This is a genomic window from Streptomyces chiangmaiensis (assembly GCF_036281785.1).
GTDB classification, from domain to species: domain Bacteria; phylum Actinomycetota; class Actinomycetes; order Streptomycetales; family Streptomycetaceae; genus Streptomyces; species Streptomyces chiangmaiensis.
Genome location: NZ_JAYWVC010000008.1, coordinates 1 through 105,736, shown reverse-complemented (window position 1 = coordinate 105,736; position 105,736 = coordinate 1). Strand labels below are relative to the sequence as shown.

The window sequence follows — 105,736 nt, the reverse complement described above, 5'->3', positions numbered from 1 at the left end:
CCGTACTGGCCGTGGCCGCAGGGGCCGGGATTTTGGTCGTACGCAGGCGCCGCCGTTCAGCAGCCTGCCGTACCTCTTCGGGGCGCGTCGATCTCGGCATGCCCCGCCTTGGCCAGGCGGACAAGGACAGCACACCGACGGGATGACCCAGTGCACGCCCCATGCCGGGGCCGAAAGATGACCTGTGAAGATGGACAAGCGGCTGTCACGAGGGCGGGCCGCTACGTAGTGGTAGGGAGCAGACGGGGTGCCTGAGCAGGGACCGCAGGGCCTGGTCGAGCGGATGGAACACCACCAGGTCGCGATCTACCTCGCGGCGATGGCCGCCGGGGGTCTGCTGGGCCGGCTGGCCCCGAGTGCCGGCCCCGGGCTGGAGCACGCTATCAACCCCGTGCTGGGTGCTCTGCTGTTCGTCACCTTCCTCCAGGTGCCCGCCGCCGAGTTGTTCCGGTCCCTACGCGACGGCCGGTTCCTCACCGCTGCCCTGGTGGTGAACTTTGTGGTGGTGCCGTTGGTGGTCGCGGCGATGTTCACGTTTCTGCCTGCGGACCCGGCCGTCCGGGTCGGAGTCCTGCTGGTCCTGCTGTGCCCGTGCGTGGACTACGTGATCGTCTTCTCGGGGCTGGCCGGCGGCGCAAACCATCGCCTGTTGGCCGCCACCCCGCTCCTTCTCGTGGCGCAGATGTTGCTGCTGCCGGGATTCCTGTACCTGTTCATGGGCTCCGACCTGGCCGAAATTGTCGAGGTCGGCCCGTTCACGGAAGCCTTCACCTTCCTGATCCTCATCCCCCTCGTGCTGGCTTGGGCCGTACAGGCGTGGGCCGTGCGCCGCCCAGCTGGTCAGAAGGCCGCCGACGGGGCGAATACCACGATGGTGCCGCTGATGGCCGCGACCCTGCTGACGGTCGTCGCCTCCCAGGTGCCCAAGCTCGGTGACAACCTCGCCGATGTAGCCGCCGTCATCCCGTTCTACGCGCTGTTCCTCATGGTCATGGCCTTCGCCGGGAGAGCTGTGGCCCGACTCTTCCGCCTCGAAGCCCCGGCCGGGCGGGCGATCATCTTCACCGGCGCGACGCGTAACTCCCTGGTCGTGCTGCCCTTGGCCTTGGCCCTGCCAGACACCTTCGCCGTCGCTGCGGCCGTCGTGGTTACCCAGACCCTTGTCGAAGTCCTCGGCATGGTCACCTACGTCCGCCTCATCCCCCGCCTCTTGCCCGTCGGAGAATCGACCGCAGCCGCCGAGTCCGCCGCCCACTGATCGCCGATACAGCAGCGGACTAGGAACGTACACGCGGGCCTCGTACCGGCCGTCCTTGCGCCGCCAGATGCTGCCGGCACCGTCGGGGTCGCGCTTGCGCTCTCGTGGGCGATGAAGTCCCGTACGGTGTCGGCGGGGATGCGACGGGCGCGGCCGATGTAAGGGCCATCACTGGGCGGCGATGGTCGACGAGGCCGGCGCGACCCTGTGGTCGAAGAGACTCCGCCGACCTCGCGTACCTGTCAGCATCGGAAGAGTAGGGCGCTCCAACGCCCGGCGTTGCTCACATCAGCCCGTCCCAACCCCAGCGCGGCGTCGGCCCCGGGTCGCCAAGGTCCTCGCCGACCGGCCCGGCCGAGACGTCGCGGGCGATCCGGGTTCCCCAGTCGAAGTACTCCAGGACTTGGCGGCGTAGCAGCTCGTCCTCCGGGAGCTCCTTGTCGGCAGCGGCGGCCATCAGCTCCATCCAGCGGGTTCGCTGTTCCTCGGTGATCGACAGGCCGAGGTGGGCGCGCAACAGGGCTTGGTGACCGCCGAGTTCGCCGGTGAAGCGCGCGGGACCGCCGAAGACCTCGGCGAGCCAGACGGCGACATGCTCGATGTGCGTCCGGGTGAAGTTCGCGAAGACCGGGGACAGTAGCGGGTCCGCCAGAACGCCGTCGTAGAAGGCTCAGCCGGCGGAGTGCGTCGATGCCGCCGATGGCGTCGTACAGGGTCTCGGCACGCTCGGTCATGCTGCCCCTCCGGCGGCGGATACCACGGACGTCCTCTTGTAGTGCTTCATCTCCTCGATGTCGCCGATGTAGGGGCGGATCGCGGCGAGGAACGGGGGGAAGTACGGACCACCGCGGAAGCCCTGCTCGTGGTCCTCGACGGAGGTCCACTTGATCCGCAGGATGTAGCGGTCGGGTTCCTCGATGCCATGGGAGAGCTCGTATCCGAGGCACTGGGGGGCGAGGTCCAGTCGCTCGGCGGCAGCCGCGTAGGCCTTCTCGAAGTCGACTCGACGTTCGGAGTCGGCGATACGGTAGCGGACGTATTCCACGATCATGTTGATCCTCCGTAGGTCGCTGTCGCCAGGATTCCAGCGGCCGTCACAGGGCCCACGATGTTCGCGGAGAGCGCATCCAAGAGATGCCGCCTGCGACGGCCGCAGCGGCGCCATCGCCCCACTAGCCTCAGCGCTGTGACCGATGCTGCTGCCACGACCAAGTACCGCTTCCTCGTCCTGCACGACTACGGCATGGGCGGCGTCTGGTGGTGGGTGCACGCGAGATCAGAGCGAGAGGTTCTTGAAACGTTCGCGGAGGTCGAGGTCGTCACCCGTCCGGACGCGGCCGAGCAAGCTGAGGCCTGGAGCCTCAACGAAGTGGACATCGACGCACCGACTATGCCCGGCGGGCTGGAGGAATTGCGGTCCCAGCGTGACGGTCAACGTGGCCGCCCAGGCTTCGGTGCCCTGGTGGACAGGGGCGTCGTGTATGTCCGGCGCCGATGGGACGACGCCGATGACGGCGATCCGACGACCTACCTGATGGAGCTTGGCCCGGACGGCCGCAGGCTCCGTCAGGTGGAGCTCGTCGAGGACGGAGCCGCTCTCAGAAGCGGGCCGGATGACTGGCCCTTCAACCCGCCCCTTGATCTCTTCGACCCCCAACTGGCAGATGCGGAAATCAACCGCGACGAGTTCGAGGCACAGTGGCGTCGTGCCCGTCACGATGAAAGCTACTGGTAGACGAGCTCAACGGCTGAGCGTCTGACTGCGCTGCAACGGGCCAGAACGCAGGCAGACAGCCACGGCCTCCCGTGGACGGTCACCGCAGCTCACAGGCGTTTCGGGTGCAGGTCACACGACCGCCCCAGTTGCTTCGGGACGGAAAGGTCGGTTCCCCAGGCCGGCGACAGCAGAGCACGGAGCCCGTGCCGTCTCTGGGCAGTGCGGGGATGCTCAACAACGACCGACGCTGACCACCACCGCCAGCCAAGTTGCAGGTCGCAGGTCGCAGGTCGCAGGGCGCAGGGCGCAGGGCGCAGTGATGATCGGTCATACGGCCGCAGGTCAGAGACCCGGCCCTTCACTTCTTCGGCTACTACTGGCACTTGGGGCGCTTGACTGGACCGTGAGCACTCCACCGGTCCCGCGATAGGCTCGCCGCCGTCTGGCCGGGCTCAAGAATCGCAAGGGGGAGGAACCGTGCAGCTCACCGTTCACTGGGGGGATCTCTGGGCACCCGTTTCGATGATGGTCTTGAGCGTCATCCTCAGCCTGGGAACTCGTCGGTGGCGGCGCAAGCGGCAGGCCGCCGTGAAGTCGCGCTCACGGACTCACTGGGAATGGGTGCCGTTCATGTTCGGACTCGTCGTAGTGATCGCAGAGCTGGCGCGGCTCCTTGATGTACCCGATCCTGGAATCACGATCGCCGATGTGGTTGCTCGTGTGTTCGCGCTCACCACTGTTTTCTTGGTTGTCCGGACATTGTTCATCCTGTTCGTGCGCGGGACCCGGCTCATGTTCCGACGCCAAGGACCTGACAGCAGTAGCTGACCTCTGACATCAGCGCCTGTCATCAACGCACAAGGGCAAAGTCCAGATGGTGAGCGGGAGCCGTTCTCGGCGACGGTCGAACTCTGACCCTCTGACGGCACATCAAAAGTGGCCGGTAAACCGCCGACTTGTATGGCGGCAGCGGGACGCGGTCGGGTTGGCCGCTTGGTTGTGACCTGGGGTTTCGTGGATTCCATGTAGTGGTTGGCCTCGTACCCGACGGGCGGGACGTGGCCTGTCTCACCGTGGAGCCTGCGGTGGTCGTACCAGTCGACCGAACCCACGTCGACGAACCCGTCAGCGCGTGGCATCCCCCTCGACACCAAACCCGGTGCGGTTCGGAGGACCTGTATGGCGACTCTCGGACGGACGTCTACATCGGCGAGCAGGGTGGTGCAGGTGCGCCTTGCGTTGTGGACGGTGATCGGCCTGACTTTCGTCTTGTTGCAGCGGCGGCAGGATCGGTTCGCACGTCTGCGGGCGGTACAGCTGTGACGCCGGCAGGGTGCGCCCCGGCAAGTGAATGCCGGCGCGCGTTCGGATCGAGCACGTGCCGGCATCCCGTGGGGATCAGGTGAAGTTGGCGCCGCCATCAACGAGCAGGGACTGGCCGTTGATGTAGGCGCCGTCGTCGGAGAAGAGGAACGCCACCATCGCGGCGAGGTCCTCCGGCTTTCCCAGCCTCGGCGAACGTACCGTTGCAAGTATCTGCTCCCGGTATTCCTCGGTGGTGGCCTTGAGCGCGGTGCCGGTGAGGATCACTCCGGGTGATACGAGGTTGGTGCGGACGCCGTGCTTGCCGCCGAGGGTCGCGGTGTGCCGGGTGAGGCCCACCAGGCCGCTCTTGGCTGCCTGGTAGGCGACCTTGTCGGCCTCGCCCATCCAGACCGAGCTCGACATGGTGTTGATGATCGAGCCGGAACCCTGCTTGATCATGATCGGCAGGGCGTGCCGGATGCCGTACATGTAGCCGGTGAGGGTGACGTCGATCGTGTGCTGCCAGACGTCGAGCGGCACCGAGGTGACGTCACTTTCAAAGTCCCGTCCGATGGTTTGCGGCGAGAGATCCGCCGCCACGTTGAACAGGCCGTGCAGGCCGTCGAACCGCTCGACGGTGAAGCTGATCAGGTCCCGGTAGGACTGCTCGTCAGTGATGTCGAAGCCTCGCGCCACGGCTGTTCCGCCGGCGGCGATGATTTCGTCGACCACGGTCTGGGCGGCGGCCTGGTTCAGATCCGCCGCGACGACCAGCATGCCTTCCTCGGCGAGGCGGATCGCTGTCGCGCCGCCGATGTTGCCCGGGGCCGCACCAGCGACGATGGCAACGTTGTCCTTGAGTCCGCGCATTGTCCAACGGGAGTCGGTGGAACCGACGTAAGAGTGGTCGGGTCCGGCTGGTTGTCGGCGCCCTTGCGGGCGATCACTTGGCACGCAGCGGTGCGAGGGCGTGGCTCCATGCCACGACCTGGTCGAGGGCGGCGTTGAGCGCGTCGCGCTGGAACTGGTTGGGCTTGCAGACGCTGAAGTTCTCGTAGCCGGTGAACGGCGACAGCGCCACCTGGGACCGCACGTCGGCCATCTGCAGTTCGCCAGCGATCAGCCGTTCCTGGTTCGCCGCGATAAGTCCAAGATCGACTGGAGTCCGCAGCGGGTCAGAACATGCCTCCGCCGGCGCCGATCGTCTGGCCGGTGACCCAGCGGCCCTGCTCGGAGACCAGGAAGCGAACGACGTCGGCGATATCCTCTGGCTGCCCGACCCGGCCGAGCGGCGTGTTCGCAACCTCGGCGTCGATCACTGCCTGCCCCGCGTTGAGCAGCGCTTGCGTCAGGACAGCGCCGGGCAGCACGCTGTTGACCGTGATGCCGCGGGCGCCCACCTCGTGGGCCAGCACCCGGACCAGGTGGTCGACAGCGGCCTTGCTCGCCGCGTAGACGCCGGTTCCGGCACGCGGCATCCGAGTCAGCCCAGCCGAGACAGCGACGATCCGCCCGCCGTCGGGGAGCCGGATCGCGGCCTCGCGCAGCGCTATGAACCCCGACCGCGCGTTCACGGCGAACATCGCGTCGAACTGCTCGTCGGACGTGTCGACGATCGTGCCGTGGCTCACGTTGGCGGCGTTGAGCACCACGATGTCGAGGTGGCCGAACTCCTTCTCAGCGACGTCGAACAGCCCGCGCAACTGCGCGGCATCGGCAATGTCGGCGGGCGCGGCGACCGCGGTGCCGCCGGCCCGCTGGATGCCGCGTACCACGTCCTCGGCGTCCTGACGCTCCGGCGGAAAGTAGTTGACGACCACGCCGGCCCCGTCGTCGGCCAGGCGTTCCGCGATCGTTCTGCCGATGCCCCGCGAGGCTCCCGTCACGAGTGCGACCTTGTTGTGCAGTGTCATGGAGCGACCTCTTCGTGTGACCCGGATTTCCCGGGTAAGCTTCTGACAGTTGTCAGACTACGTCGCTTCTGACAGGTGTCAAGCAGGCGGGACCCATCGAACCGCACGGTGCCTGGGCCCGGACGAACCAACTGAAAGGTGTCAAATGGAGCCGCGACGGAAGAACGCTGCCGTGCAGCTCGACGAGAGCGAGATCCTCCGCCGGGGACTCGACACGTTCGCCGAGCTCGGCTACGACGCGACCACCGTGCGGGAGCTGGCCCGCCGGCTCGGCGTCAGCCACAACTTCATCAATGACCGTTACGGGTCGAAGGCGAGCTTCTGGCGCGCGGTGGTGGACTTCGCGCTCTTGGGCGTCCAGGCCGAGCGCGACACGCTGCTGGCGCGGTACCGCGACGACGACGAACGGCTGAGAAACGCGGTCGGCCAGCTCTACCGCATGTCGGCAAACGCGTCACAGCTCAGCCGGCTGATCGCCGATGAGTCCACTCGCGACTCCGACCGCCTGGACTATCTGCACCAGCGGTTCGTGCAGCCGTTCTGGGACAGCATCACACCGACGATCACGGCTCTCGTCGAGGCAGGGCGCATCCCGCGCGTGGCCCCGCACATTCTCTATTTCGCGATCGTCGGCCCGGCACTGGCGCTGACACAGGACCCGATCGCCGACCGGCTCGACCCCGCCGCCCCACCGACCGCGTCGCGCGACCGGAACGGCATGGCCGACGCGTTGTCGGCCTTGGTCCTGCACGGACTGCTGCCGCCGGCATAGCGACCATGGTCCGAGCCATTCCTCGTCCAAAGGACAACCCGAGCCTGCATCGCCACTACAAGGCGGCCGGCTTCGCCCTCGTGCGCATAGTCGACCTACCTCACCGGCGGTCCGGCGCCCTCTTCCAACGGCCGCTGACGCCACCCCGGGACAAGGTTTTGAATCGGACTGCGGCTGTACGGGAACTGGTGTGGCGCCGGGTGCTCGCGGCACGCAGTGGACCGGGAGAAACAGCGGAGCGCTGGGCACCCGCCACGGGGCGCCCAGGCATGCGAACCGTCCGGGGCCCTCATTTCACCCGTTGCCAGTGGCAGACGGCAGCGCCGAGCCCCTGGCTCCCAGCCGGGCTACCGGCAAACCCTCTGGAAAGCCGCTCGGGCAGCTCTCGGATCAGGGTCACGGGAGACGATATGAGAGTGGAGCTGTGTCGAGCCGACGGCGGGGTGATCGCGGTCGAGGTGGTGGGCGAGCCGGACGCGCCTGCGGTGCTGTTCTGCCACGGGTTGGCCGACTCCCGGCTGGCCGCGTACGGCTTCGCGGGCGCGGCCCACGCGCTAGGACTGCGCCTCATCGCCCCGGATCGCCCCGGCATCGGCGGCACCGACGCCCGTCGCCTGCCGCGGGTCGTGGACTGGGCTGCGGAAGCCACCCTGGTCCTGGACGCGTTGGACGTCGGCTCGGTGGCGCTGCTCGGCATCTCGGGCGGCGGAGCGTTCGCGGCCGCATGTGCGTCGGAGCTGCCTGACCGCGTCCGCAGCCTGCTGCTCATCGCGCCCCTTGGCCCGCCTGCCTGGCCCACCCGCGGGATGGCAGCCGGGCAGCGCGCGTCCTTGCAGATCGCCCGGCACGCTCCGGCCTTCGGTGGCTGGTGTCTGGGCCGCCTGGCCACGCTGGCGCGCCGGGCACCCGGGTTGTTCCTTCGCCTGGCGACCAGCGAGATGCCCGCCAGCGACCGGCGTACCCTCGCCCAGCCGGACGCGCGCGCGGCCTTCCTGACCAACTACCTGCGAGCGTTCCACCGCGGCAGCTGGGGAGTCGGGCAGGATCTGCGCGTGCTGACCCGACCCTGGGGTTTCGACCTCGAGTCGATCAGGGTGCCCACGTCGATCCACCACGGGGACGCCGACACCACCGTCCCACTCCAGCACGCCCACCGCTTCGCCGCGGCGATACCGGGCGCACGCCTTCACATCCATCCCGGCCAAGGCCACTTCTCGATCCTCACCGCACCCCAGCAGACGCTGGCGACACTCGCCGCATAGCCCGTCCGAGGTTGCCGCCGGAGATCACGGTGACGGCGCGTCCGGTGGGCAACTGGGCCTCCCTCAACCGGGGGCACGAACTCCTCGCCCAGGGCGTGGACTACGCCTCCGTGCCACCAGTCCTCGAGGCGGCGATGCCCAGGCCCAGGCCCGCGAAGATCGCGCCGCCGGCCGGTCCCCGGCGCTCACCGCGCAGGTGGGGCAGCACGGCCCCGGCGACGCGCACCATGATCACGCCGCCGGCCACTCCCGAGACCAGGCGCCAGCCGAAGAACCAGACCATCGAGACGGGGACGCCGCACGCCAGGAGGCCCACCGGGGCGAGCACCATCATCCAGCGCAGTGCCCGTCGGTCTTCGAGTCGCCGCGCGACGCGGCGGGGGCAACCAGGGCGCCGACGAGGCAGCCGGCGAGGTTCGCCGCGCCCAGGTAGGCGACGGCCGAGGGCGAGAACCAGTGGGCGTTGATGAGCTCCGGCAGCAGCGGCGTGTAGGCGAAGCGGGCCAGGCCGCTGCCGACGAAGCTCGCGCTCGCGCCCGCCGCGATGGCGTGCCAGGGAGCGGGTCCGGGAGGGTGTGGTGCGCATGTGTGTGTCGGCTTTCCGCCCGGGCACGGCAAGTCAGGGCATGGCCCACAACCTCGTCATGCTTGACGGCGTTGCAAACTTTGACGATGGCGTCAAAAATAAATTAGTGTGGACGCATGGCTGGACGGCGGCAGTTCGATGAGCAGCACACCCTGGGCCGGATCCTGGACGTCTTCTGGCACCAGGGCTACGGAGCGACCTCCATGCAGGACCTGGCGACCGCCACGGGCGTGCAGCGCGGCTCGCTCTACAACGCGTACCAGGACAAGGAATCGCTGTTCCTGCGCGTCTTCGGGGACTACGCGGACGCCTTCATCGCCGACGCCGGCGCCGCCCTGGACCAGCCGGACGTCCGGCGGGCGCTGGAGGACTTCTTCGACTTCACCATCGAGTCCATGACCCGCGGCACCCCGCCGCGCGGCTGCCTGTCCACCAAGACCGCCACCGACACCCAGGCCGACGCGGAGCCGATCCGTGCCGCGATCCGCGGCATGCTCGACCGCCTCGAGGCCGCCATGACCGAGCGGCTGTCCCGGCCGGACGCGGCCGGTCTGCTCACCGTCCCGCCCGCCGAGGCGGCCCGGGTCCTGGTCACCATGACCCGTGGCACCGTCGTCATGGAGCGCGTCTACCAGGACCCCGAGCGGCTCCGGGCCACCGCCCGCTCCATGATCACCATGCTCCTCGCCGGGCGCCGGGAACCCGCCGCCACATGACCATGTGCTGATGGATCAGTGCCGCCCGAGGCGTGCTGTGCCCCATCCTGGTCATCGGCTCACGCAGGCTCGCGCCGGGCGCGGCGAGGGTGTTGCCGCTGTGCCGAAGATTGTGGAAGTGCACGTCTGCGGCGATCCCCGCCTTCTTCCTGGCCTTGATCCAGTCGTCGCGGACGTTGCTGCGTCGGAGCCGACCGCCCTGGGGACCGAGGAAGACGTGATCATCACGGTCAGGCCCGGCGTGGGCGTCGAGGTGGCGCTTCTTTGAACCCGCGGTGGCTCGCGCCACGACGGTTTTCAAGACTTGGCGACCAATCGGCCGAGGCGAGATGCCCATCGTTCACTCTCGGGCCGGGGCGTCGGTCACCCCTGGAATCCGTTCTCATCAAGGATCTTGTTGATACGGGTTCGATGGGCCTCTTCCCAAGCCTCGAGGGATTCGTCTGCCTCTTTGGCGAGCTTTGCCCGGGCCGCGAGGAGCACCTCCTCCTGGCGGGCGTTGGGAACGACCACGAGGCCCTCTTCGTCGGCCACCACGATGTCGCCGGGGTCCACCTTCACACCGCCACACCGGACTGGGAGATTCAGCGGCTCGACGGCCGTCTTGGTCCCGGGGACAGGGATCACCCCTCGGGCAAAGACGGGAAAGCCGATCTCGCGCGCCTCTGCGACATCGCGGATCACCCCGTCAAGCACGAATCCCGAGATGCCTCGACGCTGGGCGACGGCGCAGACGTTACCCCCGACAAGTGCGTAGTCGACGTCGCCTGACTCGACGACGATGACCGAACCCGGCTCCGCGCGGTGGATGGCGGCGTGCACCATGAGGTTGTCGCCAGGGCGGCACCGCACGGTGAAGGCCGGGCCAGCCTGACGCGGCATCGACGACCACAGGGGGCGGATGCCGATGTCCATGACCTGCTCGCGTCCCAGGAGGTCGGCGAGGGTGGTGGGGGGAATGCTCATGAATTCGCTGACGTCGGCGATGTGCTTTCTCCTTGATCCCACGTACGCGAGGCACAGCGGCGGTCATGTTGCTTCAGCACCCATAGCCGCTCTCGAGGCGGACGATCGAAGTGATCAAGGGGTACCCTGCCCCGGCAAGAATCTTGATGTCAAGATAAAAGCTGGGTGGCTGGCGGGTGAATCCGAGCCCCCTGGCTCGCCGGCGAAACGGCAGGTCATGGGCCCGACGTCCAAGTCTCTCGCCCAAAGCGGGGGTCGCAGGTTCGAATCGTGCCGGGGGCACCGGCCAAAAGACCTCGGACCGATCATGGTCCGGGGTCTTTGACATCCACTTCTGACATCCACGTGCATGGCCGCTGACGACTGGAACGCCCCCTGAGTGTCGTGGCCAACGGTCCGCAAGACGGTGGAGTCACCTACTTGCCGGCGTGTGCCACGAGCAGCGGCTGGAAGAAACACGTCTCCTGCGGCATCCGCCACTACTCGGGATCGACAAAGCCCGCATCGGTCACGAGGCCGGCCAGCCGGTCTCGGCCGAGCGCCCAGTAGACGGTCCGGCGGACCTTGACGCGCCATTCTCCGCCGGTCGGATGTAGTTGGAAGTGCTCCACGTCGTAGTGTTCGCCGTCCTCGTGCCGGTGCCAGAGCTGGAAGGTGACGGTCCGTTCACCCCCGTCCGCGGGCCGGTGGACCTGTGGAGGCGTTGAAGCGGGGCGGTTGCGCAGCAGGTCGTCGTAGGGGCGAGTGCTCAGCAGCAGGCCGGCGGGACGCAGCACGCGGCGCATCTCCGCCAGGGACCAGGCGGGCTGCATAGAGCCCCCAGGTCGGCGTCAAGCATCAACCGGGACAAGACAACCAGAGGGGACGCGACCGGGAAAGCACTGTCCCTGCTTCCCCGACTTCATCAAGGCCCGCGCGCGGTGCGGGCACGCGGCGGGCGCGCGCTGCGTGCATGCGGGCGACAGCAGAAAACCCCTCTGTGGCTGAAGCCGGCCGGCCCCGCGTAGCCCGATCACTGGCCCTTACGCCGCGCGATCTGCCACCAGGTGGCAAGCGCCACGACCACGATGAGACACAGCAGCCCCACCACCCAACCCGATCCGCCAAAGTAGTGGAAGTGGAAACCTCTGCCACGTCGACGGACGGCGAGTTCGAACATGGTGTCTATAGGAGTCATGGACAGGGACTGTAGACGAGCAGCGATCTCGGCAGCGTCATCGCACGCCCCGACCTCGCTCGCTGCCCCGAGAGCACCGGGCCATGCACGTGAGCGGCGCGTGAAAATCAGCATCAGGCGCGCCTCCACCGACGTTCCCGCAGGTCAGGCACTGAGTCGCCCTACTCGGCGGCCACGTCCAGTCCGGGGAGGTCGGGCCTGAGCCGTACGGTGTCGCCGTCTTCCTCCAGCGCCGGCGCAGTCTTCGCGTTGCTCGCCTCCTCGTTTTCCTTGCTGGATCAAGCTCGCCGGGCCGGCCCGCACTCGCCTCATGCGCATGCAGTACCGGCCCGGCTTGCTCGACGGGTTCATCGCCGCGACCGACCCGTCCCAGCCCGGACACGACGTCAACCCGAGCCGAAAACCTCAGTAGCGTCCCCGGCGGCGGCCGGCTGCTGCTCGGTCAGGGCGGAAAGGCAGATCCGGAGTACTGGTGGTCATCAAGGCTGGGTAAACCGCAGGTGTCGTCGTTCGGCCAGCTCCTCCGCGCTGACCACGGTCAGAACCGGGGTACCCGGCGCCGCGAACATGGTCACCACCAGCTGCGACTCGGCGTCAGGAAGGTTGTTGCCGCCCTGGTAGTGGATCACTTCGCCGCCGGGCTCGAACACGGCGTCACCGGCCTTGAGCACCCGGGGCGGCTGCCCCTCCAGCTCGAAGAGGATCTCGCCCTGGGTCACGTAGCCGAAGAGCGGACCGGGATGCCGGTGCGGCGGCGCGCCGGGGTCACCAGGGGCCAGAGTGACCCGGACGGTCCTGGCCTCGGCGCCGGCCGGGATCCCGGCCGTCGCTTCCGGCAGGGTCGCGACGATCTCAATGCCTGGGGGCAGGTGTGCAGCCTCAGTGCTCATGTAATCCTCCAAACAGGGGCTTTCCACAGCTAGGACAAGACAGCCTCCCCGTTTGTGACGGCCCTGCGCGGCGAGCTGCGTCGACGCGCGCCCACGTGTGGACAGGGTCGGCGGTCATGAGTCGAGCACCGTACAGAGCCGGCCGCTGCGAACGGGGCACGAAGCAGCCGGTCGCTTCGCCGATCGTCACGGTGATCCGCAACTTCGCACCTGCCGAGGATCCCGGCACCTCCACCGATGCCGTGCGCCGCTTCGCTCAGCACCTCGGTGGCGTGGATGTCCGCCCCGGCTCCTGGTGCCGGTGTTCGGACCCGTTCTAGTGTCCTGTCCCATGACGTTCTCGATCGTGGCCCGGTCCGGTCCGGCCTTCGGCATAGCGGTGGCGAGCAAGTTTCCGGCGGTCGGCGCCGTGGTGCCGGCCGCGGAGGCCGGTGTCGGGGCGGTGGCCACCCAGGCGGCGGCCAACCTCCGCTATCTCCCCCAGGGACTGGCGCTGCTGCGTACGGGCTTGCAGCCTGCGGACGTGGTGGCAGGTCTCGTCGCCACGGATCGGGAGCGCGCGCACCGTCAGTTGGGGATCGTCGGCCCCGAAGGCCCCGGAGTGACGTACACAGGCGAAGAGTGTCTGGACTGGGCCGGTGGGACGGCAGGCGACGGCTATGCGATCCAGGGCAACATCCTCGCCGGCCCTGAGGTGATCGAGGCCATGGAGTCGGCCTGGCTGTCCTCGCCGGAGGTGGCACTCGACCGGCGGCTGGTCTCGGTGCTGGCGGCGGGCGACGCCGCGGGCGGTGACCGCCGGGGACGCCAGAGCACGGCCCTGTATGTGGTGTCACCGGGCGCCGGATACGGCGGCGGCAGCGACGTCGCCTGCGATCTGCGGGTGGACGACCATGCCGACCCGGTCGGGGAGCTGCGGCGCCTGCTCGACGTTCACGAGTTGTTGTTCGGCACACCCGACCCGGACACCCTGCTGGACCTCTCCGGAAAGCTGAAGGAAGAGGTCCACAACCTGGTCACCGCGCTCGGCTACGCCTCGCTGGACATGTGGGCCGGGGTGGAGAACTTCGAGAACCGCCTGGTTCCCGGCAAGATCGATCCGGTGGTGCTGGCCCGTCTGCGCGAAGGCGACGGCCGTGACAAGGCGTAGCACGAGTCGCGCGCCACGGACGTGCCGGATGCGGGAGGCCACCGCGGTCAACAGGGGTGGCTCCGGGGCGGATGCGCGTCGTGCCGTGCCGGGCAGCGCAACCAGTGAGCCCGCTGAGGAGTCGTACGCGGCATGATCAGCATGCGCACACGGCACGCCTTCGGCGCCTCCACGCTCGTCGTGGCCTTGGCGTCATTGTTGCTCGCCTGCTCCGGGAGCTCAGGGACGACCTCGAGCGAGGGGAAGTCGCCCGCCCTCGATGTCCGCACGACGGCAGCAGCCCCCGCGACGGAGGAGCCGACCGCCGAGAGCACGGCAGAACCGACACCGGGAGTCGAGAAGGTCCGCGATGTGTTCGCTCGACTTCAGGCCACCTACAACGACGGGTGCACGACCCCGGGGAACTGCGAGTACTTCCTCGGTCGGGTGCTCGACGAGCTCAACAGCCTCGATGAGGCGATGAAGGCGGATCCCCAGGGTCCGCCCCACTTCGAGGAACCCCTCGCCTGGATCACGAAACTGCGGGCCGAACTGGGCGACGACCGCTCCTTCGAGAACCTCAAGAAGCACCAGGACCTGCTCACGGGCACGCGGGACAAGATCAATGCCTGGATGCAGGGCCACCCGGAGGACTACCGATGAGGCCGAGGCCGGACATGGGCGTCACGAGAGCCGGCCCGGGTCGCGGACGACCCGGAGCAGCGAGCGTCCGCGTTCGGTCAGCGCGAGGTCGACCTGCGGGGGAAAGGGGCGGCTGACCGGACCGTCCCGCGCGAGGTCCGTCCCGGGCTTCGACCATGCCCTGGACCGGTAGGTTTCGAGGGCCCGGACGGCGTCACACGCGGTGGCAGCTCCGCGGCACGCGGCCCGGCCCGGTCCGCGAGGACGAGGGCCGGCATGCCGAACGACTCACCAGGACGGTGTGACAGCTCTTCTCGGGACGGCTTCGACTCGCTCCAGTTCTGCCGCGACGGGGCTCGATCCGCTACTGCTCCCCGACTTTGGGCCCCGCGTTCTCCACGGCGTCATCGACGAGTACGACCTGATGTCCGGCGGCGGCGAGCAGCGAGGCGGCGATGGCGGCCCGGAAGCCGCTGCGGCAGTGCACCCAGTACTCCGCATCCGGCAGGGATGTGACGGCGTGGGGCAGCTCGGGCAGCGGGACGTGGCGGGCGCCAGGGAGATGGCCGGAGCGCCACTCACGACCACCGCGCACGTCCAGAACCTCCACAGGTCGCCCCGGCCGGACCCGGGCAAGGGTGGCGAAATCGGCTCGCGGGTAAGCAGCCAGCCGCTGTGGACCCGCCCATTCGAGCGGGCTGCCGACGGCGGCGGCCGCAATGCGGTCGAAGCCGATCCGCAGCAGCTCGGTCCGGACCGCCTCCAGCTCGTCGTGGCCGGTGGCGAGGAGTGTGAGGGGAGAGTCGAACGGCACCAGCCAGCCGAGGTAGGTCGCGAGCGATCCGGAAGCGTCGATGTTCACGGTGCCCGGCAGGTGCACCGAGGCGTAATCGGCTCGCGGACGCACGTCCACCACCCACTCGCCCGCCATGATCCGGTCGGCCAGTTCGGCCGGATCCGCCGGCCTGGGCGGGGCGAGCGAGTCCCGCGGCGACGGCCCGGCGGCGTTGATCGACGCCATGCGGTGGTAGTACGCGGGGTACGGCTCCAGGGCGGCCAGTGTTCCGGTCGCGAAGGCTTCCTCGGCCTGGCTGAAGACGGGGTTCAGCCGCCGCTCCCGGCCGATCGTGGACCGCTGCACCGCGCCCGCCGTCGTCGCGGCGCAGAAGCTGCCGAAGCCGTGGGTCGGGAGCACCACGGTGTCGTCCGGCAGCAACTCGGCCAGGCGGCGGACCGAGCGGTACTGCTGGTGGACCAGCGGCCCGGTCGACTGGACGCCCATGAGGTCGGTACGTCCGGTGGTGCCGTAGAGCAGGGAGCCCCCCGTGCACACCAGCCGGGGCACCCCGTCGGCGGACGCGAAGGCATAGGCGACGTGGTGATCGGTGTGCCCGGGCGTGGCGATCACCCGGATCCGCAGCTCCCCCGCGGACAGCCGGTCGTCGTCGGCGACCCGGACGGCGTCGAAGGCCAGCCTCGGCCCGGCCGGCACCACGTACCTGGCCCGGAAGCGGCGGCTCAGCTCGAGACCGCCGGTCACGTAGTCGTTGTGCAGGTGGGTCTCCACGACCGTGTCGAGCCGCAGGTCGCGGGAGTCCAGCACGCTGACGATCCGCTCCACGTCGCGCTGCGGGTCGACGGCGACCGCGACCGTCCCGTCGGTGATGAGGTAGCTCCGGTTGCCGAGGCTGAGGGTGGAGATCTGGATGATCTCCAGACGTTCGGGCAGCCGCTCGCAGAGTCGCAGCTCGGCCTGGACGGTGCGGCCCGGTTCCGCCTCGACCGGCATCTCCGTGACACCGAGCGGTGAGAGCGCCCGCAGCACCCAGTGCCCCGGGAGCACGTCGAAGCGGAATTCGCCGGACGGTGAGGTGGCCACCTCGCCGACGAACTCTCCCCCCGCGTCGAGCAGACGGACCCAGGCTCTCATGGCCGACCCGTCGGCGGCCTGGACCCGCCCGGCCACGACGGTCCGGGTGGTGGTAGCGGGATCCAAGGGTGTTCCGATCAGCTGTGGTGCGTCGTCCGCGGCCCGGTGCTTTTGGTGAGGTCACTTCTCGACCAAGGCGCCGGCCGGAATGCCGTGGACGTGCCGCCGTCGTCGGCGGCCCTGGACGGCATGTCCTTCGGACGGGATACCTCCACCACACCCCATCCCTTCGGCGCCGTCAAACCCACGGGCCCGCCGATCAGGACGGCGGGACCGTTCCCCGCCCCTGACGGTGATCGTGCCGTCGGGGCCTCGTTTCTTGACGAACTCATGACGCTCCGCCCGCATCCGGTGATCCGTTCCGCGGTGTCCACTTGGATGTCTCTCTTCGAAAACCCTGTAAGGGAAGTGAAGTGCCATGGAAGGCACCGTCGTGGCGGTCGTCCTGGTGGTCGTGCTGGCTCTGCTCGTGCTGCGCAGCGGAATGCGGGTGGTCAACCAGGTCGAGCGCGGGGTCGTGTTCCGCTGGGGGAAGGCACAGTCGCACCACAGGCAGCCGGGTGTCACGTTCCTGATCCCGTTCGCCGACCGGATGCGGAAGGTGAACGTGCAGGTGGTGACCATGCCGGTACCCACTCAGGAAGGCATCACCAAGGACAACGTCTCGGTCAAGGTCGACGCCGTCGTGTACTTCCGGGTGATCGATCCCGTGAAGGCCGCCATCGAGGTCCAGGACTACGTCTTCGCGGTCGGGCAGGTCGCCCAGTCCTCGCTCCGGTCCATCATCGGCAAGAGCGACCTCGACGATCTGCTGTCCGACCGTGAGCGGCTGCACGAAGGGCTCGCCCTGATGATCGACAGCCCGGCCGCCGGGTGGGGCATCCACATCGACCGCGTCGAGATCAAGGACGTCCAGCTCCCCGAGTCCCTCAAGCGCTCCATGTCGCGGCAGGCCGAGGCCGAGCGCGAGCGGCGGGCCCGGGTCATCACCGCCGACGGCGAGTTCCAGGCGGCCCAGCAGCTCGCCAACGCGTCGCGCATCATGTCGGACACTCCGGAGGCGATGCAGCTCCGGCTTCTGCAGACGGTCGTGGAGGTCGCCGCGGAGAAGAACTCGACGCTCGTGATGCCGTTCCCGGTGGAACTGCTGCGGTACTTCGACAGGGCGGCGCGCAAGCTCGGCCACGAGGAAGCACCGAAGCCTCAGGGAGACGGCGGCCCGGCCCCGCAGGCGCAGCCGTCCGCGGACCCGCGGCTGTCCACCGCGGTCGTGCCGTCGCCTGCGAACGAGCCGCACGGCAACGAGGCGTGACGGCCCAGGCGGTCCCGTCCCGGACCTTCGCGGTCCGGGACCCCACCCCTTCGGCCCGGAACGGGACGGTCCCCGGCACCGCGACGTGCGGCCTCACCCCCCGCTCTTCGCACCCGCGGCAGCGAGCGCGGCCAGGCCGTCGCGCGAGTGCCGGCGCCGGGCCGAGAGCGTCAGCGTCACCCCGACCGACGCCGCCGCCATCACCGTCATCGCGACGCCCGGCGCAGTGAGTTGGGCCACCGCTCCGGCCAGCGCCGCGCTCGCGCCCTGCATCGTGAGCATGCCCGCCGAGTGCAGGCCGAGGGCGTGTCCGGCGAGTTCGTCCGGGGTCAGGGTCATCAGGCGTTCCTGCTGGACGAGGCTCGCGCTGAAACCGATCGAGGCCACGGCCACGCAGACCGCGGCGACCGGCACGGCGGGGCGCAGCGCGAACAGCAGGTACGGGGTCGCCAGGAGCAGCAGCAACGGAATGCTGAGGCGGCGGCGCAGGGCGGGCGGAAGGAGGCGGCCCGTGGTCACGTCCCCCACGAACATCCCGAACGCCGCGCACGCGAAGAGCGCACCGGCGCGGTCCGGTGCGAAGGGGACGTACAGCGACTCGCAGCCGACGACCAGGCCGTTGGGGATCCACAGCAGCAGGTAGGTCCTCCGACGCGGTGGGGACGACCACAACAGGGCGTTGGTGCGCCACGTCTGAGCGACGGAGGGCCGGCCGGCGGTCCGCGGGGCGCGGCGGGTCAGGCCGAGCCGGATTCCCACGGCCGCCGCCAGGTACAGCGCCGACGCGGTCAGCAGGGCCGTCCGCGGGGACAGGACGGCCACCAGGACACCGCCGGTCGCGTACCCGACGATCTGCATGAGCCCACTCATCATGTTGAAGAGCGAACGGCCCAGCAGATAGCCCTCCTTGGACAGCACCTCGTTCAACAGCCCCCAGCGCACCCCGCCGCCGAGCGACTGGACAAGGCCGAGCAGCAGGACCAGCGCGAAGACCCCGCCGACGGGCAGGCCGGGCACCGCCATCGCCGCCGTACCGGCCGCGAACGCGCACGCGATGCCGGTCATCGTGGCCCGCGGGGGCAGCCGGTCCGCCGCCGAGAGCAGGGTCGTCGCGCCCACGACCTGCGCCAGCTGCGGGCCGAACATGCTCACGGCCGACAGCAGAGGCGAGTCGGTGGCGCGGTACACCAGCGTGCCGAGCGCCAGAGCGCCGACCGTCGAGGCGGCCGTCTGGAGGGAGGTGGACAAGAACAGCGGGGTGAACTCCCGGGTGCGGAAGAGATCGGAGTAGCTGCGCATGCGCGGAGTCTGAGCAGGGCCCGCGCGCGGTCGTTAATGTTTCGCGTATACGCGAAACGTCGGGAGGGTTATGGGCCTTTGGTACGTCAACGCCGACACCCTCGCCGGCAGCCGGTTCGTGGTGTCGCCGCTCGCCGAGGTCTTCGCCAGTCTGAAGCTGCTGCATGCGGGCACGGCCTCCCACCCCGGGGAGAGGGCCTGGCTGGACACCCATCTGCCCGCCTACCGGCGGCTCCTGGCCGACGACCCCGTCACGGCGCTGCTCGTACGCAGCGGGCTGGGCCAGGAGTGGATCGCGGACTTCCTCACCCCCACCCCGAGGGACGGGGAGAGCTTCGAGGAGGGCGTCGCCCGGGTGCGCGCGGTCTCCCCCGCCGCGGCCCGCGCCCATCTCAGGGTCTCCCTGCGCGGCCCGCTTCCCGCCCGTCTGGACCGCGACGACCTGCCCGAACGCGCCGCCGAACTCCTGACCCATGTGTGGACGGAGACCGTACGGCCCTATTGGGACCGGCGGCGGCGCATCCTGGAGGCCGACGTGGTCGCCCGGACCGCGCAACTCGGCCGGGGCGGCTGGGCGGCCGCCATGGACACCCTGCGGCCGGGTCGGACACGCTGGCTCGGCGGGAACCGGCTCCAGGTCAACCTGCACGAATACCCCCCGCGCGAGATCTCCGGCGCCGAACTGCTCTTCGTCCCGGTCACCCCGCAGACCGGCTGGGTGTCCTGGGAGGAGACCGACCGGTACGCCGTCGTCTACCCGTGTGCGGGCGTGCTCGCGCAGGGATCGCGTACGGCGGTACCGGCGAGCCTCGGCACGCTCCTCGGACCGGCCAGGGCCGCGGTCCTCGTCCTCCTCGACTCGCCCATGAGCACCACCCAGCTGGTCGCCGTGACCGGGCAGGGGCTCGGCACGGTAGGGCGCCACCTCAAGGTCCTGCTGGACGCCCGTCTGGTGGAGCGTCGGCGGGCGGGCCGCTCCGTGCTGTACTCGCGCACGGCCGCGGGTGAGGTGCTCGTCACAGCTCAGCGGGGCTGACGGCGTCGTCATGAAGCGGAGTTAGCATCCGCTCCATGACGACTACAGACAACACCAGTGGTTCCGGTGGCTCCGTCCTCGATGTCGAGATCGGCGCCCTGCAGGGCGGTTCCGCGAACCTGTCCCAGTACACGGGCAAGGCCGTGCTCGTGGTGAACGTGGCCTCCAAGTGCGGGCTGACCCCGCAGTACGCGGGCCTGGAGCGGCTGCAGGAGCGGTACGCGCCGATGGGTTTCACCGTGCTCGGGGTGCCGTGCAACCAGTTCCTCGGACAGGAGCCCGGAAGCGCCGAGGAGATCGCGGAGTTCTGCTCGGCGACGTACGGCGTGACCTTCCCGATGACCGAGAAGATCGAGGTGAACGGCGACGGGCGGCACGCGCTGTACGACCGCCTGGTCGGCTTCGCGGACGACGAGGGCCACACCGGGGACATCCGCTGGAACTTCGAGAAGTTCCTGATCGGCAAGGACGGCCGGGTCGTGGCCCGCTTCTCGCCGCAGACGGAGCCGGAGTCGGCGGAGGTGGTGGCGGCGCTGGAGAAGGCGATCGCCTGACGGCCGGCCCACGCGGTTGACCCTGCCCTTGGGGCAGGGTGGAGCGTCCTCGTCACCGGGCGGCAGGCGTCCGGTGACGGAGGATGGCAGGGTGAAGGACGAACTGCTCACGATCGGCGCGTTCGCCGCGCGGTCGCGTCTGTCGGCGAAGGCGCTGCGGCTGTACGACCGGCTGGGGCTGCTGGCGCCCGCGTATGTCGACGAAGCCAGCGGCTACCGCTACTACCGGGCCGACCAGGTCGAGCGCGCCCGGATGGTGGCACTGCTGCGCCGGCTCGACATGCCCCTCGCGCAGGTCGCCGATGTGGTGGCGGCGCGTGAGTCGGACGGCACTCGGGCGTCCGAGCTGCTCGCCGGCTACTGGACCGGTGTCGAGGAGCGGATCGCCGGGCAGCGCACGCTTGCAGACTTCCTCCGTGGACGACTGTCGGGGAGGAGCTCCGAGATGTACGGGAAGTTCGTGGTCGAGACGGTGGAGGTGCCGGAGCAGGTGCTGATCACCGAGAAGCGGCATACGCTGGCGGACGAGCTGCCGGCGTGGATCGGAGCCTCGTTGGGGCGGCTGGAGGCGGCGGCGCGGGAGTGCGGCGGGGTGACCGGGGCGCCGTTCGTCGTCTACCACGCGGAGGTGTCCCAGGAGAGCGACGGACCCGCGGAGGCGTGCGTGCCGGTGGCCGACGGGGCTGCGGCGCGCGCATGGGCCGAGGAGCGGGGCCGGACGTGGGAGACGAGCGTGCGGGTCGAGCCCGCCCGGCGGCTCGCGTACACCCGGATCGCCAAGGCGCAGGTGGCACATCCGCAGATCCTCGCGGCGTTCGAGGCGGTCGAGGCATGGGTCGCGGAGCAGGGGCTGGAGTACGCGGGGCCCTGCCGTGAGGTGTATTTCGCGGACTGGGAGGCGGCGGGGCCCGAGGACGCGGTGTGTGACGTGGCGTTCCCGATCAGGGGCACCGGCAGCGCACGATAGCCCCGGCGGCACGACCGCCCGCTGCCGCGGCGGACGGCGGCTACCGCAGCTCCTCCGGACATGGGGTGCCCCGCGGCAGCTGGTACGGCGCGGCCAGGCGGTAGACGCCGGCGCGAGGGGCGACGAGTTCCGTCCACTTGTCGCCCGACGCGTCCTCGGAGGTCTCCATCAGGCAGCCGTTGACGTTGTCGTACGCCTTCGGCATGCCCGGGGCGCGGTGCTTGGACTCCGCCGTCTCCTGCGGCGGCTTGACGCTCCTGCCGTCCGCGTCGACCAGGCCCAGCCAGGGCGAGTACGGAATGCGGATGAGCACCCGGCCCGCCTTCTTGACCTCGATCGTCAGCTCGCCCTGCTCCGCGCGGTCGACGATCGCCGGAGGGTCCGCCAGCGGAGTGGGGTCGGTCACCGCGAACAGCTGCCAGTTGGCGTCGCCCCAGACCTGTTTCAGATACGGCATGCCCCGCTGGACGAGTTCCCGTTCGCGTTCGCCGCCGTCCCCGTCGGGCTCCCCCTTCGGCAGCACGACGTAGTGCACCGCCCAGCGCTGCAGCCACGCGTGGTAGTTCGCGGAGTTGAGCGTGTCGTCGTAGAAGAGCGGGTTGCGCTCCATGTCGGCCTGCCGGTTCCAGCCGCGCGCCAGGTTCACGTACGGGGACAGCGCCGACGCCTCACGGTGCGAGCGCGCCGGGACCACCTCCACGCGGCCCCTCTCCGCGCCCACCACCTGGAGCTGGTTCACCAGCGGCGCGAGCTCGCGTGCCCAGGACGCCGCCGGGGTCGTGTGGACGATGTCGTCGACCGTCTTGCCACCGATCCAGACGGTGAAGCCGACGGACGCGATCACAAGGGCATACCACTTCCGGCTGCGCGGCACGGCGAACGGCAGCGCCGCGGCCAGCGCCACACCCACGAACAGCATCGCCAGCCGGGTGATGTTCGAGCCGATCTGGGAGCTGATCAGCCAGACGAGGAGCACGGAGAGCGCGTAGACCGCCGCCGTGATCCGTACCGTCCTCCACTCCCGCGGGACCAGCAGGCGGACCAGGACCGCGAACAGGAAGGGCAGGAGCGCCGACGCCCATGTCATCGGCTGCGTACCGGAGAAGGGGAACAACCAGGCGGAGACGGCCACCACGGCGGTCGGCGCCAGGCCCAGGGCCCATGCGCCCGGGCGGCGCCGCTGCAGGAACAGCGCCACCGCCACAAGACCCACGAACAGGCCTGCCACCGGCGAGGAGGCCGTGGCCAGCGCGGCCAGCGGCGCGGCACACAGCGCCTTCACCCAGCGTCTGTGACGCCGGCGATGGGGCCAGCAGAAGACACACGCCGTCGCGCCCAGCGCGAACATCGTGCCCAGGCCGAAGGTCACACGCCCCGAGACGGCGTTGCACAGCAGCGCGAACACCCCGGCCAGGGCGGGCCACCAGGGCTCTCGGACGGCACGGCTGCGGACGAGGATCAGTGACAGCAGGCCCGCCGAGATCGTCCCCGCGATCATCATCGTCGTACGCACGCCGAGGAGCGACATCAGATACGGCGACACCACGCTGTACGACACCGGGTGCATGCCCCCGTACCAGGCGAGGTTGTACGCCGAATCGGGGTGCCGGCCCACGAACTCCGCCCAGGCGTCCTGCGCGGCGAGGTCACCGCCGCTGTTCGCGAAGGTGAAGAACCAGACGAGGTGCAGCGCTCCCGCGACGGCGGTGATCGTGAGGACCGCGTGCCGGCGGGCCAGGTCCGCCGGGCGCGACGACCTCACCCGGGTGAGCAGGGCGCGCAGGCGTGAAGCCGACACCGAGTCCTCGCCGAGGGCTCCGGGACCGCGGCTGGGCGCCGAGTCCGTGACCGGAGGCCGGACGCCGCCCGGGGCCGGTGCGGTGGCCCGGGGCGGTGTCCTGTCAGCGGTGGGCGCGTGCAGCGGTATTCGCGGGTCCGATGCCCCGCCCGCATGACGACCCGGATCGGCGTCGTCGGCGTGTGTCGGCTCCGCTGTGGCCACCTGAAGGCACTCCCCGTGTCCCGTTTTCCGTTCTCGCCCCGCCCCGGTTCTGTTCTCTCCCCATGTCCGGACGTCCGCAAGAGTTCCGTCACCGTTCGGTGGGGTTTCTCTTGGGGGTCCGTCCCGGGCCAGGTTGCGCGGCTCGCGGCCTGCCCCGGTCTCGCGACGCTAGCACGCACCCCGCCGACGGGACCCCGGGTGGGGGGCTCCCGGGGCGGGGTGCGCCTCGTCGCAGCGGCGGCCGGTACGGCGGCTCAGCCCATTCGGGTGAACTTCGCGCCGTAGCCCGGTTCCGCGAGGTCCTTCTGCAGAGCGACCGGGATCGTCACCGCCCGGCTGGAGCCGTCGCCGACCGTCAGCTCGCCGACGACCGTGCCGGCCTTCTCCTCGTGCGGAATCGGCCTGCCGTTGCCGCTGATGGAGATGCCGGTCTTCAGGCCGGGCCAGCCGATCGCCGTCATGTTCTTCGTGGCGACCACCGGGGTCTTCCCGCCGAGCTGGTCGTCCACGTAGCCCACGACCTCGCCCTTCTTGACCACCGTCGCGGTGGCCAGGCTCTGCTGGACCTTGTCGATCAGCTTCTGGCTGTTGGTCAGCGCCAGCTGGAGGCTGTCCCAGACCCGCCCCGTGTGGGCGTCCTGGTTGAGGATCGCTCCGTAGATCGTCTGCGTCTTGCCGTCGACGACCTTGGTCGCCGCCCAGACGAGGTTTCCGCCGGCCGGGGTCGACGAACCGGTCTTCAGGCCGATCACGCCGACCTGCTTCACCAGCAGGTCGTTGTTGTTGTAGATCGTCTGGTCGAGGCCGGGGATGTCCGCCTTGGCCATGGCGACGATGGAGCGGAACACCTCGTTCTGCATGACCGCCTCGGCCAGCTTCAGCTGGTCGACGGCGGTGCTCACGGTCGTCTTGTTCAGGCCGCTCGGGTCGGTGTACGTCGTCTTCGTCATGCCGAGCTTCCTGGCGGCGGCTTTCATCTTGCCGACGAAGGTCTTGTTGTCGGAGTCCCAACGGGCCAGCAGGCGTGCCGCGTTGTTCCCGGAGGGGATCATCAGCATCTGCAGCATCTGCCGCTCGGTGAACTTCTGGCCCTTCGTCATGGAGGCCGTCGACTCGTCCGCGTTCCTGGACTCGTCCTCGGCCTGCTGGTCGGCGGTGATCGTGGGACCGCCCGCGTTCCCCTTGAGCGGGTGCTCCTGGAGGATGACGTAAGCGGTCATGATCTTGGCGACGCTCGCGATCGGCTTGGGGCTCTGCGTGCCCTCGGTGCCGATCGTGCCGACGCCGTCGACCTCGATCGCCGACTGGCCCTGACCCGGCCAGGGCAGGTCGAGCTTGCCGCCGCCGAAGGTGTACGTGTCGTCGGCGGTCAACGCGAGGGAGGCCGCAGGCAGCGGGCGCACGGCCTGCACGATCGCAAAGACGATCAGCAGCAGCACGACGAGCGGCGTCCAGATCTTGATCCGCCGCAGGATGGTGCGCACCGGGGTCTCCGGCGGCGGCGGGGTGTTCGTGAGCTCGGCGAGCAGGTCCAGCGGCGGCTTCGGCGGAAGCGGCTGCTGGGCGGTGCGCTCGGGTCCGACCTGGGGCAGCGCGGCGGTCGCCTCCGCCGGGCTCATGCCGGGCCTGGCGTCGTCCGGCGACCTCAGTGGGACGAACTTGCCGGTGCGTTCGACGTCGGACCGCGCCGGGGCCTTGGCGGCCGGCTTGTCGGTGGACGGGGCGGCGTCGGACGTGTCCGTGGCCGGGCCCGGCTTGCCGGCGGCCGGCCCGGACGACGTGGCCGCCCACGTGGGGGCGGCCTTTCCGGCAGGCGCGTCCGTGGGCTTGTCGGTGGCCTTGTCCGCGGCCTTGTCGGAGGGCTTGGCACCACCGAGCTTGAGCATCGTCGTCGGCTGATCCACGGCGGGCCTGCCGGCCCCCGCCTCACCCGACCTCTCCGCGGCCTTCTCCCCCTCGTCGGCGGGCTCCGCGGACTTCTCCGCAGCCTCGTCCACGGCCTTGTCCGACGGCTTGGCACCACCGAGCTTGAGCATCGTCGTCGGCTGATCCACGGCGGGCCGCCGCGGGGTCCTGAAGACGGCGGTGGGCTGGTCCACGCCGGGCCCGGCGGCGCCCTCGCCCGCAGGGTCGGCCGCCTCGTCGTCGTCCTCGGGCCCGACCTGGGAGGACTCCTCGGTCTCGGCGTCGTCCTCGGGCCCGCCCGCAGAGGCCTCCTCGGTCTCGGCGTCGTCCTCGGGCCCGCCCGCAGAAGCCTCCTCGGCCTCGGCGTCGTCCTCGGGCCCGCCCGCAGAAGCCTCCTCGGCCTCCGCATCATCCTCGGGCGCGTCTTGGGGGGACTCCTCGGTCTCGGCGTCGTCCTCGGGCGCCGCGGCAGCCGCAGGCTCGGCGTCGGGTGCGGACGGGCGGGCGTCCTTGCCCTCGGCCTCGTCCACGGAGGCGCTCCCGGCCTCCGGCGCCGGCCCGGCAGTGCCCTCGGCGGCGTCCGGCTTACCGGGCCTCGCGGATCCCTCGGAATCCTCGGGCGTCTTGCCGGCGCCGGCGGACGACGCGTCCTCCGCCGTCTCGGTCTCCGGCTCCGGCCGCTCCGGAGCCGGCTCCTCCTCGTCGCCGGAACGACGGTCGGCCGCCTCCGACGCGGCGCCGGAACCCGACGCCCCGTCAGCCGCGTCCTCGGCCTCGTCCGCGGTCCGCATCCAGGAGGCCAGGGAAGCGCGTTGACGCGCACCGCTCCCGCCGCCGTTCCCGCGAACGGCGTTCACACGGCCGGCGGAGCCGCTGCCGCCCGGCTCTTCGGACCCCGTGCCGTCCACGGTTTCCTCGGCCGTCCTGGGCGCCGCAGCGGCCTCGTCGACGGCCGTTCCGGCGGAGCCACGCAGTCCCCGCGTGGAGAACACCGCCGTCGCCCGGTCCACCCGCGCCTTTTCACCGCTCCCGGCAAGCCTGGGATCGCCTCCGCCCCTGGCCGACCCCGGAACCCCGGCCCCGCTCCCCGACGTCGGTTCCTCCGACGACTCGTGCTGCTTCGACCTGTCGGGGGACTCGCCCGCCACCGATGCCTCCTCGTTGCGCCACGCACCCACTCGCGCGCCTTGCCGAACCATGAACCGCCGCCCGGATACGGCTGTCCGAACCATGTACCAGTGTCCTGTGTGAGGGATTGACCCCTGCGCTAGACGAGAACGACATACCTACTGGTTCCACTACGTTCCGGTCACGCACCCTCGACAGACCAATGTGAGAGGGGTCACCCTGTCATTCATCCACGCGGGGAGGCATGGATGGGCAGGAGCCGCAGAACACTTCCGGAGGAGCTTCTGCTGCTGGCACTGGACCCGGCCACGGGTACCACTGCACAGCCGCAGTCGCTCGACCTCGGTCTGGCCGGAGCACAGCTAGTGGAGCTGGCGCTGGCCGGACGGATAGCCCCAGACGGGGATCGTATCGCCGTGGTGGCACCACGGCCGACAGGAGATCCAACTCTGGACACCGCGTTGGAGTTGCTGCGCAGGCGCGGCGCTCCGGTACGGGCCGTCCATTGGATCGGCGGGCCGCGTCTGGGGCTGCGCCAGACCTATCTCTCGCATCTGGAGCGGTGCGGCATGGTCCAGGCCGTGCCGGGCCAGATGTGCGGGGTGTTGCCGACAACTCGGTACCAGGCGACGGACACCGCCATCAGCCGGGAGATCAGGGCCCGGCTGGATTCCGCGATCCGCACCGGTGTGCCGCCGGACCCGCGGACCGCGGCGCTCGCCGCGCTGGCCCACGCGGTCGGCCTGGGCAAGCACCTGTATCCGGGCAACGAGGGACGCTCGTCCCGCTCCCGGCTACGGGACCTGATCAGGCACGACCCCATGGGCGGCCTCGTGGCGCATGCCGTGATGGACGTTCAGAACGGCGCGGTCGCACAGCCGCGCCGGAGCCCGGCCCCGGCCGGCCGCACGGCCACCGGACCCAGGCCCGCACCGGAACCCGCTCGTGGTGTTCCGATGCAGCCGCGCCGCGGTTCCATGGCGCGCGTCGTGGCCCACTGAGCCGCGGTCCCACGGCACGCCGGGACCACGGCACCACAACCGGTCGCACCAGCAGGATCGGTACAAGCCGGTACCGCACGTCCCGGCACGCGCGATCAGTCCCCGAGAACCGGTTCGGGAGCCGCCGGTCCGCGCGGGGCGATGAGACCGTACGTCCCGACGACGTCACGGTCTCATCGCCCCGCGCAGCCGCATGCGGGGGCGCCGTACGGTTCCGCCACGCACGACGCTGCGTACGCCGGGCGCGGGGCGGGCGGCGTCCGTGACGTCATCGGCTGCGGCATCCGGCCAAGGGCCGCCGAAGTGCTGCGCGGGCAGCGCATATCCGCTGTTTCCCAGCGGTAGAAAGCACCTCGGTGGCAATCTGCTCAACAGCAGATACACAAAGTAGAGGCACGCAGCCGGAGGTGCACGTCCCGTGGCGTCGAATGTCAATCCCACCGTCCGGCGGCGCCGGCTGGGTCAGGAGCTGCGGCGGCTCCGTGAAGTCAAGGGCATGACGGCGGAAGAGGTCGCGGAACGGTTGCTCGTCTCGCAGTCGAAGATCAGCCGTCTGGAGAACGGCCGCCGCAGCATCAGCCAGCGTGACGTCCGGGACCTGTGCGGGGTGTACGAGGTCGAGGACCAGCGTGTCGTCGAGTCCCTGATGGAGATGGCGCGTGACTCGCGCCAGCAGGGCTGGTGGCACGCCTTCGGGGACATCCCCTACAGCGTCTACATCGGGCTCGAGACAGACGCGGAGTCGCTGCGGGTGTACGAACCGCAGATCATCACCGGCCTGCTGCAGACGCGTTCCTACGCCGAGGCGCTGATCCAGGGGGCGTTGCCGGAGACGTCGGCGGCGGACATCGACAAGCGCGTCCAGGTGCGGATGCGCCGCCAGGAACGTATCGCCGCCGAGAACAACCCCCTGCGGCTGTGGGTCGTCCTGGACGAGGCGGCACTGCGCCGCGTGGTGGGCAACAACCTGGTGATGCGGGAGCAGTTGGAGCACCTCGCGGAGATGTCCCAGCTCCCGCATGTCACCGTGCAGGTGCTGCCCTTCGGGGTGGGGGCGCATCCCGGGCTCAACGGCCAGTACGCGATCCTCGAGTTCGCGGACGCGGCCGACTCGAGCGTGGTGTACCTGGAGGGCGTCACCAGCGACCTGTACCTGGAGAAGGCCCATGACGTGCAGAAGTACGCCGTGATGTACGAGCATCTGCGGGCCCAGGCCCTCAATGTCGACCAGTCACGTCAGTTCATCACGGACGCGGCGAAGGAGTACGCACGCTGAGCCTTGCGTGAAGGGAGCGGCGGATCTTACACCAGCGCAACCTTCACGCGTAAGACTCCACTGGAATATGCCATCCGGTCGAGTGAACGACTGCTCCGTGCAGGGATGTCGACGAGTAGCTTCGATCACGCCATCAGACAAACAAGTTGGCGCGAGTCGCATCGCGGACCCCGGCTGGGGACCGCGGGGCGATGACAGCAACTCAGAAACTCGCTACCGGAGTGAACATGGCAGTACTTCAGGGGGCCACGGAAACGTGGACCAAGTCGTCGTACTCGGCGGGCAACGGCGCGTGCGTCGAGGTCAAGTCGCCCACCGTGGCGGCACTCGCCGTACGCGACTCCAAGGTTACCGACGGGCCCGTCCTGGCCTTTCCCCCCGACGCATGGAACGCCTTCGTGGAGGCGATCAAGTAGCAACGAGCCCGACAACTCCACAAAGATCTCCGACAGCCCTCTCGACTGGCCCGCCGTCCCGGCCGAGGGGGCTCACTCCTGTGCACCGGGGTTCGGTCCGCCTCGGGGTGCCGCACGGTTCAGCGGAGCTGGTCCACGTACCGGTCCGTTCCCGGGACGGTGGGAACGAACGGCGCCACCAGCTCCACCCTCCCCAGCCCTCCTTCCGCCACCGCCTGGTCCAGGCCCGTGAAGTGCTGCTCCCAGCACTCCCTCGGGTCGGCCTCCAGGAACCACAGCAGGGTCAGGCGCGTGTCCACCCCCTCCACCTGCTTCACGTACCTCATGCGGTCGCCCGGCAGCGGAGTCGGGCGGAAGAGCGCGACCATGGCCGAGGGGGATCCGGCGAGGCGCCTGGGCAGATGGCGGGTGCGCAGCCACTCCAGCAATGCGGCGCGCTCCTCGGGGCCGTCCGCGTCGAGGACCTCCAGGACCAGGCCGGCGTACGGGTGGTCCAGCGCATGGAAGTCCCTCGGGCCCGCGGCGCCGTCCCGGTAGACCGTCGCGACGAGGCACAGTGCGAGGCGCTCGCGGCGCTGGCGGTGGAGCGGTTCGGAGGGATCGACGCGGTGGTGCATGTCGCGGCCTGGGACAGCCACTTCGGCGGCCTTCAGGACGCGGACTTCACCACCTGGCACTCGATCATCGACGTGAATCTGCTCGGCACCCTGCGCATGACGCGGGCGTGCCTGCCGGCCCTCAAGCGGTGCGGTGGCTCCGTCGTTTTCATCGGCACGCAGTCGTCGGTGGCCGCGCCGTCCCAGGTGCGGCAGGCGGCCTACGCGGCATCGAAGGGCGCCCTGACCAGCGCGATGTACTCGCTGGCCCGGGAGCTCGGCCCGTACCGGATCCGGGTCAACACGGTGCTGCCCGGGTGGATGTGGGGCCCACCCGTCCAGGCGTACGTGCAGTTCACCGCGCACACCGAGGACGTACCGGAGGCGAAGGTGAAGCAGCGCCTGACGGAGCGGATGGCGCTGCCCGAACTGGCCACGGACGGCGACGTGGCCGATGCCGCGGTGTTCCTGGCCTCCGACCGGGCGCGGGCGATCACGGGCCAGTCCCTGCTCGTGAACGCGGGCGAACTCATGCGGTAGTCCGGTCGATCCCTCGGATCGGCTCCCGGAACGACCGGACGGGTCGGTGTCGGTGCTTCCGCGACTCCCCTCCGGGCCGCCCGGGACCCGCATCCCGTAAGCCCGTTCCCGATCCATCGGATGTTTCCCACTGGCGAAGTGCCCGCTCATGGTGTGTTCCTCGTCACGAACACGACAACCGCCCTACAAGTCAAGAGACGGTAAAATCGTTCTGCTTTCTGATCTGTGTTCATATCTGTGACTGAGAAGGTCTTGACCGGCCACCTGACCAGCGGTTCAATCCCGGAAGTCCCCCGCTCCCGCACGGGGGCGCCGCCCATGTGTGCGTACTGGCGAAGTGCCGTCCGGTTTATGCAGGTTCACAGGCGGACCCCTGGAGGGGGCACATGAACGGTCTCGACTGGGCCGTCCTGATCGCGTACTTCGGTGTGATGACCGCGATCGGCTTCTGGTCCCACAAGCGCGTCGACAACGTCAGCGACTTCTTCACCGCGGGCGGCAAGATGCCGTGGTGGCTGTCCGGCATCTCGCACCACATGTCGGGCTACAGCGCCGTGATGTTCACGGGATACGCCGGCATCGCCTACACCTACGGCGTCACGTCCTACGTCACCTGGGCGCTGCCCATCGCCATCGGCGTACTGATCGGTGCGAAGCTGTTCGCGCCGCGTCTGAACCGGCTGCGTTCCCGGCTGCACGTGGCCTCGCCGCTGGAGTACCTGAAGGGCCGCTACAACGTGCCCACCCAGCAGGCTCTCGCCTGGTCCGGCATCCTGCTGAAGATCGTGGACGTGGGCGCGAAATGGGCGGCGATCGCGACCCTGCTCAGCGTCTTCACCGGGGTCACGCTCACCCAGGGCATCATCATCACGGGCGGCATCACCGCGGTGTACTGCACCATCGGCGGCCTGTGGGCGGACGCGCTGACCGAACTGGGGCAGTTCGTCATCCAGCTGCTGGCCGGTCTGGTCATGCTGATCATCGCGCTGAACGAGATCTCCGACCGGGGCGGTCTGTCGAAGGCCCTGGACTCGCCGAAGCTCCACGGTCACGGGGACGGCTTCGCCGGCCCCTACCTGACGGTCTTCTTCATCTCGTATCTGTTCATCAAGCTCTTCGAGTACAACGGCGGCATGTGGAACCAGGCCCAGCGCTACATGGCGACGGGCAGCGCGAAGCAGGCGACGCGGTCGGCGCTGCTGTCGGCGGCTCTGTGGTTCGTGTGGCCGATCATCCTCTTCATCCCGATGTGGCTGTCGCCGCTCCTGGTCACGGCGCAGAAGCCGGACGGCTCGGACGCGTACGGCCTGATGAGCGAACAGCTGCTGCCGCACGGCCTGCTGGGTCTGGTGGTCGTGGGCTTCTTCTCGCACACGATGGCCATGTGCTCCTCCGACGCCAACGCGATCGCCGCGGTGTTCACCCGGGACGTGGTCCCGGTGTTCTCCAAGGCGGCCCGGGCATGGAGTTCCCGGACCGGTCTGATCGCGGGCCGGGTCACGACGGTCGCCTTCCTCGGCCTGTCCATGGCGGTGGCGACCCAGGTCAACTCCCCCACCTTCAAGGACATCATCACGGTGGTCATCAAGTGGGTGGCCGGTCTGATGGGTCCGATCGCGATCCCGTTCATCCTGGGCCTGCTGCGGCCCTTCCGTAAGTCCGGCCCGGCGGCCGCGCTCATCAGCTGGGCGGCCGGTCTGCTGGCGTTCTTCCTCGTCAACTACCACCTGGACTTCTCCCAGCGCACGGACGTGAAGCTGGAGTACCAGGTGGCACTGCCGATGGTGATCTCGCTGGTGCTGTACATCGTGATCGGCCTGGTGCGTCCGGAGGACACTCCGGAGCGGGACGCGATCATCGAGCAGCTGAACACGGACGACGACGGGGCGGCGGCGGTGGTGCCGGCGGCGGACGCCGTGCAGCCGAGCACGGGCACCGGCACACCGTCCGGCACCTGAGGGGGACGACGTACGGGCCTACGCCCGGGGGTACCGCGCGAGCCACCCCTGCGACGACCCGGTAGGCCCGTGCAGTGCGGCGCCCTGCGTCATCTCCATGGCGAAGTCGTCCGCCAGCACCAGCATCGTGGGACGGCCCTCCAGCTCGGCCAGCCAGGCCGGCGGGAGGGCCGTCTCGCCGTACAGGGCGCCGAGCAGTCCGCCGGTGAGCGCACCCGCGGCCCCCGACGGTCCCCCGTGATTCACCGCGAGGCACAGCCCGTGCCGTACGTCCTCCCCCACCAGTGCGCAGTAGACGGCGACGGCCAGCGCCCCCTCCGCCCCACCGCTCCCGGCGAGGTCCTCGATACGCGCCGGCATGGGCATCCCCTGCCGCACCGCGCCCAGCGCGTGCTGCAACGCGTCGGCGACGGGCTGCTGCCCGGGCCGCGGGGCGAGCAGTGCGAGGGCCTGCTGCACGGCCGCGTCCGGGTTCTCGCCACGGGCCAGGGCATGCACGATCACGGCATACGCGCCCGCGGCCAGGTAGGCCGTGGGGTGTCCGTGCGTCTGCGTGGCGCACTCGACCGCGAGCTGCAGCACGAGCTGTGGTTCCCAGCCGACGAGCAGCCCGAAGGGCGCGGAACGGGCGGCCGCCTCAGGCCCCTGTTCGCCGGGGTTCTTGGGCGCGTCCAGCGTGCCCATGGTCTCGTCGCCGAAGCCGAGCAGACAGGCCCGGTCCGGGGAGCGGCGGGCGTACAGCCACTCCTCGCGGGCCAGCCAGCCGTCGTCCTCGCGGCGCTCGTCGGGTCCCCAGTCCCGCTGGGTGGCCACCCAGCGCAGATACGCGCGATGGAGATCGGTCGGCGGGTGCCAGGCGCCGGTGTCGCGGCGGACCTGGGCACGGATGAGCCCATCGACGGAGAACAGGCTGAGCTGGGTGAGATGGGTGATCGCGCCGCGCCGGCCGTGCTCGGACGCGAGGTCGCCCAGCCCGTCATGGCCGTACGCCTCACGGATCTCCTCCAGGGAGAGCCCGTCGAGCGGTGCACCCAGGGCATCACCGACGGCCACGCCGAGCAGGGTTCCGCGCACGCGGCTGCGAAAGTCCTGCTGCTGGGTCCGGCCCCAGGGGGCACCGGCTGTCGCGCCCACCCAGGCCTCCTCAGGGCACCGTCCGCACGTCCGACAGTTCAGCACTGTAATCGAACGGGAACGGTCGATTCAGGGCACCGAGGAGTCAGGCGCGCCACACCCGCGGACAGGCCCGTGCGGTGGCACTCCTGGCCGAGGGCGCGGAGAAGGCGCCGTGGCGTGCCGGCCGTGGCCCTGGCCGCGACCGGCACGCGCGCCTTCCGTGCGTCAGGCGGCGGCCCTGCGGCGCACGGCGAGGACGACTCCGACACCCAGCGCGAGGGCGAGGAGCGCGACGCGGCCGACGAGCAGCGCGCCACCGTGGCCGGTGAACGCGAGCCCACCGCCCGAACCGGCCGCCCGGTCGGCGGAAGGGCACACCTCTGCGACCACCTTTGCCCCCACTTCGTCGCCCAGAGCAATATCACGGAACGTCACAAGGTGTTCCGCTCCTCCCGCCGCGGCCGGCCGAGGGAGAAGCGGAGGGCGTCGCCGGTCTCCTCAGTCCAACACCGGCAGCAGTTCGGGCAGATGCCCGTCCGACACCTCCGCCGCCCGCTGTCGTTCCTCAGGGACCTCGCCGTACAGCGTCGTACGCGGTTTCGCAGGGCGGCCCGCCGCCTCCGCCACCGCGACGAGCTCCTTGACGGACTTGTACGACCCGTACGACGAGCCCGCCATGCGGGAGATGGTCTCCTCCATCAGCGTGCCGCCCAGATCGTTGGCGCCGGAACGGAGCATCTCCGCCGCGCCCTCGGTGCCCAGTTTCACCCAGCTGGTCTGGATGTTGGGGATGTGCGGGTGCAGCAGGAGGCGTGCCATGGCGGTGACGGCACGGTTGTCGCGCATCGTCGGGCCGGGGCGCGCGATGCCCGCCAGATAGACGGGCGCGTTGGTGTGGATGAAGGGGAGGGTGACGAACTCGGTGAACCCGCCCGTCTGCTGCTGGATCCGGGAGAGGGTGCGCAGGTGGCCCAGCCAGTGACGCGGCTGGTCCACATGGCCGTACATCATGGTCGACGACGAGCGGATGCCCAGCTCGTGCGCCGTCGTCACCACCTCGACCCAGGTGGCCGTCGGCAGCTTGCCCTTGGTCAGGACCCAGCGCACCTCGTCGTCGAGGATCTCGGCCGCGGTGCCGGGGATCGTGTCGAGACCTGCCTCCTTCGCCGCCGTCAGCCACTCGCGGATCGACATGCCGGTGCGCGTCGCGCCGTTCACCACCTCCATGGGGGAGAAGGCGTGGACGTGCATCCCGGGGACGTGGGACTTCACCGCCTTCGCGATGTCGAAGTAGGCGGTGCCGGGCAGGTCGGGGTGGATGCCGCCCTGCATGCACACCTCCACCGCGCCCACGTCCCATGCCTGTCGGGCGCGGTCGGCGACCTGGGTCAGGGAGAGGGTGTAGGCGTCGGTGTCCGTGCGGCGCTGCGCGAACGCACAGAAACGGCAGCCGGTGTAGCAGACGTTGGTGAAGTTGATGTTGCGGGTGACGATGTAGGTGACGTCGTCGCCGACCACCGACGTGCGGACGTCGTCCGCCACCCGGCACAACGCGTCCAGCGCGGGGCCGTCCGCATGCAGCAGGGCCAGCGCCTCCGCGTCGCTCAGCTTCGTCGGGTCGTCAGCCGCCCGGCGAAGCGCCACCCGTACGTCGGTGTCGATGCGCTCGGGCGCCATGCCCGGCACGGCCGCCTCCCGCAGCGCCCCCCAGTCGCCGTACACCTCGTCGAAGTCGTCCCGCCGGTCGCCGGTGCGCCCCACGGTGTCGATGGTGCGGTGCAGGTCCGTGCGCCCCGACGCCCGGAACACCTCCTCCGGCTCCTGCCACGGATGTCCCTCGACGACCGCGTCCGTACGCGCCAGCCCCGACTCCGGGTCCGCCAGCGCCCGGACGTGGGGCAGCAGCCTCGGATCCAGCCAGGGCTCGCCGCGCTGGACGAACTCCGGGTAGACGCAGAGGCGTTCGCGCAGTTCGAAGCCCGCCGCGCGGGAGCGCTCGGCCAGCCGCTCGATCTGCGGCCAGGGCCGCTCCGGGTTCACATGGTCGATGGTCAGCGGCGAGACCCCGCCCCAGTCGTCGATGCCCGCGCCGATGAGTCGCCCGTACGCGCCGTCCACCAGGTTCGGTGGTGCCTGGAGGCAGGCCGCCGGGCCCATGATGTGCCGGGCGACGGCCACCGCGGCCACCAGTTCGTCCAGTTCCGCGTCCGGCATGCCCCGCATCGCCGTGTCCGGCTTGGCGCGGAAATTCTGGATGATCAGTTCCTGGATGCCGTGATGGCTGCGGGCCACCTTCCGCAGCGCGAACAGCGACTCCGCCCGCTCCTCGTACGTCTCACCGATCCCGATCAGGATCCCCGACGTGAAAGGCACCGAGGAACGCCCCGCGTCCTCCAGCACCCGCAGCCGCACGGCCGGTTCCTTGTCCGGGGAGCCGTAGTGCGGGCCGCCCGGCTCGGACCACAGCCGGGTCGCCGTGGTCTCCAGCATCATCCCCATCGACGGGGCGACCGGCTTCAGGCGCTGGAAGTCCGTCCACGACATCACCCCCGGGTTGAGGTGAGGCAGCAGCCCCGTCTCCTCCAGGATCCGGACGGAGACGGCCCGCACATAGGCGATCGTGTCGTCGTACCCGTGCGCGTCCAGCCACTCGCGCGCTTCGGGCCAGCGGTCCTCGGGCTTGTCCCCGAGGGTGATCAGCGCCTCCTTGCAACCCAGCGCCGCCCCCTTGCGGGCGATGTCCAGGACCTCGTCCGGGGACATGAACATCCCGTGCCCGGCCCGGCGCAGCCTGCCCGGCACCGTGACGAAGGTGCAGTAGTGGCACTTGTCCCGGCACAGCCGGGTCAGCGGGATGAAGACACTTTTGGAGTAGGTGATGACACCGGGCCGGCCCGCGGCCCGCAGGCCGGCGTCCCGCACCCGGGCGGCCGAGGCGGCCAGATCCTCCAGATCGCCGCCACGGGCCTGGAGCAGCACCGCCGCCTCGGCGACGTCCAGTGCGACTCCGTCACGAGCACGTTTCAGGGCGCGACGCATGGAGTTCTCGGTGGGTCCGGTTCCGGAGGCCGCGGAAGTCGTCATCCTCCGAGGATACGTTTGCGGTGATCAGGTCATACAGGGCGCTCGTGTCCCGACGGGACGGCGTCGACCGCCACCACGGAGCGACGGCAACTCCCTGTTAGGCCGACACGTAGCTGCCGATCGGCTTCCCGTGGAATGGAGTTCACGGGTGAACAGCACAGTGGAGCGCACCACCTCTGCACCACCCCGTGATCCGACACTTTGGGAGCAGCAGCATGTGCGAGGACGACCACGGCATCGGCAGACGCGCACTGTTCGTGACGGGTGCGGCCGCCGCGCTTACGTTGGGAACCGTGAGCTTCCCCAACGGGTCCGCCGCGGAGGCGGCCGACAACCAGGAGACGAAGACGGTGCGCGGCACGCTGCCCACCGGCTCCCCCGACTTCGTCTACCTCCCGGTCGACGTCCCCGAAGGCGTCCGCGAGATCAAGGTCTCCTACACCTACGACAAGCCGTCCGTCCCGGCCGGCACCCAGGGCAACGCCCTCGACATCGGCATCTTCGACGAGCGCGGCACGGAACTGGGCGACAAGGGCTTCCGCGGCTGGTCCGGCGGTGCGCGCACGGAGTTCTTCATCCGCGCGGACGACGCCACCCCGGGGTACATCCCGGGCCGGATCCGCGCCGGCACCTGGCACATCGCGCTCGGCCCGTACACAGTGGCGCCGCAGGGCCTGACGTACGAGGTGACGATCACGCTCACCTACGGCACGCAGGGCGAGACCCCGGCGCCCGTGTATCCGCCGAACCGGGCCAAGGGCCGCGGCCGCGCCTGGTACCGGGGTGACTGCCACATGCACTCCTGGTACTCCGACGGCCGCCGTACGCCCGCGGAGATCGCGGCGCTGGCCCGGTCGGCCGGCCTCGACTTCATCAACACCTCGGAGCACAACACCCACTCCTCCCACGCGCACTGGGCCGACCAGGCGGGTGACGACCTGCTGATCATGCTGGGCGAGGAGGTCACCACGCGGAACGGTCACGTGCTGGCGGTGGGCACCGATCCGGGCACGTTCATCGACTGGCGCTACCGGGCGGGCGACAACCGCTGGGCCCGCTTCGCTCGGGAGATCCGCCGGACCGGTGGCCTGGTCGTCCCTGCTCATCCGCACGCCACCTGCATCGGCTGCGGCTGGAAGTTCGGCTTCGGCGAGGCGGACGTGCTGGAGGTGTGGAACGGCCCCTACACGCCGGACGACGAGGTGACGCTGGCGGAGTGGGACAACACGCTGGTGGCGGCGGTCCGGGAGGAGCACGGCCGGTGGCTGCCGGCGATGGGCAACAGCGACGCCCACCGCGACCCGGACGCGATCGGCACCCCGCAGACGGTCGTCCTCGCCGACGATCTGACCCGGGAGGCCATCCAGGAGGGCATCCGCGCGGGCCGCTCGTACGTCGCCGAATCGAAGAACGTCTCGCTGACGTTCACGGCGGCGGGCGGCCGCGGCGAACACGCGGGCATCGGCGAACGGCTGCGGGTGGACCGCGACACCCCGGTCACGGTCCGTCTGGAGGCACAGGGCGCGCCCCGCTGCACGGTCCGTTTCGTCACCGACCAGGGCGTGCTGTTCACCAGCGACCCGCTGCCGGTGACCGGGTCGGGCACCGTCGAGTGGCGCACGACGGCGCAGTACGCCGCGTACGTGCGGGCGGAGCTGCGGCACGAGGCGGCGGTGGGCCCGTTGCCGGGCGTCCTGGCCGCATTCACGAACCCGATCTTCCTGGGCCGGGCGTAGGCCCACCGGGGGCGCGCGGCCTATTGCCGCGCGCCCCGGTGCGGGGTCTGCGAGACTGCGTGGGGCGCCTCGCCCTTCACGTCGTCAGGGGGAACACGCGATCATGCCGGGCTTCACCGACTTCAAGTACCGTGCGATCACGGCGCTTCAACGCCGGCTCGTCAATCCGGTGCAGCGGCGCATGCCGCTCCAGACGCTCCTGGAGACCACGGGCCGCATCTCGGGCCTGCCGCGCCAGACCCCCCTGGGCGGGCGCCGCATCGGCGATTCCTTCTGGCTGGTCTCCGAGCACGGCGAGAAGTCCCAGTACATCCGCAACATCCGGGCCGACCCCCGGGTGCGTGTCCGCATCCGGGGACGCTGGTACCCGGGCACCGCCCATGTACTCCCGGACGACGACCCCCGGGTCCGGCTGAAGACGCTGCCCCGTCTGAACAGCAAGGCGGTGCGGGCGCTCGGGACGGGGCTGCTCACCGTACGGGTGGACCTGGACGATTGAGGGTCATCCCGGCCAGACGATCGCCTGCAGTTCGCTGTACGCGTGCAGGGCGTACGAGCCGACGTCACGACCGACGCCGCTCTTCCTGAAACCGCCGAACGGGGCCTCCATGTTGCGGCCGACGGTGTTCACGCCGACACCGCCGGCGCGCAGTCGGCGGGCGACGCGGAAGGCACGCGCCACGTCCCCGGACCAGACGTAGTCGATCAGGCCGTAGTCGCTGTCGTTGGCCAGGGCGATGCCTTCCTCCTCCTCGTCGAAGGGGACGACCACGACCACCGGACCGAAGATCTCCTCCCTGACCACCCTCATGTCGGGCGCGCAGTCCGCGAGAAGAGCCGGGGCGACGTAGAAACCACGCTCGTGCGGCGGACGGACGCCCCCGGCGACCAGTCGTGCGCCCTCCTTGCGGCCCAGTTCCACGTACGACTCCACACGGTCCCGGTGCGCCGCGGAGATCACCGGGCCCACCACCGTTCCCCGCTCGCGCGGATCCCCGACCGCCAGATGGCGTGCGTACGCGGCCAGTCGGGACACCAGACGGTCGTACACGCCCCGCTGGGCGATCACCCGTGTCGGCGCTGTGCAGATCTGGCCGCTGTAGAAGGAGAACGTCGTCCCGATCCCGGCCACCGCGGCGTCCACGTCCGCGTCGTCGAAGACCAGCGCCGCACCCTTGCCGCCCAGCTCCAGCAACTGCCGTTTCATGGAACGGCCGCACACCTCGGCGATGCGCTGCCCGACGGCCGTGGAGCCGGTGAAGCTCACCATGTCGACGTCCGGGCAGTCCACGGCAGCCTCGCCGACCTCCGGGCGCGATCCGCTGACCACGTTCACGACACCGGGCGGCGCGCCCGCCTCCTGGAGCGCCTCGGCCATGCGGTACACCGACAGCGGATCCTGCGGTGCCGGCTTCACCACCACCGTGTTGCCCATGGCCAGCGCGGGCGCGACCTTGCCGGCCGGATTGGCCCAGGGGTTGTTGTACGAGGTGATGCAGGTGACCACGCCGACCGGCTGGCGCACCGCGAGCGCGCCCATGACGGCGGCCCCGCCGAACGGTCCCGCCTCATTGATCTGCGGAGGCAGCGGCTGCTCGACCGGCTCCACGCGCGCGTACCGGCGGAAGCGGGCCACCGCCACCCCGACCTGCATCCCGCGCGCCGTACCGGTCGTGGCACCGCTCTCCGCCTGGGCCAGGTCGGCGTACGGCACGAGGTTGCGCTGCATCACGTCCGCCGCGCGGGCGAGGACGGCCGCTCGCTCCTCGGGGGTCTTCCGCGACCACGGTCCCAAGCCCTCGCGGGCCGCCGCGGCCGCCGCGCGCACCTGCTCCCGGGAGGCCTCCGGCGCCCATCCGACGGTCTCCTCGGTCGCCGGGTCGACGATTTCGTAGTGGCCCCCGTCGGGCTCGACCCAGTCCCCGCCGATGAACAACCGCTGCCGCTGCGTCACGACGTGCTCACCGTCCTGGTGTCCCGCCCGGAGCGCAGCACCCTGCCCGGCACGGCCCCGGTCACCACGTCGTCCCGGATCGCCGCGACACCGTTGACCCAGACCGCCCGCACCCCGATCGCCCTGGAGTCCAGCCGTGGGCTTGCTCCCGGCAGGTCGTGCACCAGGGTGGCCTGACCGGCGTCGACACGCTCCGGGTCGAAGAGGACCAGGTCCGCATGGAATCCCTCCCACACTCGGCCCCGCTCCCGCAGGCCGAACAGCCGCGCGGGGTCGTCCGTCAGCATCTTCACGGCCCGCTCGAGCGGCACCAGCTTCCGGCCGCGCAGACAGTCCCCGAGGAACCGGGTCGTGTACGGGGCGCCGCACATGCGGTCCAGATGGGCGCCCGCGTCCGAGCCGCCGAGCAGGACGTCATCGTGCCGCCAGGTCTCGGCCCGCATCGCCCAGGAGTCGGGGTCGTTGTCGGTGGGCATGGGCCACAGAACGGTCCGCAGCTCGTCATCGGCGCAGATCTCGACCAGGCAGGCGAAGGGATCCAGACCGCGTTCGGCGGCGATGTCATTCACGACCCGCCCGGTCAGGCCCTCGTTGCGCGGGCTGTAGGTGTCCCCGATGACGTACCGACCGAAGTTCGCGAACCGCCGGAAGACGCCCGCCTCCTTGGATTCGGCGCGGCGCAGCATCTCGGCCCGCACCTGCGGGTCGTGCAGCCGCGCGATCCGCTCGGGCACGGGCAGGCCCAGGATCGGGCCCCATCCCGGGATAAGGTTCAGCGCGCAGAAGGTGCCCAGCGACATGTTCATCGGAGTGAGGATCGGCATGGTGAGGGCCACCACCCGGCCGCCCGCCCTGCGGGCGCGCTCGCTCGCCACCAACTGGCGCGGCACGCGTTCCGGGACGGATGCGTCGATCGTGAGGACGTTCCAGTTCAGTGGTCGTCCTGCGGCCGCGCTCATCTCCACGAGCAGGTCGACCTCGGCGTCGCTGAACTGGTCGAGGCAGCCCGCGACGATGGCCTCGATCTGCGTGCCCTCGTGTTCACCCACCGCCCCGGCGAGGGCCAGCAGTTCCGCCGGCCGGGCGTGCCGGGAGGCGACCGGCCGGCCGTCACCGTCGGAGTGCGTGGACGACTGGGTGGTGGACAGCCCCCAGGCGCCCGCGTCCATGGCCTCGTGGAAGAGCCGGAGCATGGCGGCCGACTGCTCCCCGGTCGGCTGTCCGCCGATCGCGTCCGGTCCCATCACATACCGCCGCAGCGCGCAGTGGCCCACCATGAAACCCGCGTTGACGGCGATCCGTCCTTCGAGGGCGTCCAGATATTCCCCGAAGGAGTGCCAGTTCCAAGGTGCCCCTTCCTCCAGGGCGACCAGGGACATGCCCTCGACCTTGGACATCATCCGGCGGGTGTAGTCGGCGTCCCCGGGCCGCGCGGGATTCAGCGGGGCAAGGGTGAAGCCGCAGTTGCCGGCCGCGACCGTGGTGACCCCGTGGTTCAGGGACGGGGTCGCGTACGGATCCCAGAACAGCTGCGCATCGTAGTGGGTGTGCGGGTCGACGAAGCCCGGGGCGAGGACGAGGCCGGTCGCGTCCTCGGACGTGTGCGACTCCCCAGTCACCCTGCCGACGGCGGCGATGCGGCCGTCCCGTATCCCCACGTCCGCGGTGTACCCCGGCGCTCCCGTCCCGTCCACGACGGTCGCACCCCTGATGATGTGATCGAGCATGGACCTTGCCTCCTTGACCTCCGGTGCGGGTGAGCGCCTCGAGAGGGGCGCGGGGCTGTGTCGACGGGCGACTCCGCCGCGTGGGCGCGAACAGCCGCATCGGACCCGCAGTCGCCGGACGGCCCGCAGCCCGACGGCGATCAGGCGCTCTGCCTGAACCGCGTGGTGCGATGCACCGGATCCGTGTCGATCTTCGGAATCACGTGCTCGCCGATCAGCCGGATCGTCTGGAGCGTCTCCTCCTTGGGGATCCCGACCGGCAGTCCGAAGCTGAGCTGGTCGGCGCCCGCCTGCTCCCACCTCTTGCACTGGGTGAGCACCTCGTCGGGGGCGCCGCAGACGAGCAGCTCCTCCTCGATGAGGAGTTCGAGGAATTCCTCGGTGTACTCGGGGAGCGTCTCGGGCCAGACGGGGAAGCCCTCGGGGCGCGGGAAGGTGTCGTGGTAGCGGAAGACGAGGGACGGCAGGTAGTGCAGTCCGCCGTTCATCGCGATCCGGATCGCCTCCTCGTGGGTCGGTGCGCAGATGGCGGTGGTCGTCACCATCACGTTGTCGTTGACGAAGTCCCCGATGGGCTCGGCGTCGACGATCGCCGTCTTGTACTGCTCGAGCACCCACTCCATGTCGGAGACCTTCTGGATGCTGAAACCGAGCACCCCGAGGCCCTTCTTGGCGGCCATGGCGTACGAGGGCCGCGATCCGGCCGCATACCACATCGCGGGGTGCGACTTCCCGTACGGCTTGGGCAGGACCTTGCGCGGCGGGAGCTGCCAGTGCTTGCCCTGGAAGCCGACGTACTCGTCCTGGAGCCACATCTTGGGGAACTCGGCGATGGTCTCCTCCCAGATCTCCTTGGTGTGGTTCATGTCGCTGATGCCGGGAAGGAAGCCGAGAATCTCGTGGGAGCCCGCGCCGCGTCCGCTGCCGAACTCGAAGCGGTTGCCGGTGAGATGGTCGAGCATGGCGACCTTCTCGGCGACCTTCACCGGGTGGTTGACCTGGGCCAGCGGGTTGAAGATCCCGGAGCCGAGGTGGATCCGCTCGGTGGCGTGGGCGAGGTAACCGAGGAAGACGTCGTTGGCGGAGAGGTGGGAGTACTCCTCCAGGAAGTGGTGCTCGGACGCCCAGGCGTACTTGAAGCCGGACTTGTCCGCCTGGATGACGTACTCGGTCTCCTCCATCAGCGCCTTGTGCTCCGCGAGCGGGTCGCTCTCGGCCCGCTTGCCCACATATCCCTGTACAAAGAGCCCGAATTCCAAGGCGGTTCACCGTCCCCACACGTTTTAACTGACATACCGTCAGATACATCTGCCGCCGACTCTGACACCGCCCGGATGGAGCGTCAATAGCTGATGGACAGTCAGATGACCGAGACCCCGGCCAGCCATCCGCCGTCGATCACGAACGGCTGCCCGGTGATGTAGGAGGAGTCGTCACAGGTCAGGAAGAGGGCGAGCCGGGCGACCTCCTCCGGCTTGCCTATCCGTCCGAGCGGTACGAGCCTGCGGTACAGCTCGTCGAGCGCCCGGGACGTCTTCTCGGCGTCCGCCCCGGGATCGAGCAGGGCCGGATTGGACATCGGGGTGTCGATCGCGCCGGGACACATCGCGTTGACGCGGATCCGCCGGGGCGCCAGCTCGATCGCGGCGACCCGGGTGAGGCCGAGGACGGCGTGCTTGGTCGCCGCATAGGTGCCCACGGCCGCCATGCCGGTCACCGCGGTGTACGAAGCGGTGTTGACGACGGTGCCGCCGCCGGCGGCCGCGATCTCGGGCGCGACGGCCCTGATACCGAGGAAACAGCCGACCTGGTTGACCTGTACGACGTTCATGAACTCGTCGAGGGGCGTGTCGACCAGAGCGTTGAACCGCAGGATCCCGGCATTGTTGACCAGCCCGTCGATGCGCCCGTGCGCCTCCTTCGCGGCGGCCACGGCGGCGTCCCAGTCGGCCTCGCGTGCCACGTCGAGGTGGACGTACGACTGCCCCAGCTCCTTGGCGAGCTCCTCCCCCCGGTCGTCGAGCACGTCCGCGAGGACGACCCGGGCGCCCTCCTGGGTGAACAGCCGCGCCTCCTGTTCGCCCTGTCCGCGCGCCGCACCGGTGACGATGACGACGCGCCCGTCCAGCTTGCCCATGGGGTCTCCTCAATGAAGGTGGGGGGCGACCTCGGCGCCGAACGCAGCTATCTGGTCGGTGAGTTCGGCACGGCTCCGGCTGCGGAACCGCACCTGGATCTGGTGCACGCCCATCGCGCCGTACGCACGCAGCGACTCGGCGAGGGCCTCCGGCGCTCCGCTGAGCGTGCGCCGTCCCACGTCCCAACCCGGCTCGCCCACATACAGCGGCTCGGTGATGGAGCCGACGGTGAGGGGCTCCTCGATTCCCGCCTCCGCCCGGAGCCGGAGCAGACGGGCGATCTGGGCGGGCAGCCGGTCGCGGGGATCGCCCTGGGGCAGCCAGCCGTCGCCCTTGAGTGCGGCCCGGCGCACGGCTGCGGGCGAGGAACCGCCGACCCACAACGGGACGCTCGCCCGGGCCGGCCGGGGCCGCTGCCCGAGCCCCGCGAAGTCGTACGACTTCCCGTGGTGCTCGGGGTACTCCTCCGGCCCGAGCGCCGCCCTCAGCGCGTCGATCGTCTCGTCGAGCACCGCGCCCCGCCGGCCGAAGTCCACCCCGAGCGCCACGAACTCCTCCCGCACATGCCCGGCCCCCACCCCGAGGACGAGCCGTCCGCCGGAGAGATGGTCGAGGGTCGCGTACTGCTTGGCGGTCACGAGCGGATGCCGCAGCCCGACGATCGCCACATGGCTCAGCAGGCGCACGCGTTCGGTGACGGCGGCCAGGTGGGCGAGGGTGGCGACGGGGTCGTACCAGACCGTGCTCATGGCGGGGGCGAGGCGCCGCGGGACGGCGACGTGGTCACAGCTCGCCACGTAGTCGAACCCGGCGTCCTCCGCGGCCCGGGCGACGGCGACGAGGTCCTCGGGACCCGCGCCCGCCTCCCAGGCCTCGGCGTAGATCGTGCTCTGGGACTGGATCGGGAGCTGCATCCCGTAGGCCAGTTCCCCGTCCGGCCGCACCTGCATGGATCCACCACCTTACTGACGGTTCGTCAGTTCAACGAGAGTCAGTCCATAGTCCTGACTGACGACCCATCAGACAAGGGGGTGCCCGCGTTCCGGGCGGCCGCCGGCCCGCCGCCCGGAACGGCCGCACTCAGGAGCGGTACGGGTTGCGCAGATAGGTCAGGCTCAGGTCGCCCGTGTTGCCGAAGTACCGGGAGACCAGGTACGCGGGATCGGTCGCGATCACGCCTGCCTGGAGGTCACTGCCGTCGTTGGAGTCGTCCCAGGCCCAAGCGGCGTGTGCCGCGTTGTCCTGGCCGTTGTCACCGCGAAAGGCGCCCCATTTGGCATACGTCTCAGCGTTGTTGCGCCGGCCCCAGAGGCTGTCGGCGGTGGTGAGATCGCTGAGCCCGTAGCGCGCGTTGCGGTCGTTGCCGCCGGTCGGGACGGAGCCCGCGCCGCGGCTCGGCGCGTAGACGATGCCGTCGCCGCCCGGGAAGTCGGTGCCGTCCCAGGCGTACGCCCCATGGCCGCGCGCCTCCTGGAAGCTCGTCGGGTGCTGCGCGCCGTCGTAGCTCTGCATGACCACCGTGCCGTCGATGTTCTCGCGGCCGTCGGTGAAGGGGCTGCCGGGCGGGGTGTAGGAGTAGAAGTTGTCGTGGGCGAGCGTCACCACGGCCTGCAGGGTGCCGTACTCGCTGCCGTCCTTGCGGACGACCTCCACCTGACCCTCCATGTCGTTCTCGTGCGACAGGAGGTTCAGCGGGTAGTCCTTCCAGTCCCGGGGGTGGAAGAAGGCGTAGGTGACGTACCAGTGCGTCTCGGTCTCGGCCACCGAGTAGTACACGGTGCCGGTCAGCCGCGAGGCGTTGGCGTCCAGGTCCTCCCAGTTGTTGACGGTGCTCCAGTCGCCGTCGTAGTCGACCGGCGCCAGATAGTCGGCGGTGTGGTACGACGACGAGGTGTCCTGGTGGTGCAGCGGCGCCCAGCGGTAGGCGAGGTCGGCGTCACTGGGAGCGGCCTGGGCGGGCGGGGCGCCGAGCAGCACGGTGGCGCCGGCGAACGCGGCCGACAGGGTGGCCAGGGCTGTTCTCCAACGGGGCACGACGGTCCTCCGGTAGGGGGAGCGGGGAAGTGCGGGTGACCCCCATGCTGAAGACCGGTCGGCCCCGATGCGGCCGTGGTCGGCGAATGTTCAACGCGGGGTGTGATTGTTCACCTGCGCGCCCCGGACCGTGCGCGGATACTCCTCATTCGTCGGCAGTGGTCGCGGCCCGTCCGGCCTGTCCGGGCCACAGGCCGTCCTCGGTCAGCCCGAGCAGTTCGATGGCGTTGCCCCGGACGATGCGCTCCACGACGTCCGCGGCAAGATGCCCCATCTGGGCCTCACCCACCTCCCGCGACTTCGGCCATGTGGAGTCGGAGTGCGGGTAGTCGGTCTCGTAGAGAACGTTCCCGACGCCGATGGCGTCGAGGTTGCGCAGCCCGAAGGCGTCGTCGAAGAAGCAGCCGCAGACATGGTCGGCGAAGAGCTCGGAGGGCGGACGGTGGACCTTGTCGGCCACCCCGCCCCATGCGCGGTTCTCCTCCCAGACGACGTCGGCGCGCTCGAGGATGTACGGGATCCACCCGATCTGACCTTCCGCATACATCACCCTGAGGTTCGAAAAGCGCTCGAACTTGCCGCTCAGCAACCAGTCGACCATGGAGAAGCAGCAGTTGGCGAAGGTGATGGTGGAACCGACGGCCGGCGGGGCGTCCGCGGACGTGGACGGCATTCTGCTGCTGGAACCGATGTGCATCGCGATGACGGTGCCGGTCTCGTCGCAGGCGGCGAGGAACGGGTCCCAGTCGTCGGTGTGGACGGACGGCAGCCCCAGGCGGGGCGGGATCTCGGAGAAGGCCACGGCCCGCACGCCGCGCTCCGCGTTGCGGCGTACTTCGGCGGCGGCGAGTCCGGCGTCCCACAGGGGGACCAGAGTGAGGGGTATCAGACGACCGCGCGCCTCGGGCCCGCACCACTCCTCCACCATCCAGTCGTTGTAGGCGCGCACCCCGAGCAGCCCCAGCTCGCGGTCCTTGGCCTCGGTGAAAGTCTGCCCGCAGAAGCGCGGGAAGGTCGGGAAACAGAGCGCGGACTGGACGTGGTTGACATCCATGTCGGCAAGGCGCCGGGGGACGTCGTACGAGCCGGGCCGCATCTGCTCGTAGGTGATGACCTCGAGCTTGATCTCGTCCCTGCTGTACCCGACGGCCGTGTCCAGGCGGGTGAGGGGACGGTGCAGATCCTCGTAGACCCACCAGTCCCCGACCGGGCCGGTGTCGCCGGGCGCGCCCATGACGGGGGCGAACCTGCCGCCCAGGAAGGACATCTCCTTCAGGGGCGCTCGCACGATGCGCGGTCCCGTGTCGCGGTACTTCCGCGGGAGCCGGTCCTGCCAGACGTTCGGGGGCTCCACCGTGTGGTCGTCGACGGAGATGATCTTCGGGAAGGTGACGCTGGTTCCGTTGGCCTGTGAGGTCTCCATGCCGGTCACCGTAGCGCCGATCTGACACACCGTCAGCCGGTCTCGAGCCCCCTCCGGTCCGACGGTGCGTGGAGAGAACTTGTGTGGGCCCTGTGATACCCCGTCTGCCGGGCTGTGATCGCCGTCTCCCATGGCTGACGTATCCGCCATGAACAAGGCAAACTGGCCTCCTGGTTGTGGACGGTTCGGCAGGGGGCCTGGGGGCAGCGATGGAGGGTGTACCGCGAGTGCCGCAGCGGCGGGGTCCCGAGGAGTCGGCGACGCTGCGCTTCGGCGTGCTCGGGCCGGTGCGCGCGTGGCGCGGAGAGGAGCTGCTGGCCACGGGCTCGCCGCAGCAGCGCGCCCTGCTGGCCGCGTTGCTGCTGCGCGAGGGCCGTACGGCGACCGCGTCCGAACTGATCGACGCGCTGTGGGGCGACGAGCCGCCGCCGCGGGCGCTGGCCGCCGTACGGACCTACGCCTCCCGGCTGCGCAAGATCCTCTCGCCCGGCGTACTGGTCAGCGAGTCGGGCGGGTATGCGCTGCGGCTGCGTGAGGCCCGCTCCCTGGACCTCGCGACCGCACAGGAGCTGGCCGCGGAGGCGGAGAAGGCCAAGCACGCCGGGGACCTGCGCCACGCACGACACGTGCTGAACGAGGCGCTGGCGCTGTGGGACGGGGAGTCGCTGGCGAGCGTGCCCGGCGCGTACGCCGACGCCCAGCGCACCCGCCTGGAGGAGTGGCGTCTCCAACTCCTCGAGTCCCGCCTGGACATGGACCTGGAACAGGGCTGCCACGCGGAGGCGGTCTCCGAACTCACCGCCCTGACCGCGGCCCACCCGCTGCGCGAACGGCTGCGTGAGCTGCTGATGGTGGCCCTGTACCGGTCGGGCCGCCAGGCGGAGGCGCTGGCGGTGTACGCGGACACACGACGCCTGCTTGCCGAGGAACTGGGCGTCGACCCCCGCGCGGGCCTCAAGGAGCTCCAGCAGCGGATCCTCCAGGCGGACCCGGGGCTTGCGGAACCGTCCGCCCCGGCGCAGGAGCCCTCGCCCGCTCCCGTCCGCCCCGCGCAACTGCCCGCCACGGTCCCCGACTTCACGGGCCGGGCGTCATTCGTCGCCGAGCTGGGCGAGGTCCTGGCGTCGGCCGAGGGCAGGGTGATGGCCGTCTCGGCGTTGGCGGGGATCGGCGGTGTGGGCAAGACGACGCTGGCGGTGCACGTGGCACACCAGGCACGTTCGGCCTTCCCGGACGGGCAGTTGTACGTCGACCTGCAGGGCGCGGGCCCGCGGGCGGCGGAACCGGAGACGGTCCTGGGCTCGTTCCTGCGCGCCCTCGGCACGGCGGACTCCGCGATCCCGGACTCTCTGGATGAACGGGCGGCGCTGTACCGCTCGGTCCTGGACGGCCGGCGGGTCCTGGTCCTGCTGGACAACGCGAAGGACGCGGCCCAGGTACGCCCGCTGCTGCCGGGCACGGAGGGGTGCGCGGCCCTGGTCACCTCTCGGGTGCGCATGGTGGACCTGGCGGGCGCGCATCTCGTGGACCTGGACGTGATGTCCCCGGACGAGGCGCTGTCCCTGTTCACGAAGATCGTGGGCGGGGAACGGGTGGCCGCAGAGCGCGAGGCGGCGCTGGACGTGGTGGCGGCGTGCGGCTTCCTGCCCCTCGCCATCCGCATCGCGGCGTCCCGCCTGGCGGCGCGCCGCACGTGGACGGTGTCGGTCCTGGCGGCCAAGCTGGTGGACAAGCGGCGCCGCCTGGACGAACTCCAGGCCGGCGACCTGGCGGTGAAGGCGACCTTCGAGCTGGGCTACGGCCAGCTCGAGCCGGCCCAGGCCCGCGCGTTCCGCCTCCTGGGCCTCGCCGACGGCCCGGACATCTCCCTGGCGGCGGCCGCGGCGGTGCTGGACCTGCCGGTGGACGAGACCGAGGACTTGCTGGAGTCCCTGGTGGACACGTCGCTGCTGGAGTCGGCGGCGCCCGGGCGGTACCGCTACCACGACCTGGTCCGCCTCTACGCGCGGGCCTGCGCCGAGCGGGACGAGCATCCGCCGAGCGAGCGGGATGCGGCGATGTCGCGGTTGCTGGACTTCTATCTGGCGACGGCGGCCGAGGGATACGCGATCGAGCGGCCCGGTGACCGGCTGGTGGACCACTTGGAGCAGACCCGGACCGCCGGACTGACCTTCGAGAACCGGCGTGCGGCGCAGGACTGGCTCTACTCCGAGGCCGTCTCCCTGCTCGCGTGTGTTCGGCAGTCCTCCGACAACGCCCGGCTCAGGCGGGCGGTCGACCTGCTGTGGGCCGCGGTGGACCTTGCCGAGTCCGGAGCGAACGCCAAGGAGTACGAGGCGGCGGCCACCGCCCTACGCGACACGGCACGCGCGGCGTCGGACAGCCGAGCGGAGGGGCGGGCCGTTCTCGTCCTGGCCAATGCCAGGCACTGGTCGGGCTACTTCGATCAGGCCGACCAGGAGGCGCGCCAGGCTCTCAGGCTCTCCGAGGCCGCCGGAGATCCGTTGCCCTGCTGCTGGGCGGCGAACATCCTGGGCGCCTTCGCCTTCTATCAGAGCCGCTATGCGGAGGCCGAGGAGCATCTCGGGCGGGCCATCAAGGACTTCCGCGCCTGCGGCGATCTGTCGGGCACGGCGGCTGCCCTGTGCAACCTCTCACGCCTGCACCTGGCGACGGACCGCGCCGACAGCGCCGTGAGCCTCGCGCGGCAGGGGACCGGGATGTACGTGGAGCTGGGGCACACCCTCAAGGCCGCGAACGGCCACTACGCGCTGGGCATGGCCCTCAGCAGCAACGGTCAGCTGTCGGATGCCTCCGGCCACTTGAGGGACGCCCTGCAGGTCTTCCGCACCAGCCGTCAGAGGCTGTGGGAGGGCATGACCCTGTTCCGTCTCGCCGAAGTAGATCTTTTGGCCCAGCGTCCCGCGCAGGCCGCGGCCAACGCCGAGATGGCTCTGTCGATGCTCAGGGGTATCGGTGGGGAATGGCGCCGGGGCAACGTACTCACGGTCCTCGGCAAGTCGTTGAACGGAATCGGTCAGACCGGCCGGGCCCAGGTCTGCTGGCGCGAGGCTCTCGACATCTACGAGAGGCTGCACTCGCCGGAAGCCGCAGAGGTGCAGGCACTGCTCGCCCCGGCGGCGGCCGCCTGACACAGGACACGGACGTTCATCGTTCGTTTATCGCCGCCAGGCACACTTTTTCTTGTCGATCCGCCGCTTCGGGGGCAGGCGGACCGCCGGTGAGATCGCCGAACTCGCAGACTAGGGTGGGCGATTTGAGAGGCCCGCCCGGCCACCCTCGGGGGAGTGGCCGGGCGGGCCCTCGACAGTCCGACAGCAACAGCCATGGGGAGCCACCACAATGAGCGACACCAGCAAGGACGAGCCGGTCGTCAAGCCGGACAACACGCACATCACCGACGCCGACGCCGGCACGGCCGTCCAGCCGCTCAACACGCACATCACCGACGCCGAAGCAAGCACGAACGTCGAGCCGCTCAACACGCACATCACCGACGTCGACGGCGGTGAGACCACGCCGGACAACACGCACATCACGTCCGAGCCCAAGTAGACCTTCATCCCACACGGGGATCGGCCGCGGCGGCGCGGAGGGGGAGCCGCCGCGGCCGAAGTGTGTCAAGACCAGGGTTTCGGCCAATTCCTGGCGCTACCATTCGATCACGTCGAACAATTGCTCCTTTGGCACCAGCGTCACTACGCGTTCCTCAAACTCTGACCCGTTGGCACAGAACCGCAATCGGCGGATCCGGGCCCCCCTCACCCAGCCATGACCCGTACGTCGTACTCCGGGATCCACTTGTCCCGGTCACCAGGGTCATGCCCTCGATCTGTGCCTGGGCGATCAGAATCCGGTCGAACGGATCACGGTGCCGGTCACGACCGACGCCTGAGCTCCCCCTTCACCACCTTGCCGCTCGCGTTCCGCGGCAGGTCCCGTACGAACTCCACCGCCCTCGGCACCTTGTAGTTCGCCATCTCGCGCCGGGACCAGGCGATCAGGTCGTCCCCCGTCAGCACCGCCCCGGGGCGCCGGACCACGAACGCCTTCCCGACCTCCCCCAGCCGTGCGTCCGGTACGCCGATCACCGCCACGTCCGTCACGTCCGGGTGCAGGCCCAGCAGCTGCTCTATCTCGGCCGGGTAGGCGTTGAAGCCGCCGACGATGAACATGTCCTTGATGCGGTCCGTGATGCGGAGGTTGCCGAACGCGTCCAGTACGCCCACATCGCCCGTGCGGAGCCAGCCGCCGGCGGTCAGGACCTCGGCCGTGGCCCGCTCGTCCTCGAAGTAGCCCTGCATGACGTTGAAGCCGCGGACCAGAACCTCCCCGGGGACGCCGGGACCCAGTCGTTCGCCGCTCGTGTCGGCGACCCGCACCTCGGTGCCGGGTATGGCGCGGCCCGACGTCGTCGCGATCACGGAGGGCTCGTCCCCTCTACGGCACATCGTCACGAAACCGCTCGCCTCCGACAGGCCGTACGCCGTCAGGACCGTCTCCACGCCGAGTTCGCCGCGCAGGCGTTCCACCAGCCGCAGAGGCACGACCGCCGCCCCCGTCACCACCAGGCGCAGGGCCGAGAGGTCGTGGGCGTCACGGGCGGGGTGGTCGAGGAGGGACTGGTGGAGGGTGGGCGGGCCGGGGAGGACCGAGACGCGCTCCGCCGCGATGTTCGCCAGCACCGTGTCCACGTTGAACACCGGCTGCGGGATCATCGTCGCTCCCCGCATCAGACAGGCGAGCACCCCGGCCTTGTAGCCGAAGGTGTGGAAGAAGGGGTTCACGATCAGATAGCGGTCGCCCCGCCTCAGGCCGGCGAGGTCCGTCCAGATCCCGTACGCCCGCAGCGACTGGGCATGGGTGATCACCGCCCCCTTCGGACGGCCCGTCGTGCCCGAGGTGAAGACGATGTCCGAGGGGGACGTCCCGGTCACGGCCGCCGCTCTCGCCCATACCTCCCGCTCCCCCGTCCCCTCGCCGTCGGCCAGGAAGTCCTTCCAGGTGCGGAAGTCGGCCGGGGCGTCGTCCGCCAGGACGACCACCTGTTCCAGGTGCGGGAGGCCTGGAAGAGGGCCCTCCCCCGGTCCGTCCGCCGCGGCGCGGCGCAGCGACGCCACGTACGACGTCCCCAGGAACGTGCCGGTGACGAAGAGGAGCTTGGCCCGGCTCCTTTCCAGCACGTACGCGGCCTCCGTGCCCTTGAACCGCGTGTTGAGCGGAACCAGCACCGCCCCGGCCGTCACCGCGCCCAGCGCCGAGACGATCCAGTCCAGGGTGTTCGGCGCCCAGATCGCGACGCGGTCGCCGACGCCGACGCCGCCGGCGATGCAGGCCGCCGCCGCGCGTACCACCCGGGCGCCCAGTTCGGCGTACGAGATCGAGGTACGGCCCTCGACGACGGCCACCACGTCCCCGTGGCTACGGGCCGCACTGTGCACCAGGCCCGGAATGCTGCCCCACTCCATGTCACCGCGCACAGCGACCTCCCGAAACATGACCCCGGAACGTGTGGCTGACTGACCGTCAGATTAGCTGTAGCCTGACGACCTGTCAGCCGTCGGACCGGACTCCACGCGGAGGTGTGCCCATGGCAGGGTTCAAGGACGCGACCGCCGTCGTCGGCATAGGACAGACCTCCTTCGCCCGGCGACTCCACGAATCCGAGAAGGCCTTGGCGTGCCGGGCGATCCTGGCGGCCCTCGACGACGCGGGGATCGCGCCCGGCAAGGTGGACGCGCTCGCCTCGTACACCATGGAGGAGACCGACGAGGTCGAGGTGGCGAAGGCGGTCGGGCTCGGAGATCTGACCTTCTTCAGCAAGGTCGGATTCGGGGGCGGCGGCTCCTGTGCCACCGTCGCCCATCTCGCGGCCGCCGTCGCGACCGGGCAGGCGACCGTCGGCGTCGCCTGGCGGTCACGCAAGCGCGGCAGCGGGCCCCGGCCGTGGCGGAACACGACCGCCCAACTGCCCACCCCCGCCCAGTGGACCCGGCCCTTCGGACTGCTGAGGCCGGTCGACGAGATCGGGATGCTCGCCCGTCGCTATATGCACGAGTACGGGGCCACCCGGGACCATCTCTTCAACGTCGCCCTCGCCTGCCGCAACCGGGCCAACCAGAACCCCGCCGCGATCATGTACGAACGCCCCCTGACGCGGGAGATGTACATGAGCTCCCGGTGGATCAGCGAGCCGCTGTGCCTGTTCGACAACTGCCTCGAGACGGACGGGGCGCTGGCGTGCGTCGTCGTCTCCGCCGAGCGCGCCCGCGACTGCCGGCACCGGCCGGTGTACGTCCACTCCGCCGCCCAGGGACTGCCCGCACAGCATCACGGCATGGTCAACTACTGGAACGACGACCCGCTCACCGGCCCGGCCTGGACGGCCGCCCGGCACCTGTGGAAGCACGCCGACCTCACTCCGGACGACGTCGACGTCGCGCAGATCTACGACGCGTTCACCCCCCTCGTACTGCTCTCCCTGGAGGGATACGGCTTCTGCGGCAAAGGGGAGGGCGGGGGGTTCACCGAGGGGGGCGCGCTGGAGATCGGGGGGCGGCTGCCGGTCAACACCGGGGGCGGAGGACTGTCCGAGGCGTACGTCCACGGCTTCAACCTCGTCACCGAGGGCGTGCGGCAGTTACGGGGGACGAGCACCGCGCAGGTCCCGGGCGCCGCCACCTGCCTGGTCACCGCGGGTGAGGGGGTCCCGACCTCCGCCCTTCTGCTGAGGAGCTGACCCACCTCCGTCCCCCTCCGCCAAGGAGCCGAAGCATGACCGACGACCTTCTCTCCCCGGTCCACGACGAGGACGGCGCACCCTTCTGGGAGTACGCCGCACATGGCGAACTGCGCATCCAGACCTGCGCCGACTGCAGCGAGCCCCGCTTCCCGCCACGCCCCTGCTGCCCGCACTGCCGGTCGTTCGCGAGCGAGTGGCGGCCGACGAGCGGGAAGGGGCGGATCTGGTCGTACGTCGTCCCGCATCCGCCGCTGCTCCCGGCATACGCCGCACGGGCGCCGTACCACGTGGTCGTGGTGGAGCTGGCCGAGGCACCGCGCATCCGGCTGGTCGGGAACCTCGTCACCGGCCCGGACGCGCCCCTGGACTCGGTGCCCTCCGACCGGGTCCGCATCGGCGCGAGGGTGCAGGTCGTCTTCGGCCGGGACGGGCTGCCCCGATGGGTTCTGGAGCGGCCGTGAGCGGGGGGCTGCGGATCAGCGCCGACAAGGAGACCGGTGTCGCGGTCGTCACCCTCGACCGGCCGGCCAGGCTCAACGCCATCGACCTGCCGACCGCCTCGGAACTCGCCTCCTGCTGGAAGGAGTTGCGCTTCGACGACACCGTACGGGCTGTCGTCCTCACCGGCGCGGGCGAACGGGCCTTCTGCACGGGACTCGACCGGGACGCGGACGTGCCCCAGCCGAACTCGCCCTATATGATGGACGACCCCCTGCTCGGGATCGGCCCGAAGGCGAACGACCTGTGGAAGCCGGTCATCGCCGCCGTCCGAGGAATGGCCTGCGGCGGGGCGTTCTACCTGCTCGGGGAGAGCGAGTTCATCGTGGCGGACCCGAGCGCGACCTTCTTCGACCCGCACACCACCCACGGGATGGTCAGCGCGTACGAATCCGTTCACATGACGCACCGGATGCCGTACGGGGAGTCGGCGCGGATGGCACTCATGGGCACCGCCGAGCGGATCTCCGCGCGGCGCGCGTACGAGATCGGCCTGGTGTCCGAACTCACCGCGCCCGGCGGTGCCCTGGAGGCGGCCGTGAGCTGTGCCGCCGTCATCGCCTCCTATCCCCCGGACGCGTTGCAGGGCACCGTACGGGCCCTGTGGGCGGCGCAGGAGGCGGCGCGGGCACAGGCCTTCGCGCAGGCGCCCGCGCTCATCGCGCTCGGGAACCTGCCCGTCGAGCGGCAGGCGGAGCTGTTCGCCGGGAGGCGGGGGCGGGGATACCGGGTGCGGTAGCGCTCCGGCCGGAAGACGAGTGCCTGCGGATCGACCTCGCAGTGATCGGCATCGGCCACGAGGCCGGCGGGGACGAGGACCCTGACGTTCGCCCCGCCCTTGGCGGGCACCTTCACCTCGGCGGACTACTGCAGGACCTCGTCGTCCGTGCGGCCCCTGAAGCTGACGTGGACCAGGGACGTGCCCGCTCGTCCGTTCGGGTTGGCGACCTCTGTCGTCGCGTACGGGACCGTCCTGCTCGCACAGCGCACGAGCTTCGCGGTCGCGTCGAGGAGCGGGTCGGGGTTCCGCCGCCGGATGTGGAGGTCGGGGTGGAGCGGGCCGCGGGCGACGGATCCCGCCGCTCACGCCACCGTGTGGCGCGACCCGGGTACACGGCGTAGCGTCCGCGATGACGGCCGCCGTCCGGCGCCCCTTCCGTCAGGCCTGGTGCGACGGCCGTCCAGGACCTGGCGGCTCAGGTGGTCCGGGCCGTCCCCGTGCCCTTCTCCGCGTCCAGGGCGTACACACAGCGGTCCTTGCTGCAGGCGTACACCACGCCGTCCTTGACGACCGGCGCACCGGTGATCTCACCTCCGGTGGCCAGCTTCCAGCGCAGACGGCCGTCGTCGGCCTTCAGCGTGTAGAGCAGGTGATCCGTGGAGCCGAAGTGGATACGGCCCTCTGCCACCGCCGGGGTGCCCACGATGTCGCCGCCCGCCTGGAAGCGCCACTTCGGGGTGCCCGTGACCGCGTCCAGGGTGTACAGCCCCTTGCCGCTGCCCACGTGGACGTGCCCCGCGGCCACCAGGATCGGCTCGATCGCGGCCCGCGACTCGGTGGCGATGCGCCAGCGGTCGCGGCCGTCCGTCGCGTCGAGGGCGTACACCGTGCCGAGGTAGTCGGCGAGATAGACGCCGCCGCCCGTCACCGCCGGACCCGCCACGAAGGTCGGCGGGGACAGGAACACCGCCGGCGCCTCGAAGTGCCAGCGCACCATTCCGCTCGCCACCTCGACGGCGAGGATCCGGGTGCCGGCCGAGACGTAGACGTGGCCGTCCGTGGCCTGTGTCAGGCGCAGGGGGACACCACCGCAGGAGGCCGCGTCCCCGATCGGGTACGACCAGCGCTCCTCGCCGGTACGGGCCTCCAGGGCCCGCAGTCGGGCGTCCTTCCAGACGTACACCGTGCCGTCGTGGACCACCGGTCCGGCCTCCGGCGACTCGAAGTCCGTCTGAGCGCCGGTGATCTCCCACAGCATCTGCCCTCTGGACGCCTCCCACGCCTGGACGCCGCCGCCGCGGGTGCCGGTGACGAGGGTGCCGCGGTCGGCCTTGAGGGAGTACACCCAGCCGTCCATGGACAGCCGCCACAGGTCCGTGCCCTCGCGGGCGTCCAGGGCGAACAGCGTCGGGCCGTCGGAGGCGTGGATGCGGCCGTCCGCGACCGCCATCGACCAGGCCACGTCCCGCGTCTTGAAGCGGCGCCGGCCCGTCGCCACGTCCAGGGCGTGCACCTCGAAGGACGTGACGTAGACGAGGTCGTCGGCGACCGACGGGGTGCCCCAGACGTCGTTCGACATGCGGAAGCGCCACGGTCGCCAGCCGGAGGCAGCCTCCGGAGGCGCGATCGCCGGCGCGACCGCGGCGGCGCCGACCACGCCGTTGACCCCCGGGCCCGGCCGGGACCAGGAGGCCACCAGGCCCGCCTCCGGAGGAGGCGCCTTCACCGCGGCGGCCCGGGCGTCGGCGACCCGCGGCCCGGGCCCGATGGGCACGGACGCGCCCGCGAGCCGCACCGGGCCCGCGTCGGGCGCCCCGACCGGCACCGGCACGGGGGGATGCGACGGCGGAGGCGGCACCGCGGGCCGTCCGCCCCCGCCGCTGCGGCTTCCCGAAGAGGACGGCTTCGCCGCCGGTCGCCCGCCCCGGCGGGTCTCGATCAGGCCGACGGCCTTCTCCGGCAGCCACGCCGACGCCGTGCCGCTGTCGTCGGACCCCGAGCCGAAGAGGTGCGGCGCGAGCTGGGCCTGGAGGTCGGCCGGGTTCGGGCGGGCGGTGGAGTCCATCTGCATGCAGGACTCGATGAGCGGACGCAGTTCGTCCGGCAGGCCCGACAGGTCCGGGCCCTCGCGCAGCAGCATGAAGACGGTCTCGACGGGGTTGGCGCCGTGGAAGGGGGGATGCCCGGTGGCCGCGAAGACGAGCATCGAGCCGAGCGAGAAGACGTCGCTCGCACCCGTCACGCTGCGCGAGTCCTTGGCCTGCTCGGGGGACATGTACGCGGGCGTGCCGACGGCGACGTTCGTCATCGTCAGACGCGTGTTCGACACACCGGAGGCGATACCGAAGTCGATCACCCGCGGGCCGTCCTCGACGACGAGCACGTTCGAGGGCTTCAGGTCCCGGTGGACCAGACCCGCCCCGTGGATGGACTGCAGCGCCTCCGCGACGCCCGCCGCCAGCCAGCGCACGGCCTGGGCCGGCAGCGGCCCGCAGTCGGTCACTATCTCCTCGAGGGAGGGCGCGGGCACATACGCGGTGGCGAGCCACGGCACGGCCGCACGCGGGTCGGCGTCGACCACGGCCGCCGTGTAGAAGCCGGAGACGGCACGCGCGGCCTCGACCTCACGCGTGAAGCGCACGCGGAAGAGCTGGTCCTCGGCCAGCTCGGTGCGCACCGTCTTGATCGCCACGCGCCGGCCGGACGCCGAGCGGGCGAGATAGACCAACCCCATGCCGCCGGCACCCAGCCGTCCCAGCACCTCGAACGGCCCGATCCGCCGCGGATCGTGCTGTGTCAGCTGATCCACCACTTGCCTGCCACCTCCCCGTACGGGTCGCGTCATCCGCCTCGTGCACGCGACCCCGTGCAGCGTCTCACCACCGCACCGCCGTGGCGGCACGCAGCCCGATTCTCCCTGTCCGGGCCCCTGGTTGCGAACCCGGGGGCGGATCGGGATGTCTCAGGACAAAACCATGCAGGACCGCCCTTCGGGAAGCGGGCGCCCGCATCATGAAACGCCTGAGGCGCCTTCGAAGTGCCGCCCCTGACGCCCCGTCGCGCCCCCGGGTGCGGCCCGCGGCACCGCAGGAGGCCCCGGCTACCGCTGGAGCAGCGCGAAGGACGCCCCCTGATCGTCCGTGACCACCGCCACCCGTCCGTACGAGGTCTCGAACGGCGGTACCTGTACACGACCGCCCAGCCGGCCCACCACGCCGAGCGCCGCCGCGCCGTCCGCGACCCCGAAGTGGACGAGGAAGTGGGAGGGCATCTCGGGCGGGAAGACGTCCAGGAGCGGGGCGCGCCCGAAGTCGGGGACGGCATCGGGGCCGAACAGGGCGTTGTGGAAGAGGCCCGTGTAGAAGGTGTTCGCGGCGGCCGTGTCCCGCGCGTAGAGCTCGGCCCAGGTGAAGGAGCCGGGTTCGTGCCGTCTGCCGAAACCCGCATGCGTACCGGCCTGCCACAGCCCGAAGACGGCACCCTCGGGGTCGGCGGCCAGAGCCATGGTTCCCAGGGTGTCCACCGGGCCGGGCGGAACGACGATCCGGCCTCCGGACGACCGGATGCGCCCGGCGAGCGCGGTGGCGTCCGGCGTCGCGAAGTACACCGTCCAGACGGTGGGCATCCGCCCGTCCCGCTTGGACACCAGCGCGGCCACGGGCTCGCCGCCCGAACGGGCCCACACCGAGCCTGGGACGTCCTCGAAGTCCCACCCGAAGAGCCTGCCGTAGAACCGCTTGCCGGCCTCGACGTCGGGCAACTGCGCGTCGATCCAGCAGGGCACCCCCTCCGGGAAGACGGCACCGTCCGGGTTTTCGCCGCCGGAGGCTCCCTTCCCGGGGCTCGCACCGCTCCCGCGCGACGGGGAAGAGGGCGGATTTTCGGCCATGCCGCCACGTTACGGGGCTTTCCCGTCCGGCGCGCGCTCGTGTACTCCCTTCTCACGGGCCCGGGGAGCCGTCGTGCGCCCCCCGACTCCCCATTTGCAGTCGGCCGAATCGCGCTCCGATCACCCCTCGGTAAGCTGACGGCATGACAGGACAAGTGCGTACCGTCGACGGCCGCGTGGCCGGTCGGCGTGGGCAGGCGACCCGGCAGAAGCTGCTCGACTGCCTCAGCGAGATGCTCAGCTCGTCGCCGTACCGGGACGTCAAAGTCATTGATGTCGCCCGGAAGGCCGGGACGTCGCCGGCGACCTTCTACCAGTACTTCCCGGACGTCGAAGGCGCCGTCCTGGAGATCGCCGAGCAAATGGCCGCGGAGGGCGCGGGGTTGACCACGCTGCTCGAAGGGCGCTCGTGGGTCGGCAAGACCGGCTGGCAGACCGCGCAGGAACTCGTGGACGGATTCCTCGAGTTCTGGCGCAAACACGATGCCATCCTGCGGGTCGTCGACCTGGGGGCGGCCGAGGGCGACAAGCGCTTCTACAAGATCCGCATGAAGATCCTCAACTCGGTGAACAACTCCCTCGCGGACTCGATCGCCGAACTCCAGTCCAGGGGCAGGGTCGACAAGGACGTGAATCCGGCGGCCGTGGCCGGCGCGCTCGTGGCGATGCTCGCGTCCGTGGCCTCCCACCAGAAGGGCTTCCAGTCCTGGGGCGTCAAGCAGGCCGAACTCAAGCCGAATCTCGCGCTGTTGGTGCATTTGGGTGTCACCGGGAAGAAGCCGACGAAGTAGCCGTCCGTCACGCTGCGTCGCCATAAGCTTTTCCCTGCCCTGGTCGGCTGTTCCAGCCCAAGTTCTGTCATGCGGGCGGTGGTTCACTCCGGTGGGCCACCGCCCGCTGCTCATGTGCGGGCGGCGGGCAGCGGCCGGTCCTCCACCACATGCTTCATCACCGGCGTGGACGTCAGCGGCGGCGGAGGACACCGCCGACGCGTCACCGGCCCGTTGCTTTCCGGGGCGCCACGATCAGCGGCCTGAACCCCAAGGGCGTGCCGCTGTACCTCGCCGTGCTGCCGCAGTTCCTGGCCACAAGGGGTGCGCACCTGCCGGTGGCGGTGCAGACAGGGATGCTGGGCCTGGCGCACATGGCGTGCTGCGCCACCGTCTACCTGACCGTCGGCGCACTGGCCCGCGCCGTGCTGCGCGCTCGTCCGGCCGCGACCCGGGCGGTCACCCGGACAAGCGGGGCCGCGATGCTGGGAATCGGCGCGTTCCTGCCGGTGGACCGTCTGGCGACGATCCGAGCGGCGCGCGGGCGTCCTACCGGCCGGACGGACATCGCCGCCCCGGCCCGGCGATCGGCGCCGTATCGATTGCGCGATCAGCGCCGTACGAGCCGGAACAGCCGGATCTCCCGCTCCACCCGCTCCTGGTACGTCGCGTACGGGGGCCAGAGGGCCAGCACCGCCGTCCAGGCCGCCTCACGTTCCCGGCCTTCCAGCAGACGGGCGATGACCTCGATGTCCTCCCCCTTCCAGCTGACCTCGGCGTGGGGGTGGGCGAGGAGGTTGCCGGTCCAGGCCGGGTGACCGCTCCGCCCGAAGTTGGACCCGACGACGATCCAGCCGTCGTTCTCCTCCGGCATGCATGCCAGGGGCGTCCGGCGCGGCAGCCCGCTCCTCGCACCGGTGGACGTGAGGATCACACCCGGCAGCATCAAGGCACTGACCAGGACCCTTCCCCCGGTCAGCCGATGCACCGCACGGTCCAGCGCGGGCACGACATGCGGCGCGAGCTTGGCGAAGGCCCACGTGGAGGACACCTTCCGCACGATCCGTACGCCCGCGGCCGTCATATGGCCACGTCCCGCTGCTCGAAGAGCCCGGCGGTGTCGGCGGCGTGCGCCCGCAGCCGGTGCACGGGACCGAACAGCAGCTCGTCGCCGGCCGCCCGCTTGAAGTAGAGATGCGCCTCGTGCTCCCAGGTGAACCCGATGCCGCCGTGCAACTGGATCCCCTCGGCCGCGGCGGTCCGCAGCGCCTCCAGTGCCTGCGCCAGGGCGAGCCCGCCCGCACGCTCCCCCTGCACGGTCGCCCAGGCCGCGTAGTAGGCCGCCGAACGTGCCGCCTGCACCCGTACATACACATCGGCCAGGCGGTGCTTCACGGCCTGGAAGGACCCGATCGCCCGCCCGAACTGCTCCCGTTGCCGGACGTACTCGACGGTCCGCTCCAGCGCCCGGTCGGCGGCACCAACGGCCTCGCAGGCGAGGACGGCCGCGGCCCGGTTCCCGGCGGAGGCGAGCGCACCGGGCACATCGGCGCCGTCCTCGCCCAGCAACTCCGCTTCGACGTCCCGCAGCTGGACACGGGCGCAGGGCCGGGTCCCGTCGAGAGCGGTCTGCCGCGTCCGCACCCCGTCCTCCCGCACGAGGAACAGCAGGGTCCGCGACCGCGCGAACCCCCCGGCGTGGGCGGCCACGACCAGCAACCCGGCGCTGTGCCCGCCGAGGACCTGGCCGACCTCGCCGTACAGCCGCCAGGCACCGTCGGCCCGCCGCGCCTGTATGCCGCCCGCGCGTCCACCGCCGGCCCAGTCGCCCCGGTTGCCACCGACCAGGTCGAGGGCGGTGGCGAGGTCCGTGCCCGGCACGGCGAGCGCGGCGGTCAGTTCCCCGGAGGCGATCCGGGGCAGCAGGTCGTTGCGCTGGGCGTCGGTGCCGAGGGCGAGCAGCAGCGGCGCGGCGAGGACGGCAGTGGACAGCAGCGGGGAGGGCGCCAGGATCCGGCCGATCTCCTCAGCGGCGAGGGCGAGTTCGGTGGTGGTACAGCCGGCACCGCCGTACACCTCCGGGAGCGCGAGCCCGGGCAGACCGAGCTGCTCGGCGAGCGTCGCCCAGAGGGCGGGGTCGTGCCCGGCGTCGGTGCGGACGGCGGCCCGGACGTCCTCGGGCCCGCAGCGCCCCGCGAGCACCTCCCGCACGGTGCGGCGGATCTCGTCCTGTTCGGCGGTGAAGCGGGCGTCCATGGGCAGGTCCCTCCTTCATCTGACGATGCGTCATGTTAGGGGCGCGGGTGCATCCATGCACAGGCCCCGCACCCATGATCTGATGTACCGTCAGATCCATGACTGCTGTGACCGGCCGGAGAGCCGCGATCGTGGGCGTATCGCTGTCCGACTGCGGCCGGGTCGACGAGGCGACGCCGTACGCCCTCCACGCCCAGGCGGCCCGCCGTGCCCTGGCGGACGCGGGCCTGGACCGCTCGCTGGTCGACGGCTTCGCCTCGGCGGGGCTCGGCACACTGGCCCCCGTGGAGGTCGCCGAGTACCTCGGACTCAGACCCACGTGGGTGGACTCCACCTCCGTCGGCGGCTCCACCTGGGAGGTCATGGCGGCGCACGCCGCGGACGCGATCGCGGCCGGCCGGGCACGGGCGGTGCTCCTGGTCTACGGCTCGACGGCCCGAGCGGACATCAGGGCGGGCCGGCGCACCGGCACCCTGTCCTTCGGCGCCCGCGGCCCTCTCCAGTTCGAGGTGCCCTACGGCCACACGCTCATCGCCAAGTACGCGATGGCGGCCCGCCGCCACATGCACCAGTACGGCACGACGATCGAGCAGCTGGCCGAGGTGGCGGTGCAGGCGAGGGCCAACGCGTCCGCGAACCCGGAGGCGATGTTCCGCGACCCCATCACGGTCGACGAGGTGCTGTCCGGCCCGGTGATCGCGGACCCCTTCTCCAAGCTCCACTGCTGTATACGGTCCGACGGGGGCGCGGCGGTGCTGCTGGCGGCCGAGGACCTCGTACGCGACTGCCGCACCGCACCGGTGTGGGTGCTCGGCGCCGGGGAGCACGTCTCGCACACGACCATGTCCGAGTGGGCCGACTTCACCGTGTCCCCGGCGGCCGTGAGCGGCCGCCTCGCCTTCGAGCGCGCGGGGGTGCGCCCGCAGGAGGTCGATTTCGCGGAGATCTACGACGCCTTCACCTACATGACGCTGGTGACGCTGGAGGATCTCGGCTTCTGCGGGAAGGGCGACGGAGGGGCGTTCGTGGAGAAGGGGCGGCTGCTGGTGCGGGGCGGGGAGCTGCCGGTGAACACGGACGGGGGCGGCCTCTCGGCTCAGCACCCCGGGATGCGGGGGCTGTTCCTGCTGGTGGAGGCGGTGCGGCAACTGCGCGGCGAGGCCGGCGACCGTCAAGTGCGGGTGAATGGCCACGAGTTGCCGCAGCTGGGTGTCACCTCCGGTACAGGTGGCTGGTTCTGCTCGTCGGGGACGCTGGTGCTCGGACGGTGAGCGGCGGGGAGGCTCTGCGCGGGGCAGGGCCGTCGGCCCGGTCGCTGCCGCACGGATGACGGCCCGGCATGCCCCGCGCCTTCGGGCCGGGCGCGATACTCGGGGGCATGGGAACGGATCTTCACGAGCTGCTCAGGACCCTGCGGGTGTGGGACCCGGAGACCACCGAGCTGCCCGCCTTCGACCCGGCGGCGGCCCCGGCGGAGCCGCTGGCGCTGTTCACCGAGTGGTTCGCCCAGGCGGTGGCCGCGGGGCAGAGCGAACCGCACACGATGTCGCTGGCGACGGCGGACCCGGACGGCACCCCGGACGTCCGCATCGTGATGCTGCACGGCGCGGACGAGGAGGGGTGGGCGTTCGCGACGCACGCGAACAGCCGCAAGGGCCGGCAGCTGGCCGCGAGACCCTATGCCGCCCTGGGCTTCTACTGGCCCGTGCAGGGCCGGCAGGTCCGGGTGCGGGGCCCGGTGACGGCCGCGCCCGCACAGGAGGGGCAGGCGGATCTGCACGCCCGCTCGACCGGCGCGCTGGCCGCGGCGCTCACGGGCCGGCAGAGTGAAGTGCTCGTCTCAACGCAGGAGTTGGCACGTGTCTCGGAGGAGGCGTGGGAGCGGGCGCGTCGGCAGCCCGATGCCCCGGTGCCGTCCTGGACGCTCTACCGCGTCCATCCGGAGGAGGTGGAGTTCTTCCAGGGGGACGACAGACGCCGCCACGTACGGCTGGCCTACCGCCGGACGGAGGAGGGGTGGACGAAGGCGCTGCTGTGGCCCTGAACGCGGAGCCCCCCTCTCCCCACCGCTCCTCGGGACCGGCGGACCGAGACGGCTACGGCACCGTCGGCTCCGGGTCGCTCGCTATGCGGCCGTGCAGGTGCACGTCCCGGAACGCATCCTGGCGTCCCGCCGCGAACATCGCTCCGCGCAGCGTGCCCTCGTACCGGAAACCGCATCGCTCGGCGATGCGGCAGGACGCGTCGTGGCCGAGTGCGTGGCCCAGTTCCAGGCGGTTCAGCCCCAGGTCGGCAAGGGCCCAGCAGGCGGCGAGGTCCAGCGCCCGGGTGGCGACGCCCCGGCCGCGGGCCTCGGGCAGGACCCAGTAGCCGACGCGCGCGGTGCGCATGACGTGGTCGATCTCGTTGACGCCGATGTGCCCCAGCGTCGTACCGCACGCCGCGTCCGTGATCCGGAACGAGAGGCTCGTCCCGTTGGCCGCACCCGCCGCTCTCGACCTCAGCGATTCGTGTGCGCCCTGTCTGTCCACCACGGTCCTCAGGGGCGTGTTCCACCGGCGGAAGTCGGGGTCGGTCAGCCCTCGCAGATACGCTTCGACGTCCTCCTCGGACCCAGGGTCCCAGGAGGACAGCAGCAGGCCGTGGCCGTGCAGTTCGGGGAAGGGGATCGGGAGCACCGCGGAGTTCTTCTCGAAGTCGGCCATCAGGCCATTGAAGCCTGTACGCCGCTTCCTCACCCCTCGATTTCCCGGCCTCGGCCGCATGCGGCGGCCCCACGCCCCCAATGCCGCGGCCGGAAGACCGGAACGGTCACCTGCCCGGAGTCCCGGAAGACCGCCTGGAGCCCCATCCCCACGCGCAGCTCGGCCTCCTCGCACTCCACCACCTCCGTCATCATCCGGGGCCCCTCCGCGAGATCGACCACGGCGGCCACGTACGGGGTGCGGTCCCTGAAGGGAGACAGGTCGTTGCGGTGGACGACGGACCAGGTGTAGAGGGTGGCCCGGCCGCTCGCCGGCTCCCAGCCCACATCCTCGCTCCAGCAGTGCGGGCAGAACTCCCGTGGGTAGTGGTGCGCGCGCCCGCACGCGGCGCAGCGGCGGATCAGCAACCGTCCCCGCGCCGCCGCGTCCCAGTACGTCCGTGTGAAGGCGTCCGATTCGGGTTCGTCGTGGCGGCGCCGGGCCTCCGGTGCCCCGCTCACCGGAACAACCCCAGCGCGCCGTCCACCGCCCACGTCTGCCACGACATCCCGAACAGGGCGACCACCGAGATCAGCGCCATCATCGAATTCTGCCCCTGTTCGGCCCAGTCGTGGATCATGAGGACGAAGTAGAGGACGTTGAGGAGCAGTCCGCCGACCAGGGCGACCGGGGTCAGGAAGCCCACGATCAGGCCGAGCCCGACGGCCAGTTCGGCGTAGACGACCAGGTACGCCATCGTCCGCGGCCGGGGCGCGACCACGACGTCGAACCCGCTGCGTACCGCCGTCCAAGGGTGCCCGGCGACGACGTCCGCGGCCCACGCGATCCCGGTGCCCCGCTCGAACCACGCCTTCTTGTCCTTGTGCCGCCAGCTCTCGAACCACCACAGCCCGAGCCCGATGCGGAGCACGGCGAGCCATTCCGCGCCGGTGAGCCAGATCGTGTCCATGCGGCACCCGCCCTTCCACCGAACCATATCTGACGGTACGTCAGTTCAGCGCACGGACCGGGCCCACGCAAGAGCCCTGTGCGACACCGCTTGCGCCCTCCACGCACGAGCCGCCCGAACGCCCACCGGTCCCCCACAACCGGTCCGCCTACGACACCGGCCCCACCCACTCCTCCTACAGCCGTGATCGATTCGCAACCGATTCCGGTCTTGACCGAGACCCATCAACGACATGCGTGGATACGCTCCGCTCATGGCCGACTCGACCACTCCTTCGTCGCGCCCTGTGGTGCCGTCCCATGAGGACCGACCGGTGTACGTCATCGGCGGCGGCCCGGGTGGGCTCGCCGCGGCGTACGCGCTGCGCGCCCAGGGCGTACGGGCCGTCGTCCTGGAGAAGTCCGACCGCGTCGGGGCGTCCTGGCGGCGCCACTACGACCGGCTGCACCTGCACACCACGCGGCGCCTTTCGGCTCTGCCGGGGCTGGCGATGCCGCGCTCCTTCGGACGGTGGGTGGCCCGCGACGACGTGGTGCGCTACCTCGAGACGTACGCCGAACACCACCAGTTGGAGATCGTCACCGGCGTCGAGGTCTCGCGCATCGAGGCCGCCCCGGACGGCACCGGCTGGCTGCTGCACGCCACCGGCGGCCGTGAGCTGACGGGCAGCGCCGTCGTCGTCGCCACCGGCTACAACCACACCCCGCGTGTGCCTGACTGGCCGGGCCGCGACGCCTACAGCGGCGAGTTCCTGCACGCCGGCGAGTACCGCAACGCGGCACCGTACGCCGGCCGGGACGCACTCGTCGTCGGCGTCGGCAACACGGGTGCCGAGATCGCTGTCGATCTGGCGGAGGGCGGTGCCTCGCGCGTACGGCTGTCGGTGCGCACCACGCCCCATATCGTGCGGCGCTCCACGGCCGGATGGGCGGCCCAGTTCACCGGGATCCTCGTACGGCGGCTTCCGGTGCGGCTCGTCGACCGGCTGGCCGGGCCGATGGCCAGGCTCAGCGTGCCGGACCTGTCGGCGCACGGGTTGCCCCGGCCCGGCACCGGGCTCTACTCCCGCGTCCAAGAGGGGTCGATCCCCGTGCAGGACGTCGGGCTCATCGACGCCGTACACAAGGGTCGAGTCGAGATCGTGGCGGCCGTCGAGGGCTTCGAGGGCGGCAAGGTCGCCCTGGCCGACGGCAGCCGGATCGAGCCCGACGCAGTGATCGCCGCGACCGGGTATGTGCGCGCACTGGAGGGACTCGTCGGCCACCTCGGTGTCCTGGACGCCCGCGGCAAGCCGGTCGTCCACGGCGCCCGCTGCCCGCGCACCGCCCCGGGCCTTTACTTCACCGGCTTCACCAACCCGATCAGCGGCATGTTCCGCGAACTGGCCATCGACGGCCACAGGATCGCCAAGGCGGTGGCGCGCCGCACGGCACGGGAACGCGCGGCGCTCTGAGACCGGGCCCCACCTGAGCGGGGACGGAGGAGGCACCGTCGGCGGTACGGACGTCCGAGCGGCACGGCCGCTCACGACCGCGGCCGTTCCGTCCCTTCCTGACAGTTCGTCAGTTGGGTAATCTGACACTACGTCAGTTGCCGAGTTGTCACACAGGAGCGGGCGGACCGATGCTTGGATCAACCCACGGCACCCTCACCACCGACTCCCGCCGGGCCCGGGTCATCGCCTGCGACGAGCAGCCTTCGCCCGTGGTGCACGGCAGGCCCGCCGGGGTCGGCGACCTCGACGTCAGCGGCCGTCCGCTGCATGCCGACGTCCCCGATCTGGACCGGTTCTTCCGGCCCGAGTCGGTCGCCGTCGTCGGCGCGTCCGACGCCGAGAGGCGGCCGCACACCGGCATCACCCGGCAACTGATCGACTGGGCCGAGTGGGTCGGAGCCCGGCTGCATCCCGTGCACCCCACCCGCCGTTCCGTCTTCGGCATTCCCTGCTCCCCCTCCCTCGCGGAGCTGCCCGAGCAGGTCGATCTCGCCGTACTGCTCGTCTCCGACCCGCTGCCGCTGCTCGAGGAACTGGGCGCTGTCAAAGTGAGGTTCGCCGTGGCCTTCGCCTCCGGGTTCGCCGAGACCGGAGACGAGGGCGCTTCCGCCCAGGCCCGGCTCGCGGCCGCCGCGGAGCGGTCCGGAATACGACTGCTCGGGCCCAACACCAACCTCAACGCCTTCGAGCGGTTCCGGGACGACCTCGACGGGCCGGCCGTCGCGCTCATCACCCAGTCCGGGCACCAGGGGCGGCCCGTCTTCGCCCTGCAGGAGCTGGGCGTCCGGCTCTCCCACTGGGCTCCCACCGGCAACGAGGCCGACCTGGAGACCGCCGACTTCATCTCCTACTTCGCCGAACGGCCCGAGGTCGGCGCCATCGCCTGCTACATCGAGGGGCTGAAGGACGGCCGCTCCTTCCTCCTCGCCGCCGACCGGGCCGCCCGACGCGGAGTGCCGGTCGTCGCCGTCAAGGTCGGCCGCACCGAGACCGGGGCCCGCACCGCCGCCTCACACACCGGCAAGCTGACCGGCGCGGACGACGTGGTCGACGCGGCGATGCGGCAGTACGGGGTCATCCGCGTCGACGGGCTCGACGAACTCCAGGACACCGCCGCCCTGCTGGCCCGGGCGCGCACCCCGCGCGCCGACGGCGTGGTCGTCTATTCGATCTCGGGCGGCACGGCCGCGCACGTCGCGGATCTGGCGGCCGAGGCGGGGCTGCGGCTTCCGGTTCTGTCCGGGGCCAAGCAGACGGAGCTGCACCAGTGGATCCCCGGCTACCTGAACGTCGCCAACCCCGTCGACAACGGCGGCCATCCGGTGGGCGACTGGCGCGGGCGGAAGATCATCGACGCGATCCTGGACGACCCGCAGGTCGGCGTGCTCATCTGCCCCGTCACCGGGCCCTTCCCGCCGCTGAGCGACAAGCTCGTGCAGGATCTGGTGGACGCGGCGGAGCACACGGACAAGCTGGTGTGCGTGGTGTGGGGGTCGCCGGTGGGCACCGAGGCCGCCTACCGCGAGACCCTGCTCGGGTCCTCGCGCGTGGCCACCTTCCGCACGGTCACGAACTGTCTCACGGCCGTGCGCGCCCATCTCGACCACCAGCGCTTCGTCCGCGGCTACCGCTCCCCCTTCGAGACGGCGCCCCGCGCCCCCTCGCCCTCCTTCCGCAAGGCGCAGGCACTGCTGCGGCCGGGGCAGCAGCTGAGCGAGCACGCGGCGAAACAATTGCTGCGGGCGTACGGCATCCGCGTGCCGCGCGAGCAGCTGGTGACCAGCGCGGCCGCGGCCGTGCGCGCGGCGGGCCTCGTCGGCTACCCGGTGGTGATGAAGGCGTCCGGCGCACGGATCGCCCACAAGACCGAACTCGGCCTGGTGAAGATCGGGCTGACCTCCGCCAGCCAGGTCAGGGACGCCTACCGGGAACTGACCGACATCGCGCGCTACGAAGGGATCGAGCTCGACGGCGTCCTCGTGTGCCAGATGGTGGAGCGCGGTGTCGAGATGGTCGTCGGCGTCGGACACGACCGGCTCTTCGGGCCGACGGTCACGGTCGGGCTCGGCGGCGTGCTCGTCGAGGTGCTGCGGGACGCGGCCGTGCGCGTGCCGCCCTTCGGCGAGGAACAGGCACGGGACATGCTCGGGGAACTGCGCGGGCGTGCCCTGCTGGACGGGGTGCGCGGGCGCCCCCCGGCCGACCTCGACGCGCTCGTCGAAGTCGTGCTCCGTGTCCAGCGCATGGCCCTCGAGCTCGGCGACGGGCTCGCGGAGCTCGACATCAATCCCCTGATGGTGCTGCCCAGGGGGCAGGGAGCCGTGGCGCTGGACGCACTGGCGGTGTGCCGCTGAGTTCCGGACCGGCCGACTCACGAAACGGAACATCATGACGCCCTCCCCCGAAGATCCCGTCGAGTCATGGGTGCTGCACACCACTGACCAGCACGTCTGCCGGCTCACCCTCAACCGCCCCGGCGCCCTCAACGCCATCACCCCCGACCTGCGCGAACACCTCATCCGGAAATTTCTCGACGCCTCCGCAGACCCTGATGTGCGCGCCGTGGTCCTCACGGGCGCGGGCCGCGGTTTCTGCGCGGGCGCGGACCTGCGCGGCGCAGCCTCGGGGGGTGAGCGGATCCCCGGCGACGTGGCCCGCACGATCCGCCGGGGCGCCCAGCGTCTGGTCGCCGCGGTCCTCGACTGCGAGAAACCGGTGATCGCCGCCGTGAACGGCACCGCCGCAGGCCTCGGTGTGCATCTCGCCCTCGCCTGCGACCTCGTCCTGGCCGCCGACACCGCGCGGTTCATCGAGGTGTTCGTGCGCCGTGGGCTGGTGCCGGACGGAGGGGGCGCGTATCTGCTGCCGCGGCTCGTCGGGCCGCAGCGCGCGAAGGAGCTCATGTTCTTCGGCGACGCGCTGACGGCGCCGGAGGCGGAGCGCCTCGGACTGGTCAACCGGGTCGTACCCGCGGCAGCCCTGGAGAAGACCGCCCGGGAGTGGGCCGAGCGCCTGGCCGGTGGCCCCACTCGCGCCCTCGCGCTCACCAAGCAGCTGGTCAACGCCTCGCTGGAGACCGACCGCACCACCGCCTTCGCGGCCGAGGCCGCCGCCCAGGAGATCAATATGACCACGGCGGACGCACGGGAAGGGGTCGCGAGCTTCGTGGAGCGGCGCAGCGCCACGTTCGAGGGCCGGTGACGCGGCCCGGGTGACCGTGGAACCGTCGACGGATCGTGGTGGGCCGCCCCAGGATTCCGGGCTCCGCGCAGCCTTTTCATCTGACGCTCGGTCAGTTTCAATGGTGATGTGATGGGACATGCAGGGGTGGCGGCCACCGCCGTCCGTTACCTCAGGTCGGTCGGGACGGGCACGGCCGTGGGCTCCGTCGAAGCCTTGCCCAGGCCCGAGTTGCGGTGCGTCGCAGAGGACGAACGGGCACCGGTCGATCCGGGCGAGTTCCGGCGCGTCCTCGGGAACTTCGCCACCGGCGTCACGGTGATCACCGCGCCCGCGGCGGACGGTGAGGCGGCGCCCGCGGGCTTCGCCTGCCAGTCCTTCTCCTCGCTCTCGCTCGACCCACCGCTGGTGGTGTTCATGGTGGGCCGGACCTCCACCACCTGGCCGCGGATCGCCCGCGCCGGGGTCTTCTGCGTGAACGTACTCGCGGACCACCAGGGCGAGTTGTGCCGCGGCTTCGCAGTCAGTGGCGGCGACAAGTTCGCCGGCGTCGACCACGAACCGGCGCCGTTCTCCGGCTCCCCGCGCCTCGCGGGCGCCACGGCGTGGATCGACTGCGCGATCCACGCCGTGCACACCGGCGGCGACCATCTGATCGTGGTGGGCCGGGTGCAGGCCCTCGGGACGGGTGACGGCGAGGGAGGGCCGCTGCTGTTCCACAGGGGCCGCTTGGTCTAGTGCTGTGGCCGGCAGGGTTCACCCCGCCGCCCGGCCGGCACCCCTCCCGTTCACGCGAGCGCGGGCATGACCGCCGGACGCCGCCGGATCACCAGCGCCATCAGGGCCGCCGCCGCACACAGCGCGCCCGAGGCGTACCAGACCACGTCGTAGGAGCCGAACGCGTCCCGGGCGACACCGCCGAGGAACGCGACCAGGGCCGCACCGACCTGGTGCGATGCGAGGACCCAGCCGAAGACGATGGCGCTGTCCTCGCCGTACTGTTCCCGGCACAGTGCCAGGGTGGGCGGAACCGTGGCGACCCAGTCCAGGCCGTAGAAGACGATGAAGAAGATCATCGGTGGGTGGACCGCCGGGGCGAGGAGCATCGGCAGGAAGAGCAGCGAGATGCCGCGCAGGGCGTAGTACACCGCCAGCAGGCGGCGTGGTTCGAAGCGGTCCGTGAACCACCCCGAGGCGACCGTGCCCAGAACGTCGAAGACACCGATGACCGCAAGGAGGGAAGCCGCCGCCGTGATCGGCATGCCGTGGTCGTGCGCGGCCGGGACGAAGTGGGTCTGGATCAGACCGTTCGTGGAGGCTCCGCAGATCGCGAAGGTGCCGGCCAGCAGCCAGAACGGGCCCGTGCGCACCGCCGAGAGGAGCACGGTGACGGCACGGCGGGCGGCTCCGCGCACGGGCTCCGGACGCGGCACGAACTCCTTCGCGCCGTACGGCTTCAGGCCCACGTCCGCGGGGTGGTCCCGCAGCAGCAGCACGACGAAGGGGATGACCGCGAGGGCGGCGAGGGCCACCGTCACCGCGGCGGGGCGCCAGCCGCGGGTCTCCACCATCCAGGACAGCACGGGGAGGAAGAGCAGCTGTCCGGAAGCGGAGGCGGCGGTGAGGATCCCGCTCACCAGGCCGCGCCGCCCCGTGAACCAGCGATTGGTCACCGTCGCCGCGAAGGCCAGCGCCATCGAGCCCGTGCCCAGACCGACCAGCAGGCCCCAGCAGAGCAGGAGTTGCCAGGCCGCCGACATCCAGACGGTCGCGCCCGAGCCCAGCGCGATGATCGCGAGGGCCACGGCGACGACCCGGCGGATGCCGAAGCGGTCCATGAGGGCGGCTGCGAACGGCGCGGTCAGCCCGTACAGCGCCAGGTTGACGGAGACCGCGGCGCCGATCGTGCCGCGCGACCAGCCGAACTCCTGGTGCAGCGGGTCGATGAGCAGTCCCGGCAGAGAACGGAAGGCGGCGGCGCCGATGATGGTCACGAAGGTGACCGCGGCGACGAACCACGCCCGGTGAACGCGGGACGACCGCTTGTCGGTCCGGGAATCCTCGACGACTGCGGCTTCGGTTGTCTGGGTCACGACATAGACGATCCGACTAAGTTTCGAGCCGATCGAGTGGCCCGAGAGACAGTATTCGTTAGCATCGGGCCATGACCCGTGAGCCAGCGTTCCGGCCGCACCGCGTCGTCGTCCTCGCCCTCGACGGACTGCTCCCCTTCGAACTGGGCATCCCACACCGGATCTTCGGGCGTCCCAAGGACGCCGAGGGACGGCATCTGTACGAGGTCGTCACCTGCTCCGTCCGGCCACCGGGCCCGGTCGTGACCGAGGCCGACTTCGCCATCCAGGTCGAGAACGGCCCGGAGACGCTGGCCACCGCCGACACGGTCGTCGTCCCGGCGTCCTACAAGCTCGGTCCCGTCTTCGAGGAGGGTGTGCTCACCGAGGAACTGGCCGCCGCGCTCGCACACGTCCGGCCCGGCACCCGGCTCGCGTCCATCTGCACCGGCGTCTTCGTCCTCGCGGCCGCCGGCCACCTCGACGGCCGTCCCGCCACCACGCATTGGGCCGACGCCGAGCACCTCCAGCGGCTCTTCCCACGGATCAGGGTCGACGCGGACGTGCTGTACATCGACGACGGCGACGTCCTGACCTCTGCCGGTGTCGCCGCCGGGATCGACCTGTGCCTGCACATGGTGCGCCGCGACCACGGCACCGCGATCGCCAACGAGGTGGCCCGCCGGACGGTCGTTCCACCCCATCGCGACGGCGGTCAGGCGCAGTACATCCACCGGCCCCTGCCGGAACCGCAACTGGCCACCACGACCGCCGCCCGCGCCTGGGCGCTCGACCGCCTCCACGAGCCCATCCAGCTGCGCGACATGGCACAGCAGGAGTCCATGTCGGTGCGCACCTTCACGCGCCGCTTCCGCGAGGAGGTCGGCGTCAGCCCCGGCCAGTGGCTGACCCAGCAGCGCATCGAACGGGCGCGGCATCTGCTGGAGTCCACCGATCTGTCGGTGGACCAGGTGGCGCGGGACGCCGGATTCGGTACGGCCCAGTCGATGCGCCAGCACCTACAGGCTGCGCTCGGGGTCACCCCCTCCGGGTATCGGCGGACGTTCCGCACGGGTGCCGAGGACCCGGCCGGCCGCGCACCTGTCGGTAGGCCACGTCTCGGTAGGTCATGGGTCCGAAGGTAGGGGACGGCACCGACAGCAGCCCACGGGATCGTCCGTGACCTGTGGACAACCCCGTGAACGGCCGCCGCACGGTGCTCAGAAGGTCAGTACGGCCCTCGCGACCTTCCCCGCGTGGGCGTCCGCCGCCGCCTTCTCGTAGTCCTCCACCGGGTAGGTCGCCGTGACCAACTCGTCCAGGAGCAGGCGGCCTTCGCCGTAGAGGCGGGCGTAGAGCGCGATGTCCCGCTGGGGGCGGGAGGAGCCGTACCGACAGCCGAGGATGGACTTGTCCAGGTACATCGACGAGACCAGGAACGTGGCTTCGGCCGTCGCCGGGGGCACGCCCAGGAGGACCGCCTGGCCGTGGCGGTCCAGGGAGTCGATCGCCGCGCGGATCAGCTCGACGCGGCCCACACATTCGAAGGCGTGGTCGGCGCCGGTGGGAAGCACGTCCTTCACCTCGTCCACGGAGGTGAGGAAGTCGGTCGCACCGAACCGGCGGGCCAACGGCTCCTTGTCCGGATTGGCGTCCACCGCCACGATCCTCGACGCACCGGCGATACGCGCTCCCTGGAGGACGTTGAGGCCGATTCCGCCGGTGCCGACGACGAGAACGGTGTCGCCCTGGTCCACCCGGGCACGGTTCAGCACGGCGCCCACACCGGTCAGGACGCCGCATCCGATCAACGCCGCCGACGGCAGCGGGATGTCCTTCGGAATGCGGACGGCCTGCACCGCCTTGACCACCGTCCGTTCCGCGAAGGCGGAGTTGGACGCGAACTGATAGACCGGCCGGCCGGCCCGCGCGAACGGCTGCCCCGGTCGTCCGATCGCCTGCCGGCACATCGTGGGCCGGCCCCGGTCGCACTCGGCGCACGCCCCGCAGTTCGCCAGGGTCGACAGAGACACATGGTCCCCGGGCCGTACGTGGGTGACTCCTTCGCCCACCGCCTCGACGACGCCCGCGCCCTCATGGCCCAGCACCACGGGACACGGGAACGGAATGGTCCCGTCCACCACGGACAGATCGCTGTGGCACAGCCCCGCCGCCGAGATCGCCACCTGCACCTCGCCGGGCCCCGGCTCCCGTACCTCGAGATCGTCCACGACCTGCGGCTGTGTGCCGTCGTAGAACACCCCTCGTATCGCGCCTGGCATCGCAACTCCTCAGCCCTTCGGTCCCCTGGGTTCCTTCGGCAGGCCGAGCACGCGCTCGGCGATGATCGTGCGCTGGATCTCGTCCGAGCCGCCGTAGATCGTGTCGGCCCGGCTGAAAAGGAACAGATGCTGGAACGGGTCCAGTTCGTACGGTTCCGTCGGCGACCAGTCGGTGGGGCCCACCGCCCCCGCGGCGCCCCGCACCTGCATCGCCAGCTCGCCCAGCCGCTGATGCCAGCGGCCCCACAGCAGCTTGGCCACGCTCGGGGCGCCCGGGTCCGCCGTGCCGCCCAGCGTGCGCAGGGCGTTCCAGCGCATGGCGCGCAGTTCCGCCCACTGCGCCACGAGGCGGTCGCGCACGACCGGGTCGCCCGCGGCGCCCGTCGCCACCGCCGCCCGTACGACATCGCCCAACTCCCGTGCGAAACCGATCTGCTGGGCCAGCGTGGAGACGCCTCGTTCGAAGCCCAGCAGGCTCATCGCGACGCGCCAGCCGTTGCCCTCACCGCCGACCACGTGTTCGGCACGGGCGCTCGCACCGTCGAAGAACACCTCGTTGAACTCGCTGGTCCCGGTGAGCTGGCGGATCGGGCGGACCTCGACGCGGCCCGGCTGGTCCATCGGCACGAGGAGGAAGGTGAGGCCGTGGTGACGGCGTGAGGCAGGGTCGGTGCGGGCCAGCACGAAACACCAGTCCGCCTCGTGGGCCAGGGAGGTCCAGATCTTCTGGCCCGTGACCCGGTACGTGTGGGGTGTGTCGCGTACAGCGGTGGTGCGGATCCCGGCGAGGTCGGAGCCGGCACCGGGTTCGCTGTAGCCCTGGCACCAGAGTTCCTCGCCACGCGCTATGGGGGGCAGGAAGCGCGACTTCTGCTCCGGACTGCCATGGGTGATGAGGGTGGGGGCGAGCAGGTTCTCGCCGATGTGCCCGGAGCGGGGTGGCGCACCCGAGTCGGCGTACTCCTCCGCCCAGGCGACCTGCTGGGTGAGCGTGGCACGGCGGTTGCCGTGGCCGCCCTCGGTCCAGCCGAGGCCGATCCAGCCGGCCGCGCCGAGAGTGCGTTCCCACGCGCGCCGGTTCCCTGCGGGCAGGCCGGCCCGCAGCCAGGCCCTCGCCTCGCTCCGGAATGCCTGGTCCTCGGGGTTGGGGCCGAACTCCACGGTTGCCGCCTCCCATAGGTGTCCTGACGTCTCGCGGTGGGCTCGCCGGAGCTACGGCACGGCCCTACGCATTGGGCCGCGCCCCTTCCTGTGCCGCCCTCTCCATCGCCTCCAGTTGCCGGATCAGTGGCATCGGGTCCGTCCCCACTGTTCCCGGCAGGTGCTGCGCGATCCGCTCCGGGGTCCAGGAGCCCTCCGCGTACGCGGCCCTCAGCTCCCTCGGCTGGGCCCAGACCGCCAGCTTCGGGCCGGCGATCGTGTACACCTGGCCGGTGATGCGTTCCTGCCGCGCGCGGTCCGACAGGAGGTAGACCACGAGCGCCGCCACGTCCTCCGGTTCGCCGATCTCGGTCAGCTCCATGGGGACGTTCGCCGACATGCGGGTGCGGGCCACCGGCGCCACGGCGTTCGCGGTCACCCCGTACTTGTGCAGTCCCAGCGCGGCACTGCGGACGAGCGAGATGATGCCGCCCTTCGCCGCGCTGTAGTTGGCCTGCGCGACCGAACCCTGGTGGTTGCCGCTCGTGAAGCCGATCAGCGTGCCCGAGCGCTGTGCGCGCATCACCGCCGACGCCGCGCGGAACACCGTGAACGTGCCCTTGAGGTGGGTCGCGACGACCGGGTCCCACTCCTCCTCGGACATGTTGAAGAGCATCCGCTCGCGCAGGATGCCCGCCACGCACACCACGCCGTCCAGGTGGCCGTACGACGCGAGCGCCTCGTCCACCACCCGCTGGCCGCCCGCCATCGTGGAGATGTCGTCCGCCACCGCGACGGCCTCACCGCCCGCCGCCCCGATCTCCTTGACGACGGCCTCGGCGACCTCGCTCGTGGGGGAGGCACCCTCCACCGACACCCCGTAGTCGTTGACGACGAGCTGGGCGCCCTCCGCCGCCGCCGCCAGCGCCACCGCGCGCCCGATCCCGCGGCCCGCGCCCGTCACGGCGACGACCTTGCCTGCCAAGAAGTTCCCCACGCCCGGCCCCTTCCCGCAGTTTCTGACGAGTCGTTAGATTTTATGTCCCGTCAGACACTCGGAGACAAGCCCCGGGGAGGACTCATGTCACTGCCGGCCGAGTTCCAGGAGATGGCCAAGCGCGTGAACAACTGGGGGCGTTGGGGCGACGACGACGAGATCGGAACCCTGAACCTCATCACCGACGAGGTGGTGCGGGAGGCCGCGGCCTGCGTGCGCAGCGGCCGGCGCATTCCGCTCGCCCTGCCCCTCCAGCAGGACGGCGTGCAGACCGGCGTCATCCCCGGCAGGGTCAATCCGCTGCATGTGATGGTGCAGATCAACCAGGAGATCTTCGGCCCCGGCAGCGTGGCGTGCAGCGACGACGCCGTGACCATGGGGCTCCAGGCGGCCACCCACTGGGATGCGCTCACCCACGTCTCGCACTCCGGGAAGCTCTACAACGGCCGCCCGGCCGGCACGATCACGCCGCACGGCGGCGCCGCGTTCGGGGGGATCGACAAGCCGCGGTACATCGTCTCCCGCGGAGTGCTGCTCGACGTGCCCCGCGCGCTCGGCCGGCAGCGGCTCGACGGCGCGTACGCCGTGACCCCGGAGGACCTGGACGCCGCAGAGGAACTCGCCGGTATCCGCGTACGGGCCGGGGACATCGTTCTCGTGCGGACCGGACAGATCATGACCTATCTGGCGGGCGACAAGCACGGGTACGGGTATCCGTCGCCGGGGCTGTCCGTGCGGACCCCGGAGTGGTTCCACGCGCGCGATGTGGCGGCGGTCGCGAACGACACGCTTACCTTTGAGATCTTTCCTCCCGAGATCGACGACCTGTGGCTGCCCGTCCACGCCCTCGACCTGGTGGAGATGGGGATGTTGCAGGGCCAGAACTGGAATCTCGAAGAGTTGTCCACAGCCTGTGGAGAAGAGGGGCGCTACGCCTTTCTGCTGTCGGCGATGCCGGAACCGTTCGTCGGCGGAACAGGGACCCCCGTGGCGCCGGTGGCGATCCTCTAGGGACAGCCCGTACAGAGAAGGGCCGGGTGGCGGCGCGCCTCCTCCACTCTCGACCACGCTCGAGCGGGAGGTACCTCCGACTCACCCCGAGCACGGCACCGCGCACCGCCATCCGGCTCGGCGTACCCGCCCTGCTCCCCGGACGGCCCGGCGGACCGTCCGCCCCGCGAGGAGCCGACGCCGAATCACAACCCGCACTCGTCGAGGACTCCCGTCACCGGAGCCCTCGGCGTCCCCTCACGGCGAATCGCTGACCATAAGCGTGATCAAACGAATACGTTACGTCAACAGCAACAAGGTGATTCATCACCTTTGCACCATTTATGACGGCGCGTACGGAAGCACGGCACGGCGCACCCGTTGCCGGCCCGCTCCGAGTCCCCGAAGCCCGTGCGGCCGCACAGACAGGCGCGCGCACCCGGCGTCCGGGACGCCGGGACCCTCTCCGGCTACACCACGCCGAATGCGAACTCCTGGGGCGCCACGCCCACTCCGTACGTCGCGACCCTGCCCACGGCCCCCGCCGCACAGCGGTCCACCTCGCACCAGATGCGCTTGCCCACGCCCTCCAGATCCCAGCCCCAGCGGTCCGCGAGGCCGTCGACGAGCTCCAGGCCGCGGCCACCCGTCTCGTCACCCATCGCACGCCGGGGAACCGGCGGCCGGGCGCTGGCATCGGTCACCTCGAGTCGGACCGTCCCGGCCGGAGCGCCGGAGGCGTCGTCCCGCACACCCGTCAGCAGCAGACGCAGCACGGCGGGACAGCCGGTGTGCACCACCGCGTTGGTGACGAGTTCGGAGACGAGCAGAACCAGCGTCTCGGCCAGTGGTTCGTCCACCGCTATGCCCGACCCCACGAGCCGGGAGCGGGCCCATCGGCGAGCCCGCCCCACCTCCGCGGCGTCGGGCCGGATCTCCAGCTGCACTTGAAGCACCTGCACCGCTCACACCATCCGAACCGGCGGACACATCGCCTCGCGCCTTGCAAGGGCCACGATCATGGTCATCGTCTGCATGGCAGGAACCGGGATCACGGACCGTGATTCCCTTGCATGACAGCATGGTTGACGTACAGTCACCCCAACAAGCGCTTCGGGCATATTCCAGCGCGAAGGAGTACGCGTGCGGCATACTGTGCGACCCTTGCCGTGACGAGTCGAACAGGCAGGTACGACGGACCGTCCTGCCCTGCGGGCGGCACGCGGAGCCGGATCCGGCGCCGCCACAGGGGTCGCACCGGAGTGGCTCGGACTCGGAACCGCTCGCATCCCACACAAGGTACCCGAGCACCCCGCCGACTCCAGTCCGTGACAAGTCACGCGTAGGACACAACCCGGTATCAACGCTCAGTGACGCCGGATTGCCACAATCCGCGACATCATCGACGACCGACCCGCAGAACGCCTACCCAGAGGCGCTCACACCGCCTCGGACAGCAGGCCGGAAGCCAAGAGTTCATCACTCTCCGTGGCCAAACCCGAGCGCTGCGTCCGCACCCATGCCCGTTTCACAAAGAGGTGCACATCGGACTCCCAGGTGAATCCCATGCCGCCGTGCACCTGGAGGCAGTCACGGGCACCGCGGACGGCCGCCTCGTCGGCGAGCAGACGGGCGGCGGCGATGTCGACGGCATCGGCGGTGACGGCGGCCGCGTACACCGCCGCACGGGCCGTCTCCACGCGTACCAGGCTCTGTGCACACATGTGCTTGACCGCCTGGAAGGCCCCGATCGGCTGTCCGAACTGCTCCCGGGTCCGCGCGTGTTCCACCGCCAGCTCGCAGACCCGGGCCGCGCCGCCGAGTTGTTCGGCGGCGGTGAGCAGGACGGCGACGGGACCCGGCGCGTCGCCGTCGGCGCTCCTGACCGGCCACGGCAGCCGGTGCAACGGCGTCAGCGGGTCCACCGAGGCGACCGGAACGGCACCGGTCACGTCCCCGAGTGCGGCGTCCGACTCCGCCAGCCACTCCACGCACCCGCCGAAGGCGGCCGTGACCACCGTCTCGCCGGTCGCCGCGCCCGCCACGTGTCCGGCCGCCAGATGTGTGGCCACCAGCGGACCGGGCAGCAGCGCCCGCCCCGCCTCCTCGAAGACCAGCACCGCCTCGGGCAGTCCGAGACCGACCCCGCCGTCCGTCTCGGGCAGCCGTAGGGCGAAGAAGCCCGCCCCGCCCAGCTCCCGCCACAGTGTGCGGTCCAGGACACCGGGCCGGTCGACGGCGGCCCGCAGCGCGTCCCGGCCGAAGCGGCCCGCCAGCAGTGCGCGCATCGCGTCCTTCAACGCCCGTTGGTCGTCGGTCGGCTGGAAGTGCATGGCGTGCGTCACCGCCCCTTCGGCAGTCCGAGGATGCGTTCCGCCACGATGTTCTGCTGGATCTGCGAGGTGCCGGCCGCGATCGTGTACGAGAGCGACGACAGCCGGTCGAGGGTCCAGGGGCGGCCGAGGTCGAGGGACTCCGCGCCCAGCACCTCGGCAGCGGTGTCGTAGAGCTCCTGACGCGCGTGCGCATACCTGAGTTTGAAGACCGAACCCCCGAGGCCCGGTACTCCGCGGGTCTTCTCCGCCTCGCTCACGTTCCACTGAGTGAGCCGCCACAGCGCGCGGAACTCCGCGTTCAGCCGGCCGAGCCTTCGTCGCAGCGGTACGTCGTCCCATCGGCCGTTCCCACGGGCCTCGTGGGCCAGCTCACCGAGAACGCGCCGGCAGGCCACCACTTCCCCGGCGAACGCCGTGCCGCGTTCGAAGGACAGCGTCACCATGGTCACGCGCCAGCCGTCGTTCTCGGCACCGACCCGGTTGTCCAGCGGCACCCGCACCTCGTCGAGGAACACCTCGGCGAACTCGGTCGATCCGGCGAGCGTCCGCAGCGGCCGTACGGTGATGCCCGGCGCGTCCATGGGCATCGCCAGCCAGGTGATGCCCTTGTGGTTCGGAGCCTCAGGGTCCGTCCGGACCAGCAGTTCGCACCAGTCGGCGACTTCGGCGTGCGAGGTCCAGATCTTGGACCCGCTCACCACGTAGCCGTCACCGTCCCGCCACGCGCGCGTACGCAGCGACGCGAGGTCCGAGCCCGCCTCCGGCTCGCTGAACCCCTGACACCAGACCTCCTCCCCGCGCAGCACGGGCGGCAGCCAGCGCGCCCGCTGCTCGGGCGTTCCCTCGGCGGCGATCGTCGGTCCCGCGTGGAGCAACCCCACGAAGTTGGCCCCCACATAGGGCGCGCCCGCCTTCTCGGACTCCTCCAGGAAGATCAGGTGCTGGGCGGGGGTGGCCCCGCGCCCGCCCGCGTCCACGGGCCAGTGCAGCCCCGCGTAGCCGGCGTCGTACAGCATGCGCTGCCAGCCGAGGTCGAAGACGCGTCTGGCCGGCCAGTCGTGGGCGGACGGCTTCGGGGGCAGCGTGGGCAGCACCTCGGCCAGCCACCGCCGCAGCCGCGACCTGAACTCCTCCTCCTCGGGCGAGTCGGCGAGGTCCACTACCGGTCCAGGTCGAGTTCGAGCATCCGGATCGCGTTGCCGCGCATCAGCTTGTGGACGGTCTCGTCGTCGAGGCCCTTCACATGGTCGAGCGCGACCTCTTTGGTGTGCGGGAAGGTCGAATCGACGTGCGGATAGTCGGTCTCGAAGGTCGCGTTGTCGCGGCCGACCACGTCGAGGGAGGCGACGCCGTGCTTGTCGCGGAAGAAGCAGCAGAAGATCTGCCGGTAGTAGTACGTCGACGGCGGCTCGGGGATCAGGTCGCGGACGCCGCCCCACGCGCGGTGCTCCTCCCAGACGTCGTCGGCACGCTCCAGGGCGTAGGGAATCCAGCCCATCTGCCCCTCGGAATAGGCGAGCTTGAGCCGCGGGAACCGCACCAGCACGCCGCTGAACAGGAAGTCCATCATCGAGGCCATTGCGTTGTTGAAGGAGAGCGAGGCCTGCACGGCGGGCGGGGCGTCCGGGGAGGCGGCCGGCATCTGGGAGGACGATCCGATGTGCATGTTCACGACCGTGCCGGTCTCCTCGCACACCGCGAAGAATGGGTCCCAGTGGCCGGAGTGGATGGACGGCAGGCCGAGATGGGTGGGGATCTCGGAGAAGGTGACCGCCTTCACCCCGCGAGCGGCATTGCGCCTGATCTCGGCGACCGCGAGGTCGACGTCCCACAGGGGGATGAGGCACAGCGGGATCAGCCGGCCGCCGCTGTCGCCGCACCACTCCTCGACCATCCAGTCGTTGTACGCGCGCACACAGGCCAGGGCGACCTCCTTGTCGTGCGCCTCGGCGAAGGTCTGACCGCAGAAGCGGGGGAAGGTCGGGAAGCAGAGGCTGGCCTCGACATGGTTGAGGTCCATGTCCTTCAGCCGCGCCACCGGGTCCCAGCAGCCGCGCCGCATCTCCTCCCGGGTGATGCCCTCCAGGGTCATCTCGTCGCGGTCGAAGCCGACGGCGGCGATGTTGCGCTTGTACGGGAACTTCAGGTCCTCGTAGATCCACCAGTCGGTCGGCGGCCCCTGCGGGTCCATCGTGATCCGGTACTTGCCGCCGATATAGGCGAGCTCCCCGATCCCGGCGGTCAGCGGCTTCGGTCCGCGCTCCCGGTACCTCTTCGGCAGCCAGGTCTCGAAGAGGTGCGCGGGCTCGATCACGTGGTCGTCGACACTGATGATGCGGGGCAGTTCGGTCATGAGTCCCCTCCGCCTGGCGGCACTTATCTGATGGCCCGTCAGATCACTCTCTCCGGAAGGTTAGTCCCGCACCCCTGGACCGACAAGGCGGCGAGCCCTACGCTCTGCCAAAGATCTGACTGTCCGTCAGCTACAGGGGGCTCCGCCGTGAACGACACCGCGCATGCGCTGGGCACGTCCCGGACGCTCTGGGAACTGGCCGCCCGGCGCGCCGACCTCACCCCCGACCGGCCCGTGCTCCTCCAGGACGACCGCTCCCTGAGGTTCGGCGAGCTGTGCGAGCGGGCCGAGCGGGTGGCGGCGGGGCTGTACGGCATGGGCGTACGCCCGGGAACGGTGGTCGCCTGGCAGCTGCCCACCCGGATCGAGACCGCCCTGGTGTCCTTCGCCCTGGCCCGCCTGGGCGCCGTGCAGACGCCGGTCATCCCCTACTACCGCGACCGGGAGGTCGGCTTCGCGCTGCGGGCGTCGAAGGCGGAGTTCTTCGCGGTCCCAGGCACCTGGCGGGGCTTCGACCACACGGCGATGGCGCGTCGGCTCGGCGCGAAAGGGGTCTTCGAGGCGTACTCCGGCGACGGCCTGCCCGACGGGGATCCGTCCGTCCTGCCGGCTCCGCCCGCCGACGGCACCTCGGTCCGGTGGATCTACTGGACCTCGGGGACGACCTCCGACCCCAAGGGCGTGCTGCACACGGACCGTTCACTGATCGCGGGCGGCTCCTGCCTCGCGCACGCGCTGCACCTGTCGCAGGACGACGTGGGTTCGATGGCCTTCCCCTATGCCCATATCGCCGGACCCGACTACACGGTGATGCTGCTGCTGTACGGGTTCCCCGCGGTGATGTTCGAGCAGTTCGCGCTGCCGGAAGCACTGGAGGGCTACCGCCGGCACGGGGTGACGGTGGCCGGCGGGTCGACCGCCTTCTACGCGATGTTCCTCGCGGAGCAGCGCAGACAACCGGGCGTGAAGGTGATCCCGACCTTGCGGCTGCTGGCGGGCGGCGGGGCGCCCAAGCCCCCCGAGGTCTACCACGCAGTAGTCCGGGAGATGGGTGTGCAGCTCACCCACGGGTACGGCATGACCGAGGTGCCGATGATCACGATGGGGTCACCGGACGACTCCGCGGAGAACCTGGCGACGACCGAAGGGCGGCCGCCGGAGGGGATGGAGATACGGATCGTGGACGGGCAGGTGCGTCTTCGGGGAGAGGCCGTCTGCCAGGGGTATCTGGACCCGGCCCAGACGGCGGAGGCGTTCGACGAGGAAGGGTTCCTCGTCACGGGCGACCTCGGCCGTCTCACCGACAGCGGTCACCTGGTGCTCACCGGACGTCTCAAGGACGTCATCATCCGCAAGGGCGAGAACATCTCCGCCAAGGAGATCGAGGACCTGCTGTACCGGCACCCCGCCGTCCAGGACGTCGCGGTGATCGGACTGCCCGACGAGGAGCGCGGCGAAAGGGTCTGCGCGGTGGTCGAAACGGCCGCGGGCACCGAGGGGTTGACTCTCCCGGCGGTCACCTCGTACCTGCGCGCGGAAGGGCTGTCCGTGCACAAACTGCCGGAGCAGCTGGAGCTGGTGGACGCCCTTCCGCGCAACGAAACCCTGCGGAAGGTGCTCAAGTACAAACTGCGCGAACGCTACTCGGGGACGGTGAAGTAGCGCGCGAACGCGGCCACGACCTCGGCCTCGCCCACCTTGCCGTCACCGTCCGCGTCCAGCGCCACCGCGGCCGTCCGGGCGATGTCCTCGTGGACACCGAGGGCCTTCAGGACGCGCACGGCCTCCTCCACCGTGGCCGCGCCGTCGCGGTCGTAGTCCGCCACGGCGAGTGCCGCGTGCAGGAACGGACGAGCGATCTCGGCGAACCGGTCCGGATTGTCGCGCAGCCGCTTGACCGCGCCGCCGACAAACTCCTCGCGCGTGATGCGCTGGTCACCGTCCCGGTCCGCTATCCCGGCCATGCCCTGCCAGAACGCCTCACCCCCGGCGTACAGGGCCTGCCCCTGCTCGGACCGCGCCGCGGTGCCGAACTCGTTGAGGACCGCCTTGGCCGCCGCGCTGAAGTCCTCGCGGTCGATGTAGCCGTTGCCGTCCTGGTCGAAGGTGGCGAACCGGGCGGCGATCCTGCGCTCGTACTCGGTGCTGACCATGTGTTTCGGGCCGCCTTACGTGACATCGGGGGTGTATCTCGCACGGAGCGTACGACGTGCCGGGCGTCCGGGGAGACGGAAAACGACGCTTGTACCAAGACCGCAGGAATTCCGCGACAACAGTGTGGCCGTACTGCGACCTTCCGTGGACCATGCCGTGCCGCAGGAGTGGGCAGGACCACATGTGATGTCGCGCGGCGGAAAGTCGCCCGTGCGGCTACGCGGACAGGGGGCCGGCCTCGTCGTCGACGGCCGAGGTGACGTCCGGGTACACGTCGAAGAGGCGGCGCACACCGAGGGCGGCGAGCACCCGGTTGACGTGGGAGCCTTCCCCTCCGCTGCGCCCGGGCAGGATCAGTCTGAGCCGGCCCTGGCAGGAGCGGATCAGCCGACGGGTGGCGATCAGTACGCCGACACCGCTGGAGTCGCAGAAGACCACGTCGGAGAGGTCCAGGACGACGTGGTGACGGCCGTCCGCCACCGCGTCGTGCACCCGCTGACGCAGCACCGGCGATGTCACCAGGTCCAGCTCGCCCGCCACTTGGAGCACGGCCCACTCGCCGCGCTCCCCGAAGGCCACTTCGAGTGTCACCGCCATGCCTCCCGCTCACCCGCGTCCCGACCGAAAATGGAAGCAGTCCCTTCGCTTCCTTCAGGCGCGGCTGCCCCGATGACCCACCATGAAACACCGAAATTCCGATCGAAAGCGCGTAGTAGACGAGCCAAATCAATCGGTAACGATCGCATTCGTTCATGCCTGATCGTCATTCATCGGGGGTAAGCCCCCCCGTCGAACCACCGGTCCCGTCCGAGAGTCCTTATCACCTGCGGCTCGTCGAGGGGCGCACATTGCCGCAAAGGGACGTGCGTCGTTCGACGTGCCGACTACATTCGAGGTGGCAGAAGACAAAGGCTGGATCGGAACAGGGCGCCGGGCACGACCAGGGGCGAGGGGGCCGTATGGCGAAGAAGGACGCACCGCCCCGGTGGGACCGAAGGATGCAACAGAGGCTCGCCCGGGGCGAGGCGGCGGCGCTCGGTGAGTGCTACGACCGGTTCGCCTCGCTCGTGCACGGCCTCGCCCACCGCGTGCTCGGGGACGAGGAGGCGGCCGACGGCATCACGCGAGAGGTGTTCGTCCACGTCTGGGAGAACCCCGAGTCGTACGACCCGAAGCAGGGTCCCCTCCGGTCCTGGGTCGCCATGCTGACCCACCGGCTCGCGGTGCAGCGGCTTCGCGCCACCGAGACCGCCGCGCTGGCCCAGGGCGGGCAGGGCACCCCCGAGGACCTGGAGCGCAGGGTGCGCCAGGCCTCGATCGCGGCGCGCGCGGACTTCATCGTGACGTCGATGCCGGTGCCGCTGCGCGCAGCGCTCGAGCAAGCCTACTTCCAGCGCCGGGACTACCGTCAGACCGCCGCCGACCTCGACATCGAGGAGGAGGAGGCCCGCCGTCGCCTGCGCCTCGGCCTCCAACTGCTGTCCACGGCCCACGAGACAGGCCCTTCGGGCGTCCCTCCCGAACCGGAGGAGGCCTGGTGACCAAGGCGGAGCGCTTCGGGGGGTACGCGGAGCACGAGAGGTACGGCACCCACGGGGGCCAGGGCACCCAGTCCGCCGACGGCGGCGAGGCGCCCGGGCACGGGGAACCCAGGGACGGCGCCGGCGGGACGGTACCCCGCGGTGACACGCGTGGACCGAGAGAGCCGGGCGCACCGGCGAACGGCGGCACGGGCGGACCTGACGACTCGGACACGAGCGGGAACGACGGCACGGGGCGATCCGGCGACGGCCGGCAGGCCGGCCCGGGCTCCGGAGGGAACGGCGCCTCCGATGGACCCCGGGACCCCGGCGGCCCCGGAGCCGACGGGCCGGGCGGCTCCGGGCGGGCGCCCCGGATCCCGCCGCCGCGCAGTTCCGTCGAGGACTCCGGGCTGCCGTTGCCCGATCCGGAACCCTCGCTCGCGCCTTCGGCTTCTGCCCCGTCGCTCGTGCTCGAGCACCGGGTGCTGACGTCGCTGCTCGGAGCCTGGGCGCTCGCCGCCTGTTCACCCGAGGAGACGGCGGCCGTCGAGGCGCACCTCGGAGACTGCGGACCCTGCGCGGACGAGGCGCGGCAGCTGCGCGAGGCCGTGGGGCTGCTGCAGCGCCCGGAGAGCCTCGACCTCGACCCGGCCCTGCGCACCCGCGTCCTGCAGAGCTGTCTCGACCGGCGCCCGCCGCGGATCCCGGTACCGGAGTGGGTGGCCCCGTTCGACGCCGAGGCCGCGCGCCTGGACGCCCTGCTGCAGGACATCGGCGACGCGGAGTGGCACACCCCGGTGCGGCTGCGCTGGTTCGACGGGACGGGACCGGCGAGCCGCCGCACCACTGTCGCCGGGGTGATCGCGCACCTGCTCTGCGTCGACGGGCTGGTGGCGGTCGCGCTGGGGCTCGACGACCCGCTCGGGGATGTGACCGGCGTGGACGGCACGCCCGAGGGCCGCACGGAGGCGTACTGGCGCGCCTCACACTTCCCGCCCACCCGTTCCGTCCGCGGTCCCTGGCGGGAGCAGAGCCACAACCTGGTGCGGACGCTGTCCTTCACCGGCGGGGACTCCCGCGGGCTCGCCGTGTCGTACGGCGGATTCGCACTGTCGTTGCAGGACGCGATGCTGGACCGGGCCTTCGAGTGCTGGGTGCACGCGGAGGACATCGCGAACGCCATCGACTACCCGTACGAGCCGCCGGCGCCCCGTCATCTGAACAGCATGATCGACTTGGGCGCGCGCCTGCTCCCCGCGGTGCTGGCGGCCCGGCGGCAGGCCGGACTGGCCGCGCCCGGCCGTACGCGGCGCCTGGTGCCGGCGGGCGAGCCCGGACGCACCCTGCGCCTGGAGATCGAGGGCTCGGGCGGTGGCGAGTGGCTGATCGCCCTGGACTCCCCCGGCGCGGTCGCCTCGGCCGAGCACGAGGTGGCGCACGTCGCACTCGACGGGGTGGAGTTCTGCCGCCTGGCCGCGGGGCATGTGCCGCCCCAGGATGCGGTCGCGGGCCAGGTCGGCGACCGCGAGGCGATCAGGGACGTGCTGTTCGCGGCGGCGTCGCTGAGCCGGATGTAGGCCCGGTCTCAGGCGAAGACCACCGTCCGCCGGCCGTTCAGGAGGATGCGGCGCTCGGCGTGCCACTTGACCGCGCGCGCCAGCGCCTGGCACTCGACGTCGCGGCCGATCGCGACCAGCTGGTCCGGGGTCACGCCGTGACCCACGCGCTCGACCTCCTGCTCGATGATCGGGCCCTCGTCGAGGTCGGCCGTGACGTAGTGAGCGGTGGCACCGATCAGCTTCACACCGCGCGCGTGCGCCTGGTGGTACGGCTTCGCGCCCTTGAAGCTCGGCAGGAACGAGTGGTGGATGTTGATGATCCGGCCACTGAGCTGCTTGCACAGGTCGTCCGAGAGCACCTGCATGTAACGAGCCAGGACCATCAGCTCGACGTCCAGCTCATGCACCAGCTCCAGCAGCCTGGCTTCGGCCTCCGGCTTGGTGTCCTTCGTCACCGGGATGTGGTGGAACGGAATGTTGTACGACCCCACCAGCTCGGCAAAGTCGCTGTGGTTGGACACCACGGCCGCGATCTCGACGGGCAGCGCACCGGTCCGGGCACGGAAAAGGAGGTCGTTCAGGCAGTGTCCGAACCTGCTGACCATCAGGACGACACGCATCTTCTCGTCGGCCCGGTTGATCTGCCAGTCCATCTGGAAGGAGTCGCCGACCGCCGCGAAGCTGGCGCGCAGCTTGTCCACGGTCACGGGGGCCTCCGCCGAGAAGTGCACCCGCATGAAGAACAGTCCCGTGTCGTGGTCGCCGAACTGCTGGCTGTCCTCGATGTTGCAGCCGGTCATGAACAGATAGCTCGACACGGCGTGCACGATCCCCTGCTTGTCCGGGCAGGAGAGCGTGAGGACGTACTGGTGGGCGGGGACCGTGGCTCGGGTGGACAGCTCAGTCATGCGGGCCAGGGTCTCATGACGGCGGACCGGCGCGGACCGCCGTTCCGCCACCCGGACCGCACAGTGGGTGGCCTACGCGGTCCGGGTGACGATCCGCAGCACCTCGAGCGTCCGTGGCGGGGTGTCGGGATCCTCGCCGTCGCTCGTCGCGAGCCGCACATGGGCGTCGCGCGCCGCCCGCACCGCCTCCGGCCACCCGTGGTGGTTGAGGTACACAACCACCTCCGCGTCGGGCCCGACCTGGTGCATGATCCGCAGCACGCGCAGCACCGCGGTGTCGACGAGCGCCGCCTCCTGCGAGTCGCGGAAGATCGTGCCGACGTATTTCTCGGCGGACCAGTTGTCCAGCCAGGTGTCCTCGACGAGACGGTACACGGCGTCGGTGACGTCCCCGTACCCCTCGACGCCGGCCAGCCAGACGTCCCGCTGGAACACCGGATCGGAGAGCATGTGCAGCGCCGAGCGCACATTGCTGCGCCAGCGCCACCACGGCATGTCATTCAGGGGCATGCCGCCCATGGTGGACGAGCGACGGCCGCGACGGGAAGAGCTCTCCGAACCTTGCACGGTCATCGATAGTACGTTCCCTGTGAAATCCGGACCATCGACCCCCGCAATTCACCTCTACGTCACTTCTCGTTGACCACTGATCGCACGAGGGTTAGTGATGTGGGGGAATCGTGTGTGTCCATGACCGGCAGGCAACGTACCAGCTCCTCCCCCACCGGCCCGAGCGTTCAGGGTGCCGTCCGCAGGAAAGCGACTCCCCGCGTCAAGACGGCGCTGATCGCCGCGGGAGCACTGGTGGCCTGTGCGTCGCTGGCCGCGGCATGCGGTGTCGTCCCCGGTATCTCGGGGGGTTCCGGGGACGACACCGTCACCGTCATGACCTGGGCGCCCCAGGACACGTCGGCCACCAACAAGCCGGGCATGCCGGCCATGGCGAGTGCGTACGCGCGCTGGGTCAACGCGCACGGCGGCCTCAACGGACGCAAGCTGAACGTGTTGACCTGCAACGACCACAACGACTACGTGGGCGCCGCCAAGTGCGCCCGGCTCGCCGTCAAGAAGAAGGCTGTCGCGGTCGTCGGCTCCTACAGCCAGTTCGGCTCCTCCTTCCTCTCACCGCTGGAGTCGGCGGGCATCCCCTACATAGGCGGCTACGGCCTGACCGACGACGAGTTCAAGAGCGTGCTCTCCTACCCCGTCAACGGCGGCCAGCCCGCGCTGCTGGCCGGCCTCGGCGAGGAACTGGGCAAGAGCTGCGGGCCCGTCGCGATGGTGCGGCCCGACACCGTGGCGGGCGACCAGCTGCCCGTGCTGCTGGACTCCGGGCTGAAGGCGGCCGGCCACACTCCGGGCGACGACGTGCGCGCCGCCGAGGACGCCACCGCGTTCGACTCCCAGGCCCGTGAGGCGCTGCGGGAGGCGACCGCGAACCCGGAGAAGAAGGGGTGCGTGGTGCCTTCGCTGGACTCCCGCACCGGCACGTTCATGGACTCCTTCCGGCGCTTGAGCACCGAGTACCCGACGGTGCGCACCGCCTCCGTACTCGGCAGTGTCGACCAGTCGATCATCAATGAGTCGGGCGGCGGTTCGGGGCCCTACGAAGGGGCGTACGTCACCGGCTGGTACCCGGAGTCGACGGACAAGCGCTGGGATCCGCTGAAGAAGGTGATCCGCGAGGCGGCCTTCGGCGACAACCGGATCGACCCGGCGGACGCGGGCGTGCAGACCACCTGGATCGCTTACACGGTCCTGAAGAAGGTCGTCGACTCGCTCGGTGGCGGCGAGGTGACCGCGAACACGATCCGCTCGACTCTCGACAACGGCCTGAAGGTCGACACGGGCGGGCTCACCCCGACCCTGCGCTGGCGCTTCCAGGACCTGACCGCCGTGGTCGACTTCCCCCGGCTGATCAACTCGAGCGTGACCTTCCAGGTCGTGCGTGACGGTCAGCTGGTGGCAGCCCGCAAGGGTTTCGTGAACGTCTCGAAGACGCTGGAGAGCACGGCCACCGAGTAGGTGGTGCGAGCCTGGGGAGCGAACGGACTCTCCCAGGGTGTGCGCCGCACGGTTTCGCAGCGGCGGCGCACACTGCGGTGTTCACAGCTGCCGGGGCTGGCGCTGGGTCAGGCCGTATTTCTGGGCGATGGCGTTCCACAGCCGCGCGGCCTTCTCCTTCTCGGCGCTGGCCGTACCGCTGGCACGGTTGCCCGCTTCGGTCTGGCGGTTGGTTGGGGCGTGGCCCTTCCTGCACGCCTTCTTGTTGCCCGCGACCTGGTCCGCCCAGACGGCGTAGTGGGTGTCGGCGGACGCTGAGGCCTTCCACGCGGTGGTGAGCGAGGCGGTCAGCGCGTCGTGCTGGGGGAGTTTGTCGACCGCGATCTTGGACAGCCGGGCGACCAGGCCGTTTCGCTGCTGGGCCGCGTTACGCAGGTCGGTGGCCGCCGGGCCGAGGTTCTGGCAGGCCTTGACCTCCGCGACCGCCTTGATCACCGCGTCGCGGCTGTTGCCGCTGTCGGCGAGAAGCTTGTCGAGCGCGACGGCCTGCTGCCTGGCGAGGTCCCCGGACCCTGAGGGCGAGGAGTCCGTGGCCGGACCGGTCGCAGAGACGTTCTTGCTGCTGCCGTTCTTGTCGTCGGCGCCTCCGCCGCCACCGAGCAGGGCGCCCGCTCCGATGCCGAGGACGACGATGCCGATCCCGACGGCCGCTATGAGCGGCACCCGCGAGGGACCACGGCCGCCGCCGTCGTCGCCGCGTCGTCCGGCCGCCCGTCCCATCGGGGGGCCCGGCGGCTCCGCCGTGTCGAACCGCGGCAGATGCTGGGTGGCGTCCGCACCGCCCGCGGCGTGCCGGAACAGATTGTCGAACTCCGCCGGCGTCTGCCGGTCGCCCGCGGGTGTGGACATTCCGTAGGGTGCCGGACCCGGCTGTTCGGGCACGGGCGGAATGTACTGCGTGGCCTGGGCGTCCGGATCGGCGGGCGGCAGCGGAGCGGCCGCCGGGGAGCCCTCGGCCCTGCCGAGGAAGTGCGTCGCGGCGTCACCGGGCATCTCGGGCGGCAGCGCCCCCGCCGCCACCGGCGGGATGTACTGCGTCGCACCCTCGTCGGGCCCGAGCGCCACCGGCGGGATGTACTGGGTGGCGCCCTCGTCCGCGGGGGGCAGGGGGGCGGAGTGCATGGCGTGCGGCAGGGGCTGGGCGACCTGCCGGTGTTCGTAGGCGCCCTGGGGCGGGAGCTGTCCGTCCAGGCCGTACGACGGCCCTTGCGCACCCTCGGGCGGCAGCGGGCCGGCGGTGGCAGGCAGAGGCTGTCCCGATGCGGCCTGCGGCTGCTGGGCGGCCGCAGCCCCGCTCCAGCCGCCCGACTGCTGGTCCGCGCTCTCCCAGGAGGGCTGGGCTTGGGCCCCCGGGGCGCCCCAGTCCGGTGCGGACGCCGCCCCGGACTGCTCGGGTGCGCCCCACTGCTGCTCCGCGTCGCCGCCCCAGCCCTGGGCCGCCGACGGTGCCTGGGGCGACTGCCCCGGCCCCCACGGCTGACCCCAGGCCTGACCGCCCGCCGGGGCACTGTGGCCCTCGGGGCTGCCCGCAGCCGCCGCATGGCGACCGCCCGCCGGAACCGCGGAGCCGTTCACTCCGCCCGCCTGGCCCGGCAGCAGGGGCTCGCCGCCGTCGGAGGGCAGCACGATGCCTTCGCGCGCGGGCCGCGGCGAGGGCCCTTCGCCCTGTCCACTCTGCGTCACCGGGACTCCTACGAATGGGGGACTTTCGGAATCGTCGGCTCACGCTACCGGGTCCCCCGAGCCGCATGCCACGCAGCACAGGGCCTGACCTCATACCCGTGTGACAGTGGTAACAAAGCCGCCGCGCGGGGCGCTGTTTACGTCCTCTTCGACACCTTCACCTATCGGACACCTTTCGTTCGCCGGACTTTCACACCTATGCGGGAGCCCCGTAAGGTGCCTCGAAGGCACGTACGGGCACTCCGAAGCGGAGCCCCACGGCTAGGCCGCCGTCGCGAGGTCCAGCCGTGCCCCGAACTCCCGTACCACCGCCTCGTCCCGGTACGGCTCGAGCCGCTGCTGGAAGTCCTCCAGATACTCGGCGCCACGGTTGGACCGCAGGGTGCCGAGGATCTCCACGGCTTTCAGGCCCGTGTGGCAGGCCTGTTCCACCTCTCGCTGCTGCACCTGAGCCGTCGCGAGCAGCACATATCCGATGGCCCGCCGCCGCGCTCGGGACGCGGGGTGCCCGGCCAGGGACTCCTCCGCGTGCCGCGCCGCCGCCTCGGCCTGGCCGAGGTCCCGGTGGCAGTGCGCCAACTCGTCCGCCAGATACGCCTCATCGAAGTGGGCGATCCACACCGGGTCGTCCCCGGACGCCGTGTCCGCCGCCTCCAGCGCCGTGACCGCGCGTCCCGACGCGATCTGAGCGGCGCGCGCATCGCCCATCAGCGCATGTCCGCGCGCCTCGGCGGCGAGGAACATCGCCTCCGCCCGCGGCGTCACCCGCCCGCGCGCCCCTTCCTGGGCCGCGCGGGCCAACTGCGCGATCTCGCGCGGGTTTCCGAGCTGCGCCGCGAGGTGGCTCATGGAGGCGGCGAGCACATAGCCGCCGTACCCACGGTCGCCCGCCGCCTGGGCGAGCCTCAGCGCCTGGATGTAGTACCGCTGGGCGAGTCCGGGCTGCCCGGTGTCGACGGCCATGTACCCGGCGAGCTCCGTCAACCGCGCGACGGCCGCGAAGAGTTCGCGCCCCACGGCGTCCCGGTACGAGCCGGCCAGCAGCCCCGACACGACGCTGTTGAGGTAGTGCACAACGACCGGACGCACATGCCCGCTGCCGTACTGGTGGTCCAGTTCGACCAGCGCCTGGGTCATCGCACGCACCGCCGCCACGTCCGAGGACCCCACCCGCGGCCCGGCCGAACGCGCGACCTGGGGGTCCGGTCCGGAGATCAGCCAGTCGCGGCTCGGTTCGACGAGCGCCGACGCGGCGACCGAGGAACCGGAGAGGAAGTCGCGGCGTCCGACGTCGCTGCGCCACAGCTCGCAGACCTGCTCGATGGCGCCCAGCACCGTGGGTGAGAACTGCAGGCCCACGCCGGAGGCGAGGTTCTTGCCGTTGGCCATGCCGATCTCGTCGATGGTGACCGTGCGCCCCAGCTTGCGGCCGAGCGCCTCGGCGATGATCGCCGGCGCCCGGCCCCTCGGCTGCTGCCCTCGCAGCCAGCGGGCCACCGACGTCTTGTCGTAGCGCAGATCGAGGCCGTGCTCCGCGCCGCACATGTTGACCCGGCGGGCGAGCCCCGCGTTCGAGCAGCCCGCTTCCTGGATGAGCGCCTGCAGCCGTTCGTTCGGCTGCCGCGCGACGAGAGGCCTGGCGGCCATGCGTACCCCCTGCTTCACGGCTCGGGTGCCTGCCCGCGCACCGAGTCGACGTCTCTTCAGCGGCCGGGCTTGACGGGAACACCCTCCCCGGGCACCGAAAGGGTCCGGCCTTGAAGATCGATGCCCAGCGGATATACCTCTGATGCGAGACATGCGCGGATTGCCGGGGTAAAGGCTGGTGCCGCACCCCACAGGTGGTTACCCAGCCCCCGCCGCCCTTCCTCTTGCGCGCCCCCACCCGTGCACCCGTGCGCCCCGCCCTCGAAGGCGGTGCTCCTCCCCCGCACATGTGGGATTGACAGGACATTCCCAAAAAGCGGCCCCCGGGCGGCGGACAGACGGGCGTAACCCCCGGTGACGACCAGAGTTGTGTTCAACGTGGAAGAGACCATCGCAGGCCCTGAAGCTGCCCCCATCCCGCAGCAGCGCGGCGATTCGCTGCTGGAAGCCGCCGTACGTTACGCCGAGGAACGCCACTGGGACGTGTTCCCGGGTACCTGGCTGGAAGCAGTTGACGGGGTGCAGCGCTGCTCCTGCGGTCAGGCCGCATGTCCCGTACCCGGCGCCCATCCGGCGCGCGAGGGCTGGGCGACGCAGGCGACCGGCAGCGCGGCCGTGGTGCACCGGCTGTGGGCCGAGCAGCCGACCGCGTCGATCCTGCTGCCCACCGGGCGCACGTTCGACGCGATCGACGTCCCGGAGACCGCCGGCTTCCTCGCACTCGCCCGTATGGAGCGGATGGAACTGTCGCTCGGGCCCGTGGCTCTGACACCGGACCGCCGCATGTGGTTCTTCGTGCTTCCCGGAGCGGCGGCGAAGGTTCCCGACCTGGTGCGGAACCGAGGCTGGACGCTCGACTCCCTGGACCTGGTCACCCTCGGCGAGGGATCGTATGTCGCCGCGCCGCCCACCCGGTACGCCTCCCGGGGCGCCGTGCAGTGGGTCTGCCGGCCGACGGACGCGAACCGCTGGCTGCCGGACGCGGAGGAGCTGATCTCGCCGTTGGCGTATGCCTGCGGACAGGACCGGTAGGCCGCCGGGTGGCCGGGATCGTGACGACCGACGGCCGCCTCTGAAAACCGAACTGCCCGAGGAGAAAGGACCGGTTCGCCACGCGGGCGCGACTGAAAGATCACCCCGGCACACCGCAACCGCCGGCTCCGCCTGACGCCCGCGGGTGGGTCCCGACCCCTTCCGTGCCTTCTGCTCCGGTGAGTTCGCTTCCCCACTGCCCGCTTGCCCTTGCCCCTTAGGGTGCTCCTATGACCGAGGGAGCAGGGGCCGGCCTGGCCGCCGTACGGGTGCAGGGGCTCTGGAAGCGGTTCGGGGAACAGATCGCCGTCGCCGGGATCGATCTGGAGCTGCCCGCCGGGCGGTTCATCGGGCTCGTCGGACCGAACGGGGCCGGGAAGACCACCACCTTGTCCATGGTCACCGGGCTGCTGAGGCCCGACCAGGGCACCGTCGAGGTGGTCGGGCACGACGTCTGGCGCGATCCGGTCGAGGTCAAGGCCCGCATCGGCGTCCTGCCCGAGGGGCTGCGGCTCTTCGAGCGGCTCTCCGGACGCGAACTCCTCGCGTACACAGGCCGGTTGCGCGGGCTGCCCGGCGCCGAGGTCGACAAACGGGCCACCCAGCTCCTCGACGTCCTCGACCTGGCCGGGGCCCAGCACAAGCTCGTCGTCGACTACTCGACCGGCATGCGCAAGAAGATCGGACTCGCCGCGGCCCTGCTCCACAACCCCGAGGTCCTCTTCCTCGACGAGCCGTTCGAGGGCGTCGACCCGGTCTCCGCCCAGACCATCCGCGGCGTTCTGGAGCGCTACACCGCCTCCGGCGCCACCGTCGTCTTCTCCTCCCATGTCATGGAGCTGGTGGAGTCGCTGTGCGACTGGGTGGCCGTCATGGCCGCGGGACGCATCCGCGCGCACGGCCCGCTCGCCGAGGTACGCGGCAGCGCCCTCACGCTCCAAGAGGCGTTCCTGGAACTCGTCGGCGCGCACGGCCGCTCCACCGCCTCCGACCTGGACTGGCTCGGCGGTGGCACTCGATGAGCGCCGCGGGCCTCACCCCCGTCGTCGTACGGCTCAAGCTGTCCCTGCTGCGCAACGGTCTGCGCCAGTCCGCCGGGCGGCGGGCCGCGTACATCACGTCCATCGTCTTCGTCCTGCTGATCGCCGCGCTGCAACTGCTCGGCCTGATCGCCCTGCGCTACAGCGCGCACGCCGCCACCATCGCGGTCCTGCTCGTCGAGCTACTGGCGCTCGGCTGGGCGGTGATGCCGCTGTTCTTCCCCAGCGGCGACGAGACGCTGGACCCCACCCGCCTGGTGATGCTGCCACTGCGCCCGCAACCTCTCGTACGGGCACTGCTCGCGGCCTCCCTGGTCGGCATCGGCCCTCTCTTCACCCTCTGCCTGTTCACCGGTGCGGTGATCTCCGTGGCGCACGGAGCGGCCGCGTACGGCGTCGGCGTTCTCGCCGTCGTCCTCGCACTGCTGGTCTGCGTGGCCCTCGCCCGTGCCGTCGCCGCCGCCAACATCCGGCTGCTGACCAGCCGCAAGGGCCGTGACCTGGCCGTCCTGAGCGGACTCGTCATCGCGGTCGGCGCGCAGCTCGTCAACTTCGGTGCCCAGCGGCTTGGTTCGGCCGGGCTGTCCCCGCTGGACCCGGTGGAGAACGTTCTGCGCTGGGTGCCGCCCGCCTCCTCGATCGGCGCCGTGGACTCCGTCAGCCGCGGTGCGTACGGCCTCGCGGTCGCGCAACTCGCGCTGAGCGCGGTGGCGCTCGCGGGATTGCTGACCCTGTGGTCACGCAGCCTGACGACGCTGATGACCTCGCCGGACGAGTCCACGCTCCAGGCCGCGGATCCCGGCTCCCGGGAGCGCACCTCGACGGGCCTGTCCCGGCTGCTGCCCGCGGGTCGTACCGGCACGGTGATGGAGCGCAGCCTGCGCTATGTCTGGCGCGACCCGAAGACCAAGGCGGCGTGGGTGACCTCGCTCGCGATCGGACTGATCGTCCCGGTCTTCAACGCCCTCCAGGGCACCGGATCCATCTACTTCGCCTGCTTCGCGGCGGGGATGCTCGGCATCCAGATGTACAACCAGTTCGGGCAGGACACCTCCGCTTTCTGGATGGTCGCGATGACGATCTCCTCCCGCCGGGACGCCTACACCGAACTGCGCGGCCGGGCGCTGGCGCTGCTGCTGATCACACTGCCGTACGCCACGCTCGTCACCGTCGTGACGACCGCGCTGCTCGGCGCCTGGCCGAAGCTGCCCGAGGTGCTGGGACTGTCCTTCGCGCTCCTCGGCGCGATGCTCGCCACCGGCGCCTGGTCCTCGGCCCGCTTCCCCTACTCCATCCCGCAGGAGGGCTACAAGAACGTGGTCCCCGGACAGGCCGGGCTCGCCTGGATCTCCATCTTCGGCGGCATGATCGCCGCCGCCCTGCTCACCGCACCCGTGATCGCCGCCACGATCTGGCTGAACGTCTCCGCGGGCGGCGACGCGTGGACCTGGCTGTTGCTCCCGGCGGGCGTCGTCTACGGAGCGCTGATCACCCTGCTCGGCCTGCGCCTCGCCGCACCGCGCACGGCGGGACGGCTGCCGGAGATCCTGGCGGCGGTCAGCAGGGGGTGACCCACGGTCGCCGTGGGGCCGGCGGGCCAGGAGGGACGGAAATCCGGGGAGCAACGATTTCGTCGAATCTTTCCGGAAGCCGATGTGGGCTGCGTCACGTTCGAGTTGAATGATGGCGAGTGTGCGGACGAACGCGGCGTACGTGCGGACGCAGCAGCCTGCAGGGGGTTCAGGTGAGTGCTTCCCGGCGTAGTGGGACCACGGACGAGCTGGGGCCGGGTGAGCCCGAGCGCGATGGTTCGGATCTTCTCGCCGCGCTCCTCGACGGTATGGACGCGGCCTTGTGCGCCTTCGACGCCCACGGGGTCGTGACCCACTGGAACCGGGAGGCCGAGCGGATCCTCGGATGGGCCGCGGCAGAGGCGGTGGGGCGGCGCGGATTCGCCGGGTGGGCCGTGCGGACCGCCGACGCCGCGGAGGTCGAAGGGCGGCTGATGTCCGCGATGGAGTCGTCCGGGCGGCAGGTGCATGAGTTCGCGCTCCTCACCAAGGAGGGCGGGCGGGTGCTCGTACGGACCCAGTCCGCGGCGGTGCGCGGGCCCGACGGCAAGCCCGCCGGGGTCTACTGCGCCTTCAGCGAGGTCCACGCGCAGATCGATCTGGAGCGGTCCATCGCACTGAGCGAGGCCCTCTTCGAGGACGCGAGCTGGGGTGTGGTCCTCGTGGACGCGGATCTGCGGCCCGCCGTGGTCAACGCGCACGCGGCCCGCGCGCTCGGCATCGGACGGACGGCCGTGCTCGGGCGGCCCCTCGGGGACCTGCTCTCGCAGGGTGCGGAGGAGCTGGAGAGCGCCCTGACCCACGTGCTGGCCGAGGGCGCCCCGCCCGCTCCCGCCGAGATGTGGGTGAGCGTACGGACCGGCGAGGGCGAGAAGCGGCGGTGCTGGCGCAGCGGGTTCCTGCGGTTGTCCTCGCCGCTCGCCGAGGAGCCGGTTCCGCTGGGCGTGGGCTGGTTGTTCCAGGACATCACCGAGACCAAGCAGACCGAGCAGGAGGCGGCCCTGCTGCGCTTCCGTTCCAACCAGTTGCATCGCGCCGCCCGAGCGGCCGCCGAGTGCGAGGACCCGGCCGAGGCGGCCACCGTCCATCTGGACTACGCGCTCGCGGGTTTCGCCGACCACGCGCTGATCGACCGAGTGGCGAACGGCTCGGTGGCGGACGGGGAGGGCCGGGTACGGCTGGTGCGGGCCGTCGAGACACCCTCCGGGGCGCCCGGACCGAGCGTGCTCGCCGGGAAGGCGGGGCTTCCCGTGCGGTACGGCGAGGGGCATCCGGCCCTGCAGTGCGTGGCGCGCTGCGGATCCGTACGGGCGGGCGCCGGCGACGCCGACGCCGAGCAGGCACGCGCGTGGGCGCTCGCCCGGCGGTGGCCGCCGGACGCGGTGCACGCGCTGTGCACGGTGCTGCGCAGCCGGGGCCGGACGCTGGGCGTGGTGACGTTCCTGCGGGGCGCGGGGCGCAGCCGGTTCGAACGGCCCGACGCGGTGTACGGGGAGGACGTCGCGGTGCGGATCGCCGCCGCGCTGGACCTCGCCGATGTGTGGGGGGCGGCCGAGGAGCCATAGGCACCGGCTGCGCGGCCGCCCCGCGCCATGGGCGGCCGTGTGCGGGCTAACCCTGCCGGTAGAAGATCCGGTCCCCGTACTCCCGCATGACCCGGGCGTTCCACTCGTGGCCGCCGTCGACGTTCCCGGACCTCAGCAGGGGCGGTTCGATGCCGCGCTCCGCGAGGACACCCGCGGCCGTCGCCATCACCGCCTGGAGCAGGGCCGCGGTGACGACCGTCGAGGCGGGGGCGAAGGGGGCGGGGACGGTGTCGAGGGTGAGTGTCGCATCGCCCACCGCGATCCTCGAGTCGAGGACGATGTCGCAGTGGTCCTTGAGGTAGGTGCCGGAGGCGTGCCGCGAGGTGGTCTCCGACGCGTACGCCACCGAGGTGACCCCGATGACCTTGACCCCTCGTGCGCGGGCGTTCGTCGCCATCTCGACCGGGAGGGCGTTGCGGCCGGACAGGGAGACGATCACCAGGAGGTCGCCGGACCGGAGCGGGCTGGAGTCGAGGACCGCGCCGGCCAGTCCGTCGACCCGCTCCAGCGCGGAGCCCAGCGTCGCCGGCATGACGTCGACGCCGACGACACCGGGCACCGCGAGCAGGTTCATCAAGGCGAGGCCGCCCGCCCGGTAGACCAGGTCCTGGGCGGCCAGTGAGGAGTGCCCGGCGCCGAACGCGAACAGCCGGCCACCGGAGGCGACGACGTCCGCGATCAGGGTGCCGGCCGCCGCGATCTGCTCCGCGTCCTCGTCCCGCGCCCGTCGCAGCATGTCGATCGCCGCGTCGAAGAATCGCCCGGCCAGTTCGTTCCCGCTCTGCGGCTCCCCGCCACTCGGCTCCTTGCTCATCGGCGACGCCCTTTCGAAGTCTCGGTGTCCCGTTCCCGACGGACGGCGACCACAGGGCGCGACGACCACACGCGGCGCCCCTGACGGCCCGTGTCGCGGATCACGTTGCGGTCCGGACCAGCGGGATGTCAATACGGACCGGGCCCGGCGGGCCGCACGGCGGCCGCGGGTTTCGGCGGCTCTCCACGGTTGTCGGCGGGATGCGTCAGAATTGAGTCCAGGGCCAGCGCACACGCCGGTGGGCCGTCGAGCCTCCGGCAGATCTCATCGAGGGGCACGAATGTCCGGACTGATCGACACTACGGAGATGTATCTCCGCACCATCCTTGAGCTGGAGGAGGAAGGCGTGGTCCCCATGCGCGCCCGGATCGCCGAGCGGCTCGACCAGAGCGGTCCGACGGTCAGCCAGACGGTGGCGCGAATGGAGCGCGACGGCCTGGTGGCGGTCGCCGCCGACCGCCATCTGGAGCTGACGGACGAGGGCCGCCGCCTGGCCACCCGCGTGATGCGCAAGCACCGTCTCGCCGAGTGCCTGCTGGTCGACGTGATCGGTCTGGAGTGGGAGCAGGTGCACGCCGAGGCGTGTCGCTGGGAGCACGTGATGAGCGAGGCGGTCGAGCGCCGCGTCGTCGAGCTGCTGCGCCACCCCACCGAGTCCCCGTACGGAAACCCGATCCCGGGCCTGGAGGAGCTGGGCGAGAAGGACGGCGCGGACCCGTTCCTGGACGCGAGCATGGTGTCGCTGGCCGAGCTGGACCCGGGCACCGACGGCAAGACCGTCGTCGTACGGCGTATCGGCGAGCCCATCCAGACCGACGCCCAGCTGATGTACACGCTGCGGCGGGCGGGCGTGCAGCCCGGCTCGGTGGTCAGCGTGACGGAGTCCGCGGGCGGGGTCCTCGTCGGCAGCGGCGGCGAGGCGGCCGAGCTGGAGTCCGAGGTCGCGTCCCACGTGTTCGTGGCCAAGCGCTAGGCCGAACCCCGGAGATCCACAGGACACCCCGTCGGCTCCCGGTGCGCCCGGCGTACGGCCGGCCTCCCGGGCCGCACGGCCCCGATGCGGCCCGGGGTTCAGCGAAGCTCCGCAATCCGTGTGGCTGCAGTGTGGCTGTTGTGATGACTCTGCGATCCTGCTGAAACCAAGATCCAGTGCGCGGAATCGCAGCGCTCGGTCCGTACGCATGCGAGGCTGTCGCATGAGGCATATGACCTGAGAGCTCTTGGCCGCGGGGTGGCAGCGGGGCCACCTGGCCAGGGAGGGGGCGGAAGGATGTGCCGCAGACATGGGAAGAGCCCCGGCACCCTAGGGCGCCGGGGCCTGTCCTCCCCTGTTCCGACCCGGAGCCCCGAGCTCTCAGGGTCGTCCCCCTCGGACCGTTTTTCCCCGAGCGGTCCGCCTCCCGCTGAAGATCTCCCCGCGGAATCGGCGGCCAATCCTCGAGGAAGGTCACTCGAAGGTGGGGTGTTGCCTCCGGAAGCAGCATTTTCGAATAGTCATTCGATAGCGTGGAGGGCATGGCCCCACCGGCCCGCGCGCTGCGCCGACCGGCGCATCCCGTGACACAGCGAGCGACGGCACCACACAGAGCCGGCACCGGCAACCGGCGACGGCGGTGACCGGCGACGCAAGCAGGAGCAGCAGGACGACAGCGGCAGTACGACGAGCGCGTGGACCGGCCGCTCTCTGCGGAAGCGGGTGGTCCGAACGGAGCAGGGGGGTGCCAAGAGGATGGTGCGTCGCATCGACGTGACCGGAACGGGCGGCGTACGCCTCGCAGCGTGGGAGTTCGCCGACCCTCCCAAGACCGTGGAGAACGAGCGGGCACCGGGAGTGCTGTTACTGCACGGGCTGATGGGACGCGCCTCGCACTGGGCGCCCACAGCCCGCTGGCTCTCCGAGCGGCACCGCGCCGTCGCACTCGACCAGCGCGGTCATGGCCAGAGCGACAAACCGCCCGAAGGGGCGTACACCCGCGAGGCCTATACCGACGACGCCGAGGCCGCCCTCGAACAGCTCGGCCTCGCCCCGGCCGTCCTCATCGGCCACGCCATGGGCGCTCTGACCGCCTGGCAGCTCGCCGCCAAACGCCCCGATCTGGTACGCGGCCTGATCATCTGTGACATGCGCGCCTCCGCGCTCGGCGCCGCCTCGCAGCGCGAGTGGGAGAACTGGTTCAAGTCCTGGCCGCTGCCCTTCGCCACGCTCGCCGACGTACGGAAGTGGTTCGGCGAGGACGACCCCTGGGCGGAGCACCCGAACCCGGCCCGCGGCGAGTTCTACGCCGAGGTGATGGCCGAGTCCGAGGACGGCTGGCGGCCCGTCTTCGAAGCCGAGCAGATGCTGAAGTCCCGCCAGACCTGGGTGTACGACGCGCACTGGGAGGAGCTGGCGCAGGTGCGGTGCCCAGCCCTGGTCGTCCGCGGCCTCGACGGCGAGCTCGGCCGGGCGGAGGCACAGGAGATGGTGCGTGTCCTGCCCCACGGCCGCTACGCGGAGGTCGCCGAGGCCGGGCACCTCGTCCACTACGACCAGCCGGAGGCATGGCGTGCGGCGGTCGAGCCGTTCCTGGAGGACGTGCTCACCCCGTGAGCGGCGAACGCGGCACCCGCTGGAAGGCGATCTGCGGACTTCCCGGAAAAACGGTTGATCCTGGCACGACTGGTTCTTAGGGTGGCTGTTACTTCGGAAAGGAGGTGGTTCGGCAGATGTATGAATACCGGACGGAAGAGGTGACTGCGGGCTAGCGGCCCGCCGTCGTACTCGGTTCGGCGCCGGACCAGCGCGTGCGAGACGCGCGCAGCCGGCCTAATCCAACGCAGTCACCCGACCCGCGAGCTCGCCGGTACGTCCGGCCGGCTCCCCCGCCGTCAGGCGGAGGGACCTGAGCTCGCGGGTCGTCTGCGTCACGGGGGGCACGTCGACGGCTCGAAGCGCACGGGCCCACTCATGACATCAGGGACTCAGCCGCTCCACCCGCCACGTGCCGTCCGGTTCCGCGACATAGCGGAGGCGGTCGTGGAGGCGGTTCTCGCGGCCCTGCCAGAACTCGACCGTGCGGGGCGTGATGCGATAACCGCCCCAGTTCGGCGGAACGGGAACCTCGGAGCCCTCGGGGTAGCGGGCACTCAGCTCCTCGTACGCGGCGTCGAGCCCGGCACGGGAGGAGATGACGGAGGACTGGGCGCTGGCCCAGGCGCCGAGCTGGGAGCCGTGCGGGCGGGTGCGGAAATAGGCGGCCGTCTCCGCACGACCGGTGCGGCGGGCGGTCCCGGTGACGATCACCTGGCGGGCCATCGGGTGCCACGGGAAGAGCAGCGATACATTCGGGTTGGCCGCCAGGTCCTGGGCCTTGCGGGACTCGTAGTTGGTGTAGAAGACGAAGCCCTGTTCGTCGTACCCCTTCATCAGGACCGTGCGGGAGCTGATGCGGCCGTCCGCGTCCGCCGTGGAGACGACCATCGCGTTCGGCTCGTAGATCATCCCGGCCACCGCGGCCTGCGCCGCCTGCTTGAACCAGTGCGCGAACTGGTCCATCGGCAGGGGGGCGAGCGACGACTCGTCGAGCCCCTCGGCACGGTAGTGCGCCCGCATCTCGGCGGGATCGTGAGCCAGGTCCTCGGCAGGGCCCTGGGCCGCCGCACGTTCGACGATGGGTTCGATCTCCGGCTCCGCATCGGAGGCGGCGGGCGGTTCGGCGGGGGCGGGTTCGTCCGGGAAACGGTCGGTCACCCGGTCATCTTGCCCCATGCCCCTGGCACTTCGTAGGAGTGCGGTTCATCACTGCGTGGCACTGAGTGCCGCCTCCTCTCCCCAAAGGTGGCACCCGGGGATATCGTGCAGATGCCGTTCGGGTTGGGTGACCGCCGACCGATCGGGGCATCACCGGATTGACCGTCTCGGACCGCGAGTCTTTCGTCAGTGACCGTGGAGCCGGGACGGCGCACCTCCCCTGACAGCCGACGTCCACCACCTCAGTCCCACCGGCCCGTGGACGAGGCCGACGGGAACCCCACAGACCACATCTGCCGCACACATCACGAGGAGCCGCCTGATGTCCGACTTCGTACCCGGGCTCGAGGGAGTCGTCGCGTTCGAGACGGAGATCGCCGAACCGGACAAGGAGGGCGGTGCCCTGCGGTACCGGGGCGTCGACATCGAGGAGCTGGTGGGCCATGTCTCCTTCGGCAACGTCTGGGGGCTGCTGGTCGACGGCGCCTTCAACCCGGGGCTGCCGCCCGCCGAGCCCTTCCCCATCCCCGTGCACTCCGGTGACATCCGTGTGGACGTGCAGTCCGCGCTCGCCATGCTCGCCCCGGTGTGGGGTCTGAAGCCGCTCCTGGACATCGATGCCGAGCAGGCCCGTGAGGACCTGGCACGCGCCGCCGTCATGGCGCTGTCGTACGTCGCCCAGTCGGCACGCGGTCAGGGCCTGCCGATGGTGCCGCAGCGCGAGATCGACAAGGCGCACTCCATCGTGGAGCGGTTCATGATCCGCTGGCGGGGCGAGCCGGACCCGAAGCACGTGGCGGCCGTCGACGCCTACTGGACGTCGGCCGCCGAGCACGGCATGAACGCGTCCACCTTCACGGCCCGGGTCATCGCGTCCACGGGCGCGGACGTGGCCGCCGCCCTGTCCGGCGCGGTCGGTGCCATGTCCGGGCCGCTGCACGGCGGTGCGCCCTCCCGTGTGCTCGGCATGATCGAGGAGATCGAGCGCACCGGTGACGCGGAGGCGTATGTGAAGCAGGCTCTCGACCAGGGTGAACGGCTGATGGGCTTCGGTCACCGGGTCTACCGCGCCGAGGACCCGCGGGCGCGGGTGCTGCGGCGTACAGCCCGTGAGCTGGGCGCCCCGCGGTTCGAGATCGCGGAGGCGCTGGAGAAGGCGGCTCTGGAAGAGCTGCACAGCCGCCGCCCCGACCGGGTCCTGGCCACGAACGTGGAGTTCTGGGCGGCGATCATCCTGGACTTCGCCGAGGTCCCGGCACACATGTTCACGTCGATGTTCACCTGCGCCCGTACGGCGGGCTGGTCCGCGCACATCCTGGAGCAGAAGCGCACGGGCCGGCTGGTGCGCCCGTCCGCGCGCTATGTGGGTCCCGGTCCGCGCGGCCCTCAGGAGATCGAGGGGTACGCGGACATCGCGCGCTAGTCGCTCACCGTGGGAGAGACGCGCGTCCACGCGGCGGACCCTCGTGCGATACGGCACCGCGCCCCGGAAGGGACGCGGTGCCACCCGGCATCACGCGAGTGGGGGCAAGGGAACTGCGGGGCACGCCGAACGCGTCAGCCG

Annotated in this window: 93 protein-coding genes and 4 pseudogenes; 46 read left to right on the top strand and 51 right to left on the bottom strand. The window is 70.9% G+C overall.

All coding sequences use genetic code 11. The annotated features are described in order from the left end of the window. The first annotated feature begins 283 nt into the window (after window positions 1-283). Window positions 284-1,258, top strand: a complete 975-nt coding sequence (locus VXC91_RS04895; protein WP_329505369.1) for an arsenic resistance protein — start codon at window positions 284-286, stop codon at window positions 1,256-1,258. A 283-nt stretch (window positions 1,259-1,541) separates the two neighbouring features. Here the strand turns inward: VXC91_RS04895 and VXC91_RS04890 are convergent, their stop codons facing one another. Together VXC91_RS04890 and VXC91_RS04885 are read right to left on the bottom strand one after the other, a co-directional pair. Next, entirely contained in the window at window positions 1,542-1,895 is a 354-nt protein-coding gene (locus tag VXC91_RS04890) for a globin domain-containing protein (RefSeq protein WP_329505367.1), read from the bottom strand. Between the two features lie 93 nt (window positions 1,896-1,988). After that, window positions 1,989-2,309 (bottom strand): antibiotic biosynthesis monooxygenase family protein, encoded by a 321-nt coding sequence (locus VXC91_RS04885; protein ID WP_329505358.1) that lies wholly within the window; start codon window positions 2,307-2,309, stop codon window positions 1,989-1,991. A gap of 135 nt (window positions 2,310-2,444) precedes the next feature. On the opposite strand from VXC91_RS04885, the gene VXC91_RS04880 reads away from it, so the two are divergent. Continuing rightward, on the top strand, window positions 2,445-2,993 hold the full coding sequence (locus tag VXC91_RS04880; protein WP_329505357.1) for a hypothetical protein: 549 nt from the start codon (window positions 2,445-2,447) through the stop codon (window positions 2,991-2,993). 459 nt (window positions 2,994-3,452) lie between these two features. Then, entirely contained in the window at window positions 3,453-3,803 is a 351-nt protein-coding gene (locus tag VXC91_RS04875; RefSeq protein ID WP_329505356.1) for a hypothetical protein, read from the top strand. Between the two features lie 570 nt (window positions 3,804-4,373). On the opposite strand, the gene VXC91_RS04870 is transcribed toward VXC91_RS04875, so the two are convergent. From VXC91_RS04870 to VXC91_RS04860, 3 genes are all read right to left on the bottom strand, one after another. Further along, window positions 4,374-5,150: an SDR family NAD(P)-dependent oxidoreductase gene (locus VXC91_RS04870; RefSeq protein WP_329505355.1), complete on the bottom strand. Its 777-nt coding sequence runs from the start codon at window positions 5,148-5,150 to the stop codon at window positions 4,374-4,376. A 73-nt stretch (window positions 5,151-5,223) separates the two neighbouring features. Next, window positions 5,224-5,382 (bottom strand): hypothetical protein, encoded by a 159-nt coding sequence (locus tag VXC91_RS04865; protein ID WP_329505354.1) that lies wholly within the window; start codon window positions 5,380-5,382, stop codon window positions 5,224-5,226. 73 nt (window positions 5,383-5,455) lie between these two features. Then, window positions 5,456-6,193: an SDR family oxidoreductase gene (locus VXC91_RS04860; protein WP_329505353.1), complete on the bottom strand. Its 738-nt coding sequence runs from the start codon at window positions 6,191-6,193 to the stop codon at window positions 5,456-5,458. Window positions 6,194-6,338: 145 nt separating this feature from the next. On the opposite strand from VXC91_RS04860, the gene VXC91_RS04855 reads away from it, so the two are divergent. Both VXC91_RS04855 and VXC91_RS04850 read left to right on the top strand, forming a co-directional pair. Continuing rightward, complete coding sequence (locus VXC91_RS04855; RefSeq protein ID WP_329505352.1) at window positions 6,339-6,965, top strand: TetR/AcrR family transcriptional regulator; 627 nt, start codon at window positions 6,339-6,341, stop codon at window positions 6,963-6,965. Window positions 6,966-7,381: 416 nt separating this feature from the next. After that, window positions 7,382-8,227, top strand: coding sequence for an alpha/beta fold hydrolase (locus tag VXC91_RS04850; protein WP_329505351.1), 846 nt, complete (start codon window positions 7,382-7,384; stop codon window positions 8,225-8,227). A 100-nt stretch (window positions 8,228-8,327) separates the two neighbouring features. Here VXC91_RS04850 and VXC91_RS04845 read toward each other — a convergent pair whose 3' ends face one another. Together VXC91_RS04845 and VXC91_RS04840 are read right to left on the bottom strand one after the other, a co-directional pair. Then, complete coding sequence (locus VXC91_RS04845) at window positions 8,328-8,561, bottom strand: YbfB/YjiJ family MFS transporter (RefSeq protein WP_329505350.1); 234 nt, start codon at window positions 8,559-8,561, stop codon at window positions 8,328-8,330. Continuing rightward, complete coding sequence (locus VXC91_RS04840) at window positions 8,558-8,845, bottom strand: YbfB/YjiJ family MFS transporter (protein WP_329505349.1); 288 nt, start codon at window positions 8,843-8,845, stop codon at window positions 8,558-8,560. The genes VXC91_RS04845 and VXC91_RS04840 overlap by 4 nt, the downstream gene beginning before the upstream one ends. Window positions 8,846-8,929: 84 nt before the next feature. Here VXC91_RS04840 and VXC91_RS04835 point away from each other — a divergent pair, with 84 nt between their 5' ends. After that, on the top strand, window positions 8,930-9,529 hold the full coding sequence (locus tag VXC91_RS04835; protein WP_329505348.1) for a TetR/AcrR family transcriptional regulator: 600 nt from the start codon (window positions 8,930-8,932) through the stop codon (window positions 9,527-9,529). Here the strand turns inward: VXC91_RS04835 and VXC91_RS04830 are convergent. From VXC91_RS04830 to VXC91_RS04810, 5 genes and pseudogenes are all read right to left on the bottom strand, one after another. Further along, window positions 9,486-9,785, bottom strand: a pseudogene (locus VXC91_RS04830) (tyrosine-type recombinase/integrase); the annotation flags it as partial. The gene VXC91_RS04835 and the pseudogene VXC91_RS04830 sit on opposite strands and share 44 nt — an antisense overlap. A 107-nt stretch (window positions 9,786-9,892) precedes the next feature. Continuing rightward, window positions 9,893-10,495 carry an RraA family protein gene (locus tag VXC91_RS04825; protein WP_408057333.1) on the bottom strand — a complete coding sequence of 201 codons (603 nt, stop codon included), beginning with the start codon at window positions 10,493-10,495 and terminating at the stop codon, window positions 9,893-9,895. A gap of 479 nt (window positions 10,496-10,974) precedes the next feature. Next, window positions 10,975-11,307: a hypothetical protein gene (locus VXC91_RS04820; protein WP_408057332.1), complete on the bottom strand. Its 333-nt coding sequence runs from the start codon at window positions 11,305-11,307 to the stop codon at window positions 10,975-10,977. A 200-nt stretch (window positions 11,308-11,507) separates the two neighbouring features. Further along, window positions 11,508-11,672 carry a hypothetical protein gene (locus VXC91_RS04815; protein ID WP_329505345.1) on the bottom strand — a complete coding sequence of 55 codons (165 nt, stop codon included), beginning with the start codon at window positions 11,670-11,672 and terminating at the stop codon, window positions 11,508-11,510. 479 nt (window positions 11,673-12,151) lie between these two features. Further along, window positions 12,152-12,562 carry a cupin domain-containing protein gene (locus VXC91_RS04810; protein WP_329505343.1) on the bottom strand — a complete coding sequence of 137 codons (411 nt, stop codon included), beginning with the start codon at window positions 12,560-12,562 and terminating at the stop codon, window positions 12,152-12,154. A gap of 116 nt (window positions 12,563-12,678) precedes the next feature. Between VXC91_RS04810 and VXC91_RS04805 the strand changes: the two genes are divergently transcribed. From VXC91_RS04805 to VXC91_RS04795, 3 genes are all read left to right on the top strand, one after another. Then, window positions 12,679-12,882 carry a hypothetical protein gene (locus VXC91_RS04805; protein ID WP_329505342.1) on the top strand — a complete coding sequence of 68 codons (204 nt, stop codon included), beginning with the start codon at window positions 12,679-12,681 and terminating at the stop codon, window positions 12,880-12,882. Between the two features lie 11 nt (window positions 12,883-12,893). Next, window positions 12,894-13,712 carry a DUF1028 domain-containing protein gene (locus VXC91_RS04800; RefSeq protein ID WP_329505341.1) on the top strand — a complete coding sequence of 273 codons (819 nt, stop codon included), beginning with the start codon at window positions 12,894-12,896 and terminating at the stop codon, window positions 13,710-13,712. Window positions 13,713-13,844: 132 nt separating this feature from the next. After that, window positions 13,845-14,354 (top strand): hypothetical protein, encoded by a 510-nt coding sequence (locus VXC91_RS04795; protein WP_329505340.1) that lies wholly within the window; start codon window positions 13,845-13,847, stop codon window positions 14,352-14,354. A 343-nt stretch (window positions 14,355-14,697) separates the two neighbouring features. On the opposite strand, the gene VXC91_RS04790 is transcribed toward VXC91_RS04795, so the two are convergent. Continuing rightward, window positions 14,698-16,329 (bottom strand): DUF1416 domain-containing protein, encoded by a 1,632-nt coding sequence (locus VXC91_RS04790; RefSeq protein WP_329505339.1) that lies wholly within the window; start codon window positions 16,327-16,329, stop codon window positions 14,698-14,700. A 352-nt stretch (window positions 16,330-16,681) separates the two neighbouring features. On the opposite strand from VXC91_RS04790, the gene VXC91_RS04785 reads away from it, so the two are divergent. Continuing rightward, window positions 16,682-17,575, top strand: a complete 894-nt coding sequence (locus VXC91_RS04785) for a slipin family protein (protein WP_329505337.1) — start codon at window positions 16,682-16,684, stop codon at window positions 17,573-17,575. Window positions 17,576-17,668: 93 nt separating this feature from the next. Here the strand turns inward: VXC91_RS04785 and VXC91_RS04780 are convergent, their stop codons facing one another. Beyond that, window positions 17,669-18,874 (bottom strand): MFS transporter, encoded by a 1,206-nt coding sequence (locus VXC91_RS04780; RefSeq protein ID WP_329505335.1) that lies wholly within the window; start codon window positions 18,872-18,874, stop codon window positions 17,669-17,671. A 70-nt stretch (window positions 18,875-18,944) separates the two neighbouring features. Here VXC91_RS04780 and VXC91_RS04775 point away from each other — a divergent pair, with 70 nt between their 5' ends. The 3 genes from VXC91_RS04775 to VXC91_RS04765 all read left to right on the top strand — a co-directional run bounded on the left by VXC91_RS04775 (window position 18,945) and on the right by VXC91_RS04765 (window position 21,431). Continuing rightward, window positions 18,945-19,910 (top strand): ArsR/SmtB family transcription factor, encoded by a 966-nt coding sequence (locus VXC91_RS04775; protein ID WP_329505334.1) that lies wholly within the window; start codon window positions 18,945-18,947, stop codon window positions 19,908-19,910. A 35-nt stretch (window positions 19,911-19,945) separates the two neighbouring features. Next, a complete protein-coding gene (locus VXC91_RS04770; protein WP_329505333.1) occupies window positions 19,946-20,464 on the top strand; it encodes a glutathione peroxidase in 519 nt (172 codons plus the stop codon). Between the two features lie 91 nt (window positions 20,465-20,555). Further along, window positions 20,556-21,431: a MerR family transcriptional regulator gene (locus tag VXC91_RS04765; RefSeq protein WP_329505332.1), complete on the top strand. Its 876-nt coding sequence runs from the start codon at window positions 20,556-20,558 to the stop codon at window positions 21,429-21,431. A gap of 40 nt (window positions 21,432-21,471) precedes the next feature. Here the strand turns inward: VXC91_RS04765 and VXC91_RS04760 are convergent, their stop codons facing one another. Together VXC91_RS04760 and VXC91_RS04755 are read right to left on the bottom strand one after the other, a co-directional pair. Then, window positions 21,472-23,433, bottom strand: coding sequence for an MFS transporter (locus VXC91_RS04760; RefSeq protein ID WP_329505331.1), 1,962 nt, complete (start codon window positions 23,431-23,433; stop codon window positions 21,472-21,474). A 254-nt stretch (window positions 23,434-23,687) separates the two neighbouring features. Further along, window positions 23,688-26,516 (bottom strand): serine hydrolase, encoded by a 2,829-nt coding sequence (locus tag VXC91_RS04755; protein WP_329505330.1) that lies wholly within the window; start codon window positions 26,514-26,516, stop codon window positions 23,688-23,690. 198 nt (window positions 26,517-26,714) lie between these two features. Between VXC91_RS04755 and VXC91_RS04750 the strand changes: the two genes are divergently transcribed. The 3 genes from VXC91_RS04750 to VXC91_RS04740 all read left to right on the top strand — a co-directional run bounded on the left by VXC91_RS04750 (window position 26,715) and on the right by VXC91_RS04740 (window position 29,159). Then, window positions 26,715-27,467, top strand: a complete 753-nt coding sequence (locus VXC91_RS04750; protein ID WP_329505328.1) for a GOLPH3/VPS74 family protein — start codon at window positions 26,715-26,717, stop codon at window positions 27,465-27,467. 418 nt (window positions 27,468-27,885) lie between these two features. Beyond that, the gene (locus tag VXC91_RS04745) at window positions 27,886-28,743 is read left to right on the top strand and encodes a helix-turn-helix domain-containing protein (RefSeq protein ID WP_329505327.1); all 858 of its coding nucleotides are present in this window, start codon (window positions 27,886-27,888) and stop codon (window positions 28,741-28,743) included. 227 nt (window positions 28,744-28,970) lie between these two features. Then, window positions 28,971-29,159, top strand: a complete 189-nt coding sequence (locus VXC91_RS04740) for a DUF397 domain-containing protein (protein WP_329505326.1) — start codon at window positions 28,971-28,973, stop codon at window positions 29,157-29,159. Window positions 29,160-29,278: 119 nt separating this feature from the next. Here the strand turns inward: VXC91_RS04740 and VXC91_RS04735 are convergent. After that, window positions 29,279-29,704, bottom strand: a pseudogene (locus tag VXC91_RS04735) (hypothetical protein); the annotation flags it as partial. On the opposite strand from VXC91_RS04735, the pseudogene VXC91_RS04730 reads away from it, so the two are divergent. Then, window positions 29,630-30,295, top strand: a pseudogene (locus VXC91_RS04730) (SDR family oxidoreductase); the annotation flags it as partial. The pseudogenes VXC91_RS04735 and VXC91_RS04730 sit on opposite strands and share 75 nt — an antisense overlap. A gap of 386 nt (window positions 30,296-30,681) precedes the next feature. Beyond that, window positions 30,682-32,253, top strand: coding sequence for a sodium:solute symporter family protein (locus VXC91_RS04725; protein WP_329505322.1), 1,572 nt, complete (start codon window positions 30,682-30,684; stop codon window positions 32,251-32,253). 18 nt (window positions 32,254-32,271) lie between these two features. Here VXC91_RS04725 and VXC91_RS04720 read toward each other — a convergent pair whose 3' ends face one another. The 3 genes from VXC91_RS04720 to VXC91_RS04710 all read right to left on the bottom strand — a co-directional run bounded on the left by VXC91_RS04720 (window position 32,272) and on the right by VXC91_RS04710 (window position 36,453). Next, window positions 32,272-33,387, bottom strand: coding sequence for an ADP-ribosylglycohydrolase family protein (locus VXC91_RS04720; protein ID WP_329505320.1), 1,116 nt, complete (start codon window positions 33,385-33,387; stop codon window positions 32,272-32,274). A gap of 207 nt (window positions 33,388-33,594) precedes the next feature. Beyond that, window positions 33,595-33,804, bottom strand: coding sequence for a hypothetical protein (locus VXC91_RS04715; protein WP_329505319.1), 210 nt, complete (start codon window positions 33,802-33,804; stop codon window positions 33,595-33,597). Between the two features lie 63 nt (window positions 33,805-33,867). Continuing rightward, window positions 33,868-36,453: a bifunctional FO biosynthesis protein CofGH gene (locus tag VXC91_RS04710; protein WP_329505318.1), complete on the bottom strand. Its 2,586-nt coding sequence runs from the start codon at window positions 36,451-36,453 to the stop codon at window positions 33,868-33,870. Between the two features lie 215 nt (window positions 36,454-36,668). On the opposite strand from VXC91_RS04710, the gene VXC91_RS04705 reads away from it, so the two are divergent. Together VXC91_RS04705 and VXC91_RS04700 are read left to right on the top strand one after the other, a co-directional pair. Next, on the top strand, window positions 36,669-38,189 hold the full coding sequence (locus VXC91_RS04705) for a CehA/McbA family metallohydrolase (protein WP_329505316.1): 1,521 nt from the start codon (window positions 36,669-36,671) through the stop codon (window positions 38,187-38,189). Between the two features lie 103 nt (window positions 38,190-38,292). Next, window positions 38,293-38,688 carry a nitroreductase/quinone reductase family protein gene (locus VXC91_RS04700; RefSeq protein WP_329505315.1) on the top strand — a complete coding sequence of 132 codons (396 nt, stop codon included), beginning with the start codon at window positions 38,293-38,295 and terminating at the stop codon, window positions 38,686-38,688. Window positions 38,689-38,691: 3 nt separating this feature from the next. Here VXC91_RS04700 and VXC91_RS04695 read toward each other — a convergent pair whose 3' ends face one another. From VXC91_RS04695 to VXC91_RS04665, 7 genes are all read right to left on the bottom strand, one after another. Then, window positions 38,692-40,143 carry an aldehyde dehydrogenase family protein gene (locus tag VXC91_RS04695; protein ID WP_329505314.1) on the bottom strand — a complete coding sequence of 484 codons (1,452 nt, stop codon included), beginning with the start codon at window positions 40,141-40,143 and terminating at the stop codon, window positions 38,692-38,694. After that, the gene (locus tag VXC91_RS04690; protein WP_329505312.1) at window positions 40,140-41,870 is read right to left on the bottom strand and encodes an N-acyl-D-amino-acid deacylase family protein; all 1,731 of its coding nucleotides are present in this window, start codon (window positions 41,868-41,870) and stop codon (window positions 40,140-40,142) included. The genes VXC91_RS04695 and VXC91_RS04690 overlap by 4 nt, the downstream gene beginning before the upstream one ends. A gap of 140 nt (window positions 41,871-42,010) precedes the next feature. Beyond that, window positions 42,011-43,129, bottom strand: a complete 1,119-nt coding sequence (locus VXC91_RS04685) for an LLM class flavin-dependent oxidoreductase (protein WP_329505310.1) — start codon at window positions 43,127-43,129, stop codon at window positions 42,011-42,013. 101 nt (window positions 43,130-43,230) lie between these two features. Next, window positions 43,231-44,007: an SDR family NAD(P)-dependent oxidoreductase gene (locus tag VXC91_RS04680; protein ID WP_329505309.1), complete on the bottom strand. Its 777-nt coding sequence runs from the start codon at window positions 44,005-44,007 to the stop codon at window positions 43,231-43,233. 9 nt (window positions 44,008-44,016) lie between these two features. After that, entirely contained in the window at window positions 44,017-44,958 is a 942-nt protein-coding gene (locus VXC91_RS04675; RefSeq protein WP_329505307.1) for an LLM class F420-dependent oxidoreductase, read from the bottom strand. Between the two features lie 130 nt (window positions 44,959-45,088). Next, window positions 45,089-46,042, bottom strand: a complete 954-nt coding sequence (locus tag VXC91_RS04670) for a hypothetical protein (protein WP_329505306.1) — start codon at window positions 46,040-46,042, stop codon at window positions 45,089-45,091. 145 nt (window positions 46,043-46,187) lie between these two features. Continuing rightward, the gene (locus VXC91_RS04665) at window positions 46,188-47,465 is read right to left on the bottom strand and encodes an amidohydrolase family protein (protein WP_329505305.1); all 1,278 of its coding nucleotides are present in this window, start codon (window positions 47,463-47,465) and stop codon (window positions 46,188-46,190) included. Window positions 47,466-47,674: 209 nt separating this feature from the next. On the opposite strand from VXC91_RS04665, the gene VXC91_RS04660 reads away from it, so the two are divergent. Further along, complete coding sequence (locus VXC91_RS04660; RefSeq protein WP_329505303.1) at window positions 47,675-50,617, top strand: AfsR/SARP family transcriptional regulator; 2,943 nt, start codon at window positions 47,675-47,677, stop codon at window positions 50,615-50,617. 211 nt (window positions 50,618-50,828) lie between these two features. Beyond that, entirely contained in the window at window positions 50,829-51,041 is a 213-nt protein-coding gene (locus tag VXC91_RS04655; RefSeq protein WP_329505301.1) for a hypothetical protein, read from the top strand. Between the two features lie 323 nt (window positions 51,042-51,364). Here the strand turns inward: VXC91_RS04655 and VXC91_RS04650 are convergent, their stop codons facing one another. Continuing rightward, window positions 51,365-52,984 carry a FadD3 family acyl-CoA ligase gene (locus tag VXC91_RS04650; protein ID WP_329505299.1) on the bottom strand — a complete coding sequence of 540 codons (1,620 nt, stop codon included), beginning with the start codon at window positions 52,982-52,984 and terminating at the stop codon, window positions 51,365-51,367. A gap of 92 nt (window positions 52,985-53,076) precedes the next feature. On the opposite strand from VXC91_RS04650, the gene VXC91_RS04645 reads away from it, so the two are divergent. From VXC91_RS04645 to VXC91_RS04635, 3 genes are read left to right on the top strand one after another with little or no spacing between them, the layout of a single operon-like run. After that, on the top strand, window positions 53,077-54,225 hold the full coding sequence (locus VXC91_RS04645; protein WP_329505298.1) for a lipid-transfer protein: 1,149 nt from the start codon (window positions 53,077-53,079) through the stop codon (window positions 54,223-54,225). Window positions 54,226-54,260: 35 nt separating this feature from the next. Continuing rightward, complete coding sequence (locus VXC91_RS04640; protein WP_329505296.1) at window positions 54,261-54,689, top strand: Zn-ribbon domain-containing OB-fold protein; 429 nt, start codon at window positions 54,261-54,263, stop codon at window positions 54,687-54,689. Then, on the top strand, window positions 54,668-55,465 hold the full coding sequence (locus VXC91_RS04635; RefSeq protein WP_329505295.1) for an enoyl-CoA hydratase/isomerase family protein: 798 nt from the start codon (window positions 54,668-54,670) through the stop codon (window positions 55,463-55,465). The genes VXC91_RS04640 and VXC91_RS04635 overlap by 22 nt, the downstream gene beginning before the upstream one ends. Before the next feature lie 457 nt (window positions 55,466-55,922). Here VXC91_RS04635 and VXC91_RS04630 read toward each other — a convergent pair whose 3' ends face one another. Next, window positions 55,923-58,259 (bottom strand): outer membrane protein assembly factor BamB family protein, encoded by a 2,337-nt coding sequence (locus tag VXC91_RS04630; protein WP_329505294.1) that lies wholly within the window; start codon window positions 58,257-58,259, stop codon window positions 55,923-55,925. A 288-nt stretch (window positions 58,260-58,547) separates the two neighbouring features. Then, window positions 58,548-59,336 carry a VOC family protein gene (locus tag VXC91_RS04625; protein WP_329505293.1) on the bottom strand — a complete coding sequence of 263 codons (789 nt, stop codon included), beginning with the start codon at window positions 59,334-59,336 and terminating at the stop codon, window positions 58,548-58,550. Window positions 59,337-59,491: 155 nt separating this feature from the next. Here VXC91_RS04625 and VXC91_RS04620 point away from each other — a divergent pair, with 155 nt between their 5' ends. Together VXC91_RS04620 and VXC91_RS04615 are read left to right on the top strand one after the other, a co-directional pair. Continuing rightward, complete coding sequence (locus VXC91_RS04620; protein WP_329505363.1) at window positions 59,492-60,127, top strand: TetR family transcriptional regulator; 636 nt, start codon at window positions 59,492-59,494, stop codon at window positions 60,125-60,127. A gap of 149 nt (window positions 60,128-60,276) precedes the next feature. Then, window positions 60,277-60,555, top strand: a pseudogene (locus tag VXC91_RS04615) (hypothetical protein); the annotation flags it as partial. Between the two features lie 161 nt (window positions 60,556-60,716). Here the strand turns inward: VXC91_RS04615 and VXC91_RS04610 are convergent. Together VXC91_RS04610 and VXC91_RS04605 are read right to left on the bottom strand one after the other, a co-directional pair. Continuing rightward, a complete protein-coding gene (locus VXC91_RS04610) occupies window positions 60,717-61,190 on the bottom strand; it encodes a nitroreductase family deazaflavin-dependent oxidoreductase (RefSeq protein ID WP_329505292.1) in 474 nt (157 codons plus the stop codon). Then, the gene (locus tag VXC91_RS04605; protein WP_329505291.1) at window positions 61,187-62,362 is read right to left on the bottom strand and encodes an acyl-CoA dehydrogenase family protein; all 1,176 of its coding nucleotides are present in this window, start codon (window positions 62,360-62,362) and stop codon (window positions 61,187-61,189) included. Before VXC91_RS04605 ends, VXC91_RS04610 begins: the two co-directional genes overlap by 4 nt. A gap of 98 nt (window positions 62,363-62,460) precedes the next feature. Here VXC91_RS04605 and VXC91_RS04600 point away from each other — a divergent pair, with 98 nt between their 5' ends. Together VXC91_RS04600 and VXC91_RS04595 are read left to right on the top strand one after the other, a co-directional pair. Continuing rightward, window positions 62,461-63,633 (top strand): thiolase C-terminal domain-containing protein, encoded by a 1,173-nt coding sequence (locus tag VXC91_RS04600; RefSeq protein ID WP_329505290.1) that lies wholly within the window; start codon window positions 62,461-62,463, stop codon window positions 63,631-63,633. 107 nt (window positions 63,634-63,740) lie between these two features. After that, complete coding sequence (locus tag VXC91_RS04595; protein ID WP_329505288.1) at window positions 63,741-64,406, top strand: pyridoxine/pyridoxamine 5'-phosphate oxidase; 666 nt, start codon at window positions 63,741-63,743, stop codon at window positions 64,404-64,406. 52 nt (window positions 64,407-64,458) lie between these two features. Here VXC91_RS04595 and VXC91_RS04590 read toward each other — a convergent pair whose 3' ends face one another. Genes VXC91_RS04590 through VXC91_RS04580 form a run of 3 tightly spaced genes read right to left on the bottom strand, consistent with a single transcriptional unit; the run spans window position 64,459 to window position 66,016 of the window. Then, window positions 64,459-65,067 carry a GNAT family N-acetyltransferase gene (locus VXC91_RS04590; RefSeq protein WP_329505286.1) on the bottom strand — a complete coding sequence of 203 codons (609 nt, stop codon included), beginning with the start codon at window positions 65,065-65,067 and terminating at the stop codon, window positions 64,459-64,461. 29 nt (window positions 65,068-65,096) lie between these two features. Next, window positions 65,097-65,567 (bottom strand): Zn-ribbon domain-containing OB-fold protein, encoded by a 471-nt coding sequence (locus tag VXC91_RS04585; RefSeq protein ID WP_329505284.1) that lies wholly within the window; start codon window positions 65,565-65,567, stop codon window positions 65,097-65,099. Beyond that, complete coding sequence (locus VXC91_RS04580) at window positions 65,564-66,016, bottom strand: DoxX family protein (RefSeq protein ID WP_329505282.1); 453 nt, start codon at window positions 66,014-66,016, stop codon at window positions 65,564-65,566. Before VXC91_RS04580 ends, VXC91_RS04585 begins: the two co-directional genes overlap by 4 nt. A 253-nt stretch (window positions 66,017-66,269) precedes the next feature. On the opposite strand from VXC91_RS04580, the gene VXC91_RS04575 reads away from it, so the two are divergent. The 4 genes from VXC91_RS04575 (at window position 66,270) to VXC91_RS04560 (ending at window position 71,429) form a co-directional block, all read left to right on the top strand. Then, window positions 66,270-67,469 (top strand): flavin-containing monooxygenase, encoded by a 1,200-nt coding sequence (locus VXC91_RS04575; RefSeq protein ID WP_329505280.1) that lies wholly within the window; start codon window positions 66,270-66,272, stop codon window positions 67,467-67,469. Between the two features lie 170 nt (window positions 67,470-67,639). After that, window positions 67,640-69,865, top strand: coding sequence for an acetate--CoA ligase family protein (locus tag VXC91_RS04570; protein WP_329505278.1), 2,226 nt, complete (start codon window positions 67,640-67,642; stop codon window positions 69,863-69,865). A 34-nt stretch (window positions 69,866-69,899) separates the two neighbouring features. Continuing rightward, a complete protein-coding gene (locus tag VXC91_RS04565) occupies window positions 69,900-70,712 on the top strand; it encodes an enoyl-CoA hydratase/isomerase family protein (protein WP_329505276.1) in 813 nt (270 codons plus the stop codon). A 111-nt stretch (window positions 70,713-70,823) separates the two neighbouring features. Beyond that, the gene (locus VXC91_RS04560; RefSeq protein WP_329505274.1) at window positions 70,824-71,429 is read left to right on the top strand and encodes a flavin reductase family protein; all 606 of its coding nucleotides are present in this window, start codon (window positions 70,824-70,826) and stop codon (window positions 71,427-71,429) included. Window positions 71,430-71,479: 50 nt separating this feature from the next. Here VXC91_RS04560 and VXC91_RS04555 read toward each other — a convergent pair whose 3' ends face one another. Further along, window positions 71,480-72,784 carry an MFS transporter gene (locus tag VXC91_RS04555; protein WP_329505273.1) on the bottom strand — a complete coding sequence of 435 codons (1,305 nt, stop codon included), beginning with the start codon at window positions 72,782-72,784 and terminating at the stop codon, window positions 71,480-71,482. A gap of 71 nt (window positions 72,785-72,855) precedes the next feature. On the opposite strand from VXC91_RS04555, the gene VXC91_RS04550 reads away from it, so the two are divergent. Continuing rightward, a complete protein-coding gene (locus tag VXC91_RS04550) occupies window positions 72,856-73,908 on the top strand; it encodes a GlxA family transcriptional regulator (RefSeq protein WP_329505271.1) in 1,053 nt (350 codons plus the stop codon). A gap of 75 nt (window positions 73,909-73,983) precedes the next feature. On the opposite strand, the gene VXC91_RS04545 is transcribed toward VXC91_RS04550, so the two are convergent. From VXC91_RS04545 to VXC91_RS04535, 3 genes are all read right to left on the bottom strand, one after another. Then, window positions 73,984-75,033 (bottom strand): Zn-dependent alcohol dehydrogenase, encoded by a 1,050-nt coding sequence (locus VXC91_RS04545; protein ID WP_329505362.1) that lies wholly within the window; start codon window positions 75,031-75,033, stop codon window positions 73,984-73,986. A 21-nt stretch (window positions 75,034-75,054) separates the two neighbouring features. Next, window positions 75,055-76,206, bottom strand: a complete 1,152-nt coding sequence (locus VXC91_RS04540) for an acyl-CoA dehydrogenase family protein (RefSeq protein WP_329505269.1) — start codon at window positions 76,204-76,206, stop codon at window positions 75,055-75,057. Window positions 76,207-76,270: 64 nt separating this feature from the next. Beyond that, window positions 76,271-77,182 (bottom strand): SDR family NAD(P)-dependent oxidoreductase, encoded by a 912-nt coding sequence (locus tag VXC91_RS04535; RefSeq protein ID WP_329505267.1) that lies wholly within the window; start codon window positions 77,180-77,182, stop codon window positions 76,271-76,273. An 84-nt stretch (window positions 77,183-77,266) separates the two neighbouring features. Between VXC91_RS04535 and VXC91_RS04530 the strand changes: the two genes are divergently transcribed. After that, window positions 77,267-78,193 (top strand): cyclase family protein, encoded by a 927-nt coding sequence (locus VXC91_RS04530; RefSeq protein WP_329505266.1) that lies wholly within the window; start codon window positions 77,267-77,269, stop codon window positions 78,191-78,193. A 449-nt stretch (window positions 78,194-78,642) separates the two neighbouring features. Here the strand turns inward: VXC91_RS04530 and VXC91_RS04525 are convergent, their stop codons facing one another. The 4 genes from VXC91_RS04525 to VXC91_RS04510 form a co-directional block, all read right to left on the bottom strand. Next, window positions 78,643-79,134: an ATP-binding protein gene (locus VXC91_RS04525; RefSeq protein WP_329505265.1), complete on the bottom strand. Its 492-nt coding sequence runs from the start codon at window positions 79,132-79,134 to the stop codon at window positions 78,643-78,645. A gap of 477 nt (window positions 79,135-79,611) precedes the next feature. Further along, window positions 79,612-80,505: an acyl-CoA dehydrogenase family protein gene (locus tag VXC91_RS04520; RefSeq protein ID WP_329505361.1), complete on the bottom strand. Its 894-nt coding sequence runs from the start codon at window positions 80,503-80,505 to the stop codon at window positions 79,612-79,614. 8 nt (window positions 80,506-80,513) lie between these two features. Further along, window positions 80,514-81,668: an acyl-CoA dehydrogenase gene (locus tag VXC91_RS04515; protein ID WP_329505263.1), complete on the bottom strand. Its 1,155-nt coding sequence runs from the start codon at window positions 81,666-81,668 to the stop codon at window positions 80,514-80,516. After that, window positions 81,668-82,861 (bottom strand): amidohydrolase family protein, encoded by a 1,194-nt coding sequence (locus tag VXC91_RS04510; RefSeq protein WP_329505262.1) that lies wholly within the window; start codon window positions 82,859-82,861, stop codon window positions 81,668-81,670. The genes VXC91_RS04515 and VXC91_RS04510 overlap by 1 nt, the downstream gene beginning before the upstream one ends. Window positions 82,862-83,008: 147 nt before the next feature. On the opposite strand from VXC91_RS04510, the gene VXC91_RS04505 reads away from it, so the two are divergent. Next, window positions 83,009-84,523 carry a class I adenylate-forming enzyme family protein gene (locus tag VXC91_RS04505; protein ID WP_329505260.1) on the top strand — a complete coding sequence of 505 codons (1,515 nt, stop codon included), beginning with the start codon at window positions 83,009-83,011 and terminating at the stop codon, window positions 84,521-84,523. On the opposite strand, the gene VXC91_RS04500 is transcribed toward VXC91_RS04505, so the two are convergent. Beyond that, complete coding sequence (locus tag VXC91_RS04500; protein WP_329505258.1) at window positions 84,502-85,014, bottom strand: EF-hand domain-containing protein; 513 nt, start codon at window positions 85,012-85,014, stop codon at window positions 84,502-84,504. The genes VXC91_RS04505 and VXC91_RS04500 overlap by 22 nt on opposite strands. Window positions 85,015-85,231: 217 nt before the next feature. Further along, window positions 85,232-85,612: an STAS domain-containing protein gene (locus VXC91_RS04495; RefSeq protein WP_329505257.1), complete on the bottom strand. Its 381-nt coding sequence runs from the start codon at window positions 85,610-85,612 to the stop codon at window positions 85,232-85,234. Between the two features lie 362 nt (window positions 85,613-85,974). On the opposite strand from VXC91_RS04495, the gene VXC91_RS04490 reads away from it, so the two are divergent. Beyond that, window positions 85,975-86,556, top strand: coding sequence for a sigma-70 family RNA polymerase sigma factor (locus tag VXC91_RS04490; protein ID WP_329505256.1), 582 nt, complete (start codon window positions 85,975-85,977; stop codon window positions 86,554-86,556). Beyond that, window positions 86,553-88,115 carry a zf-HC2 domain-containing protein gene (locus VXC91_RS04485; RefSeq protein WP_329505254.1) on the top strand — a complete coding sequence of 521 codons (1,563 nt, stop codon included), beginning with the start codon at window positions 86,553-86,555 and terminating at the stop codon, window positions 88,113-88,115. Before VXC91_RS04490 ends, VXC91_RS04485 begins: the two co-directional genes overlap by 4 nt. 8 nt (window positions 88,116-88,123) lie before the next feature. Here the strand turns inward: VXC91_RS04485 and purU are convergent, their stop codons facing one another. After that, window positions 88,124-89,005: a formyltetrahydrofolate deformylase gene (purU, locus tag VXC91_RS04480; protein ID WP_329505252.1), complete on the bottom strand. Its 882-nt coding sequence runs from the start codon at window positions 89,003-89,005 to the stop codon at window positions 88,124-88,126. 72 nt (window positions 89,006-89,077) lie between these two features. Next, entirely contained in the window at window positions 89,078-89,578 is a 501-nt protein-coding gene (locus VXC91_RS04475) for an SCO4402 family protein (protein ID WP_329505251.1), read from the bottom strand. A 117-nt stretch (window positions 89,579-89,695) separates the two neighbouring features. Here VXC91_RS04475 and VXC91_RS04470 point away from each other — a divergent pair, with 117 nt between their 5' ends. Further along, window positions 89,696-91,030, top strand: coding sequence for an ABC transporter substrate-binding protein (locus tag VXC91_RS04470; protein ID WP_329505250.1), 1,335 nt, complete (start codon window positions 89,696-89,698; stop codon window positions 91,028-91,030). An 81-nt stretch (window positions 91,031-91,111) separates the two neighbouring features. Here VXC91_RS04470 and VXC91_RS04465 read toward each other — a convergent pair whose 3' ends face one another. Both VXC91_RS04465 and VXC91_RS04460 read right to left on the bottom strand, forming a co-directional pair. Further along, window positions 91,112-92,752, bottom strand: coding sequence for a hypothetical protein (locus tag VXC91_RS04465; protein WP_329505249.1), 1,641 nt, complete (start codon window positions 92,750-92,752; stop codon window positions 91,112-91,114). A gap of 261 nt (window positions 92,753-93,013) precedes the next feature. Next, window positions 93,014-94,399, bottom strand: a complete 1,386-nt coding sequence (locus tag VXC91_RS04460) for a transcriptional regulator (protein WP_329505248.1) — start codon at window positions 94,397-94,399, stop codon at window positions 93,014-93,016. Window positions 94,400-94,768: 369 nt separating this feature from the next. Here VXC91_RS04460 and VXC91_RS04455 point away from each other — a divergent pair, with 369 nt between their 5' ends. The 4 genes from VXC91_RS04455 to VXC91_RS04440 all read left to right on the top strand — a co-directional run bounded on the left by VXC91_RS04455 (window position 94,769) and on the right by VXC91_RS04440 (window position 99,607). Continuing rightward, window positions 94,769-95,431, top strand: a complete 663-nt coding sequence (locus tag VXC91_RS04455) for a bifunctional DNA primase/polymerase (RefSeq protein ID WP_329505360.1) — start codon at window positions 94,769-94,771, stop codon at window positions 95,429-95,431. A gap of 230 nt (window positions 95,432-95,661) precedes the next feature. Further along, window positions 95,662-96,453 carry an ABC transporter ATP-binding protein gene (locus tag VXC91_RS04450; RefSeq protein WP_329505247.1) on the top strand — a complete coding sequence of 264 codons (792 nt, stop codon included), beginning with the start codon at window positions 95,662-95,664 and terminating at the stop codon, window positions 96,451-96,453. Beyond that, window positions 96,450-98,042, top strand: a complete 1,593-nt coding sequence (locus VXC91_RS04445) for a transporter (RefSeq protein ID WP_329505246.1) — start codon at window positions 96,450-96,452, stop codon at window positions 98,040-98,042. The genes VXC91_RS04450 and VXC91_RS04445 overlap by 4 nt, the downstream gene beginning before the upstream one ends. Before the next feature lie 173 nt (window positions 98,043-98,215). Beyond that, the gene (locus VXC91_RS04440) at window positions 98,216-99,607 is read left to right on the top strand and encodes a PAS domain-containing protein (protein ID WP_329505244.1); all 1,392 of its coding nucleotides are present in this window, start codon (window positions 98,216-98,218) and stop codon (window positions 99,605-99,607) included. Between the two features lie 46 nt (window positions 99,608-99,653). Here VXC91_RS04440 and VXC91_RS04435 read toward each other — a convergent pair whose 3' ends face one another. Further along, on the bottom strand, window positions 99,654-100,442 hold the full coding sequence (locus tag VXC91_RS04435) for an SIS domain-containing protein (protein ID WP_329505242.1): 789 nt from the start codon (window positions 100,440-100,442) through the stop codon (window positions 99,654-99,656). Between the two features lie 280 nt (window positions 100,443-100,722). Between VXC91_RS04435 and VXC91_RS04430 the strand changes: the two genes are divergently transcribed. Continuing rightward, the gene (locus VXC91_RS04430; RefSeq protein WP_329505241.1) at window positions 100,723-101,415 is read left to right on the top strand and encodes a metal-dependent transcriptional regulator; all 693 of its coding nucleotides are present in this window, start codon (window positions 100,723-100,725) and stop codon (window positions 101,413-101,415) included. A 756-nt stretch (window positions 101,416-102,171) separates the two neighbouring features. Continuing rightward, on the top strand, window positions 102,172-103,032 hold the full coding sequence (locus VXC91_RS04425) for an alpha/beta fold hydrolase (RefSeq protein WP_329505239.1): 861 nt from the start codon (window positions 102,172-102,174) through the stop codon (window positions 103,030-103,032). A 363-nt stretch (window positions 103,033-103,395) separates the two neighbouring features. Here the strand turns inward: VXC91_RS04425 and pdxH are convergent, their stop codons facing one another. After that, window positions 103,396-104,034 (bottom strand): pyridoxamine 5'-phosphate oxidase, encoded by a 639-nt coding sequence (gene pdxH / locus VXC91_RS04420; RefSeq protein ID WP_329505359.1) that lies wholly within the window; start codon window positions 104,032-104,034, stop codon window positions 103,396-103,398. A 460-nt stretch (window positions 104,035-104,494) separates the two neighbouring features. Between pdxH and VXC91_RS04415 the strand changes: the two genes are divergently transcribed. Continuing rightward, window positions 104,495-105,595, top strand: a complete 1,101-nt coding sequence (locus tag VXC91_RS04415; protein WP_329505237.1) for a citrate synthase 2 — start codon at window positions 104,495-104,497, stop codon at window positions 105,593-105,595. Window positions 105,596-105,736 lie beyond the last annotated feature (141 nt).

What these genes read in the sequence shown, in the direction of transcription:
- VXC91_RS04675 (WP_329505307.1), bottom strand. Translation starts at nt 44,958, where the DNA reads ATGCAGGTGCGGCCGGACGGGGAACTGGCCTACGGGATGCAGCTCCCG.
- VXC91_RS04595 (WP_329505288.1), top strand. Translation starts at nt 63,741, where the DNA reads ATGGGAACGGATCTTCACGAGCTGCTCAGGACCCTGCGGGTGTGGGAC.
- VXC91_RS04750 (WP_329505328.1), top strand. Translation starts at nt 26,715, where the DNA reads ATGGGCAGGAGCCGCAGAACACTTCCGGAGGAGCTTCTGCTGCTGGCA.
- VXC91_RS04780 (WP_329505335.1), bottom strand. Translation starts at nt 18,874, where the DNA reads ATGCGCAGCTACTCCGATCTCTTCCGCACCCGGGAGTTCACCCCGCTG.
- VXC91_RS04640 (WP_329505296.1), top strand. Translation starts at nt 54,261, where the DNA reads ATGACCGACGACCTTCTCTCCCCGGTCCACGACGAGGACGGCGCACCC.
- VXC91_RS04870 (WP_329505355.1), bottom strand. Translation starts at nt 5,150, where the DNA reads ATGCGCGGACTCAAGGACAACGTTGCCATCGTCGCTGGTGCGGCCCCG.
- VXC91_RS04795 (WP_329505340.1), top strand. Translation starts at nt 13,845, where the DNA reads ATGATCAGCATGCGCACACGGCACGCCTTCGGCGCCTCCACGCTCGTC.
- VXC91_RS04575 (WP_329505280.1), top strand. Translation starts at nt 66,270, where the DNA reads ATGGCCGACTCGACCACTCCTTCGTCGCGCCCTGTGGTGCCGTCCCAT.
- VXC91_RS04845 (WP_329505350.1), bottom strand. Translation starts at nt 8,561, where the DNA reads ATGATGGTGCTCGCCCCGGTGGGCCTCCTGGCGTGCGGCGTCCCCGTC.
- VXC91_RS04725 (WP_329505322.1), top strand. Translation starts at nt 30,682, where the DNA reads ATGAACGGTCTCGACTGGGCCGTCCTGATCGCGTACTTCGGTGTGATG.
- VXC91_RS04600 (WP_329505290.1), top strand. Translation starts at nt 62,461, where the DNA reads ATGACTGCTGTGACCGGCCGGAGAGCCGCGATCGTGGGCGTATCGCTG.
- VXC91_RS04570 (WP_329505278.1), top strand. Translation starts at nt 67,640, where the DNA reads ATGCTTGGATCAACCCACGGCACCCTCACCACCGACTCCCGCCGGGCC.
- VXC91_RS04530 (WP_329505266.1), top strand. Translation starts at nt 77,267, where the DNA reads ATGTCACTGCCGGCCGAGTTCCAGGAGATGGCCAAGCGCGTGAACAAC.
- VXC91_RS04635 (WP_329505295.1), top strand. Translation starts at nt 54,668, where the DNA reads ATGGGTTCTGGAGCGGCCGTGAGCGGGGGGCTGCGGATCAGCGCCGAC.
- VXC91_RS04605 (WP_329505291.1), bottom strand. Translation starts at nt 62,362, where the DNA reads ATGGACGCCCGCTTCACCGCCGAACAGGACGAGATCCGCCGCACCGTG.
- VXC91_RS04895 (WP_329505369.1), top strand. Translation starts at nt 284, where the DNA reads ATGGAACACCACCAGGTCGCGATCTACCTCGCGGCGATGGCCGCCGGG.
- VXC91_RS04490 (WP_329505256.1), top strand. Translation starts at nt 85,975, where the DNA reads ATGGCGAAGAAGGACGCACCGCCCCGGTGGGACCGAAGGATGCAACAG.
- pdxH (WP_329505359.1), bottom strand. Translation starts at nt 104,034, where the DNA reads ATGCGGGCGCACTACCGTGCCGAGGGGCTCGACGAGTCGTCGCTCGCC.
- VXC91_RS04655 (WP_329505301.1), top strand. Translation starts at nt 50,829, where the DNA reads ATGAGCGACACCAGCAAGGACGAGCCGGTCGTCAAGCCGGACAACACG.
- VXC91_RS04590 (WP_329505286.1), bottom strand. Translation starts at nt 65,067, where the DNA reads ATGGCCGACTTCGAGAAGAACTCCGCGGTGCTCCCGATCCCCTTCCCC.
- VXC91_RS04445 (WP_329505246.1), top strand. Translation starts at nt 96,450, where the DNA reads ATGAGCGCCGCGGGCCTCACCCCCGTCGTCGTACGGCTCAAGCTGTCC.
- VXC91_RS04580 (WP_329505282.1), bottom strand. Translation starts at nt 66,016, where the DNA reads ATGGACACGATCTGGCTCACCGGCGCGGAATGGCTCGCCGTGCTCCGC.
- VXC91_RS04435 (WP_329505242.1), bottom strand. Translation starts at nt 100,442, where the DNA reads ATGAGCAAGGAGCCGAGTGGCGGGGAGCCGCAGAGCGGGAACGAACTG.
- VXC91_RS04665 (WP_329505305.1), bottom strand. Translation starts at nt 47,465, where the DNA reads ATGGAGACCTCACAGGCCAACGGAACCAGCGTCACCTTCCCGAAGATC.
- purU (WP_329505252.1), bottom strand. Translation starts at nt 89,005, where the DNA reads ATGACTGAGCTGTCCACCCGAGCCACGGTCCCCGCCCACCAGTACGTC.
- VXC91_RS04660 (WP_329505303.1), top strand. Translation starts at nt 47,675, where the DNA reads ATGGAGGGTGTACCGCGAGTGCCGCAGCGGCGGGGTCCCGAGGAGTCG.
- VXC91_RS04825 (WP_408057333.1), bottom strand. Translation starts at nt 10,495, where the DNA reads ATGAGCATTCCCCCCACCACCCTCGCCGACCTCCTGGGACGCGAGCAG.
- VXC91_RS04855 (WP_329505352.1), top strand. Translation starts at nt 6,339, where the DNA reads ATGGAGCCGCGACGGAAGAACGCTGCCGTGCAGCTCGACGAGAGCGAG.
- VXC91_RS04645 (WP_329505298.1), top strand. Translation starts at nt 53,077, where the DNA reads ATGGCAGGGTTCAAGGACGCGACCGCCGTCGTCGGCATAGGACAGACC.
- VXC91_RS04550 (WP_329505271.1), top strand. Translation starts at nt 72,856, where the DNA reads ATGACCCGTGAGCCAGCGTTCCGGCCGCACCGCGTCGTCGTCCTCGCC.
- VXC91_RS04680 (WP_329505309.1), bottom strand. Translation starts at nt 44,007, where the DNA reads ATGGGCAAGCTGGACGGGCGCGTCGTCATCGTCACCGGTGCGGCGCGC.
- VXC91_RS04415 (WP_329505237.1), top strand. Translation starts at nt 104,495, where the DNA reads ATGTCCGACTTCGTACCCGGGCTCGAGGGAGTCGTCGCGTTCGAGACG.
- VXC91_RS04610 (WP_329505292.1), bottom strand. Translation starts at nt 61,190, where the DNA reads ATGACGGCCGCGGGCGTACGGATCGTGCGGAAGGTGTCCTCCACGTGG.
- VXC91_RS04625 (WP_329505293.1), bottom strand. Translation starts at nt 59,336, where the DNA reads ATGGCCGAAAATCCGCCCTCTTCCCCGTCGCGCGGGAGCGGTGCGAGC.
- VXC91_RS04740 (WP_329505326.1), top strand. Translation starts at nt 28,971, where the DNA reads ATGGCAGTACTTCAGGGGGCCACGGAAACGTGGACCAAGTCGTCGTAC.
- VXC91_RS04650 (WP_329505299.1), bottom strand. Translation starts at nt 52,984, where the DNA reads ATGTTTCGGGAGGTCGCTGTGCGCGGTGACATGGAGTGGGGCAGCATT.
- VXC91_RS04700 (WP_329505315.1), top strand. Translation starts at nt 38,293, where the DNA reads ATGCCGGGCTTCACCGACTTCAAGTACCGTGCGATCACGGCGCTTCAA.
- VXC91_RS04705 (WP_329505316.1), top strand. Translation starts at nt 36,669, where the DNA reads ATGTGCGAGGACGACCACGGCATCGGCAGACGCGCACTGTTCGTGACG.
- VXC91_RS04500 (WP_329505258.1), bottom strand. Translation starts at nt 85,014, where the DNA reads ATGGTCAGCACCGAGTACGAGCGCAGGATCGCCGCCCGGTTCGCCACC.
- VXC91_RS04815 (WP_329505345.1), bottom strand. Translation starts at nt 11,672, where the DNA reads ATGACTCCTATAGACACCATGTTCGAACTCGCCGTCCGTCGACGTGGC.
- VXC91_RS04425 (WP_329505239.1), top strand. Translation starts at nt 102,172, where the DNA reads ATGGTGCGTCGCATCGACGTGACCGGAACGGGCGGCGTACGCCTCGCA.
- VXC91_RS04450 (WP_329505247.1), top strand. Translation starts at nt 95,662, where the DNA reads ATGACCGAGGGAGCAGGGGCCGGCCTGGCCGCCGTACGGGTGCAGGGG.
- VXC91_RS04820 (WP_408057332.1), bottom strand. Translation starts at nt 11,307, where the DNA reads ATGCAGCCCGCCTGGTCCCTGGCGGAGATGCGCCGCGTGCTGCGTCCC.
- VXC91_RS04865 (WP_329505354.1), bottom strand. Translation starts at nt 5,382, where the DNA reads ATGGCCGACGTGCGGTCCCAGGTGGCGCTGTCGCCGTTCACCGGCTAC.
- VXC91_RS04860 (WP_329505353.1), bottom strand. Translation starts at nt 6,193, where the DNA reads ATGACACTGCACAACAAGGTCGCACTCGTGACGGGAGCCTCGCGGGGC.
- VXC91_RS04835 (WP_329505348.1), top strand. Translation starts at nt 8,930, where the DNA reads ATGGCTGGACGGCGGCAGTTCGATGAGCAGCACACCCTGGGCCGGATC.
- VXC91_RS04775 (WP_329505334.1), top strand. Translation starts at nt 18,945, where the DNA reads ATGGGCCTTTGGTACGTCAACGCCGACACCCTCGCCGGCAGCCGGTTC.
- VXC91_RS04800 (WP_329505341.1), top strand. Translation starts at nt 12,894, where the DNA reads ATGACGTTCTCGATCGTGGCCCGGTCCGGTCCGGCCTTCGGCATAGCG.
- VXC91_RS04430 (WP_329505241.1), top strand. Translation starts at nt 100,723, where the DNA reads ATGTCCGGACTGATCGACACTACGGAGATGTATCTCCGCACCATCCTT.
- VXC91_RS04565 (WP_329505276.1), top strand. Translation starts at nt 69,900, where the DNA reads ATGACGCCCTCCCCCGAAGATCCCGTCGAGTCATGGGTGCTGCACACC.
- VXC91_RS04885 (WP_329505358.1), bottom strand. Translation starts at nt 2,309, where the DNA reads ATGATCGTGGAATACGTCCGCTACCGTATCGCCGACTCCGAACGTCGA.
- VXC91_RS04520 (WP_329505361.1), bottom strand. Translation starts at nt 80,505, where the DNA reads ATGCACTTCCAGCCGACCGACGACCAACGGGCGTTGAAGGACGCGATG.
- VXC91_RS04805 (WP_329505342.1), top strand. Translation starts at nt 12,679, where the DNA reads ATGAGTCGAGCACCGTACAGAGCCGGCCGCTGCGAACGGGGCACGAAG.
- VXC91_RS04785 (WP_329505337.1), top strand. Translation starts at nt 16,682, where the DNA reads ATGGAAGGCACCGTCGTGGCGGTCGTCCTGGTGGTCGTGCTGGCTCTG.
- VXC91_RS04470 (WP_329505250.1), top strand. Translation starts at nt 89,696, where the DNA reads ATGACCGGCAGGCAACGTACCAGCTCCTCCCCCACCGGCCCGAGCGTT.
- VXC91_RS04510 (WP_329505262.1), bottom strand. Translation starts at nt 82,861, where the DNA reads ATGACCGAACTGCCCCGCATCATCAGTGTCGACGACCACGTGATCGAG.
- VXC91_RS04475 (WP_329505251.1), bottom strand. Translation starts at nt 89,578, where the DNA reads ATGACCGTGCAAGGTTCGGAGAGCTCTTCCCGTCGCGGCCGTCGCTCG.
- VXC91_RS04560 (WP_329505274.1), top strand. Translation starts at nt 70,824, where the DNA reads ATGGGACATGCAGGGGTGGCGGCCACCGCCGTCCGTTACCTCAGGTCG.
- VXC91_RS04810 (WP_329505343.1), bottom strand. Translation starts at nt 12,562, where the DNA reads ATGAGCACTGAGGCTGCACACCTGCCCCCAGGCATTGAGATCGTCGCG.
- VXC91_RS04770 (WP_329505333.1), top strand. Translation starts at nt 19,946, where the DNA reads ATGACGACTACAGACAACACCAGTGGTTCCGGTGGCTCCGTCCTCGAT.
- VXC91_RS04460 (WP_329505248.1), bottom strand. Translation starts at nt 94,399, where the DNA reads ATGGCCGCCAGGCCTCTCGTCGCGCGGCAGCCGAACGAACGGCTGCAG.
- VXC91_RS04690 (WP_329505312.1), bottom strand. Translation starts at nt 41,870, where the DNA reads ATGCTCGATCACATCATCAGGGGTGCGACCGTCGTGGACGGGACGGGA.
- VXC91_RS04710 (WP_329505318.1), bottom strand. Translation starts at nt 36,453, where the DNA reads ATGACGACTTCCGCGGCCTCCGGAACCGGACCCACCGAGAACTCCATG.
- VXC91_RS04495 (WP_329505257.1), bottom strand. Translation starts at nt 85,612, where the DNA reads ATGGCGGTGACACTCGAAGTGGCCTTCGGGGAGCGCGGCGAGTGGGCC.